The organism is Sphingobacterium sp. Mn56C, assembly GCF_049319645.1.
In the GTDB taxonomy this organism is placed as follows: Bacteria; Bacteroidota; Bacteroidia; order Sphingobacteriales; family Sphingobacteriaceae; genus Sphingobacterium.
This window is the reverse complement of record NZ_JBMOUC010000001.1, coordinates 1,384,118-1,499,460: the sequence shown is the minus strand read 5'-3', so window position 1 is coordinate 1,499,460 and position 115,343 is coordinate 1,384,118. Positions and strand designations below refer to the sequence as shown.

Genomic DNA, 115,343 nt, shown 5'->3' with positions numbered 1-115,343 from the left:
CACAAAATACTCAAACTGAAAGGTAGAATGGTGGTTAGCGAAATCTGTAAATTTGTCCTTTTGTTCGCTTCGTATTAGGGCCTTATTATTTCCGATATACCAAAAACCATAGGCATGGTTATGAATAGCCTTTGATATATTAACCATATAATTCGTATCGACGTTAATGGCATTTTTCGGCTTACGGAAAATGGCGGTAGGCTGATGCAGGTTGTTGCCAAGTGCAATACCCGGGCAGCTCATAAAATACAAGTCTCCATTTTCGGTATCGGCACTGTAGGTCTGTACCGTATTTATACCACCGGGATAGGTAGAACGGCTGTCTTTTTGTAGGTTGTTAACCTGTAAGGTTTTGAAATCCAGGTTAATGTAATAACTAGTGTCCTGGGTGCTATAATCATTCATATTTAAATAATTACCAAAGGAATACGCTAGCCATAAGGCATTATTCTGTACCGCTACAAGACCAATATTCAAGCGATTAAATACCGTATCGGTATTCGGTATAGGTAATAAAGTCTGTCGGATAAGTTTGAAGTTTTTGGCGTCAATTTCAAACAGGCTACAGGTCTTTTTGCTGTTTCGCTCTACCGTAAATACCAATAAAGTGTCTGTATTATTTTTCCAATGAAACTGCTCTATATATCTATTGTCGAGCTGTATGGTATCGAGGGCCTGCAGTTTTTGCGCTTTTAAGTCAATATGATACCGAATAAACTGACTACTACGGTAATCAACATGATAAAAATAGCCAGCTTTCTGAATATACTCCCGGTCAAAGAATGCTGGAATCTGAATTTCCAGAAGCGCAGTTTGCGGATATAGGCTGTCGGTAATAAACATCCTATTCATTCCATCTTTGTCTAATGTAAAAATGGCATATTGCGGAGCAGCCGCAGGCACCTTATCTCTTTGCGAACAGGCCCCCAAAAGTATAAGGAACAACAGCAACACATAAGATTGCCAAACAAAGGTAATTTTGGGTAGGAAAGGTCGCATAAAAGGCAAAAACTAGGTTAGGTGAAACTGTTTTCGGATTTGTTGCTGAATAGGCGGTGGCAGGAAGTTGATTTCCCGTTTGCGGAGGATAATAAGCCTGTTGTTTTGAGGATCCTCCGAGACATAGTAAACTTCGCCTTCATTAAAATGCAGCGATGTCTTTGTTTTGGCATCGTAAAAGGTAAGTTTCCGTTTAGGTTTTAACATAATATCACCACGAAGGGCTAAAGTACCCGTTTGAAAATCCAACCGTGCCGAGCTATTGCCACCCAGTGCAAGATCGAAAGATGCTTTATTAAACCACTGTAAAGTAGGCTGCGTATTATGGGCTTGAAAATTTGCCGTTTCACGATTCCGCTGATAGTAAAACAGCGCCAGGGCAGCAGCAAGCGTTAGCGCAATACAAGCAGCGGCAGCCCCTTTTTGGGTAAACCATGCCCACGGCGACGACCAAGAACGTTGTTTACTGTGGCCGCCAGAAATATCCTTAATTGGAGTTTCAGCATCCAGCTCTTTAACCAAGGCAGACCAAATTTCAGGTTCTACATGGTCAAACTCATGCCTGGGTGCCTCCAAAGTATTCCAATCGTCATTATCTAGCCAGGCCTGTACAACAGCAAGTTCCTGATCGGTACACTGACCGAGCTCATACTTTTGAAGTAATTCTTTGCTGATGTTGTTTTCTGCCATATTTACAATAATACGAAATATCTGCCTTTATTGGCGATTTTACAGGTTATAATATCCTTGTTCTAACTCCATTTTTAAGGTTAGTAATGCTTTACTAATATGATATTCAACAGCGCGTTCGGATATTAAAAGCTCTTGTGCAATTTCTTTATTGCTTAAACCACGCTCTCGACTCATTTTAAAGACATGCTTACATTGGCGGGGCAAGCTTTCCACAATACAGTTCAATTTATAACGTAATTCTTTAACCTGCAACTGCTGATCTTCATACTCAGTATCCGACTGCGATAAGATAAGGTCGTGATGCCGTTGTCGCGTCGTCTTATTGCGCAAGAACTCCAAAGATTTTAATTTTACAGCACGTATCAGATAACGTTCAGCATCTTTAATATTTAGCTTATCACGTCTTTCCCATAGAGATTTGAAAACATCCTGCACAATTTCTTTGGCATCCTCTTCCTCTTCCGTTGTCTTTAGCGCAAAAGCAAACATCCGTTTCCAATACAATTGAAAGAGCTGCTCGAAAGAATCTCGATCCATATTAAAGGATGTACTATGTTTTGTGGTTTCCAAATCATCACAAAGATACATTTATTTAGAATGGTTATAAATAATATTAATTTGTTTTTTCTAACCTACTGGTGTTCAAGTAAAAATAACGCTGCCTTTGTGCCTTTACATGCTGGAATTTTAAGATGCCACTTAAGCAAAGCCTCCGAATATTACTATAAACTGCTGCATAGCTATAGCGTTTACCACCGTTGTTCAGTGCCAAGAAGATTTCATTAGCATCCATCTCGCGTTTCGAATCATTTAATAGGGCTACAATGGCCATAGCGGTGTTTTTCATACCCTCCAAGGTTAAGAACCAAAACGATAGCTTAGGCTAAGTTGCACTTTTCTATTATCTGGAAACTCCTGGTAAACAACCACGAGATCGGCATTCGTACTAGTAAAGCCAGGTTTAGCATTTCGGATAAGGCCATTGGCCGCAATTTTAACCATTGCCTTTTCCTTCCATAATTTTTTCTCTAGGGCAATGTCCAACCCATAGGTTTTCGCTTTCTTGCGTATGCCCTGTAGTACAGGAGCGTTATAATACCCCAATATTTCGGAGCGCATCTCCCAAGGTAGGCTAAGGCTGTGCTTCGTATTTAAGGTCCAGCTATATCCAGCGCGGGAGAGATATATGGATCCAGCCTCCCCGGAGTACGCATTGTGAAAGGCATTGGCATAGTGACTCGCATTCCACCAGCTATTGAAATTGTGCGTATACATTACACTCAGGTTATAGTTTCTATATTTACCAATATTTTCAGGTTTGCTTTGCGTTTGGTTAGCCTGCTCCCCAGGCGTAGCTATATAATTGATAACCTGGTTTGTTTGTGAAAAACTAAAGGTGGTAAATAACCTACTCTTAAAACCGTGCCCCAGCTCTAAACTATAACTGCGTTCGGGTTTTAACGTCGGATTACCCAGGGTATAATTAAAAGCATCTTCGTATACGCGGAATACATTTACCTCATGATCACCAGGTCTTTCAATGCGGCTGCTGAAGGAGGTGCGTAGCGTGTTTTTTTCGTTCAGGTTATACAATACATAAGCATTGGGAAAGAGGTTAAAATACCGCTGATTATCCTTCTTCTGTAAGGTCTTTTGATCGGCGCCCAAGTACGTATACTCTCCCCGTAAACCCGCTTGATATTCAAAGGCTCCGGATTTTCCAGCATACATGACATACAAGGCTTCAATATGTTGCGTATACCTAAAATGGTTACTGCTCCCCAGGTCGGGCTGCCACTGCTGTGCAGCTACCAAGGTGTCGTTTATCATTTTATTATTGATATACATATGCGAAGCCTTCCAACCAAATTCCAGTTTTGCCTGATCGGAAAGCGGATGGCTATAATCTATTCTAGCGCTGTAAGTAGTATTACTTAAATCCTGTATATTTCGCCGCCCACTGTTTCTAAGTAACGTATTTTGATTTTTCAGGCTTGTATTAAATACATTATCATAATCATTGCCATGAGGGGCAAAGTCTACGTTAACTTTTAAGAAATGGTCCTCCTTTTCATATTTCCTTTGGTAGTTGAAGTTAAAGGTATGGTTTTCGAAACCCTCGTCGAAGAAGCTCGTGGTTTTCGCCCATTGTTTTTCGCGGTTTACCCGGTCAATTTCCATATCCGCAATTGCGTTATAGATAAAATTTCCTTTTATAAAGTTGTAACTGAACTCCATACTGCTTTTGGGTGAAAACTCGTATGTAAATCCTGTTCGTAAACTATAAAAGCGCCCAGGATCCAAAACCTTGTTTTCAGTTTGTGTTTGGCGGCTTGTAAGCTGACCGTTATCATAAAACGACCTCCAAGTATTAGCATGATCCCTGGAAGCCTCCTGTCCGAAAGAAAAGTTGGCGAACATATTCATCTTATCCGTTTTATAATGTAAACCAAGGCCAGTGCTCCCTTGTTGGCGGCGTGATTTGCTGCCACGAACAAAAACATCGCCACCCCAGCCGATATTTTTATTCTTTTTGGTGATGATATTTATAGCACCTGCCGTACCTGCAGCATCCTCCTTGGCCGAAGGATGACTGATCAGCTCGAGCTTCGATACATCACGTGCCTGCATACTGCGCAATAGATTTACCAGTTGGTTTCCGGTTAAATATACCTCGCGACCATCGATTTTAACATGGGCTCCTGCACGTCCTTGAATCGTGAAGTTGCCCTTACCATCGTTCAGGATGCCAGGTGTCTTTTCTAAAAGTTCCAACACATTGTTGCCCTCCGCGACCACCGAACCTTCAACCTGCACCACCATTTTATCGGCATACTGCCGGATACTGGGTGCTGTACCCTTCACCGTGACACTTTCAATTTCTACGTGGCTATCTGGTAAATAAACAGGCGTTGCCGTGATGGTTTCCTTGTCTTTTAAAGGGTAGGGCCTGCTGGTTATGGTTTGAAAACCTATACCACTATAGTGTAACAAGTAATCGCCGTGGCGATTTACAGTAAACTGAAAAAATCCATTTTCATCCGTTTTCTGCTGCTGTACCAGGCTCGAGTCGGGCAGCGCCAATAGCTTGATGTTTACCTGTTCTAGGCTTTTATTGTGGGTGTCGAATACGCGTCCGGATAGTATAGATTGTGCCCTTGCATCGATTCCTATTAGGCTTAGGCCTAATAAAAAAGCCGCAGTTTTGCTTATAGGCTGTCGTCGCATCTTATGCTGGCTGCATAGGAACGATACAGAGCGCTGGATATATGGTGTTTTACCGTCTTTTTTATACATTATTTTTTTAATTAGACCGATTATAAATAACCTACTTATATATAAGTTGCGCAACTGCGGGTGTACCGAATGTTTAATTCTATTTTTATTTAATTTTTTTCCTTGCAGTAAACACAGGGAGTCCTTTTTTACCGTAATATGCGGTTTTATGCGATTCTTTTTTTTTCCACCTACTCCGATCAAACCTGAGGTAGTTTGTCTTTTAGCGAAATAATCTTCGGACATTTCTGTGGTTAAGAAATTTTATATACCTTTAGTATACTTAGGTTTTCACTACTTATACTTAAGTAAATACAACGGAGGAGCAAGCTTCTGCGTTATGATAATTATAAACTTTTTTAATAACATTTCTATGACGCAAACAGCAGGAGACCGTTTTAGGCTTGCCCTGGCGACTGAAAACCCTTTACAAATTGTTGGAGCAACTACTGCAAACCATGCCCTGCTGGCGCAGCAGGCGGGCTTTAAGTCCATTTACCTGTCTGGGGGTGGGGTGGCAGCAGGTTCCTTAGGGATTCCTGATCTGGGAATTACAACCTTGAATGATGTTTTAATAGATGCAGAGCGGATTACGAATGTTTGTGACCTTCCTTTATTGGTCGATATTGATACAGGATTTGGGCCCTCTGCTTTTAATATATCCAGAACCATTAAATCCCTTATAAAAGTTGGCGCAGCTGCCGTGCATATGGAAGATCAGGTTGGTGCAAAACGATGTGGGCATCGACCCGGTAAGGCGCTGGTATCGATGGGTGAGATGGTCGATCGTGTAAAAGCGGCCGTAGATGCGCGTACCGACAGCACTTTTGTAATCGGTGCGCGTACCGATGCTTTGGCCTCCGAAGGTATAGAGCAGGCTTTAGCGCGTGCAGTAGCGTATACGGAGGCTGGTGCCGACTTTATCTTTGCTGAAGCTGTGCACGATCTGACGCAGTATATTCGTTTTGTCGAGCAGACCAAGATACCGGTATTGGCCAATATTACCGAGTTTGGAGAAACACCACTTTTTACGGTCGAGCAGTTGGCACAGGCGGGGGTGGCGATGGTGTTGTATCCACTATCTGCGTTCCGGGCAGCAAACAAGGCGGCGGAGCTTGTATATAGGCATATCCGTACCGATGGGAGCCAGGCAGCAGTGGTCGAAACGATGCAAACACGAAAGGAGCTGTATCAGTCTATAAATTATTACGATTATGAAACCCGATTAGATAACCTTTTTAATAGCGCAAAAGATAATGGAAGCAAATGATTTTGGTTTTAAACCTAAAAAAAGTGTAGCTCTTTCAGGTGTAGCTGCAGGGAATACGGCCTTGAGTACGGTTGGTAAAAGTGGTAATGATTTGCATTATAGAGGATATGATATTTTGGATTTGGCCGACCAGGCGACTTTTGAGGAGGTGGCGTATCTATTAATCTATGCCCAGCTGCCTACCCAGGCACAGCTAAAAACATACCAATCGCAACTTATAAGCCAGCGTGGTTTGCCCTTTTCTATTCAAAATATTTTAAAGCAGCTATCGGCAACAACACATCCTATGGACGTGCTACGAACCTATGTGTCGGTATTTGGTAGCATACAGCCCGAAAAGGAGGATCAGCCTTTGTCGGCAACACGGGATATTGCAAATCGGCTGATGAGCTCGATGGCCTCCGCCTTGTTGTATTGGTATCATTTTAGTCAGCATGGTCGTGAAATTACTGTCGAAACTAGCGACGAAACTTTAGGGGGGCATTTTTTACACCTCTTACACGGGAAGGTGCCGAGCGAATCTTGGGTTAAGGCCATGCAGACGTCTTTGAATCTGTATGCTGAACACGAGTTTAATGCCTCTACCTTTACTGCTCGTGTTATTGCCGGTACCGGTTCGGATATGTATTCGAGTATTACTGGCGCTATCGGTGCTTTGCGAGGTCCGAAGCATGGTGGTGCTAATGAGGTGGCTTTTGCGATTCAGACGCGTTATGCGAATGCGGATGAGGCGGAAGCTGATATCCGTAAGCGCCTGGCAAATAAAGAAGTTATCATCGGTTTTGGCCACCCGGTGTATACCCTTGCCGATCCTCGAAATGAAGTGATCAAAGCGGTAGCCAAAAGATTATCCGAAGAGGCGGAGGATAGAACGCTATTCGCTATCGCCGAGCGTATCGAACAGGTCATGTGGGAAGAGAAGAAGATGTTTCCTAACCTGGATTGGTTTTCGGCAGTGGCTTATCATTTAATGGGCATCCCTACGGATATGTTTACCCCTTTATTTGTGCTTTCACGTATTACAGGCTGGTCGGCACATATTATCGAGCAGCGCCAGGATGGTAAAATTATTCGCCCAAGCGCCAATTATATCGGTCCGGAAAATAGAACCTTTGTGCCCTTATCCGCGCGATAAAAGGGAGAGTAACAACTATAAACTTTAAAAAAATACCGAATTTATGTCGTCATCGATTTCGAATATTAGACCACAAGCGGATCAGGTGCTTGTGGACATTGCAGATTATGTGCTGAACTATAAAATTGATACTGATTTGGCCTGGAAAACGGCACATTATTGTTTCCTGGATACCATAGGTTGTGGTTTTGAGGCTTTAACGTATCCTGCATGTACCAAGCTTTTGGGCCCAGTGGTCGCGGGTACTGTGGTGCCCCATGGAGCGAAGGTAATCGGTACTGCCTACCAGTTGGATCCTATTCAGGCTGCTTTTAATATAGGTACACTCGTTCGCTGGTTAGATTTTAACGATACCTGGTTGGCGGCCGAGTGGGGGCATCCTTCGGATAACTTAGGCGGTATTCTGGCGGTTGCAGACTGGTTGAGCCGAACGCGAAAGGCTACCGGGCAAAATGGCCTTACGATGGAACAGGTTTTGGAGGCCATGATTATGGCGCATGAGGTACAGGGGGTTCTTGCCTTAGAAAACTCTTTTAATAAGGTGGGCTTAGATCATGTTATTTTGGTTAAAGTAGCTTCCACGGCTGTGGTCGGTAAGCTGTTGGGCTTGTCGCGCGATGAATTGATTCAGGCGCTTTCTTTAGCTTTTGTGGACGGACAAGCATTGCGTACCTACCGACATGCGCCGAATACAGGGAGCCGCAAGTCTTGGGCTGCTGGCGATGCCACCGCAAGAGCGGTACGTTTGGCACTGATAGCACAGACGGGAGAGATGGGGTATCCATCGGTTCTTACAGCTCCGGTATGGGGGTTTTATGACGTTTCTTTTCAAGGAAAGCCTTTTGTTTTTCAGCGCTCCTACGGCTCTTATGTTATGGAGAATATTCTTTTTAAGATTTCCTTCCCTGCAGAGTTTCATGCACAGACGGCCGCTGAAGCGGCTATGCAGCTGTATAGTATATTAAAAGAAAAGGGATATGCTGCAGCGGATATTGAACGGGTTACCATTCGAACGCATGAGGCTGCAATTCGTATTATTGACAAAAAAGGACCTTTGAATAACCCTGCAGATCGCGACCATTGTATACAGTATATGGTGGCAGTGCCGTTGCTTTTTGGTCGTTTAACAGCCGAGGATTATGAGGATCATATTGCTCAAGATCCTAGAATTGATGCGCTACGTGAAAAAATAAGCTGTGTGGAAGACCCTACTTTTACAAGCGATTACCACGATCCAGCAAAGCGGGCTATAGCGAATGCTATACGTATCGAATTAAAGGATGGCACTGCCTTGGATGAGGTAATGGTGCACTATCCGATTGGGCACCCCAGACGTAGAACGGAAGGCATCCCGAACCTAGTGGCGAAATACAAGCATAATCTAAAACATGTTTTTGCAGAGAAACAGCAAGAGCAAATCTTAAAACAAACCTTGGATTATGACACCTTTATAAAAACCGAGGTTAGTAGCCTGGTAGATTTATTGTCGTTGTAGCTACAACGGCAATAAATTTTGTTTACAGGTCGATGCGCTCAAATTCCCATTGGGGTCCGTAGGGTCGAAAGGATTTACACTGCGCTGTGAACCTATCTATTCCGATATGTCGGATGTACTGAAATACACCCCCTGTTGATGCAGGGTAACCTACACCTAAAACTGACCCGATATTGCCATCTAATTCGCTGGCTATAACCCCTTCTGCTAAACAACGGTAGCTGTCCAGGGCCATACTATTTAGTAGCCGTTGTTGGATAATTTCCGCTGATAGGGGGGAGAGGCTGGGATTAATATCTACATCCGTCCAAAGTTCCTTACCCTGGTTGTCTTCCGTATAGGTGTAAAATCCTTTACCAGATTTCCGGCCACGGCGACCCTGTTGAACCATTTTGCTAAGGTAGGTATAACAACGCTGCTGGCTAAGGTTTAGGTGAGGGAGCTGTGCATAAACATGCAGCATTAGCGGAATCGATATTTCATCCAGTACAGCCAATGGCCCGATGGCAAATCCGGCATGCTTAGCCTCCAGCTCAATCTGCTCGGCGGCAATACCCTCCATACGCATGATAATGGCTTCCAGTAGGTAGTTAAAAAATATACGTGAAGTGAAAAATCCGGGGCTGTCTTGCACGATAATCGGAGTTTTCCCTAAAATATGGCTTATGCTTATCGCCTTTTGTAAGGTCTCTGCACTGGTTTTTTTTCCGACTATAATTTCTAAAAGCGGCATACGATCTACGGGAGAAAAGAAATGCATACCCAAAAAAAACTGGGGAGCGGGTATCGCCTCCGCGAGATCACTGATCGGAAGCGATGTCGTATTGGAAGCGAACAAACCGTTTTTCTTGAGGTATGGAAAGCTCTCCATGCTTACGGAAGCCTTAAGTTTTTTATCTTCAAAAACCGCTTCTATAATAAAATCTACACCCTGTAAATCGGCGATGTTTGCGGTAGGCTGAATTAAGGATAAAAGCTGTTCCTGCTGTGCTTCATTGATTTTGCCGCGTTCCAGCATTTTGATGCAAGTCTGCTGCGCATGGTTTTTCCCCGCTTCAGCCAGCTCTAAAGACAGCTCTTTAAGAATCACCTGTAAGCCTGCTTTTGCTGCCACAAAAGCTATCCCTGCACCCATCATTCCGGCCCCCAAAATACCAATCTTCTGGGGCTTGTAGGTTGGATGTTTACGACTTTGTGTTTGTTGCAATACCTGATTTAGCAGCGCTGGATCGATTTTATTTTGTGCAGACATAGTTTTTTATTTTGTGTTATACTGTATTTTGTCGATTGTGGTTTTTGCAATGATTTCTAGCATAATTTCGGAAGTCCCTCCAATGATAGTGCCTACACGGACGTCCCGATACAAACGAGCAATTTTATAATCCTCGGTAAAGCCATAGCCCCCAAAGAGCTGTAGGCATTGGTTTACAACCCGTAACGCAAGCTCAGAGGCTTGTAGCTTGGCGATTGAGCATTCCTCAACAGCATATTCCCCCTGTTCTTGCAGGCTACAACAATGGTAAACAAAAGCGCGTGTTGTAGCGATATCAGCCACCATTTGTGCTATTTTATGGCGTAAAACCTGAAACTCCTGTAATTTTTTGCCGAAGGCTTCTCGTTTATTTACATAATCTAAGGTATACTGTAAGGCTAAATCTGCCGTTGCCAGGCTATGTATTGCTGCCGTCAGGCGCTCCAGTTGTAAACCATCCATAAGGTATTTAAACCCTTCCCCCGCCTCACCGATAAGATGAGCGACAGGCACTTTAACCTGGTCAAAGCCGAGCTCGGCCGTGTCGGAAGCTAACCAGCCCATTTTTGTAATCTTCGTTGCTGTAAGTCCGGCACTCTGCCTATCAATCAGCAGCAGGCTAATACCCTTAACACCCTTTTCAGGATCCGTTTTTACAGCAGTAATATAAAAGTCGGCATTAAATCCGTTTGTGATAAAAGTTTTGGATCCGTTTACCAGGAAATAGTCGCCATGCCGTACAGCCGTAGTATGTATATTTTTTATATCCGATCCTGCTCCAGGTTCAGTTATGGCTACCGCCGAAACCATATCGCCCGCAATAACCTTCGTTAGGTATTGCTGTTTAAGTTGCTCTGTGGCATATTTTAATACATACGGAGCCGACATGTATTGGATAACCAGTGCAGAAATGGTAAAACCACCGGAAAAACAGTACGAAAGCTCTTCGCACAAGATTAGCGAATAGTAAAAGTCTAAATTCATTCCACCATATTCCTCCGGGTAATTGAGGCCCATAAAGCCCATATCGCCCATTTTTTTCCATATCGATTTATCGATGGATCCTTCTTTTTCCCATTGGTCTATATGGGGGAGTATTTCTTTACGAATAAAGGCTTTTAGGGTGTCCCTAAAGGAATGGTGTTCCACGGATAGTTTTGTGAACTGCATAGTTTATAATTTTATAGGGTGTTAACACCAGGTTTTGTTGTGGAAAAAAAACCGATGCGCTACCAACGAATATAAGCTTAAATTTTGAAAGGCAATAATTATAGAAGGTTAAAAATGCGGATTTTTTCGCTTTCGCAAGTAGGTTTATTTTTATTACCTTTAATACATGGAACTTAATTCTGTGATAAGAGGGTTTTTCCGAATATCTGAAATTAAGGGCATGTATACAATTATAAACGAGGAATAGCATGGCAAAAAGAGTTTTTATTGTAGCCGCACAACGTACGGCGATAGGTAGTTTTGGGGGAGCATTGGCTTCCTTTACGGCGAGTGAATTGGGGGCGAAGGCGGTATCGGCAGTTTTGGAACAAGCCAAACTGCACCCCAATGAAGTGGATGAACTGCTGATGGGCTGTGTTTTGCAGGCCAATGTGGGGCAAGCGCCAGCACGCCAGGTGGCCAAGTATGCCGGTTTACCGGATAAGGTAATTGCCACTACGGTAAATAAAGTATGTGCCAGTGGCATGAAGGCTATCAGCATGGCTACGCAGGCCATCTTATTGGGCGATGCCGATGTCGTTATTGCTGGAGGTATGGAGAGTATGAGTCAGGTTCCGTATTATGTGCCGGCGGCGCGATGGGGCGCTAAGTATGGCCAGCAGCCATTGCTGGACGGCCTACAGCGCGATGGCCTGAGCGATGCCTACAGTCAGGATGCCATGGGGCTATTTGGGGAGCTATGTGCCGAGAAGTATGGGGTGTCGCGGGAGGCTCAGGATAGCTATGCCATAAATTCGTATAATCGAAGTAAAATGGCATGGGAGCAGGGGAAGTACGACAAGGAGGTCGTTCGCGTGACGGTCACGGGGCGTAAGGGTACGGTTGACGTGATACGCGATGAGGAGTTTGTTGCCGTCAACGTTGATAAGTTGCCCACCTTGAAGCCTGTTTTTAAGCAGGGGGGCACCATTACCGCTGCGAATGCATCTACGTTGAACGATGGCGCCGCCGCGGTATTGCTGGTGAGTGAGGAAAAATTAAAGGCTTTACATCTAAAACCTTTGGCCGAAATTGTTGCCTATGCGGATGCCGAACAGGCACCGGAATGGTTTACAACAAGCCCTAGCATAGCTACGGAAAAGGTGCTGTACAAGGCGGGACTAAAACTGGATGATATTGATTTTTTTGAGTACAACGAGGCCTTCGCTGTTGTCGCACTTGCTAATATGCAGATTTTGGATATTCCACTTAAAAAGGTTAATGTTTATGGCGGTGCGGTTTCCTTAGGGCACCCCTTGGGCTGCTCTGGGGCGCGTATTGTCGTAACCCTTTCTTCGGTGCTACAACAGGAGGGCGGAACATACGGCTTAGCGGGCATCTGTAATGGGGGAGGTGGCGCCTCGGCTATGCTGATTAAAAAGCTATAAAAATGAAGGGCACAGTATTTTGCTGTCTTTGCTGTCTTGGCTGTCTTTGCTGTGCCCGGTAACCTGTTTTTTTTCTTATGCTGCGTGGTGTACTATCATTTGAAACGATAACCGAAGCCTACTTTTAAATCGATGTAGGGTAGTATACCTGATTTTCGATTTGATACGCCTAATATTTCATCAAAATTATTATGCCCTTGGTAATAGAGGTCGCCTCCAGTACGGATATGGTTTTGGGTTAGGCCAAAACTATAGGCTACATCAAACAGGAAATTCTTCTTTTTCCCTACATAACCCTCGATACCTAATGTTGCCATAAGCCCATAAGAAATATTCTGGTAGCTGGTATAACTGAATTGCTGATAGCGTTCCCTTTCCATTATTGATCCTATGGTTCGCCAGGATTGCTCCTTGGCTTTGTATATTTTGAAAATAGGACCCCCACCCATAAAAAATGAAGTATGCTTATTGGGTTTTTTACGATTGGGATAGTAGCGGATTTCCGGATTAAAACGTAGGCCATTTCCGGATGAATAATCGTCGCTGTTTCTGATTTCTTCGGTCACATCAAACAAAAACGATATATTGGTTTGTATACCTAAAGTATTGCTTATATAGTAAAGATGCGCGGCGGTGGCACCGCCTTCAAAAAGGTTTAAATTGCCGTATGCTTTTATGACCTGTTGCCCTTTACGGATCGCTGTGTTTTTTGTGTTTTCCTGTGCAGATAAATTGCCGATCATCGCCGCCATACACAGACAAATAAGATTTATATTTTTCATAAAACGGCTATTTTGCTAACATTATAAACTGGGGATTGGTGGCTATGCTGATATCGTATATCGCCATACCTTCCGCGACCATCGCAATCAGCGTGTTCTCGTGGATGAGGCAATCTTTAAAATTGTAACCTTTTTCTAACCGGAGTATACTGGGTGATTTGGGTTGTTGAATATCGACCAAAACAAGGCCATTGTTGCCGTCGCAGATATACAGGATTTTGTTTTTAATACCTAAACCATGGGGTTTTTTTAAGGCTAGACGACTTATTTCTAATGGCTTGCTGCTGTCGCTTACATCGTAAACCAATAATGCATTTGTATTGCCGCCACATGCAGCGCCAGAGCGAACAGTAACATAAGCGTAATTGCCCTGTGCTACAACCGGATCACAGGCGCGTAAATGCCTCGCTTCCCCTTTAAATTCGGGTGTGGCGGGTTGCTGAAGGCTATAGATGTACATGGCTTGGGTAGAGCCGATATATAAATTCCCTCCATACGCATAGATTGTTTCAATCTCCCGTCCGATGTTTATCGCCGACTTCAGTTCTGGTTTTCGGGGGTCTGCAAGGTTAAAGGTTTTTAAGGTTTCTTCGTCAACGGTATACAGGTAATCGTCGACAATTGTAAAGCGTGCCAAGGAACCCCCTTTGCCTGTACCAGTTTGCGTTTCTGTCGTGCTACTATCTTTTTGGCAGGAAAGGCTCGTTATAAAAAGGAGCATGCTGATTATAAGAAGAGGTTGTTTAAATTTCATAATTTCTAGTATTTGCAAGTGGCATGTATATGTTGTTTCCGTTCCCAGCCTATAACTATCCCTTTTCGGGAATCTACACATTCAAAATACCCATGTTCTGGTGGTAGGTTTGTCTGGGCAGTATGAAATACTTCTTTTATGCGGCTAATCTCCTTTACATTATTTATCGTGCTGAGGTCTAAACTTACCATATCCTTAAAATTATTGGTATATAATACCCCATTCCGAATGGAGATCTCTTGTGCTCCGTATACTTGAATAAAACTATGGGGTACGGGTTTATTGTTTTTGATTTCATAAATATGGATGCCTTTTAAGGGTTCTAATTGGAATAGGTAGGTATTCCAGGCATAAATTTTGCCGCCATGCTGTGTTTCCTGGACGCCTATAGATTTAATTTCTTTAATCTTGGACGCTTCTATATACTGAGGTACCCAAACTTCATCGCGTAGGGCTGGGGCTTTTTCTTTTGAACAACAGAGTAATTGGCTGGATACTACTAAAATCATCGTTAATGATTTCCAGCTTATACCACCAGATAATGTCAGGTGGAGGGGGTGTTTTTTCATAATCGGATTGTTAACGCCTGCCGTAAAGCGGTTAGGTGTAGATGCTAAAGTTAGTTTTAATTCTAAGCCGAAACGAGCCTGCTGTGGGTATCGCTACACTTCATTAATTTTTAAAATTAAGACTTTTATCTTCGTTCGCAATGAAATTATTTTTCTAAACCGCAGCTAAGGAATTCTTTTTGAAGCTGTTATTGCCGAAGTGATTTTGGTGTTTTAGTGCTTCCAACTCTGCTATATCCTTTTAATTAGAAAAAATATTGTGCTGAAAATTAAGCAGTTAATTAGTTGTTTAGTTAATTAGACTACCATTTCTATAGATTTATTGTATATTCGCCCCTTCAAAATAAAGACTACAATTAAAGTAGTCTTTGAGGTGTACTAAAACAATTTATTTATCATTACATACAACAAATAATTAAGATTATTATCCATGCAAAAAACAACCAAATTAATCTTTGCTTTACTCACCCTTATTTTTTCGGTGTGGGGAACGGATTTTGCACAGGCCCAGCAGCGGGTAATTCGCGGAAAGGTATTGGATGCGGTCACTAAGGGGGCCCTTTCTGGTGTCAACGTTCAAGTTGTGGGGCAGTCGCAGATTGCGAACACGGATGCAAATGGAAAATTCACCGTTTATGGTAACGGTTCTGAAGTTGTCTTAACAATTTCATATTTAGGCTATGAGAGTCAACGCGTAAATGCAGGCTTGGAAGAGATTCAGGTTGCTTTGGTTCCTGCAAGTAAAGACTTGGACGAGGTAGTCGTTGTAGCTTATGGTACATCCAAAAGAGACAATATTACGGGGTCTGTTTCTACGATCAGCAGTAAAGCTTTTGAAAATAGACAGGTAAGTAGCTTAAGTAAAGGTTTGGAAGGGCAGGTTCCAGGTCTTCAGTCTGTTGCTGCTTCAGGACAGCCTGGTACCGATGCGGCGATTCGTATTCGCGGTATTGGTTCTGTAAATGCATCTAGCGCACCCTTGTATGTTGTAGATGGTACACCTTATATAGGTGATATCAATGCGCTAAACCCTAACGATGTTGTATCGGTTTCGGTATTAAAGGATGCGTCTTCCAGTGCACTGTACGGTTCCCGTGGTGCCAATGGTGTTATTATTATTACCACGAAAAAAGGTAAAAGTGGTGAGAATAGCGCTATTAATTTGAGTTATACGCAGGGCTATTCTAGCCGTGCTGTGCGCGATTACGACCATATGTCTACCGACCAGTATTTTGAATTGTATTGGGAAGCATTACGTAATAAGAACTTAACGAATGGTTTAACTAACGAGCAGGCGGCAAATAATGCAAGTGCAACAATATTAAGGGATTTGAATATTAACCCTTATGGGCCGGATTTTTCAAAACCTGTTGGTACCGATGGTAAGTTGGTTGCCGGCGCTAAACCACTATGGGATGATAAATGGAAGGATGTGTTGCAACGTACGGGTATACGTTCGCAAGCGGATTTAAGCTTTAGCGGTGGCGGACAAAATAGTACGTATTATATTTCTGGGGGTTACCTGAATGATAGGGGTATTGCCATAGAATCGGGTTTTAAAAGGTACAATGTGCGTGCAAATATTGAGGCAAAGGCTAAACCTTGGTTAAATACTGGGATAAATATTGCGGTTTCTAGTTCCTTGCAGAACTTCCCGCAATCGGAAGATAGCAATACCGCAAATATTGTCAACTTCAGCCGTTTGGTACCTTCTTTTTACCCTTACTATGAACGGGAGCCAGATGGAAGTTATAAACTGGATCCGCTAACGCATGAGCGTATTTATGATTTTGGTCTTTACAGGCCGAGTGGGGCTACTCCACGTAACAACCTTGCGGCATCGTTGCCGTTGGACAAAAATGATATCCAAAAGGAGAACCTTACAGGGCGTGCTTTCTTAGAAGCGATAATTTCCAAAGATTTGAAATTTAGAACCGTGTATAGTTTGGATTATATCAATACCAATAATCACTATTATACCAATCCATTATATGGTGGTGGTGTCGATGGCGGTGGCTCGGTGAGTAAATCCAACTCGCGCGTGGTAGGGCAAACGGTATCTAACCAGTTGACATTTGATAAGCAATATGGGGATCATCATATTAATGTGTTGGCAGGTCAGGAGTATTATGTGTATGGTAGTGGTAGCCAAAGCGGTAGCCGTAGCCGTTTCGTATTACCTTATATGTATGAACCTATCGCTGCTTCCCAGTTAAATAGCTTTACGGGTTCTTCAGTAGACTATAGATTGCTTTCGTTCTTTGGCCGCGCCGAATATAACTACGCCGGCAAGTATTTGTTGTCGGCCTCTTTACGTGCCGATGGATCGTCTCGATTCGATCCTAATACGCGTTGGGGTAAGTTTTGGTCTTTTGGTGGTTCGTGGAAATTGAAACGTGAAGATTTCTTGAAGGATGTGGATGCCATTAACCAGTTAACCGTACGTGCAAGTTTTGGAGGGCAGGGTAATGATGGCTTAGGTACGTATTATGCATATCAGGGTCTTTATAGCATTAATAATAGTTTAGGAGCCGGTGGTACGGTGACAAATAGGCTGCCAACGCCAGATTTAAAGTGGGAAACTAACTTAAACTTTAATGGTGGTGTCGACGTTTCGGTTTTAAAAAATAGAGTATCCCTATCGTTAGAATACTTTATCCGTCAGAGTCAGGATTTATTGTTTACCATGCCAATGGCCCCTTCTACAGGATATTCGGGTTTTGACGCTAATATTGGTGGTATTAAAAATACAGGTATCGATGTCGATATACGTACAATTCCGGTGCTTACACAAAACTTTAGATGGAACTTGGATGTGAATTTTTCGCATTTTGTGAATAAAATTACCTCATTGCCTTTGGCACCGGGTAAGAAGGGAATTCCGAGTGGTAACAAGTTCTTACGTGTAGGGGGTTCTATTTATGACTTCTATATTCCGGAATGGGCTGGGGTTAACCCTGAAAATGGTAGGCCGCAGTGGTATGTTGCGGATGCTGATGGGAATAAAACGGGCGCTAAAACTTCGGAGTATAAAGATGCGGGTTCATTTATCACAAGCTCGGCTTTACCTGATTTAGTTGGTGGTATACAAAATACGTTAACGTACAAAAACTTTGATTTCGCGGCTTTGCTGAGTTATTCTATAGGTGGTAAAATTTTGGATGGCGATTATACGCAAATTATGCATAACGGTAATATTCCTGGACGTGCCTGGAGTAAAGAAATGTTAAATCGCTGGACGCCGGAAAATACCAATACCGATGTGCCAAAGTTAACAACTGATGCGACAAACTGGACTTCAACGTCTACGCGTTTCTTATATAGTGGCACGTATGCACGCTTGAAAACGGTTTCTTTAGGCTATTCGTTACCATCAACCATCGCATCGCGTTTAAATATCAGCCGTTTACGTGTGTTTGCTACTGCAGAGAACTTATTGACATTTTATGGTCATCAGGGAATGGATCCCGAACAAACATTAAACGGTGCTACATATTTCCGTTACCCGGCTATGCGTACCATCTCTGGCGGTTTGCAGTTGTCATTCTAGTGTGATAGATACTTATTTTTTAATAGAAAAAATACTGATATGAAATTTAAATTACCTTATATAACCCTGGTCGCAGCAGCTCTTTTATTGAGCTCTTGTAAGGAGACTTTAACGTTGAATCCTACGACGTCTGTGGCGGATTCGGAAATATATAAAACAACAAAAAATGTACAGACGGTAATCAACGGTACATGGCGCTACTTAAATGATACCTATTTCACCTTTGCTAATCCGGGGTATAGTGCGGTGATGCGTACTTCTGATGCGATGGGAAATGATATTGCGGTTACGACAAAATATGGATATAATGCGGCGTATAGCTTTACTGAGATGTATGATATTCGTAATTATAGAGTAAATTCATTCTGGACCTTATTTTATAAGGTTATCGACAACGCTAATAATGTGATTCAGAAAGGGGAGGGTGCTGAGGGGCCGGATACGGAGAAGAACATCAATAAGGGGCAGGCTAAAGTGTTGCGCGCTTTTGCATACCTTAATCTAGCGTCTTACTATCAATTTTCGTATCAGAAGGATAAAAAAGCACTTTCTGTGCCGATTTATACTGAGCCTACAACAACTTCGACGCAGGGGAGACCTAGAGCAACACTAGAGGACTTGTATACGCTAATAATTACAGATTTGGAGGATGCGACGCAATTATTGAAAGATTATAAGCGTTCGAATACCGAAAAATATAAGATTAATGCGCAGGTGGCGCAGGGCTTATTGGCACGTGCCTATTTGCTAACTGGCGAGTGGGAGAAAGCTGCATTGGCCGCAGAAAAGGCGGAAAATGGTTATGCCCTTATGACAGAGTCGGCTTATCAGGATGGGTTTAATGATTTATTGAACTCGGAATGGATATGGGGGCACTTGCAAACTACAGACCAGAGTACAGCAAGTTATACGTTCCATTACCTGGATGTTTCCTCTTCGGTTTCCTACTACTTCAGTTTTATGGCAGATCCGTATTTTAAAAATTATTTTGACGCGAATGATGTTCGTACGAAACTTTTTGAATGGGATACCAACCCGGGACGTGAAGGCTATTTACGGTATAAAAAATTTAGATTTAAGCCCACAAATATCGGTGATATCGTTTACATGCGTTCTGCAGAAATGGTCTTGATTGAGGCTGAAGGGTATGCACGTGCTGGAAAGACCGATAAGGCTGTCGCTGCATTAAACAGGTTACGCAGCGCGCGGAAAGCTTCGCTATATGATGCTACTGCGGCTAAGGATTTGTTGCAGGAAATTTTGTTGGAGCGTAGAAAAGAGCTTTGGGGTGAGGGCTTCTCCTTATGGGATATTATCCGTACCCAGGGTAAAGTTTCGCGTAAACAGTATTTAAACCCGGATGGTACGCCGATAAAGGTATCTGTTACCTTGGCAGATGGTTCGGTGAAGGTACTGGACGGACAAGGACACCGGGTGGTGAAATTTCCAAATGGAAAAGATTTCTCCGAAAATAGTGATTACTATCTATTTGCTATTCCGTTTGCAGAGCGTGAACAGAATCCAAACTTATAATACCAAAAAGGCTATCGGTAAAACGATAGCCTTTTTAGTTATATCACCGCTTAGGTGTACTTTCCAGGTATTGGTTTAGTGTTTCTTTACACCATACATTAGCATACGTTTAAAAGCATAAATGGCTGGAAATTTGGGAAAACTTTTCTGTATTCTCGACTTAAATTCGCTAATGAATACAGTTCTGTCTGTAGGGGAAAGCGGATCGACATAGGGTATTAATGCCGTACCAGCAATAAATGCATACAGCTCGTCTGCATTTTCTGCAATTATAGGATATACTTTTTCCATAATCTCAATGTCCGTTATATCATTTTCAAAGAGTAGCTGTGCATAGGCATCCATCGTTAACACGGGAGATTCCCGATTGAAATAATTTAGCATTTTGGCGTAAGGCTCCTCACTAGCCAGGTTGTACAGTATTTTATTCAGGAGATTATCATTTTGTACAGGCATTTGTATGGCAACCTGTCCTTTCGGCGCTAACAGCTTTAAAAGCCTTGGAAAGCGCTGTGCATGGTTATCGATCCATTGTAATGCGGCATTACTAAAAATCAAATCATATGGCTGTGTATCGTTTAGTGTTTCTTCAATAGACTGCTGTTTAAATTGTAGGTTTTCGTGCGCAAAGGCAGTAGCTTTCGCTAGCATCTCTGCAGAAGAGTCTATCCCGATAAAGGTTGAACCCCCAAGTTTATTGACCAACAACGCTGTCTGCTCACCGGTACCACAGCCCAGGTCAATGCCACTAAGCTTTGGTGCAGGCTTAAGGAAAGCAGCAAGATCGTAAAAAGGTCTGTAGCGTATCGCTTTAAATTGGTTGTAATTTTCAGGGTTCCATGCCATAATAGCGTTATTTAAGGTTCACAAATTAAAACTAAGGGTGAAGGTATGGTCTATTAGCCACAAAAAACCTGCCATACTTAGCCATGTAAGCAGGGCTAAATGTAGGGTATCTAAGGAAAATTATTGGCGCTTTTTCAAGCGATAAAATAAGTTGCGCTGGAATATTAGCCGGAAGGTAAATAAAAGATAACCTTCATTGGCGGTCCTCCTGCCGCATGGCTGCATACCAGCTAGGGAGGGCAGTAAAACAAAACAGGTGCCCACACGTGGGCACCTGTATTTACAAGAAAAATAATATATTGTTACGCTAATTTAACATTAACGGCACTGATTCCTCTTTGTGTTCTTTCTGTGTCGTAAGTTACAACGTCACCTTCAGCAACTTGGTCTTTAAGAGCAGAAATATGTACGAAAACATCACCGCTACCATCCTCAGGAGTAATAAAACCAAATCCCTTAGTTTCATTGAAAAACTTAATTTTTCCTTTATTCATTATTCTTTATTATTTAAACTTCTGCAAGGTAAGCATAAATAACTGTTATTTATGCTAAAAAATAAATAAAAAGTAATCTTTTTAAAGAAAAGTTTAGCAACCGTAGGTTTTTGCCCCCTATAAACGTATTTATTGAACTTTTTGCCAATTGGTTATAGCTTTTATGTATAAAATTCACAAGCGTGTGAAAAATTAATAACCTGTGATTTTAGCCTACTACCTGAATCATGGCTGTTTTGCCTGGCCATCCGCAGCATGGAGCAGCCGAAAAGCATTATACACGGCTTGATGAATCACAGTTGCGTGAGTTTCATTTGGCAAATAATCAAAAACACAATAAACCTCATTTTTAGCGGACAAGATTTTGAATAAGGCTTCAGCCTCCTGATACATTTTAATATCCTCGTCTTTGCTAGGTGCACCCACATAAACCCTAACTTTACTTTTAAGGTTCTTGTCTAGCAGCGCTGAAGCCTTCTCCAGTAAGGCACCCTCTCCCCACCATAAACTAGGGCTTATAATCAAGTAATCGCTAAACATATAAGGCTTTGTAAGCAGGATTTCCGTACTTAGCAAACCTGCTAATGACTCGCCGATAACGGTATTTTTTCCATTTCCTTTATACGTCTTGTTGATATAAGGGAGGAGTTCATTTTCTAAAAATGCCATATACTGCGCCGAACCACCATAACGTGGGAAGCTGCTTTTACGAAACCCTTCCTTCTCGATAAAGTCAATATTAGGGACAGCAAATGTGAAGTCCCTGCGGCGGTCCGTATTTTCAATGCCCACAACCACCGCATTTGGAAATTGTGCAATCCAAGGTTGCGTTTGGAATCGTATAATTCCAGACAGATGAAAAAAGTCTTCCGCCATACCGCCATCCAATATATAGATTATAGGATACTGTACACTGTCTTGCGCATTGAAGTCGTCCGGGAGGAGGATATTAATTCTGCGATCCTCATTTAAAATTTTGGAGGATAAAACTGTTGTTTTTCCAAAAGGTAAGCTGAGCTCTTTTGTTTGAGCAGCTAAACCTGATATTACAGCCAGACAAAGCAGCGTAAGTGCGGGTTTTAATATTTTTAACATAAGGGTATTTTTTTGCTTTGGTTTATGGAAATAACAAAGATAAATTGCTGAGGTATACTTGAATTGCACTGCTGTAGCGGCCAATTTAGAAATAAAAATACGACTATTTAGCTGACATAGGTAAAAGACCTGGGTAAGTGAAAAAGCTGTTTACCCATTTAAGGATGGCATAAACAGCTTTTTTATAGATTAAAAGCAGGTAGTATTTACCCTTTCTTTTTCTTCATGGTCATTTTAGCCTTTTGTCCGCCACCATAGTTATAGGTTTTGCTATTACTCTCTTTCTTTTTATGGAAAGAGCCACCGCGGCTTTCGTCAATTTTAACCTTTTCCTTAGGGCCAGTCGATGGTCGGAAGATAACCAAATCCTCCGGTAGGGGCATCGTCGCTATCTTCTTGCCGATAGTCTGCTCTATTTTTCTAAGCTCAGGAAGTTCAATGTCTGTAGCAAAGGTAATTGCAATAACATCCTCGTCCGTAGTCTTAATGCTATATTGCACAAAAAGATCCTTATTTTCGGGCACCTCAAAATTAAAAATAAACGGTATACCCGTTATATCGACAGCAGAGGCCCCCTCATGGGCAACAATAAGTATACGGCAGTTTGGCATTTGTTTAAAAATATTCACATCCGTAATTCCCTCTTCGTCATAAAATAAAGGATTCAACACCTGCACCTCACCCTTTTTAGCATATAAACTTTGGCTTAATTTGTGGGCCGTCTGTTTACTGTTTACAAACACCAAAACCTTATCAAAAACCTCTTCATCACGCATCAAGAGATTCAGCAGATTGATTTTTGTGGTGAAGTTTGGTACCTGATACAACATCAAATCATGCGTTTCCATCGCCGTATTGCCCAAGTCCTCGACCTCAATAGTAGTCGCTAAAGACATAAAGTCGTCGATCATCACATGTAATTTTTGATGCTCTACAGTGCTGAATGCGAGGTACTGTACTTTGCCACAACTTTGAGCAAGCTCGCGTACTGGAGTCTGCATCCCTTGTTTTATAATCTCCTCCGCATCATCAATAATAAACGTCTGAATACGGTTCAGGTTAAGCCCTAACTTAAGGTATACAGCACGTGCACGGTTAGGGGTTGCCACCACAATATCCACACCCCGAACCAAGGCCTCAATCTCTTCTTCAATGCTACCAGAAGCTTTAAGTCCCATGATATACAAATCTTTATTTTTGCTGATCTGAATAAACTGGTCAACAATAGCCGTAATACGCTCCTCATTGGGTGCTAAAATTAAAACTTTGGGCGCTTCGTCGTGCGTATATTTAAGGCGCATTAATACCCCCAGCACATAAGAAGTGGTTTTTCCAGCCCCTTCAGGTGCAATACCAATAATACTGTGACCACCGATAATTCGAGACAGCGTTTTTACTTGAAATTCTTTGGCGTTAAAGTAGCCCAGCTCATTCATCGAGGCATGCAGACGTTTGCTAAGTTTTAATTTTTCTAAGGACACTATTTAATTATTAAATGTAATATAAGGTACAAAGGTAATTAAAATAAAATTGTAGTACGATTTAGGTTTTATTTCATTTAGCGGCACTGTAATTCGTGATTATAAATTAAAATTGCGGCGTAAGACTGGAAAAATAAACGCTGTGTTTAAGCAGTAGCCTCTCCAACTGTTTTCAGTGCACTGGAAGTCAATACAATCCATGCATATATACCTGGGAATCGAGTCTACAGCATTATTGGCCCACAAACACGGTTACATCTTTTAGCAATTTATAACGATTTATAACGATTTACGACGGTACAATAAGGTAGGTATAAGTTCGTGTACGGTTTCTTTCTGCACCACGGCCTGTGCTGCACGGATACCCATTAAACTAAAATCGGTCGAATAGGTCGTAATACCACCGCCAATAATTTCCTTGAGAAGCTCATCGTTACACGATAAAATGCCAATATCCTTCCCCGGGCTTAGGCCTTTCGTTTCACAATCTTTCAGAATCTGCCATATCTCTGCATTATTCAAAGTAAAGTAAACATGTCCCTTTTTTACGGATCCTTTTTTATACTCCGGTACAATTTTGGCTTTTACATCAAAGTCCTTGGCAAATTTTCTGTACGAACGGATAATTTCTATAGGGTCAAAGGATTCTGTAGTATGAAAAAACACAAGCTGATCAAAGGTTTTAATGGTTGGAGCGAGCTCTGCCAATACCCGGTAGGTAGATTGTTCAAATTCCTGGGTGATATAACTACTTTTCAAACCCACAGGCTCAAAACGATCAAAAAGCACCAACTTACGTTCTGGTAAACCCTGCAGCAACATCCGCGTTTTCGGATGTGGGATAGGAGCAATAACGTAGGCACCATATTTTCCTTTAATCATGTCGATCATGGTCTCAAACATCGTAATATTGCCATGGTGGAAAAAAACATCAATATGCACTTTATTACCCAGCTCATTTCGAAAATTACGGTAAAATTGCTCCTGGAAGGAGTCAAATAAAAACATCAGCAGTGCCACCTTCAACGATTGGTCAGTAGCCTCGTTCGCAACAAAATAGCCCAATCTCCGTTTTGCCTCCACAATACCACGGTTTTTCAGCTCCCTATAGCCACGCATAATGGTCTCTCGGGCAAAGCCCAATTCCTTTATTAAAACATTTATGGAAGGCAGCGGATCCCCCTTACTGATAATTTTGGCTTCAATAGCATGTATTATACCCTGTACAAACTGTTCATGTTTGGAATAAGATGGAATTTCTTCTAAAGCTTTGATCGTATCAAATACCGTGACGTTACTCATAATTACAGGTTAAATGCATTAAGTATGAACCGAATTGTTATATAATCCCGAAATAGGGGTTAACAGTTTATTGCGTATCATTAAACCTATAAAAATCCAAATTAGGAAAATGCTGCTTATAGTTCTGTTATGGCCAAAACTGTCCTTTTTTTTTTAGAAAACCAAAAAAAATATAGGATACAGCAAAAATGCTGTTTGCCAGTATCTAAAATAGGTACCGTAAAGGCTGGTTTTTTTGTATTATATAAACAAATAAAAGCTGTTGTAAATAGAAATAATTAAATATAACACATTCAATTGTAGGTTGTTAATATTTAATGATGTATATTTACTTTTTTAAAAGCCCTATCCTGCAGTTCATCACCGAAATCCAATAGCATTTAATTTTTTAGCGGTTAAATATGAAAGAGACCAAGGAAGAACATATGCTTTCCGAAGTATGGGAGCGCTTTGGGGACATGCATAGCCAGGACTATGTACCCCGGAAGGGGAGGGCATTAGCAAGCCTGGTAAAAGATATATTAGCAATAGGGCCATATTATTCTTATGTAATTGACGTCCTGGACTACAGCTTACACCAGGTTTCCGATGCCATACTAGCCTTACATGGTCTTAGCGACTACCCTAAACATATTAAAGAGATACTGCAGCTTATACATCCCGATGATCAGGATTTCGTACTTAAGGCAGAGGAGGCTACGTTAGTGAAAATTCAAGAAATAGGTTTTGCTTATCTATTACACTTCAAGTGCTCCTATTGTTTTCGTATGCGGATGGCGGATGGCACCTACCATATGTTTCACCATCAATCTATCCATTTAACCAAAGATAAGGATGGGCGACTTACGGAAGCGCTGAATATCCATACCGATATACAGCATATTGCGCCGAAGAACACGAAAATAGTGCTGGTTTCAGCGCTGGGTTCCGACAATGAATATTATCAAATCGACTTATCGCCGGCTAGCACATTACCACCCATGCCCGCATTTTCCAAGCGCGAGATGGAAGTATTACAATTGCTAAGCCAAGGCTATTCCAGTCCGCAAATTGCGGATCGCTTATTTATTGCACCCGATACGGTTAGAACACATCGCAAACGGCTGCTAAGGAAAAGCCAAACCAAAAATGTAGGCGAGTTTATTCGTAAATGTTTGGAATGGGGCCTTCTATAGGGCAGTGTTTTTCTTTGGATTTTGTATTTTTCCTATACTTTTACTACGAATAACACGTTTTTTAATGGAGGTTAGCGGTTAGCTTTTATATTCGGCCTTATTCAGCAAACCTGAAAGCATTAAAATCGAAAGCAATACAGCTATATATACTATTCATAAAACAAAGTTTACGATGCAAACATTCACATTAAAAAATGGCGTTGAAATTCCATCCCTAGGGTATGGAACCTATTTAACAGCCAGTAAAACGGCAGCCGAAGTGGTCGAAGAAGCCTTGGCTGCCGGGTATCGGCATATCGATGCTGCCGCTATTTATGGTAACGAACAAGAGGTGGGCGAGGGAATAAAAAAAAGTGGCCTACCGCGAGAATCTATTTTTGTGACAAGTAAATTATGGAATGCCAACAGAGGTTATGAAACAACGAAAAAAGCCTTCCAACAGAGCCTAGCCGATTTGCAATTGGATTATTTGGATTTGTACCTTATTCATTGGCCGGCAAATGCCAAACAGTTTCCAGAAACCTGGGCGTCGCTGAATAGTGAAACCTGGCGGGCTTTTGAAGACCTCTATAAAGCGGGAAAAATAAAGGCTATTGGGGTAAGCAATTTTGATATAGAACATTTGGAAAGTTTATTTAAAACGGCAACAATAAAACCTATGGTCAACCAAATTGAGCTTCATCCTGGCTATCCACAACGCGAACAGGTAGCCTTTAATAAAGCGCATGATATTCTTGTGGAAGCTTGGGGCCCATTAGGGCAATCCCGCTTGATAAACAACGACACCTTAGTTGCAATAGGCCAGAAACATCAAAAATCATCCGCGCAAGTATGTTTACGTTGGTCTCTCCAACAGGGGTTCCTGCCGTTGGCCAAATCGGTTACCTCGGCGCGTATTATAGAAAATTTCGATATTTGGGATTTTGAGCTTGACGTGGAGGATATGAAAACCATCGATGCCCTGCAGGAGCAGGGATGGTCTGGATTACGACCTGCGGAGGTTGATTTTTAATACCCTGCAGATCCTAGACTGCATGGCCCTTACCCCACAGGGCCATGCGGTATACATAAGTTTAAGGGGCAAGGTTCTATAATGCGGATGTATTTCAGCTTTCTGCATGATTTTTCATATTGTTCCGTGGCTCATATAGGTTTAATTTTATCATTAAGAATTGTGAGTATGGAAACGACAAAAAAATCAACGTTTAAGGTACTGTTTTATCTTAAAAAGGACGCCCAATGAAGAATGGAAAGGTTACGGTTATTTGCAGGATTACCGTAAACTGAAAATAGTCTGCCTTCAGTACCAAGTTGGATATTGCCGCAACAAATTGGGATTTGAAGTACGGTAGGGTTTTAGGCAAAAGTAGAGAAGCTCAAGAGGTAACCAGCAAACTCGACAAAATCCGTTTGGGTATAGAGGACTGTTATTCCAAAATTATGAAGAACGAGGGAGTTGTAAACAGTGTGAAACTTAAAAATACCTTTCTCGGAATGGAAAGCGGAGAATTGACCTTTTTCAAATTCTACGAACAGTTTATTGCAGATTTTAAAAAAAAAGGTAAACAACGGACTTCGGGTTAATGGCACACGTAGTAAGTACAAAATATTTTTAAAACACCTGCGAAATTTTGCACTGACAAAATACGGTTACTCTGACTTATCATTAAATGACCCTACATCTAATTTTGTGCAGGACTTTGATTATTACCTGCGTGACGACCAAAGCTTAACATACAACACTATTTGGCTGTATATGATTGGATTTACCACGCTTTGCCGATTGGTAATGAGCAGAAAGCATCTTGCCTTTAATCCGTTCAGCGAGTACAAGAATACCAAAAAGGACAAAGACAGAGGTTATCTGCTACGAAATGAGTTAGAACAGCTTGTAATGTTCAACTGTGACAAAAAGAAAGATGAATTGGTTAAAGATTTGTTTGTTTTCAGTTGCTTTACAAGGCTTTCCTATTCCGATATGAAAGGGCTTAGAAACAGTAATCTTTAAGATTTCTTTGACGGTAACCAGTGGATTATTATACGCAGGAAGAAAACAGCTACATTATCAAACGTAATGCTTTTGGATATTCCCAATATGATTATTGAGAGATATGCAGGATTGTCAAAGGACGAAAAGGTGTTTCCTGTACCATCAAATACAGTCTGCAATGATAGCTTAAAGCGAATATCCCAACTGATAGATTGCCTTAAAGAAAAGAAAGTAACCTTTCATTTGGCACGTCATACGTTTGCCACCCTGTTTTTAAGTGAGGACGTTCCGCTCGAAAGTTTGAGCAAAATGTTAGGGCATAAGAATATTGCCACAACGCAGATTTACGCCAAGATACTCAACGAGAAAATTGGTAAGGATATGCAAAAGATATCGCACAAATTTAAGGGTATGGAACGGTCTTTTGTTCCACAATTTTAAGATTATAGTATTTAAAGAAAATCAATTTTAATTATATTTACTTTCTTAGTAATTTAGTCGTTACTATAAAGAATAAAAGATTAATTAGAAAAACTTTATCAAGGTGCGAGATATGGATAATATTATCTTAACACTTTGGGAAAAAATGTAAATTTGACTGAAAACTTTATTATTGAAATAAATGAACGTACTCAACCAATACATAACCTTTCTAAAAGAATATAAAAAACTGCTCGAAAAAGGAGTGAAAGACGTTCTGAATTCAACTGTTTCCAGTAACTTTATTTGGGTTGATGAAATAGAAAATTTCATTGATTCGGGTATATGTGAATCCACTTTAATTGATATTTTTTCTTCAAAATTCAAGAAACAACCTATAATTTTCTCTTTACAAAAACCGTATAAACCAAATATACAAATCCCAAATAGATTCTTAGAAATTATTGATTTTGACGAAGCTAAAAACAAGTTTGAAAGTATTAATCGAGACGAAGAAGAACTTGTAAGTTTCCAAAATTCGACAGAAGGAAAAGTTGAATTAGAAAAACTTAAAAAGTTCAAAAAAAATAAAGAAACGTACTCAAAGCTTTACAGAGCTTATAATGATATTAAAAATGATTCAAATTTAGAAATCGTTTTAAGTCTTGGATTTATACAATATTCCAAATTAAATAACAATGGAAATTTATCAAAAACCAATCAACATTTATTTCATTTCCCTTTATCGTTAGATATTGATTCAAACAATGTTGTAAAAATTTCATTTTCAGATTTAGAAAACCCTTATGCAGATTTTTTCTTTCTAAATAATACTCCTATTGAAAAAGAAGTATTATCAAATGTCATTGATAGATTTGAAGAAAGAGTCACTGAACTTGGTTATGAGTACATTTTTGAAAAGGAATTTAAAGATTTGATTGCAAAATCTATTCAAAAAATTTCCAGCAATTCTGAATTTGAAAACTTAATTTACAGACCTGAGAGCGACCATTTCAGAGAAGATTATTTTAAGGTGCTATTTTCTCCTGCAATAAATATTAAACAACGAAAGCCACGTTTCTTCGAAAAATTAATGGATTCAATTATTAAACACAATAATGAAAATGAAATAGAAGCAAAACTATTTAATCTGTTAATTAGAAAACCAGAATCATCAGGAAACAATTCTTACACAAAACCTAACTATTTTAAAGAGAAACTTTTTGAAACTCATAAAGCAAAAGCTAAAAACCTAAATGGAGATGACGACTTTTCTGTGTTTTTCCCTCTTCCATTTAACAAGGAACAAAAACAGATTTATGAAAATTATTTAAAAAACAGATTAACTGTTGTAACAGGACCTCCAGGAACTGGAAAATCTCATACAATTGTAAACATACTTTGTTCTTTGTTAGCGCAAGGAAAAAAAGTGCTTGTCACTGCCCAAACAGATAAGGCTTTGGAATCTTTACTTGATAAAATTCCAGAAACTTTTGATGATTTGATATTCACAAAAATACAATTAGAAACTAATCGAAATCGGTTTTCATTAGAAAAAAGTATTGGCAATATTTCAAAAATTCTTACAGACAACTTTTATCTAAATGTTGAAACTAAAATAGAAGAGTTAGACAATTTAAAAGCTGAATATGTAAAAAAAAAATCCGAAATTATTCGAGCCCTTGAAAAAGAATACACTCAAATCAATATTAATGACTCTTTTGAAAATTTAAGAGCCTATCAAATATTTGAAAAATTTGAATCGAAAGAATCAGAGGAATGGAATTGGATTCAAGATGAATTATCAAATGAAGCTATATTAAGTTTTGAAATTATTAAAAATGAGATTTTAAAATACAAACAATTAATTGGAACAGAAATCCGATACAATAATGCTATCAATATTGATATTTCATCAATATTGAAAAACTTAGAAAGTTTTGATTTTAAAAACTTGATATCTATTCAAGAGCAATACACCAATCAATTAAATTATTTGGGATTAAATGAGTATACCAAAGATAAGGTGTTAAACATTCAGTTGGAAAATATCGCAAAAGTTGCAAATGAATTTTCTAACTCGGATATTGTTCTCAAAAACATTAATCAATTAGAGAATATACAGAAACAATTAAACAATAAGGTTTTTCAAGAAAATGTTACGATAAATAAATCCTTTAGTAACCTTACTGAAAATGGAACAAAGTATCTTTTAGACATAGAAACTTACCTATCGTTTGCTGAAAATGGGAAAGCAGGATTTTTTACAAAACTCACCAATTCTAATTTTAAAAAAGTTTCATATTTAGAACAATTTACTGTAAATGGTAAAAAGTGTAATAACAAAACTGAAATATTACAATTAAAATCGGCAATTGAAAACCTCATTATTATCAACAAAAATTTCACTTTGTTGAAACAAAATGGTTTTTCGTTCTCTTATGACGATAACTCCAATCTTTATGAAAAAAGCATCGTTTTAAAGGAGGTTTTGAAAAAGATAGAAACAAATAAGGAAGTTGTTTCTAAAATTCAATTCAATGCGGACTTTATAAATTTTTCAGAATACACTCAAATCAATTTGTTTGATATTGACAATATATCAAAAAAAGCAATATCATTTCAAGATGACATCGATAAATTACGAAGAATAAATCATCAATTAATTAAAAAAATTGAAGTATTAAGAAATATTGATTCAATAATTGAACAATCTTCATTAAAAAATGACTTTTTAAACTTTTTACCTGTTGAAAAAATTGGAGAAGCACAAGATTTTGAACTTTTAAAGAGCAAATTTTTAGAAATTGGAAAACAGCTTGAGGTAGAACAAATATTTCTCAACTTAAAAAAGTATTTGAAAGATTTGCTTCCAAATACTTTTGATTCTCTTGAAAATATTCCTAATCATTATATTTCAAAGGAAAATTTCGAATACGCTTCTGCCAATAGGTTCATTATAGAAAACGAATTTATTGATTTACAAAAATGTAAAGAAGAATTATCATTTATAAACAAAAAAATATTCCAACTTAAATGTGATATTTTGTTTGACCTAGCAAAGTCAAACTTTAAAAACAAGTTTGTAAATAATAAAATTGATGCATTTATAAATTTGCTTGAAGAATACAAGTATAATTTATCTCAAAGTGTTAGAAAGATTCGTAACCAAACTCAATATCAAATCCTTACACGAAAGAACAGTATTGATATTAGCAAGAGGTTGTCTTGTTGGGTAATGAAATTTAATGATGTTTTAAATTCGGTTGGAAGTGAGCCTGAAATTTTTGATTGCGTTATTGTTGATGAAGCAAGTCAATTAGACTTTAATAGCCTTATTTTAAGTTATTATGCAGAAAATATGATAATCGTTGGAGACGACAAACAAACATCTCCAAGTAGTCTGACAGGAGCTGACGGAAACGATTTTGAATCTATTAAAAATAAACATCTGAAATTTTTAGGAGCAAACGCACTTCATATTAAAAGTGATAATAGTTTGTTTATGCTTTCAAAGATGGTTGCAGGAACTGCAAATCTAACTTTGAGAGAACATTTCAGATGTGTTCCGGAAATTATTGAATTCTCAAAATTTCATTTTTATGACAATTCGTTACGACCTCTGAAACAGATTAACTCAAACAGACTTAATCCAAAAGAAACTGTTTTTGTAAACGATGCATTTACAGAAGACAAAATTGTTTACAAAGAAATTGAAGAAATTAAAAAATTTCTTCAAAAAATTCTAAAAGAGGAGCAATATGCAAATAAATCTATTGGCGTAGTAAGTTTGGGATTGACAAAGCATACTGAAAAACTAAAGGATATAAAAGAAGATTTAGCCAATGAATTTGGAAAGGAAAAAATAGATAAGCATAAACTTATTATAGAAGATTCTCCAAAATTCCAAGGGGATGAAAGAGATGTTATGATTGTTTCTCTTGGAGTTGCATTAGATTTTCAGAAATTGAAAGAAAATCAAAATGCCAAACCACGAGCAATTATTAATGACCAAGACGAATTTAAAAAAATTAATGTCGCATTAAGTCGTGCAAAAGAACAAATGGTTTTATTTCATTCTGTTGAGCAAAATGATTTACAAACAAATGACTTTAGAATTAATATTTTGAGTTTCTTCAAAGATGAAGCAAAACCCATTTCTCAATTACAAATTAACAACAATAATATTGAAAGATTTAGACACAATGTACCTGAACCCTTTGACAGTTGGTTTGAATTTGATATTGCGAAAGCACTTATTGAAAATGGGTATAGTTATATCCAACCCCAATACAATGTAAAAGAAGCTGAACTTTTTTATAATCACAAACTTGGAAAACAAGTTTACATCAACTTTAAAATTGATTTAGTTATCCATAATAATGGAAAAATGATTGCTATAGAATGTGATGGCGACCCTTTTCATTCACTTCCTGAAGATGTGGCTTACGATATTGAAAGGCAAGAATTTTTAGAACGTGTTGGTTGGAAAGTATATCGTGTACTTTATTCAGCATTTAAAAGAAGTCCACAAGAAGAAATACAAAGAATTATAGATTTTATTGAAAATAATACGAAAAAAGACCACAAAATAATTATTGAAAAAACAATTGAATTAAATGAAGTGTTTGAAGATGAAATAGAGTTTGAGAATGAAACAGAAATACCTGAATATGTTTTGCCGAAACATAAATTATACATTGACATTTTAGAGGAAAATAGTGAAATATCTAATTCTATAAATCAATTAAATGGCACGACAACAAATCATAAACACAGGTCATTCATTGATATGATTGATGAAGATTTAGAAGAATCAAATCAGTTAAATCTATTTTCCTATGATAGCAAAATTCTTTGCTACTTCAATCTTTTCAGTGACAACACATACAAAATACAAGAGCATTCAGAAGAGAATTGTTTATTTTCATTACCTATTGACGAAAAGTTTAAAGAGGGGTTTCTCCTTCAATGCTATGACAATGGACATATAAACAAAGTTTATGTAAATTCTATACTAGAAAAGAGAATGAACTATCATTATTCAAATGGCAAAAATCCAAATGCCAATATTCTCTATCTCAAATTGATTGAAGAAGATGCGATTATTGCTTTAAAAATAAAACGAGGTTTAGAAACTGTTTTTAAAGCTCATAAAACTGAAAATATTTCAAATAGAGAACTTTTACATTTGCAAGGATATAAAGTTGTTTATCAACCTACCGAAAATATTGAATACAAAATTTTACCTAAAAATATTTATGGAGATATTAAACGGCTAATTTTTAAAAGTTTTTCAGCAGAAGGAAAATCAGTACATAATAGCTACTACGAAAATGAATGGAAAGTAATTAAACGATTTCTTCCTAATCTAAACGAATAGTAAAAACATTAATATCTAACTGGGAAAAACAGTAGAGTTAATAAATCATATTTATAGTCAATCCTAAAAGGAACCGCCGAAGGCTTTAATCCTATCTCCAAATTTAATGTATAGCTGTTGCATTGTCAAGCCAATAAGCACCGTTACCAAATCGTTACCTGACTTTTTTTATAATCTTTATAAGTGCTTAGTATTCAACTAATACAGCTTTTCCCTGAAAACTTTAAAATAAAGTTTGAGTAAAAACACATCAAAGATTAATAGCAGGTAAAACGGTTGTAAATAAAGACTTTACAGCCGTTTTATGATTTTTTTGGTAATACGGGAAAAAGCAGTACATATTGCCAGTACACAGATTTATGGAAAAATTCTCAACGAGAATGTCGGAAAAAATATCGCACAAATTTAAAGGAATGGAACGCTCTTTTGTTTCTCAACGTTGAAACTGATGTGATTTAAAGAAAGCCAAAGCAGTTTTTGTTTTGTATTTTTGCTGTTGAGTAAATAAATGCATAAACATTTACAAACAATTAAAGACGGCTAACTTTCGGCAATCCCAGCATTAGCCTTAATTAAATCCAAACTCAACTCTAAAAATAAATGAAAACTTTTCCCGTAATCGCTTCAATATTGTCACACAATGAATTAGGAGAATTTATTAGCGAAAAATATAATTTAGCAGATAATTTTAAATGTGAACTTTTTAGAACTGGAGTGAATCACACATATTTTATGTTTAATAAGAATAGAAAATATGTTGTCCGAGTTTATTGTCACAATTGGCGAACAAGAGTTGAAATTGAGGAAGAATTAAAACTTCTAAAGTTACTCAAAACTCATGATCTTTCCGTTTCAGTTCCAATTGTAGATAAAAATGAAAATTATATTCAAGAAATAAACGCTCCTGAAGGTTTGAGATATGTTGTACTTTTTAGTTTTGCAGAAGGTGAAAAAATGCGTTTTATGACAAATGAAACGTGCTTTGCAATTGGTTCAGTTATGGCAAAGATTCACAACGTAACTGCCACAAAAAAAATTGAAAGGATAGATTATAGCGCTAATGTTCTTTTGTATAAAGCTTATGATTCTCTAAACGTATTTTTTTCAGACGACTTAAATGAAATGCTTTATTTAAAAGAAATTTCATCAAAAATAGCCAAGAGTTTTGACGAAAGTAATCTTCTTGAAAATCAAAAAGGAGTAGTACATCTTGATATTTGGTACGACAACTTGAGCGTAAATAAAGAAAATGAAATCATAATTTTTGATTTTGATAATTGCGGAAACGGTTCTTTAATTTTAGACATTGCCTACTTTTGTAAACAATTATTTTTTATCGAAACAGATAAAAACGAATACGAAATCAAAGTTGAAAGTTTTTTAAATGGTTATAAAAGTGAGAGAGAATTATCTGAAAACGAAATACAATTAATTCCTGAAGCAGGCGCTTCAATTTTTGTGTTTTATCTTGGCGTTCAAGCTCAACGATTTGATTGGTCTAATATATTTTTAACAGAAAACTATCTTAAAATGTTTGTTGGAAGAATAAAAAAATGGCTGGAATATTATGAAGATAAAAAATAACTACGGCTAACAGGTCGTTTAATAAAAGAGCGACGTAAGTGCTAGGTGGAACGTTTCGGCTTTTAAGACCGCTCCTTCGCCCAGCTGCTGGAACGTTACAGTCTCAAAGCATCCCAACGCTGATAGTTGTGTTATAAAACCTTGGTAAGTCATCAAACGATACTGTAAAATTTAATTATAACAATGTTGACTTTGTGCTACTTTCTCAAGTAATTGAAAATATTACAAAAAAAGAATTTTCAAAATCAATCGAAGATTTGATCATCATACCTCTAAAACTGGAAAATACAGGCTTTGTACATGAAAATGAAATTACTAAGCATTTAGCTTACGGTTATCATAACTATTCATTTGGAGAAGGAGAAGATGATAAAGCAAATGTTTATAGAAGAAGTGGAAGTATTGACGGATTTAATTCTGAAATCATGGTAAACAAAAACTTCGATAAAATCTTAATCATTCTTTGTAATACAGACACCGCTGACTTACAAAATCTGGCAAATAGAATATACTTACTAAAATAAATAAAGCTGTTTGTTCCACTATTCCCACTCACCTAGGCCAGAAAAAAATAATTAAGCTATTTTGCATAAAAACACACTTCCATTATAGGCCTAATGGCAGCTATAATGCTGTTGTATGAAACAACCGCCCACTAGCGCAGGTGCACATCTCTCTCTCCGTCCAGTCAAAGGTGCCAGCCTGCGGCAGCATGGCATGTGTCCATTGGGGAACCTTCCATTCCCCAAACCCCTTGGGTCCCCCTTCAGGCGGAGGATTATGCCGCACAGATCCACGCCACAAACCAAAGCCCGTTCCGACACCGGAAGGCAGAATTGTAGCCGCCCAATGTCGTCTGGGGTTCGGGGAGAGGATCTGTTAGGCGACCTTTGCTGCAACAGACGATCCACAAAACCATAAAATACCGTGTTCTAAAACCCCTAAAACTGCCATCTTTGAGTAGGTAACGTTCTTTGGCCAAGGTTGTTTGCATCCGCCATAGTATCGGGTAGACATAGAAAAAGTCGTGGAAAGCAATAGGATTACTTCCCTAGTATCCAAGCAAAGATTAAGGGGGCTACAATGGTAGCGTCCGATTCAATGACATAACTCGGGGTGTCTACATCCAATTTTCCCCAGGTAATCTTTTCGTTGGGGGTGCATCCGGAGTAAGAGCCATACGATGTGGTTGAATCGGTAATCTGACAATAGTAACGCCATTTTAAAATATCCTCTTTTTCCAAATCCTGGACGAGCATAGGCGCTACACACATGGAGAAATCACCAGCAATACCTCCACCGATCTGGAAAAAACCAATGCCCTGACCTACAGCATGTTGTTCGTAGTATCCGGCAAGCCATACCATGTATTCGATGCCGCTTTTCACTGTAGCGGCCTGCAGCTCCCCTTTAATTACATAAGAAGCAAAAATATTACCCAATGTGGAGTCCTCCCAGCCGGGTACTACCAACGGTAAATTGCGCTCTGCTGCAGCCAGCATCCATGAATTCTTTGGGTCTATATCATACTCTTTTTCTAATACCCCGCTTCGCAACAGTTGATACAGGTATTCGTGTGGAAAGTACCGTTCCCCATTTTCCTCCGCATTTTTCCATAGCCTTTCGATATGCCGTTGAATTTTACGGAAGGCATCCTCCTCCGGGATGCAGGTGTCGGTTACCCGGTTGTAATGGCTATGTAGTAAATCAAGTTCATCCTGTGCTGTCAGATCACGATAGTTTGGAATACGTTTGTATTGCGTATGCGCAACCAGATTCATGATATCTTCTTCCAGGTTTGCACCGGTACAGCTGATAATATCGACTTTTCCTTCGCGTATCATCTCCGCCAGGGAGATGCCTAATTCGGCCGTACTCATGGCACCGGCAAGCGAAATTAACATGCTACCCTTATTGTCTATGTGTGCCGCATAAGCCTGTGCCGCATCCACTACTGTTGCCGCATTAAAGTGTAAAAAATTGTGCTCCAGAAACTGCGATACAGGACCTTTTTTTTGTTTCATTATTGCTCTTTTAAGTGTTAAATATTAGTCGGTCCATTTCAGCATGCTGCAGGACGGTTACCAACGATTTTCTAATTATGAGGCCAAAATTAGGGGCAATATGGAGGTTAAAATTTATCTTATGATAATAAATTTCTAGCAAATTTCAATAGGCTATGCGCTGAAAGTCTTGGGTTGCTTAGGTGTATATGTAAAAGAACTTTACCACTCATCCTAAGCAAAAGCCCATCCATCAAAAATAATTTTTCTACACTTGATTAAGCGGGATATTTGGTTGTTCTATTTGTTTAAATAGTTTTTTTTCAGATGGATAAGGGCTTGTGAGGTCTCTTTTGATGGACATAAAATAGGTTTTATTAGATATAAAAAAGGATGAAAAGAGTTGTATTGTTTTTCTTGCTGGCGCTACTAGGCAGCGCCGCTGTTGCCAAGGATAGTAAAGATGTAGACCGTGCTATCAAAAAGGTACGTATAGGCATGACAATGAAAAAGGTGATTTCCTTGGTAGGAGATAGTTATACCCTGCTTTCGGCCAAAGAAGGGGTTACAGTTTGGGGCTATACTGCCGCCGATAAAGGGGTGTATACATTGGTGTTTGTGGCCGATAAATTGAAAGAATTAAGAAAAGACTACTACAGGGGCTGGTTTCCCATCTTGCCAAGCGCCTATGTAGGCAATGCCGACACTGTGCCAAGGCTGCAACGCCGAGGTTTTAGGCACTAGCCCTTTGTTAGGGGAGCCAGGGTATAACCCTGGCATTTGAGCGTTTTTTGTTGCTTTCCTTCCCGGCGATTACCTCCTGAACATATTGGAGACAGACTGCATTTACGCGCGTGTAAGCTTCACCTTTCCAACGAATCGAATAGACGCTAAAACGGTGGTTTGTTGGAGGTGGTCTATTTTTATTATTAGACAATTCCGTTCAAATCGTTCTGTTTGCATTTTTTTCAGCTAAAGACGATCGTACAATTGTATTATACGCCTGTACTTTTGGTTAGTTTTTCACTTTCATTATTTCGGAGCGATTCTATGCTAGCTATTTTTTCTATTCCCCTTAGTTTAATGTTTTAAATCTGATAGAACTAACTTTATGGTTTATGCTGTCGGTAAATAATGGCTTCATAAATACAGCCTAAGCAAGGCGTAGAGTTCCCAAAAATACCAGATGGTAAGGATCTTAGGTTTATAGTTGTTATCGATTAGTTATCTTTGATTATCGGATTACGCTGTAAAGAAGGCTAAAATGAAAACTCCATTACTGAATTTAGTTGCTATTGGCAGCCGAAGCACAGACAACCGTAAGCGGCTGTCGAAGTTGTATATAAGGCAGTTTATAAACCGCAGGTAGGCAAGTTTTATTCCGCTAAATTCTAAAATTGGCGTTAGAAAAAAAACGTAAACGTAGTACAGCTACGCTCAACAGCACCAATAAAAGTATTGAAATTTTGTATTTAAAAATTATTAACCATGTAAAATCTACCTAAACTTCTTAGACTCCTCAAACTTACCATTGAAACCGATGAGACCAATGAGACCAAAGAAACCGATGAATGTTTGAAGGTAAAATAGACGAACCCGTATACCGCAAAAATATAATCCAGTATTTTATTTTTGCCCATTTTACGAATAGAATTTAGATACACCTTATAGAATTATGTGTATCGCCATTTGTTATCAATTAAATATATCACCTGCTTTTATTGCCGGAATAAGCAAGTCTTTAAGGCTAAATAAAATTATCCCTCCTTTCTTTGCCGAGTATATGGATCGCTAATTGGCCCAATAATGTAAATAGAAATTGGTTTAAATTATAGCAATAGGGTTTATGTACTGCTACCATTTTACGAATCTTAACGTGTAAACGTCAGGCTGCGAAACAACTGCCGCGGCACTGTAAACAAATCTATGAAGGCCTGTTTTTAAAGGCTTGTAAAAAGATGTAACCGCATTTAATAACTCATTTAAGTCGTAAATACGGAAATCGATAATATCCTAAAACGGAAAAATAGTAGCCGTAAAGGTGCTGATCGTTCCTGTACGTGGAAACCCTGACTTGGCCGTATAAAATTAAGCCGCAAAGGAAAATTATTATGAAGAAAAAAATGAGCATGGGTATGCTGCTGTTTTGTTGTATTTTCTATTGTACTAGCAGCATGGCACAGCAGAAATATATTTACGGGCAGGTCGTAAGTCAGAAAGATCAACAGCCTATAGCCGAGGTTATGGTGCAAGACGTAGCACAAAATACACCCGTGTATACCAACAAAAATGGTTTTTTTACCCTAAAAGTATCCTTGAAAGACAGGTATATACTGCAGTTCCATAAAATGGGATTCGAAGCAAAAACGTTAAGGGTTCCTGCATCGCAGGATTCAGTCAAGGTAAGCCTGCCTATAGCCTTTAGCACTATTGAAGAAGTCCTGATTAATACAGGCTACCAAAAGATGCCCAAAGAACGTGCTACCGGATCTTTTGAACAGGTAGATCGACAGCTGTTTAATCGGCAGATGGGCACAGGTGTATTATCGCGGTTAGATGGTATTATGCCCTCCTTATATTTCGATAAACGTGGGGGTAAAGAAAACAACATGCTACTGCGTGGTGTTGGTAGCGTAGGACTTACGAATATGCGGCCCTTGATTGTGGTCGACAATTTTCCATTTACCGGAGATGTAAATAGTATAAATCCGGCTGACGTCGAAAGTGTTACCTTACTTAAAGATGCGGCAGCAGCCTCCATTTGGGGGGCAAAAGCCGGAAATGGTGTGCTTGTTATCACCACAAAAAGAGGCCGATATAATAGCCTTTGGAAGGTGAATGTGCTAACAAATATCAGCGTCGTGGAAAGAGACAATCTGTACTACCATGCGCAGATGTCGCCAGCCGAATTTATCGAGGTAGAGCGTTTTCTTTTTGATAAAGGAGCTTATAATGCCCTACTAAGAAATTCCAAAGAACATAAACCGGTTACGCCGGTAGTAGCGCTGCTGGTGCAACATCGACAGCAGCAAATTACTGATCAAGAACTGGAAGCGCAGCTTGATAGCTATGGAAATCATGATCTTCGCCAAGACCTGCAACGCTATTTTTACCGTCATGGTATACAGCAACAATATGCATTAGCGCTAACCGGTGGTGCCGAGAAATACAGCGCCCGCTATTCTTTGGGCTACGACAAGAATTTGTATACACAAGTAGGCAATTCTCTACGCCGGTTCACCTTTAGTCTGCAAAATAATTTTCGACCAGTAAAGGGTCTGGAGCTGACAGTAGGCGGGCGCGTTGGTTACTCCTTTACTACGGCGAATGCGTTGAGTAGGCTGCAGCTAACGGATAGGCGCGCGATGTACCCCTATGCTAAGCTTGCCGACGATAGGGGCAATGCACTGGTAGTAGAGCGAGACTATAACAGGCACTACCTGGACTCGGTGGAGAACGATGGGCATTTGCTCGACTGGCGCTTCCGCCCATTAGACGACCGTCATATGCTGGATAACCATAAGGAGCAAACCAATATGCTGCTACATGCACAGCTTAAATACTTGTTTTTTAAAGGACTCACTGCAGAGGTACACTATCAATTCGAAAAGCAACCCGGTATGGAGGTAGCGTTTTTCGGTGAAAATAGTTATTATAGTCGCAACCTCGTAAATCGGTATACCCAACTTAACAGGGCTGCAATCTTTAGACCTATTCCCGTCGGCGGAATACTCGACCGTACACAACATGCTTTACAAGCCCAGTCGCTACGGGGGCAGTTAAATACCGACCTACACCGCGGGAGCCACGGCCTGGTGGCTTTGTTCGGAATGGAAATAAGGCATCAGCAGGAGGAGAGCAACTCAGTACGCTTGTATGGCTACGATCCTGAAACCTTGAGCAGCAGCAATGTCAATTATCAGGATAACTTTCCAATCTATGATAACCTAAGTTGGCCCACCTTTATCCCTGGGGCAAAACCTGAAACCTTGACGGTAAATAGGTTTGTATCTGTCTTTGCGAATGTCTCTTACAGCTACGGTAGTCGCTATATCCTGTCGGGATCTTTGCGCCGTGATGCATCCAATTTGTTTGGTGTAAGTACCAACAACAGGTGGACCCCCTTATGGTCGGTTGGAGCCTTATGGAATATGGCTGCCGAGGATTTTTATGTATTTCCTGAACTGCCGGTATTAAAAATGCGAGCCACGTTTGGCTATAGTGGTAATGCGGCCACAAACCGGCCTGCCATAACCACACTGCGCTATTCGGGTATAAGTACTACAGGGCGCTTTCCCTATGCTAAGGTCAACAATCCGCCAAATCCTACTTTGCACTGGGAGAAGGTTTCGACCTTTAACCTTGCCATGGATTTTGCCCTTACCGGAAATTACCTCTCCGGAAGTATAGCTTATTACCAAAAGACATCAAGAGACTTGATCAGTCAGGTCGATACGGATCCGACAATCGGTATCCGTAGTGTAGCGCTAAATAGCGCCGTTGTGCGCAACAGGGGGGTGGAGCTTACGCTGCAGGCACAGTACCAAAGTGGAAGCCTCGACTGGACGACTAATTTCATGTTATCCCTAAACCGTAATCGGGTGCTGAGGTACCTTAGTGAAGGCCGGTTGCCTGGAAAATGGCCCAGTGTGGGCAATATGATTCTACCTGTTGAAGGGCGTTCTGCCTATCCATTTTTTAGCTTCCGCTGGGGTGGCCTTGATCCTAAAAATGGTAACCCTATCGGTTATGTGAATGGCGAAGCGACGACAGATTATGCTAAGATACGACAAAATACTACCCCTGCGGATCTGGTCTATCACGGCTCGGCACTGCCAACCTGCTTTGGATCGCTGCGACAAACCCTAGCCTGGAAGAACTTATCCCTGTCGGTAAATATCAGCTATCAGGCTGGATATTATTTCCGAAGGGAAACGATAAATTACGAACCACTGCTGTCTGAGGATGCCGAGGTAGGGCATGTGGATTATAGGCAGCGCTGGCAGCAGGAAGGCGATGAGCAGCACACGACGGTGCCGTCGTTAATCTATCCGGCCAACTCGTGGCGAGACCGCTTGTACAAATATGCGGAGCTTACGGCCGAGAGAGGAGATCATATTCGTTTACAGGATATTAACTTCTCTTATATAATCACTGCAGACAAGCCGACGCTTTTACAGCATTGCGGTATAAAAGATTTACAACTTACGCTGTATGCCCGAAATGTAGGTATACTCTGGCGTGCCAATAAATTGGGGCTGGATCCGGAGGTGCAAAGTAATACCCCTCCAGGAAGGATGTGGTCTTTAGGTTTAACCGCTAATTTTTAATGTTATGAAAAGTTTATATGTACTATCAACTGTTGTTATATTGCTATTAGCCGTACGCTGCAGCAGTTTCTTAGATGCCAAGCCTGATGGTAGCTTAGTTTTACCCCATACCTTACGTGATCTTCAAGCTTTATTGGATAATGAGTCTCGCATGCTGGATGGGTATGCGGTAGCCGGCGAAAATGGATCAGATTATTATACACTGGACGATGCCAGCTGGTTGTCGTTGTTTATTGAGCCCCGTAGTACCTACATATGGGCAGAAAACACACAGCAAGGGGGGGATTGGTCGAATGGTTATGAGCGTATATTTTACTGCAATGTAGTACTCGACGAGGTGGATGCTGCAGCTGTAGGCAGCTTAACAGAGCAGCATCGGCAAGCTATAAAAGGAAGCGCATTATTTTTTAGAGGTTTTACATACCTGTCGCTTTCGCAGTTATTTACACCCCCTTATGTATCTAATATGGAGGACTCTCCTTATGGTCTACCCTTAAAAATGCATGCAGATATCCATGAACCCTTACATCGGGCAAGCGTTTTAGAAACCTATACGCATATTCTGAAAGACCTATCTCAGGCGGCAGCGCTTCTCCCCGAGCAGACTGTTGCGGCAGTGCGACCCTCAAAAACAACAGCATATGCCGCCTTGGCACGTTTGCATTTGCAGCTGGGCGACTACAAGTTGGCCTTAGAACAGGTGCAAAAGGTACTTGCCAAACACTCGGAGTTGATAGATTACAATACCTTAGATACGACAGCCGAATTTCCTTTTGCTCGTTTAAATAAGGAGGTCTTGTTACACGCCAGTATGTCGACCTCCAAAGGCATGCTTAAGCCAGATTACGCTTGGGTAGACAGCGCATTGCTAGCGTTATATAGCCCGGATGATTTACGACGGTCGGTGTTATTCCGTAAGGATGGAAATGGTTTTCGATTTAAGGGCTCTATGATACAGCGCTATTCGCCACTCTTTGGAGGTCTTGCCGTGGATGAGATGTACCTTATTGCAGCGGAGTGTCAGGTAAGGTTGGAGCAGGAGGGTGCTGCTCGAGGCATGCTAAACAAACTCCTGGCGACGCGTTGGCGTAGCGGCACCTATATCCCTGTTGGGCTGGAACTTTCAGGACATAAGCTGCTGGCACGTATATTGGAAGAGCGCCGCAAACAGCTCTGCTTTCGTGGAGGCATCCGATGGCCAGACCTACGACGTTTAAACCAAGATCCACAGCTGGCAAAGACATTGTATAGAAACCTGATGGGGAAAACGTATAGTTTAGCGCCAGGTGATAGGCGTTATACTTTTTTAATTCCATATACCGTTATCGCAAAAAATAATTTGATGCAAAATCCAAGGTAAAACGGGCTGTATACAATTGATTTATGAAAAAACGCCTAAGGTGGGGATCCTTAGGCGTCTTTACTAAACTAACCAATTATTAAACTAAATATGAAACTACAGAAATAACGCAATTGCTATGCCTTTATTTTGGGTATAAAGCTAATTTAACAGCCTTTAACAATGCTATGACATTGTCTTGATAATTGCTGCTCTTATGCAGGCTGAGCGCCATGAAAAAATAAAGGAATGGCAGCCTGAGATGTTGTACAGTATCATAAAAGCCCTATAGCGTTGGATAGTTTGTGCCCTAGCCGGGTAACAGCCATAAGTGGTAATAAATTGTTAGTTTTTACTAACAATTATGTTTTGTTTTACTATTTTTGTTTAAACTTATTACATATGGACTACGTTATCGAATTTTTAGAACAGAATAAAAGAAACCTAGAACGAGGCATACGCGATACCGATTTAATGCGCAAGGATATACGGAAAGCAACCCAACAGTTAGGACAAATTAACCAACTAAAGCGGGCAATTAAGATTTTAAAAGTGAAAACGAAAGGATTGTAAGATGAGGGACAACCTGATTTATGCTGCCGAAAAAAGCTGGCAACAGCTTATGATTACGACCAACGAACACTTTATGCGCGGTAACTTTGATGAGGCTCTACCAGGCTATGCGGAGGCGCTGCAACAAGCGGAATTTCTGAACAGATATGCTAAGCACTGCAAAAAACTCCACATTCCTTTTATGCAGGTTTTTATTATTTCCTGTACTAACCTGGCAAATACCTATGCAGAAACTGGTGATATAGAAAATACGGAACGCCTGTTATTACGTTCCATCTACTACCTGTTGGATTTGTCAGCCAATCAAATGATGGATGAAAATGAAATCCAATCTGAACTAAAAAAAGCCCTGGCCGGATATTTCGATTTTTTACACACACATCCCAAAGCTACAGCTAAGTCTGAAAAGATTACCAGAATTATAGACACCATACGAAGCCACTTTCATACCGCCGCAATACCAAATTTAGCCTGGAAGTGAGCCCGTACATAGCCCTATTTAGCTGTAATTTTTTCGCGGTGTTTTTTACCCCAGTCGCCCAGGGCAATAAGGACGGTGCTTAAGGTAGTCGCATAGGCTGTGGGTTGATATTCAATACTAACCGGCGTACTATCGGTATGCACCAAACGCTTTACCAGGCTGTTTAACTCCAACTGTTTAAGTTCATTGGATAATACCCGCGCTGATATACCCTTAATCGTACGTTGCAAATCATTAAAGCGAATATGTCCGCTCAATAAAGCGGTTATAATCCGCAATTTCCATTTGCCCCCAATTACATAAAGCGCATCTTCTACCGATGCTAAATGGCCAGAACATTGCGCTCCATTAAAGGCTATTTTGTCCATAAATTTTAATCTTTAAACCCTGTACTAACCCAAATGTTACTACTAACCTTTTGTATAGTACTAATAATTGGATAGTAAATATACCTAGATTTGTCGCTATAAACATAAAATAAAAAATGAAAGCAACAAAAATCACCTATTACCTAACCACTGTATTGTTATCGCTGTTAATGGTATTTTCGGCATACAGTTATCTTACTAAACCCGAGCTTAAGGAAGGTTTTCAGCATTTAGGTTTCCCCGATTATTTCCGTATCGAGTTAGCGCTGGCCAAACTTCTGGCTGCTATAGGTTTATGGATTCCAAACCATTTTATTAAAGACACGGCCTATATTGGTTTATCCATTTCTTTTATCTCGGCCGCCATAGCACATGCAGCATCCGGCGACCCCCTGTCGGCAGTTATTGCACCACTCGTAATCTTTGTGCTGCTGCTGGCATCGTTTTTTAGTCGCAACAAGCTATATGCCTCCAACTAATGGAGACCATTCCTGCAAGACTCTTGGCAAAAGCAATAGTCTTGCAGGCAGCTTACACGGATAAAGGTACCAATTGCTGGTACGATTCGATAAATATCTCCTCCAACTGTTGAACCTCATCCTTAAACAAAAATGCGCTTCTTTTGCCTAAAAAAAGTGGTTTTTCATAAGACTGATATCCCTGCCACAAAGGGATAATATCGCCATTTTTTATAGCATCATTGCAAAGAAAATCGGGAAGTACAGCCAAGCCTTCACCAATAGATAAGCAACGATTGATGGAAAATTTATTGGGTACAATAAAGTTGGGTACAAAATCCGGGCGGCTATTAAAGTTTATTTCCCAGAATCTATTAAGGACCTCCATATCTGCCGCCGTAGCATACCAGCGCTGGCCTTTTAACCACTGTTGTAATTTCCTCGTATTGGCAGTTTGAAAATCACGAATATCCGTATGTTTTCCGGCAGCGAGAATAAGTTTTTCCATGCCCAGTGCTGTAAATTCAAGCCCCTTTTTTGCTCTTGTTTTACCCGTTAACACAAGATCCAGGGCCCCCTGTTCCAAGCGTTGCAACAAAACAGCATCGCTATCAAACTGTATACTCAGGTTAAAATTCAAAAAAGGGATATGCTTTTCCAAGATCTGCTGAAAAGTCTCTACACACATGCCAATAGCTACGGTAGCTTTATGCGGACCGCCTTTTTTCTGGAAGCGCATTTCAATATCCAGCAGGCAATCTAAGGCGCCAAAAAGCTGCTGATACAGCAGTTTCCCCCTTTCCGTAGGGATCATTTTTCGCGCCGTACGCTCGAAGAGCGGAAAACCCGTGTACAACTCTAGGGCATTTAAATGTAAACCCACCCCAGGCTGAGAAATATGCAATGCCTTGGCGGCACCACTCATGGTACCCAATTCGTACACCATTCTAAACGTCCTAAACCATTCTAAATTCCCTTGCATCTCTAATAAATATTATACATAATGTAAAGTTATGTTATTTTTATTATAATATAATGCGAGCTAATTTTGTTTTACATTTTAAAAATAAGAAAGATGAAAAATATTTTTATACTCAATGGCGGGCAAAAATTTGCGCATTCAGGAGGAAGGCTTAACCAAACATTGGTCGATTTGGATACACAATTTTTCACGGAGGAACAAGGTTTTAAGGTACGATTTACGGATATAAACAGCGAGTTTAATCCAGAGCAGGAGGTAGAAAATTATGTGTGGGCCGATGTGGTAATATACCATTTCCCGGTATGGTGGTTCTCCATGCCCTATCGCCTGAAGAAATACATAGACTTGGTATTCACGGCAGGGCACCGGAAAGGGATGTATTACAGCGATGGTAGAAAAAAGGAAAATCCCGATTCTAGTTACGGTACTGGCGGTATGTTGCAAGGGCGTAGCTATATGGTAACGACCACATGGAATGCGCCAGAGGCTGCATTCACGCATCCTGGAGAGTTTTTTAATCAAACCAGTGTTGACGATGGTATACTATTTGGCTTCCACCGTATGAATGCCTTTTTGGCCCTCGAAAGAATAAAGGGTATCCATTTCCATGATGTAGAGAAAAATGTCACGCAGGAACGTATAGAGCGTTATAAAAAGCTTTATTTGGATCATCTATCGGCTAATTTTCTGCCAGCTAAACCGGTCAATGAAAACAGCACAGCAGCGATATATTGCCAACAGTAGCCTATTTTTCGCGGTATAGGACGGGCAGTAGTAATTGCGTGTACCCTCGAAAACATATTAGCATATGTAAGAAGAAAACACGCTGGAGATTAGAAAAAACAAAGATGCCTTTTGCTATGCACAGCGCCAGTATGCTGCCCTAATAAGTAATCGCAGTAAAAAATATTGGCTCCCTAACCCTTAAAATTCAGCGGGAGCCAATTATAGCCTGATCTAAACATCGCGCAGCTAACGTAATAAAAACCGCGTTTCGCTAAAAAAGCAGCCATTTAACCGTTAAGCTATTCATAAAGCCCATCAAAGAAGGTTGGGTTATCCAGTTTAGTGCCGATACGATAGGCAGCATTTACCAAGCCTACATGGCTATACGCCTGCGGGAAATTGCCCCATTGGCTACCATCTTGATCATCTACATCCTCTGAAAATAACATCAAATCATTAGCAAAAGCCAGCAACTCCTTAAATACAGCTTTCGCCTCCTCAAGACGTCCCACACAAGCTAAAGCCTCCACATACCAAAATGCACACACCAAAAATGTAGATTTAGGCTTTCCGAAATCGTCAGTATGAAGGTAACGGTAAAACAAGCCATGCTCGCCCTTGAGTTCCTTTTCGAGCTCCTGAAGATGTTTTTTAGCCTTATCACTCTGTGGATCGAGGTAATTCATCATAATAAGCTGTAGGGTAGAAGCATCCAAATGTGCACTGCCCACAGCATGCGCGTAGACAGCACGTTTTGGATCGAAGCAGTTTTCGATATGCGCACTAGCCTTGGCACGCAATCTTTCGGCTTGTTCAATAATAGCGGTGAAACCATATTGCTTACCAATTTTTAAGGCAGCAGAAGCGCCAGCCCACTGGAAAAGGTTGGAGTAACAGTGCTGGTTTTCAAAATTCCGAAACTCCCAAATTCCAGCATCCGCTTCATCGATTGTGCTCTCAATTTTCTGCAAGATAAAGTTCGTCCATTCTTCGGCGATATGCACATTTTGGTACCTAAATCTATAGTCTGTAAACAAGGGCAGTAAGGCAACCAATGCCTGCCCGTAAACATCATTTTGTATATGTTCAAACGCTTGATTGCCTAAGCGTATGGGTTTATTACCCTGGTAGCCATCCAAGTGATCCAATAAAGATTCCGTAAGTCGACTTTTACCCATAATACCATACAAAGGCTGCAACCTCCCCGCATCAGTCTGTGTAATCTGGGCAATATAAGAAGCATAACGTTCCATTTCTTCAAAATGACCAATATGACTTAAAGCCGTAAGCACATAATAGCTATCTCGGAGCCAGCAATAGCGGTAATCCCAGTTGCGGCCCGAGCCCGGAAATTCGGGTAAAGCCATGGTACTGGCTGCAATTATGGCGCCTGTATCCTCATACTGGTGCAACTTAAGCACCAATGCCGAGCGAATAACCTCCCTTTGGTAAAAAGCAGGTATGGAAGCCTCTTTCACCCAGTGCTGCCAATATTTTTTAGTCCGCAAAAGGAAATCCTCTGCGGTACGTTCTATAGGCGCTTCAAAGGGCGTACCATAGGTTAATATCAGGTAAATTGTTCTGTCCAAAACAATAGGCATATTATCAAAAAAATGACTTATCGGCATATTTGTGGCGAGGCGCATTTTAACATCCCCCTTCACAAACTCGATATGGTTGCTACCGCGATATTTAGCGAATTTCGATCCCCCATAGTCAAGCACCGGTTCGCAGCGCACCTTAATTTTAGGGTGCCCCTCCACAGGCTCCACCTTACGAATCAACATTAAAGGCTTATAATAGCGCTCATACTGCTCAAACCGGGGTGCAAAGTCCGTAATCTTATAACTACCATCCTCCGAGGTTATCGTTGTAGTTAAAATATTCGTATTCTCCAGGTAAGCTTGTTGACTCTGTGTAATCTCCTTGGGTGGAAGAATGGAGAACTGGCCACCCTGCTGTTTATCCAACAAACCACCGAAGATAAAGCTATCCTCAAAGCTAGGCCAGCATAACCAATTGATATTACTATTTTTTTCTACATGCGCTATAAAGGCGCAGTTTCCAATTATACCACTGTCGTACGTATGTCTTTTCTTCATTGGGTCACTATTTACATAAATTTAGAAGCCTATTCAGCATCTATATTGTTTACAAAAAAGTTCAATACACTAAGCGCCTGCTGCTGATTCTCCACAAAGTACCGCGCTGCCGTCTTTTTGTTACCCACCTTTACGGTAAGAGCCTCCGCAGGCAGCTCCTGAAACATATCCTCGTCGGTAATATCATCGCCCATTGCAAAAATAAAATCAGGGTTAAACATGGCAATAATATCCTTTGCCGCTTTACCCTTGTTTACCTCACCACTTTTAATCTCTATCACCTGGTCGCCATGCAATAAATGCAAAGCATAATGTTGCAGCAAGTAACGTAAGTTGTCGGCAAGCTCATGCGCACGTTGCGTACCCAGACCCGCCTGCACTTTTCGATAATGCCAAGCGAGGGAGTATGTTTTTTCCTCTATTAAAGACCCAACCGTGCGAAAGGTAAATTTCTCCAGCACATGCTGAATGGGTATTTTCCAGCGCGTAGAAATATCCTTTTTACTATGCCAACTATAGTCGGGATAATTCTGCCATGCACCATGTTCAGCCACCACAAAATACCCCTTCTGTGCAAACCAAGCATCCATTGTTTCCATTGGTCTACCACTAATAATGATCAATAAATTTTTCGGATCGGCCTTTAACGTTGTCAGCATCTCATACAAGCCGTTACCCGGCGAAGCCGCCATGGCATCGTTTTTAAAATCCACCAATGTACCATCATAATCCAGCAGAAATAACCGTCTATTACTGTTTTTAAACTGCAGTAAAAACTCCTGTTGATGCGAGGCACTAATTTTGCGCGAAAGCTCCCTTTTCTGCTGTAACTTCACCTCATGCAAAGTTTTTAGAAATAACTTTACCCAATGCTGAATATTAAACTTACGTACAATCTGCAGGTTTTCGTCCATCCGTTGGCGCTGTTCGTCCTCTGGCATTTCTATGGCTCTTTTCAGGGCCTCTCGAATTTGCGCTGTAGCATTCGGGTTAACAATCAGCGCACCCGTTAATTCTTTAGCCGCACCAGCAAGCTCGCTAAGTATCAATACACCTGTATCCGTCTCCTTACTAGCGACATACTCCTTACTAACCAAATTCATGCCGTCGCGCAGGGGGGTAACCAAACACACATCCGCCGCCAGGTAGAGTGCAGAAAGCTCCTCCTCGGGAAAGGAATTATAAAAATACGCAATAGGAAGCCACTCATTGTCGCCATACACCGCATTAATATGGCCCACCCTACGATCGATATCATCGCGCAGCGACATATATTGCGGCACACTATCCCGCGAGGGCACCACCAACATATAAAGCACCACCTTTCCATATAAGTCCGGGTACGATGTGAGTAAGCTTTCATACGCTTCCAGGCGCTCTATAATACCCTTACTATAATCCAAACGGTCGATACTCAAAATAAATTTGTTATCCGCATATTGACTTCGAATCTCTTTTGCACGCTGCCTTATTGAATCCGATTGGGAGAGTTTATTAAACTTTTCATAATCTATACCCATCGGAAAAACATCGGTATAAACACTACGGCCATCCATCTGTATGGAATTATTACGTACCGGCACACCCAAGATATGCGTGCAGGAGTAGAAGAAATGAAGTGTATCGTTGTAGGTATGAAAACCAATTAAATCGGCACCTAAAACCCCTTTTAGCAGCTCATCCTTCCAGGGGATATTTCGGAAAACCTCATCCGCCGGAAAAGGGATATGCTGAAAGTAACCGATACTAGATGCAGGCGCATAATTTCGAATCATCTGTGGCAGAAGCATTAGCTGGTAATCATGTATCCAAATATTATCTGCCGAGGTAAGGTTTAAGCTATGCGCAACGGCAGCGAACTTTTCGTTCACCTGCTGGTACAATTCCCAATAGCTACTATTGTACTGCGCATAAGAAGGTCGATAATGAAAAATAGGCCATAATATTTCATTAGAAAAGCCCTCATAATAACCCTGTATCTCCTCCTCCGTCAAAAATATAGGCACCAGATTATGGGGTTTTAAGAGCGCCGTTATTTGCTCCGCCTCCGCCTCATCATTGGGTACAATACCCGGCCAGCCTACCCATACGTTTCCATTGAGTTTATAAACCGACCCCAACCCTGTTGCAAGTCCGCCCTCACTCGGGATACAAATTAAGTCGTTATTGTGGCGTTCGATTCGAATAGGTAAGCGATTTGAAATAATAATAGTTCTATTTTTGAGCATATAAACATGTTTTTTAGCGGAACAATGATGTATGTAGCAGCGGTTCCAGTGCTTTTTAAAGTGTAGTACTTAAAGAACACAAGCAAATCAAAATGGTTTATAATTTTTTGAAAAATATAAGAAGCGCTAAAATGCATTAGCACCCTGCTGCACCCCACAGCAGCCCCACAGCGCCAGGAGCAGCCTATCTATACATATGCACTTTTACCTGAGCCGATATTTCATGCATCTACAAACGAAAATAAAACAAATATTAAACCGGATATTTTTCTTATTTGTTGCATAAATTATTAATAATAGATAAATTAACATTTTAATTACACAATGCTAGGTTATGTTCCGAATAAGCAGGCCTACCTAGAATTAAACCTAAATAGGGCAGGATGATGGTCTCTTTATTTCAACTATAGAAGCATTGCGGATGTAATCCATCTGTCATTTTTATTATTTTTACTTTTGACCTATTGACTTCTTTGGTCTAAAGTTTAATATTTGTTCTCAATCAAATTTAAAATACAGTTCAATAACTAAACTAGAACAACTAAAGTCTACTAAAAAACATGGAGAAAAATGTAAAACCAGCTGTAGGTAAATTGGGCATCTTAATGCCAGGTTTGGGCGCTGTGGCGACAACGCTTATTGCCGGAGTAGCCGCTATTAATAAAGGATTATCGCAGCCTATAGGCTCGGTATCGCAGATGAGCCGTATTCGCTTAGGCAAGCGTACCGACGATAGGAATCCATTGATTAAAGACTTTGTGCCGCTTGCTAAATTGGAAGATATCGTTTTTGGTGGCTGGGATGTATACGCCGATAATGTGTACGAGGCAGCCTCAAATGCTAGGGTATTGGAGCAGGCTCAGTTGGATAGCGTAAAAGAAGTGTTGGAGGGAATACAGCCTATGAAGGCCGTATTTGACCCCAATTTTGTTAAAAACCTGGATGGCACGCATATTAAAAGCGAAAACACACGCCGTGAGTTGGTAGAAGCCGTTCGCCAGGATATTCGTGCATTTAAAGAGCAGAATGGTTTAGATCGTGTCGTAATTGTATGGTGTGGATCTACGGAGAAGTACATCGAATCGGAGGAGATTTTTTCGAGCTTAGCGAAATTAGAGGATGCTTTTGATCGCAACGATCAACAGATTCCACCAAGTATGGTTTATTGTTATGCCGCTTTACAAGAGGGTGTTCCTTATGTTAACGGTGCGCCGAATCTTACCTGTGATGTGCCTGCCATTGTGGAGCTTGCGCTGGAGCGGGGTGTGCCTATTGCCGGTAAGGATTTTAAAACCGGTCAAACTTTGATGAAAACAATAGTTGCTCCAGGCTTGCAAGCGCGTGCACTTGGTGTGGAAGGATGGTTCTCGACAAATATTTTAGGCAACCGTGATGGTTTGGTTTTAGATAATCCGGATAACTTTAAAACCAAGGAGGTTTCTAAATTGTCTGTTTTGGAGGAGATATTAAATGCCGAGAAAAATCCGGAATTGTATGGTGATTTATACCATAAAGTACGCATTAACTACTATCCACCGCATGGTGACAACAAAGAATCGTGGGACAATATTGATATCTTCGGTTGGTTGGGGTATAAAATGCAGATCAAAATCAATTTCTTGTGTCGTGATTCGATCTTAGCGGCGCCTATAGTTTTAGATTTAGCTTTATTTATAGATTTAGCACAGCGTGCTGAGCTTTCGGGTGTACAAGAGTGGCTTTCCTTTTACTTGAAAGCACCGCAGACGGCGCCGGGTTTACCTGCCGAGCATGATATCTTTAAACAGCTTATGAAATTGCAAAATACCTTACGCCATATTATGGGAGAGGATTTAATAACTCACTTGGGTTTAGATTATTACCAAGAGCTTATTGAGACGATTCAATCGTAGCCCAATTTAAGGACGTATAGTATGGCCTGGCCTTGTTTAATAAGGGCCAGGCTTGTAATTTTGTTTATATCTGCTATAACACTAATTTTTAAACTATGGAATTTGCCATTATTGCTGCTGGCGAAGGGTCGCGTTTAAGGGAGGAAGGATTGGCCGTTCCAAAACCGATGCTGCCATTGCTGGGGATACCTATGATTGAGCGACTGATTACCATATTTGCCCATCAGGGTGCCACATGTGTTCATGTGCTTATCAACGGCCAAACGCCCGCTTTAAAGGATTATTTAAATGCGACAATGTTTGCCGTGCCTGTTCGGGTGTCTGTACAGGATACCTTAAGTTCTTTACATAGCTTGGAGGTTTTAACGCAGCAAAACCCAGATTGGGAGTCCTGTGTGGTGACGACGACGGATACGGTATTTTTAGAACAGGACTTTTCCAATTACTTGGCAGGCTTTCGGGCATCGCCTGATAGTGACGCTTATATGGGCGTTACCCCGTTTGTGGACGATGAAAGCCCGTTATTTGTGGCGGTAGATTCGGAATTGCAGGTACGTGGTTTTTACGATTTGCAGGATGCCGATGCAGCAGGATCTGCAGCTTATGTATCCGCCGGCATATATGGTTTACGTAGGGAAGCACTTGCAGCCGTTTATCCTTGTGTTGCCTCGGGAATTAGCCGTATGCGCAACTACCAGCGCAGCCTTTTAACGGCTGGGCTGCAGGTAAAAGCCCATGTTTTTGGTAAAGTTGTGGATGTAGATCATGTTTATGACATGACTACGGCAGAAGAATTTTTGAAAACCGAAAGTTAGCGCGATGAAGATACTTGTAATAACACGGAAAAATACCTATTCGCCCAACCATATCGGCAATGATGCCGCCATCTTAAATGCGGTATGTGATAAACTGACGCTGTTGGGGGCAGATATTGAAATCTGCTCGGAGGATGATTTTTTGAAGATGACGGTGCTGCGTCAGGAGCTGATAGTTTCCATGGGCCGCAGTATGCTGCTGCTGGAGCGCCTGCAGGCTTTGGAGGATGCCGGTGTGCGGGTTATAAATTCGGCTTTTGGCGTTGCGAATTGTTTTCGTAAGAATATGACGCTGGCACTCTTGCAGGCGGGTGTGCCATATCCGCGTAGTAAGGTGCTGCAGACAACGGAACTTGTAGACGATACGTTTGCAGCGCTGCAGAATGGGGGGGTATGGTTAAAACGTGGCGACTTCCATGCCATTCATAAAGAAGATGTTTCTTTTGCCGCTTCGGCGAAGGAGGCGCAGCAGATTTTACAGGAATATGCGCTACGTGGTATTACGGAAGCGGTAGTATCGGAGCATCTGCATGGCGATTTATTAAAATTCTATGCCGTTCGAGGAACGGACTTTTTCTATTGGTTTTACCCTTACGAGTTTAATCATCATAAGTATACGGCTTATGAAGCCATCAATGGAAAACCTGTACATTACCCTTTTGACTTGAATGCCCTGAAACATGTTGCCCATGAGGCTGCCCGGGTGCTGCAAGTAGAAATCTATGGTGGCGATGTTATTATCGGCCCGAATGGAGATTTTCATCTTATTGACCTCAACGATTGGCCGAGTTTTGCCCCCTGCCGGGCGGAGGCCGCAACAGCGATAACAGCGCATCTGCTGCAATCTATAAATCAGCATACGCAACAAACCTTATTTCCACATGCTTAATACAGAACACGAAACAGCCTTCGAGCAGTCGCTAAAATCTAATGATACCGAAGAGCGTATTGATATTTGGTTTTATAGGCCTATAGGCTTCCGTATAGCGCAAGTATGCGCTCGTATCGGCATCACCCCGAATGCCGTTACCATCATCAGCATATTTTTTGGCGTTGCAGCAGGGGTCCTCTTTTACTACCAAGACTTACGGATAAATGGTATCGGGATGTTGCTATTGGTATTTGCAAATTCCCTTGATTCGGCGGATGGGCAGCTGGCGCGGATGACGGATAATAAAAGCCGCTTTGGACGTATACTCGATGGCTTTGCCGGTGATTTTTGGTTTGCTTCTATACATATTGCCTTATGTTTGCGCCTGATGGAGCAGGGATGGGGGGCATGGATATGGATTTTTGGCGTATTGGCCGGCGTGGCGCATGTCTTCCAATCGGCAATGGCCGACTACTATCGAAATGTGCATTTGTATTTTATTAAGGGTGCCTCGGGTTCTGAGCTAGACAATAGCCAGGATCTAAATGCCGAATTTGTGCAGTTAAGTTGGCGTAAAGATACTTTTCAGAAGTTTGTGCTTAATGGCTATTTGGGGTATACCCGGATGCAGGAAAATCTTTCCCCAAAGTTACAGCGTTTGCTGCAGTTGGTAAAAACACATTTCCCAAAGGTTATGCCTATGCAGTTGGTGCATGACTTCCGTGCTAAGAATAAACCGCTTATGAAGTATACCAATATTGTACAGTTTAATACGCGGGTTATCTTTTTATTTTTATGGTTGTTTATAGACCAAGTATGGTTGTATTTTGTTTTTGATATCATGGTATTAACGCCTATACTTATGTATATGGTACAGCGTCAGGAAAGGGTGAGTAGTTTCTTTGTAGATGCAATCGAAAGAGGGGATACCTATGGGCAAGACCTATAAAATACTATTCTTTTTATTGGGAATAGGTCTGTTGGGCTATATGGTGTACTCCTTAGGTGTGGATCAAATTTGGCATAATATTAAACAGACTGGATGGTGGTTTTTGCCGGTAGTACTGAGCTGGTTGGTCATCTATTTCATGAATGCTAAAGCTTTTCAGGATATTATTGTAGAGAAGGGAAATGCCTCGACGTATGTACCGTTTGCCAAGATTTTTCAGCTTACTGTTTCCGGTTATGCCATAAACTACATAACACCCTTTGTGGCATTGGGTGGCGAACCGTACCGTATTATGGCGCTTAAGCAACATGTCGGCGCTGCCAAAGCGGGGTCGTCGGTACTTTTATACACGATGATGCATATTTTATCGCATCTCCTGTTTTGGGTGCTGTCGGTAGGTTTGATAGTTTGGTTTGTGCCTAGTAGTAGTATGGTGACAACGGCATGTATTGTAATTATCCTGATGGCAGTCGTTTTAATTTCCTGGTTTTCTAGGCTGTATAAAAAGGGGCTGGTGGTAAGTGTAATGCAAAATCTGGCAAAATTACCTTTTGTAGGTACTAAAATCAAAGCTTTTGCAGAAAGGGAGCAACCAATGCTACAGGATGTGGATACGCAGATTAGGGCGTTGTACAGTCGGCGGCGTCCTAAATTTTACAGCGCGCTAGCCTGGGAGTTTTTTGCTCGGGTTGTTGGCTGCGCCGAAATATATTTTATTGCTATAGCCTTGGGCATAGATATGTCTTATATGGATGCTCTGCTGGTAAGCTCAGGTTCTTCGCTCTTTGCCAATCTAATCTTCTTCTTGCCGATGCAGCTAGGCACAAGGGAAGGGGGCATGGCGATGGCGATGGCAAGTATTGGCTATACGGCGTCGGTGGGCGTATTTATTGGCTTGGCGACACGCATACGCGAGTTTGTTTGGATCGCAATAGGGCTGTTTATGATGCTATGGGATAAAAACAGAAAAACCAATGTGGAAGATAAAAAAGTTGCAGAAGCTTAATATTTTATGATTAGAGGTTTAATTTTTGATTATGGTGGAACATTGGATTCCAGTGGCCAACATTGGGCTTCCGTTATTCAGGAGGCTTATACTAAAGTGGGGGTTTCTATAGATCCCACAGTTTACGAGGAGGCTTATGTATATGCCGAGCGGAAAATGGCTACGCATCCCTTGATTTTGCCCCATTATAATTTCCGGCAGATGCTGGAGACGAAAGTCGAAGCACAGTTTGCCTATTTAACGGACCATGGGCATACGATTCCGGCAGCCAAAATTCAATCCATAAGTGCGGAAGCATTTCTTGTCGCACAATACCATGCACAGAAAAGTAAGGCCTTTTTGGCTGAAATTTACGGTTCTATGCCCCTGGTTATAGTGTCCAACTTTTATGGAAACCTGAAGGCTGTATTGCAGGATTTCGGATTGCTAAGCTACTTTGATACGGTTATAGAGTCGGCAGTTATCGGCATTCGTAAACCCGATCCGGCTATTTTTCAATGTGCCGTGGATGAATTAAACCTACCTGCCGCGGAATGCTTGGTTGTGGGCGACTCTTACCGTAAAGATATTGTTCCTGCAAAGGCTTGTGGTTGCCAAACCCTTTGGCTGAAAGGTAAGGTTTGGGGGGATGAAACGGCTTTAGCATCGGAGTCGGCAGCAGACCATATTGTTTCAGATTTTGAGCAGCTGGCCGATTTTATTCGTCGCAGTATTCCTCAAAATACCAATAATTTTTAATTTTCAATACCTGCTATAGGCTGTTCTTTTTCGATTCAGTTATATTTGTAAAGCACATACTTTAGCTTATAGCCTAGACGGCGTCTGTTCGACGCCGTCTTTTTATGGTTGTTTTTTGGGATTTCAAGGATTTATCGTAATTATAGATTATCGATTATAGCATAAAGATTACATACGCTCGTTGATAAATTTTAGCGTTAAGTAAAAACGCTTAAGGCGGGGAACCTTAAGCGTTTTCTAAACTAACCAAATTATTAACCTAAATTATGAATGTACCAAAATAACGCAATTCCTATGCCCATAGTATAAGCTGACGCCTTGTTTAACAACTATTTAACAAAGCTATGACCTTAGTATGATAATTATTCTCTTAATCTATATTTTTGTTACGTTATAATTTATAATTACGCTATTTTTTGAACCTCAAACCGCGTTAACAGATGCACCGGATGGGGTAGATACTAAGACTATTTGGCAGGGATGTAGGTCTTTACTTTTAGGGTCGCTTATATACGGGCTTAAACTGCACAAAAAACGCTTAAGGCGGGGAACCTTAAGCGTTTTCTAAACTAACCAAATTATTAACCTAAATTATGAATGTACCAAAATAACGCAATTCCTATGCCCATAGTATAAGCTGACGCCTTGTTTAACAACTATTTAACAAAGCTATGACCTTAGTATGATAATTATTCTCTTAATCTATATTTTTGTTACGTTATAATTTATAATTACGCTATTTTTTGAACCTCAAACCGCGTTAACAGATGCACCGGATGGGGTAGGTACTAAGACTATTTGGCAGGGATGTAGGTCTTTACTTTTAGGGTAGCTTATATACGGGCTTAAGCTGCACAAAAAACGCTTAAGGCGGGGAACCTTAAGCGTTTTCTAAACTAACCAAATTATTAACCTAAATTATGAATGTACCAAAATAACGCAATTCCTATGCCCATAGTATAAGCTGACGCCTTGTTTAACAACTATTTAACATTATTATGCCCCAGCAGGAGCCGTGTTGCCTATGTCGTAGATTTCCATTGCATATAATAAAATTCTTTGTCCATTAAATTTCGCTCAGCCACATCGACGAATCCTAAACTGCGGTATAGTTTATGCGCCTTAGGATTATCTTTTGCTACCAAAAGACTTAAAAAGTAATGTTTCTGGTTGCGGTAGGTCGTCATAACATGCTGCAAAAGCTGTGATCCGATACCTTTTCCCTGTGCTTCAGGCAAGACCGCAAGGGTATCTATGTATATCTCTCCAGGTGCAGCAGGATATGTATCCGCAGGCAATTCAAATACAGATTCCATACCGGCGGGTAGGTTTTCAACCATAGTATGTCGCAACCCTGTTATTTCTTCCATAGGATAAAGGCAAATATGCCCTAATATCTTGTGATCTTCTTCAAAAACGTTAATAAAGCGGTAGCTGTAGGGCGTATCCAAGCGGCTAATGAGCTGCCTTAAATACGAAAGTCCTTGCGGCCTATCGCCTGCAAAAATATAGGCTACTATCATATGCTCCATCGCCAGATCAATTAATGGTGCTATTGCAAAAGCATCGGCTACACTGGCCTTTCGTATTGTTTTCATGTTTATCGTAATAATGTAATACTGATTTTTAGGGGCGACTTATAGCAAACGGCAAATAAATAGCCTACATCAGCAATCTTAGCCAGCAAATGTTATGCCTATGGCAGCAAGCAGGTTTATAGATTTTCAAAACGAGGAGCGTTTGTTTCCTAGGGATGCTGATTTGTGTGGTTGCAAATAAAATTATTTGTGGCTTAGCCTTTGTTTTGGTAATTTAAGTATTTACTAATTTTAAATATTTATGCTGAAGATATGTATTGCAGGAGCCACTGGATGGGTGGGCCAGGCATTGAGTAAAAGTTTGTTGCAGAAGGCGGATATTCAGCTGACTGCTGGCTTGTCGCGATCGTATGCCGGTCGTGATCTTTCGGAGGTATTGCGCCTCGACGGACCTCCGATACCTTTATTTGGGCATGTAACGGAAGCGCTGGACGCGGCAGATTTTGATGTTCTAATTGATTTTACTAACCCTACGATTGCAAAAAGTAATGTCTTGGCTGCATTAAAAAAGGGTAAACGGGTGATTTTAGGGACATCTGGTTTGTCGGATGCTGATTTTGAGGACATTGAACAAGTCGCCAGCCAAAAGAACAGCAGCGTACTCGCTGCCGGAAATTTTGCTATTACGGCAGTGTTATTACAACGTTTTGCCGAAATGGCAGCACGTTATATTCCGGAGTATGAACTTATTGATTATGCAGCTGCGGGCAAGCAGGATGCGCCAAGTGGTACGGTTGCTGAATTAGCCTACCGCTTATCGCTGGTTCAAAAGCCCAAAATTGAGGTTGATATCGCAGCAACCATCGGCCGCAAAGATGCACGTGGTGCAACAATTAATGGTATTCAAGTGCATGCCGTACGGTTGCCCGGACATGTGTTAGCGGTTGAAGCTATTTTTGGTGCAAAGGATGAAAAGCTGCTGTTGCGACATGATGCCGGAAGTGGTGCCGATCCGTATATACAAGGTATTTTATTGGCCATACAAAAGATAAACACCTTTACAGGTCTGCGTAGGGGCCTTGACACGGTCATGGATTTCTAATATATGTATAACGATATTTTTTACAAGCTCTGCCTTTTGTTCAGGAAAAGTAGGGCAGCAGGACAGCAGGACAGCAGGGCAGAAATGGAGCAGGGGGCAGGGAGAAAAGATAAAAACAAATAAAAGGCAATATAATACTGCCTTTTATTTGTTTTTCCTGGTCTAAAATGGGAAGGGTTATTTTAGTTCAATATAAAATTTTGCCCCATTACCTTGCTGACTTTCCACCGATAGTCCCCAGCCAATTTGCTTGGCCAGGTTTTGACATAGGGACAATCCGATTCCCATGCCGTGGTATGGATCTAAGTTGTTGTTTGCTTGTGATTTTCCCGAATTAATAAAGTCTACCTGATGCTCGTTCATGCCGTTTCCATTATCTTTAATAAAGAGTGTGATCTTTCCATTTTTCAGTACCTCATGGGTACCGATTTCAATGCGGCCTTTTTGCGGACTGTATTTAATTGCATTTGAAATAATATTCCGGATAAAGAAATCAAAAATTCCAGGGTTACCCTTAGACGACAACTCCTGCTGCACCAAAAGCTCCACCTGCAATTCTTTTTGTTTTATCTGTTGGTCAAAGAAGATAATTGTCGACTCCATACGGTCTTTAATTCCAAAGTCCTCTTTTACCAAGCCGGTTCCATTTAACTGTCCGGATGCCCATACAAGGATATCATTAACTACGTTTTTACCCTTGTTTACCTGCCTGGCAATATCATCCAAAAACTGATCGGTATAGAGCGTTTCCTTAAACCCATCCAGGTGCCTGAAATTTAATAACATCTGTAAGTTTACAAATGGCGTTCGTAAATCATGGGAGGCCAGCGAGAGTACCTTTAATTTAAACTCCTCTGCCTTGGTAAGTTCTTTATTTTGATGACGTACCTCGGTGACATAATTCTCCAACTTTGTGCTTAACTCACTAAGCATTAATTTTTCATCGCGTAGCTGTCGGTTTCTTTTTAATAAATGATAGATTAAGATACCTATAATGGTTTTGCTAATTACAATACCAGATACCAATAGGGTAATAATTGTTTCGTTCGTCATAGGGGTAGTTGTGTATAAGTGTATGCGATATACTTTGTTATTTTTTGTAAAGAGTTAAAATTATAAATTTTCCTATTAGAAGAAAAATATGTTAAAAAGTACGAAAGATTTACCTTATTTCCGTGCAAAAATTTTAATTAGTTATTTTAGCCTTATCTAAGGCTACTGTAGTAGAATAAAAATAAGGAACTGTAGAATCGCGTATCCTACTGCAAGTTAAATAGATACTGTTAAGTGTCAATATATGGCTTCTTAAAGCGGATGAATAAATGAAAAATATGTCAGGTGCCAAAAATACAACGGTTTTCTTAATTTCTATAATGCTTCTTATTTTATGTGCTGGCTTTAGGCGGAAATCGAATATCCCAGCCCAGGATCTGCCACCTAAAGAAACGCTGAATCCAAAAGCTAAGGCAGGAGATACGTTAGCCATAAACTTTATAGATAGCCAGGGAAACCTTATATCCTTAAAATCCTTCGTGGGTAAAGTGGTATTTATAAACCTATGGGCACGATGGTGTGGCCCCTGTTTGTTCGAGACGCCTGATATCCATGCGTTCCGGCAAGCGTTAAAAGGGGAGGAAAACCTGCTTTTTGTAATGTTGGATATGGATGGCGATGTTAAGCGGGCGCAAAAATTTATGCAAAAGCAAAAATATGACCTACCTGTTTATGTACTGGCCAGTGAACTGCCTAAGGACTGGTTTAATGGCGCAATACCAACAACCTTAATAATAGACAAAAAGGGTGTGCTGGCTGTGAAATTTTCGGGTGCCACTAGATTTAATACAGAGAAGATGCTGATGTGGATGAAGCAGTTGATAAATGAATAAAATACGGAGCTAATTCGTATAATCTACCTACCTATTTTGATTCCTTAATTTCTATTAAAATTTATATATTGCAAGTACAATTGAACTAAAACCTAAAAAATAGCTTTCTGTGCAACACATCGACTATAGTCAATATAGCCTGAATGATCTTTTTATCTTGGTAAAAGGCTCCGATAAAGATGCCTTTGATTGTCTTTATCGCTTCACCTTTAAGGGGTTATATGAATTGGCCTACCGTAAACTTCAAGATGAGGATGTAGCCAAAGAAATTGTTCAGGATCTTTTTGTGGACTTGTGGGACAAAAGGGAACAAAAACATATCCATGAGGTTGAAAAATATCTCTATCAGGTAGTTCGCTTTAAGGTCATCGATGTATACCGTAGGCGCCGGGTAAGTTTCGCCGAGCTGGACGGTATGGTAGACACCTTGGTCGATTACACAAATCAAGCCGATACCCCTTTCTATACGAAGCAATTAAAGCAGTATGTAAATAATTGGATAGAGACACTACCCAAAAAAAGGAAAAAGATTTTTCAGTTGCGTTACCACGAGGACAAGAGTACAGGGGAGATTAGTAAAATATTGGATATATCGCCAAAAACTGTACAAAATCAACTGTTGACGACGGCGAATGCCTTGCGCGGCTTACTGCAAAAGTATCTTTTATTAATTTTATTATTTTTTTTTGGGAGTTAATCTCTTTTTACCGACATATAATAAACAACCTCTTATAAATTCTATTATATGTCTGCAAATAAACGTCGTATAGAAATATGGATGGGCGTCATTTTCGATCGCTATTTACGCCATAAAGCATCGGATAGTGAACGCGAATTTGTGGACAATTTTTATGACGCTGTCCAGGGAGAGACTCCCACAGCAGAAGAACTACAGCGTTTAGAAACGGAAATAAAAAATAATATCGATACCCGCATAACGGCATCAACACCTGGGGAAAATGCGACTCATCCTAAACCTGATTTTAAATCTGATCCTAAACCTAAACCACTAAAATATCCACTCTTTCGCCGCCTGTCAGCCCTACAACTGGCAGCAGCCTGCATCCTTATTTTTATGCTGTCGACCTCGCTGTACTACATGCTGTGGCAAAATACCTCAGGTAGCAGACAGTTGGATGACGCCAACCCCAGCACTCCGGTTTTGCTGGTAGGAAAAAAAGAACGCTACAACCTTGTCGAAAGCCTCCCCAAGGGCGCAACCTATAAAATGCTGAACAACGAAAAAGTATTGGACCTATCAACGCTGGAAGAGGGCGGAATGTCCAAGGAGTTAACGATAGAAAATCCAGGGCAGCAGGTGTTTTCAGTGCTGCTGTCGGATGGTAGCCAGGTTTGGTTAAACCGCAATGCTGTAATCAGGCTAGACCCAGGTTTTGAACAAGGAAAGAGGAACGTGCACGTACGTGGCGAAGTGTTCTTCGATGTGTTGCAGCTGAAGAAGGATGGCCAGTCCTTGCCTTTTACTGTACAAACGGAGCTGCAAACAATTGCGGTTTTAGGAACGCAATTTATTGTCGATGCCAGCAAAAATACAGAGGAAAATGTGCAGCTGTTGGAAGGCAGCATACGCCTTAGCGCTAAGCATTCGAATGGAAATAATGTCTTATTAAAACCCGGACAAAAAGCCTATTTACAAAGAAACACCAATCAGATATTGGTGATGACAGGAGAAAATGAAACCAAAGCCAAGGCCTGGCGTAAGGGGATGTTCTACTTTGATAACGAAACTTTGGCTGCTGTAGCCGAAGAATTACAGGTATGGTATGGTATTACCATTTCCGTAAGTCCAGCTATAGCCGACCTACCCATCAGCGGGATATTCTCGCGGTACTCCGATATTATAGACGTTTTAGAAATCATTAAACTAACCAATACGATAACTTATGAATTTAAGAAAGGGGATTTATATGTAGATAAGAAAGATTAAAAAAAAATTAGGAATGCAGCCACATTCCTAATTGCGCCTGTTGAGAGGCTTAAAATAATTAATCATTATACTAATTAATTTATTCAAATGTATAAATTACGAATGAAAATTCGCAAACATAATTTGTTTGCGCAGCAGATTATTGTCTTTTTTGGGGCAATCGGAGTGATGCTCCTACTGTCGTCGGGAAAGCCTTCTGTAGATTTACAAAAGACGATTTCCATCGAATTTAAAGATGTTACCGTAAAACAAGCGTTTACCACACTGAACGAAAAGATAGGGATAAAGTTTTTATACTCCCCCAGAGATCTGAACGAGACCCGTAAAATAACCTTCAGCTTCAAAGATGCATCGCTGCGGTTTGTGTTGGATAAAATATGCGCTGTACTGGATGTGAGTTATACGGTAAAAGACAACACGATAATAGTAAAAAGAGCAGCGGCACAATCCGCAGGCCAGCAGCAAAGCCGAAGCATAACCGGTAGAGTAGGCAATGCGGAAGGGCAACCGTTGCTTGGTGTTTCCATAAAATCAGGCATCGGCGATAAACAGGTTATAACCGACGGCAACGGTAGGTTTCAACTGGATATTTCCGATGGCGAAACCTTTTTTACCGCAAACCTCGTGGGTTATGTGACGCAAAGCATACCATTGACGTCAGAAAATAACTATAAAATTACCCTTAAAGATAGCATCAGCGAAATGGATGAGGTTGTCGTCGTAGGTTTCGGGACACAACGAAGAGCTTCGGTCGTTGGCGCTATTACAACCATAGAGCCTAAGCGTCTGCAGCAGGGAACAGGCCGTTCGATGAGTAATAATCTTGCGGGGCAGCTATCGGGAATAATTGCTGTGCAGCGCTCCGGAGAGCCGGGATATGATAACTCCAACTACTGGATCCGAGGAATAAGTACTTTCGGAGAGCGACGTAATCCGCTGATATTGGTGGATGGAGTGGAACGCTCGCTGGACAATATGGATCCGGAGGAGATTGAATCGTTCTCGGTTCTTAAAGACGCTGCAGCGAGTGCCGTTTATGGTGTTCGGGGGGCAAATGGTGTTATATTAATTAATACCAAACGCGGAAAGGTGGGTAAGCCTAATGTATCGTTAAGATATGAGGAGGGGGTTACCTCACCCATACAATTACCTAAGTTTATCGGGGCCGCAGATTACTTGGAAGTGATGAATAGCATTCGTGAAGAGCGTGGCCAGGCGGGCTTATTCTCGCCAGAACAAATCGATAATATCCGGAATAAGGTAGACCCAGATTTATATCCCGATGTAAACTGGCTGGATGAAATTTTGCGCGACCATGCCGGAAATTCCAGGGTGAACCTTAATGTTAACGGGGGGTCGGAAATTTTGCGTTACGCTTTGGTAACTTCATTTTTCCGGGAGGCTGGATTAATACAGCGCGATAAAAACCAGGCTTGGGATTCCTCCTCCAAATTAAAGCGCTACAATGTTCGTTCTAATGTGGATATAAATTTGAGTCCTACAACCTTATTCCGTTTAAATATTGGTGGTTATATGCAAGATCGAAGTCGCGCACCGCAGAATGTAGACGAGCTCTTTCAGCAGGCCTTCGTAATTCCACCTTATGTGCATCCCACGATCTATTCTACAGGGCAAATTCCACGTACGCCAGAGCGCAGCAACCCCTGGGCTTTAGCAACACAGCGTGGTTACGAGCGTTTTAGCGACTCTAAGCTGGAGTCTTTGTTTGCCATAGAGCAGGATTTAAAGTTCTTTTTAAAGGGCTTAAAAGCGCGGGGGCTTTTTTCTTTTGACCGTTATTCTGGTAATTCGGTGGTGCGTAGTAAAGATCCCGATTATTTTAATCCCGCCATTGGCCGTGATGAGGATGGCAACCTAAATTTGGTGATCGATAGGTATGGGCAGGAGTTCTTGGGCTACAGCAGAGGCGCTGATTGGGGGGATAAAAGTTTATACTTGGAAGCTGTCCTGAACTATAGTCGCATGTTTGGAAATCATAATGTAGAGGGTTTGTTTTTGTACAACCAGCGTAATTTTGACAACGGTGATCTACTGCCGTTTAGAAACCAGGGTATCGCGGGCCGTTTTTCTTACAACTATGCTAACCGCTATATTGCCGAGTTTAATTTCGGCTATAATGGCTCCGAAAACTTTGCCTCCGGCAAGCGTTTTGGTTTTTTCCCATCGGCAGCTTTGGGCTGGTATGTTTCGGAGGAGCCTTTTATGCAGGCTTTGCGGGGCTCACTGTCGAAGCTTAAAATCCGTGGTTCTTATGGTTTGGTCGGAAACGATCAGTTGGATGGTAGAAGATTTGCTTACATCACAACGATTAATGAAATTTCGGGGTATACCTGGGGCCTTAATAATGACTTTTATCGTGCTGGGCGCTTGGAAGGGGATCAAGGTAATCTCGATCTTACCTGGGAGACCGTTCGAAAGGCTAATGTTGGTATTGAATTAGGCTTATGGAATAGCCTGGAGTTGCAGTTGGATGTTTTCAATGAAAAACGTAGCCATATTTTTATGCAGCGCCGCTCTATTCCAGGCTCTAGTGGTTTTACCAATGCGCCATGGGCAAATTTTGGAGAGGTAAGTAATAAAGGGGTAGATATGTCTCTGGAGGTTAATAAATCCTTAAACGACAACCTTTTTCTTTCGGTTCGCGGAACTTTTACCTATGCAAAGAATAAAATTATTGAGCAGGATGAGCCTGCGGCAATTATCGGGACCACACGTTCGTCTACAGGCAAACCTATCGGGCAGTTGTTCGGCCTTATTGCCGAGGGCTTATTTACCGAGGACGACTTTGAGAATGTTAACGAGGGTATTTTAAAGCCATCCATCCCTAGGCACACCTTCGGTCAGGTACGTCCGGGGGATATAAAGTATAAAGATTTAAATGGCGATGGTGTAGTAGATGCACGGGATAATACGGCCATCGGAGGAACCGAAGACCCACAGATAGTTTATGGTTTTGGGGCAAACATCCGGTATAAAGCGTTTGATTTTGGCTTTTTTATGCAGGGTGTAGCGAATACCTATAGAATAATTGGTGGGGCGAACTTTATTCCGGGAAGTGCCAATGGTGCCATGGGAAATATGTTCGATAATGTAGGCGATCGCTGGACCGTAGATAATCCAAGTCAGGATGTTTTTTACCCGCGGTTGTCGGACTTTCAGAATGCCAATAATAATATGCCGTCTACTTGGTGGTTGCGCGATATGAGTTTTATGCGCCTTCGCAATGTGGAGATGGGTTATAGTATGCCATCTCGAGTTTTAAACCCTCTCCATATTCGAAGCTTCCGAGTTTTTATGCGTGGTAATAATCTATTGACCTTCTCGAAATTTAAACTCTGGGATCCGGAGTTGGGCGTAAATAATGGGATGAAGTATCCGATTATGAAATCGGTATCGCTAGGTATTGAACTTAATTTTAAATAAGGAATTTAACGGATTTAGGAGATAAATTATGAAAAATATAGTAAAGACTTCGGTTTTCTTAGGTGCATTATTGCTGACTTCATGTGCGAAATTTTTGGATAGAATGCCGGATGATCAGCTGACATTGGAGATGGTGTTTAAGGATAAAACGAGAACCGAGGATTGGTTGGCAGGAATTTATAGCAATATTCCAGATCCGTACTGGAGTTTCGCTCGTTATGTGGGCTGGGACTCCATGTCGGATGATATGGCCCCATCAACGGGATGGGAGCAGTTCGACTGGACTGTTATTGGTCGGCAGATAGGGAACTGGAACCCCAGTACCAATTGGTCGCCAAATTATTGGGTGGAGCTGCCTAGACGTATTCGCTCGGCCTTTATTTTTCTGGACAATGTGAAGGCAAACCCAACACAGTTGGTGACGGAAGCGGAGGTGAACTTAATGAAGGCGGAGGCTCGTTTTATGATTGCCTATTACTATTCTTTGCTGATCGATACGTATGGGGCTGTACCTTTTCAGTTGGGTATTACGGACCCAAATGCGTCTAGTGAAGAGCTGTTGCTCGGACAAACACCTTTTGACGATATCGTGAATTGGATTGATCAGGAGCTGTTGGCGGTGTCCAAAATTTTGCCTGCCCGGTATTCTGCAGCGCAGAAGTATGGACGTGCTACGTCCATTATGTGCTTGGCTGTGCGTGCACGTACGCTATTGTTTGCGGCAAGTCCGTTAGTAAATGGGAATCCGGCGTATGCAAATTTTAAAAATAAGAAGGGCGAGAACCTCTATGCTACGACCTATGATGCCTCCAAATGGAAGGCTGCTGCCGATGCTTCCAAGCTGTTGATTGACGAGGCTCTGGCGGCGGGTCATAAGTTGTATTATGAATATAACGATGACGGGAGTATTGACCCCTTCTTGTCGTACCAAAATATGATGTTCCGTAGGCCTCAGGATGGTAATAATGAAATTCTCTTTGCCCGTATGCAGTGTGATATTTTTGAATACGACAAGCATGCAACACCTCGGGGTACGGGGGGAAATGGCGGTCTCGGAATTACACAATCGTTAGTGGATGCTTTCTTTATGGAGAATGGCCGGACTATTGACGACCCTGCCTCTGGATATGTGGAAAAAGGGTTCTCTACTGCCGCAGAGGTGCGTAACACAAAATGGATAGAGTCGCAGGGAGAAGGAAAGGTTACCCTTGCTGGTACGTACAATATGTACACCCATCGGGAGCCTCGTTTTTATATTTCGGTGCTGTATAATGGGGCTTGGTATAGGCGGGAGAATAGGACTACTATGTTTTATAATGGAAATTGGGATGGTGGACCAACGCATGATGCGCCACAGAATGGTTATCTTGTGCGCAAGAAGGTGCACCCCGATCATGATCCCCGTAATTGGACGAACCCTTACCGTCCTGGAATATTGTACCGCTTAGGGGAGGTATATCTTAATTATGCCGAAGCATTGAATGAAACAGATCCTGGTAATCCGGATATCCTCCAGTATTTAAACCTTATCCGTGAGCGGGCTGGTATTCCGCAGTTTGGAAAGGGGGCTAACGCATTGCCTGTGCCGGCATCGCAGGAGGCTATGCGGCAGGCGATACGCCGGGAGCGTAGGGTAGAGTTGAATAATGAAGGTATTCGCTACGGCGATATTCGGCGTTGGAAGATTGGGGAGCAGACTTTAAATGGAAACTTCTATGGGATGAACTTTGCTGGCACGGTGCGTGATGATAGTGAGTCCAACAGTGATGCTTTCTTTAAACGTACGGTGTATCAACGACGGGTGTTTGCGGAAAAGAATTATTGGTTTCCGGTGCCGCAGGTAGAAATTGATAAAAATCCAAACCTGGTGCAGAACCCGGGTTGGAACTAAAATATTCCTGTACGGCTTTTTTATTATTATTTGCTTTTTGGCTGTATTCCTACTTGGGATACAGCCTTTTTTGGGATTTTTATTTTAGGTTTTTGCTTAAATATTTTGTTTTAATTGGGTTCGTTAGATTTCTGTTTTTTAATGCTGTATGTTTTAAAATAAGGGGGTATACAGCATGTAGTTATTGTGCTTCTCCTATTAGCTGCTGCTGGTTCAGGTTTAGGTTTAGGTTCAGGTTTAGGATTGGATTAGTTAATGTTGCTTATGGAGGAATTGGCATCTACATGCCCATATCGGCTGTTTAGGTTTAAGGGCTGAATAAGGCCTTCTAAGCGCATTCTATAGCAAACTCACTAGGTAAGCTCAATTTTATTTTTTTTAGAGCCTTAGAGCGCATTAAAATAAGTATGAAGAATTCCTTGTTATTGCAAAAGTGTATTTCTTTCTTTTTATTTCCCCCTTGCGTTTGCACACTGTCTGGTGTGAACGGTTAACGGTCAACGTTTGACTGTCAACGGGCGCTGAATGGGGGTTGGGGGTATACCTTTAAACTGCCGACGCGCAAGTTTACCGCAAGCCATTTTAGATTGAATCGTATGCACCGGCAGCTGCAAATGGTTTACGAATATTAAGAAGATTAAGAAGATTACAAGGACTGTTAGGGACTCGTGAAATGTAGTATTCAGAATAAGATTTGGTGGGCCATAGTGGGTTGTAACTTCTATTAACTATAAAGAAACCAGCATTTTTAAACAGGTGTAAATCAGGATTTAAAATGTATAGTTATAAACCTTATGTTTACTATTAAAACCCTGTTTTATTCCATAATAAACGGTCGTTTTGTAGAGCTAATATGCCAGTAATTAGCGCCAACAGCAAGGCGCATTTAGGCAGCTCCACGCCATCAAATTGTAGTCAGCGGTGGCCTAAACAGCAAGGTTCAAATGTTGAAAACCAAGCCCAAAATACCGGATAATAGGCGATCGCCATTTAGGAAGGGTAGCCGGGGCATTTTTTAGGTTTAAGTAGATAGCTTAATTCCTCAAATTTAGCTACCAAACGACGGGTTACAGCAGTAGTATACGAAATTTCATGTCCTGTAAACATTTACCTTATGTATTTTATAAAATTGGTAATCAGTATAATTAATACTTGCCTGGAAGGGCAGTCCATGAACCGCCCTTCTAGGTAAGTATTAGTTTTGGGTCTCCATTTCGGGTACACCAATCCATTGCCACTGCCGTTTGCTAAAGCCCGGATTCAGGTCGCCATCCAAATGAAAACGACGCAAGTCAATAATCCGGGTTCCTCTCCACGAGAGGAAAACGCGACGTACCGCCACTATATCCATTAAGGTAAGGCTGCGGTCGGCAGCATAATTTGAGGCACCACTAGGATCGTATTTCTGAATCACCGTATTTACCAGGTCCACGGCATTTCCAGTCAACAACCCACGAACCACAAGCTCTGCACGGATAAGCTGCATCTCGTCAAAGTCCGATACCACAAGGGGGTCTCTCTCCTTAAACAGCACCAACGACCAATGTCCTTTGTCGGCCTTCGTAACGGGAATACGCGCCTTTTCACCTGCAGTTTTTAGCACCGCAATAAGAGCCGGGGCAACGGCAGCATCCCTGGACGTAAGGTTTAAAGCGCGGAAGAAAGGATGGCTTGTTGCACCCACGGTATTCAGGAAACTAAAGTTTTCTGACGCAGTAAAAGCCTGTCCGATATGCTTTACGGCAAGCTGATAATTACCCGTATGCATCCCCAATTTCGTTAGTAAAGCATGCAGCAAACGCTGTTCATACCCATTCGCCAAAGGCAGTGCATCTTGCCAGTACGCCTGAGCTTTGGCATACGCATCGAAGTGGCTTACCTCCCTATGGTCGGCAAAAACGGAATGACTACTATTGCTCACCGAAAAGTAATCCGCCATTAACATCCACGCATAACCAGCATGCAAGCGAGCATACAGCAAGGCAGCATTTTTAATTTTAACACCCTCTTCCTCACTCGGGAACAAGGATAAGGCATTCTGAATTGCCGCTTCGGCACGCGCACGGTAGTTTTGAACGTTCGACCATACCCCAAACAGAGCGGTATTATCCGGAGATAGCCTATCCGCATCCAGCTCCTTATAAAAAGGAGAATTAGGCACCGCTGTAGGCACAATCTCGTCTACAATGGCAGCCGATGCCACCAGAAGATCCGATGCCGACGAAGCGCCAGCGCGCCAAACACCAGCAATTACAGGGCCATTGACAAACGCACCATTTTCGATGCGCCCCAACATAGCGAGGCTATTCAGTTGCGATTCATCCACAGTATTATCGGGCAGTTTAACATTATTAACCCACTTATCACAGGAACTTAAGAAAAAAAGCGTAATACATACAAGGCTAGTTTTCTTCCAAAAGGCTTTTATAATCATCATTATATTTATACTTAAAATCCAATATTTACACTTACCGCAAAACTACGCGGTGCCGGTACAGCCGTCCAATCCGACGATAGGTACCCTATTCCACGCGTACGTTTACTGCCCCCTTGCGAGTCGATTTGCGGCTCTACGCCAGTATAGTTTGTTGTTAACCAAAGGTTATTACCCGTTAAAGAAACCATAAAACTGGTACAAGCACCATTCGTCTGCTTACGAATCCAAGCACCAAAATCGTACGATAGCGTTACATTGCTCAACCGTATAAAGTCGGCCTTTTCAATAAAGTGGCCCCTGGGCCCCTGGTACTTAGCGAGCTTATTTGCCGTAGCGATATAGTCTACTGTGCCTGGCGTCTGTGCCGCCAGTAAAGCCTTTAAATCCTCACTAGCCCTAAAGTTATTGCCCTGGCTAGCCGTATTGCGGTGCGTAATATTGTACAGCTTGGCGCCTTGTGCATAAGTAAACAGCGACTGCAAGCGTAACTTATCAAGCAGCAGCAAGTTAAAGCCAAAGGAGCCATTAAAGGTTGGGAAAGGCTTTCCTAATACCTGTGGAGCACTTTCCTTCGCATTAGCAAAGGTGCCATCCTCCCTAAAATTCGCCCCCTCAGAAACCCCCGTATAAAAAGCGAAGGCCGGAAGACCTTCACGAATAAGGTTTACGGTACTGATAATATCGCGGCCACCCGAGCTAATCACCTTATTAGACTGATGGTTCAACATAACAAAAAGGTCCAAGCTATTTTTCTGGCTTACACTGGTAAAAACACGGCTATTATACGTTAGCTCCATACCATTACCCCGAATTTTACCGATATTTTCAGGGTAATCTCCGCTCAAGCTGGAAGGCCAGCCCAGAGAAGGCAGTAAAGTAGTATACACAATAGCGTCGCGTGTATTTTGCAGGTAATACGTAAACGACAAACGCTGTTTTAAGAAGCTAATATCGGTACCAATTTCAAACTCACCAGTGCGTTCCGGACGGATATTTGGGTTTCCTTTACGCAACGGACTAACCTGCGTACCGAAGGAAGATTTCTCCACCAAATAAGCCGTCTGGGCATCATTAGGATAAGGCAGGCGCCCCGACTCGCCGTAGGCAGCGCGCAATTTCCAAGACTCTATAAAAGCAAACGGCGTCAAATTATAGGCCGCACTAATCGTAGGGTACCAAATGCTGGCCACATTTCGACCTATCATATTGGAAACATCACGGCGTAAACCCGTATTTATAAACAGCTGATCCTTATAACTTAAAAAGGCCTCTCCATAAATCCCATGCGTACGCTTTTCAAAATACGTATCCGTGGTACCCAGAATTTCAGCAGCCGAGGAAATATTGCTGATACCTGGGATAGCAAAGTTACGAACCTGAATCCCCGAAACGCTCTCCGACGATTGGGTAAGCTGTGAAAGCAAGGCGATATTCAGTTTCCAGTCGGGATCCAAGTCAAAACTCCGTGACAGCTTAATATCCCAGTTTAAATTTTTGTTTTTACGGTTGCTAACCTGTTTACTTCCAGTGCGGTTAGAGCCCTGCAAGTACCCATAAGGCAGGTAATTAAGACCATCAATAAAATTATAGTCTACGCCAAGCAAAGACTCCATTTTAATACGGTAAGGAAGGCTGTAGCTCAGCTTTACACTCCCCGTAAACCGGTCATTAGCATAACTTTTCTCCAAAGCCCGCCATGACTCCTCCGAAATATAAGGCCAAGGCTTCTGGTCGCGCAGCAAGTTCCATAAAGCATCATCACGGCCAGAGGCCGATTGAGGGATAGCTAATTTACCCCTAACATACCCAGCAGTAAACCCCAGTTTAAAATCAGACTTGCTAAAGTCGTAACCCGCCCGGAAGCTATATCTATTGTCCTTATTTCCCGGAATAGTTCCCGTGGCGGCATTCGAATTTGCCGAGAAGAAGAGGCTGTTTGCCGGATTAAAACGCGCGCTAAGGTTAGCATAAAACTGATTCTGATGGCCATGCACAAAGAAATCATTCACCGCATCGTTATTAACAAATTTGCTGTATTTATTAGCTAACTCACTAAAACCACCCGTATACCTCACCTGTATACCTACAACCTTTTTGTCGCCAGCTAAACCATCTAAACCACCTAAACCACCTAAACCTCTTTTAGTTTGAATAATAACCACCCCATTAGCCGCTTCCGCACCATACGACGCCGCCGCCGCCGGGCCCTTGATAACATCAATAGTGGCAATATCATTTAAAGGAAGGTCATTCAGCGCACTCATAGCCTCCTGCGACGAGTTGATATCCGAAGTATTACTGCTGTTATACCGGACGCCATCAATAAAAATTAAAGGATCACGATCCATACTAAAAGTCGCCGCCGAGCGGATATCAAAACGTATAGGCATGCCCAACTTGCCATTGGTATTATACACCTGCGCGCCACTGATACGGCCATTCAAAAGCTCAGCCAAAGAGGAGGGATTGCTCTTGGCAACAATATCTGCAGCATTCACCTGGTCAACATGAGTACCAATAGCCCTTCTGCTACGTGCATTAGCCAAGCTAGCCGTAATCATAACCTCATCCAACGCTACACCCGCAGTTAAGTCGACCTGTACGTGCTGACCCTCATAAACCTGCGCAAAATGCTGCTGAAAGCTGCTGTAGCCCACCATTTTTACAATTAACGTTTCCCCAGCATGCAAAACCAGCCTAAAGTTGCCCTTAGCATCAGCCACCGTGCGAATTTCGGGACGTTCCTTCACGCTAATACTAGCGCCAGGGATAGCTTCCTGGGAGGCTTTATTTAAAACCGTACCCAGCATGTTTTGCGCCTGAACTGCCGTACCTGTAAGTAAAGTCAAGCCCAAAACGCTTAGCAATTTATTCATATAAGTATAATTAATAATTCGTTATTTTTAATTAGTTTTAGTCTAAATAAAAGAAAGCGCAAAGGTAATAAATTTTGCAAGGCAGGCAAGGAATGTTCTTTATTCTTATAAATTTTCTTAATAAAGTAGGTTTTAAATATGACCAACTACATTCGTCACTTTTCAATGTAACACATCATTAATAACAAGTGCAGGAAAGGGCAAATGCCTATTTTAGGGCGTTTCACGAAGAAAAAGACAAAGAAATATGGTAAAAATAAAAGGTCAATCCCTTGTGCTCTACACCATCGGACTGCTGCTGTTACTTTTTGGACAACGTAACTTTTGGGAGAAACTTCAGGAAAACTTTACAGAAAAAGAAGCGGAGAAAAAGCAATTGGCAGCAGCCAAGGCCGCACGCGAGCAGAAATTCGAGGTACAGGAGCTGCAGTACAATACCAAAACGGAAACCTGGGAAAACCCAAACCTCTACTTTCAGCGCATTACCGTTGGCAAGGTTAACTATAAGCCCCTACAGGCCGCTATAAAAACAACTGTTGAATATAACGATGAAGAGAATGCATCCGAAAGTTACTAAAGCCTACCTTGTGCAAGAACGGCATCTTTTTTACTGCCGCATCCGTATTAAGATCCCAGCCCAATACAGTGAGTCGCTTTTAAACGCCTGTTTTGAGCGTCTGGAATGGATAGATCGCCGGTACAACGCCTACCAATACGGATCCTACTTTGAGCAGATAAACCGATATGCCGGTCAATGGGTGCAGGTAGATCAAGCCTGTTTACATATGCTCCACACCACCACGATGCTATCTGCAATAACCCAAGGTAGTTATGATATTACCTGTATGCCATGGATACGCCTATGGGGTTTTTATAAAAAAATACAGCATACCATACCAACAGCCGAAGCTATAGCAGGACAGCGCGCAAGGGTAAACTATAAAAACATCGAAATTCAAGGGCACAGTGTACGTATAGCCAAGGGACAAGAAATATGTACGGGCTCTTTTATTAAAGCCTATGCTGTAGATCAGGCTATGGCGTTTTTAAAAAGCAATGGCGTTACAGACGCCCTGATCAATGCAGGGGGGAGTACCATTATTGGCATCAACGACCGTAGTCACGACAGCTGGAAGATCCATATTCCATCCGCCTTTACCCCAGGCGAGTATACCGATCGATTGGAGTTGTGCAACCAATGCTTCAGCCTTTCAGGAAGATTAAATAGCCAGGTAACTCTGGCGGGAAAATCCTTTGGACATATCGTAAATTCAAAAACAGGATATCCAGCAACCACAGCGCAGGTAGGTCTACTTACAGATACTGCATTTCTTGGCGATGTACTCTCAACAGCCTTATTTACCGTAGACGCTAAGACGTTTATACCCACCCTGGAAAGCCTACAAAAACAAATTGATTTCCGTTACTATAGACTGGAAGCGGATGGTCAAAAAATATCCAATATATGCTTATAATACCCTCTTTGAAGAAAAAAACCAAACATCAAGGTCTACAAACACTGGACGATGCCGCAGATTTTTACCTGCCGCTAGCGGCTTATCGAAATACGATGATGCCTGTCGTAGAAATCGGCGCGACAGTTTTGAAGTATGAATTGCTAGCCGAATCGCAGGGTCCCTTTGCCAGCAAAATCCACGCCCCCGTTTCGGGTACAGTAGCGGCGCTGCTGGAGATCGATGGTAAGCAGGTGCTGCAGTTAAAAAACGATTACCAAGATACCCCCGTGCCGACAGCCCCTGTGGATGCCGAGGCACTCGATATACAAAGCTTCCGGCAGCTGCTGCTGGATTATGGTATACAGGGGGCAGGAGGATCCCAGTTTCCCACCCAGCTGAAATACAACCTTGAAGAATATAAGATTCATACCCTAATTTTCAATGGCGTAGAGTGCGAGCCCTACCTCACTGCAGATAGGGCATTGTTAAGCGAAAAAACAGTCCCACTTTTAAAAGCGGCGCAAGTAATCCAGAAAATCGTCGCTGCCGAAAGGATAGTCTTCGCCATAGAAAAACAAAACCGGCAGGTGAAACCTATACTCTTAAAACAGGCCGCTACGCTGGGGGTACCTATAGAGGTGCAGCTACTGCCGGATACCTATCCGCAAGGGGGGGAGCTACAGCTTATAAAATCCGTTGTTGGCAAGGAGCTCCGCAAAGGCAGCATTCCGGCACAGCATGGTATTTTGGTAAATAATATAGGAACCTTATGGGCTATCTATAAGGCAATTTTCGAAGGCAGTCCCAATGTGGAACGCGTCGTAACGGTATCCGGTAATGCCTGTGAGACTCTAGGAAACTATACCATAAAGTATGGAACGCCTGTGGCACATATTCTAAAGGCCACGGGAAACCCATGGAACCCGGAAGCACAAACTCTTGTGTTGGGAGGCGCTATGATGGGGAAGGCGATAAGCTCGGGTACAACAGCCATACATAAAGGAAGCGGCGGACTGCTGCTACTAAAAAAGCAAGCGGAAAACCAACAAAACTGCATTAAATGCGGATTATGCGTTGATGTTTGTCCGCAGCGCTTAATGCCCTTAGAATTTGTAAGGTTTAACCAACAGGGAAATCAAGCTGCCTTACAGCAGTACCATCTTGGCGATTGCATAGAATGCGGGGCCTGCGCCTACGTATGCCCTAGTCATGTACCCCTTATGGAAAATATTTTCAGTGGAAAAGCACAGCTATTTACCTCAGGCTAATGCTGTAAACATTATAAAATTATGCACATAAATCCTTTTATAAGAGAACGATTTAATACGACACAGCAAGTAATGCTTGATGTGGTTATTGCACTCTTACCAGTAATAGCTGCAGCCTGGCTGGCCTATGGATTCCAATTCTGGCGACTGCTGGGCATTGCCCTGGCCGTCGGTATACTAACCGAGTTTCTCTTTGCCGCCCTCCTTTGGCGTAAGTTTAACAGCCTACAAGATGGCTCCGTATTCGTAACGGTGCTGCTGCTGGTATGTACCCTATCACCGGCAACGCCGGCATATATTGTAGCCTTTGGTGCCTTTGCCGCTGTATTGTTTGGCAAGATACTTTGGGGAGGCCTAGGGAAAAACCGCTTTAACCCAGCATTAGTCGGGCGAGAGTTTATGGCTGTTTTTTTCGCCTCTACAATGACCTCCGCGGAGATATGGAATACGGCGGACTTGGTTCTTAGACCCGCGAAAGCACTATTTCCTGGAATACCTGACCCCTATGTGGCGGATCACCTTTCCGCATTGTTCTATAAACCCAATGGTGCCATGGGAGAGGTCTCCATTGTCGCTATTGCCCTTGCTGGGGTATACCTACTAGTACGGCAGCGTATCAGCTGGCATATCCCATTTTCGGTGCTCAGCATGTTCACCCTATGCTTATGGATAGGCGATACCAACGGAGCCAAATATGCCGTAGGGGGTATATTGCTAGCCACGGTTTTTATGGCCACCGATATGCCCTCCAGTCCGACAACGGCCAAAGGGAAATTTTACTATGGACTGATGATTGGGCTGGTAGCTTTTATAGGTATAAAGGCCGGTATTCGTTATGCCTACATGTCTTATGCTATACTACTGATGAATGCCTTCTCCGAACAAATCAGTACGCAATTTAGACCTGCAACCTGGGGAAGTACCCGGCATTGGCGTCAGCAAGTTGAGCCTGTTTTTAAGCTTACAGGTAAAATTCTGCTGCTGAGTTATGCGGTAATAAGCCTGTATCAACTCGATTATATAGCCTATTTACTATACATATACATCATATACCTGCTTATTAAGTTCAAGTACGTCCATTCAAAAAAAATAAATCATCTACTATAATTCACGCGTTATGAAAAAAATCATTTTACTTACGGCAGCAATTGTCTTTATGCTTTCCAGTTGTACGGAACCAGCCCCAGTGCAGCAGGTATATGAAGGCGATAATCGTTCGGCAATTATCGATAATATAATGACCCGTAGAGCAATTCGCAAATTTACGGCACAGCAGGTCAATGAAAATCAGATCGACACAATTATGAAAGCAGCAATTTATGCCCCAAGTACACTCAATAAGCAAGCTTGGGAAATTCGTGTCGTACAGAACCCTAATATTATTGAGGAGATTAATAAACGCTTCTTAGCCTATGCCCAAGGCAAGGAGTTTCAAGGAAGTGCTGCCCGCTATCGGGAACCCGGTTTCAGTATCTCCCACCATGCCCCAACAATCGTTGTGATTGCTACCGAAAAGGGGAGTGCACATGGTAAATTAGATGCAGGTTTAGCCTTAGAAAATATCCTGTTGAGTGCCCATGCTCTAGGATTAGGAACCTGCCCATTGGGTACCCTTGTACCCATTTTAAATCGCCCAGAGCATGCCGATCTTTTACGGTTGATGAATATTCCAGATGATTATGAGGTTACGATCAATGTTGCACTAGGGTATCCTGCAGAAAGTCCGGACGCACCGTTGCGGCATACCGATAGGGTTAAAATTATAAAATAACCGTGAGGTGGGTGACAGCTGCACCATGTACCGGCTTGCTTTCCCATGAAAACACAGCCCTTTTTACCTGTCGATTAGCAAGAAGTTGTTAAAATTAGTCATGCCCGCATAAAGCAAGCAGCCTATACCTAAACAAAAAACGCCTAAGGTGGGGAACCTTAGGCGTTTTTAAATTAACCAATTATTAACCTAAATTATGAATGTACTTAAAGAACGCAATTGCCGTGCCTTTCGTTTATGGCCATAAACCTTTTAACGTCTTTTAACAAAGCTATGACCCTAAAATGATATTAAAGTCCCTTATCGATCCTCCCTTGAAATGAGTAGACCCTGGAAGCCAAATAAACAACGCTTTTCGCAATCCACAAGTCCTCCCTACGAAATCAGAAAGGGCATTGTCCAGTGCCGATATAGCCTTGTAATACCCTGCGCTAGCCTAAAATAGGAGCCGTTTATTCGGCGTAGATCGTGCTAATTTATAAACGGCAGATCTGAAGAGGAAATTCTAAATTCTACAGCACAAGCAAATAGTGGGAGATAAAATTACGGTTTTTGGGAAGGTCGACTCGGTGTTAGGTCCTGAACTATAAAAAAAATTAGCTATACATTAAACATATAGATTTTTTTTCGAATCTTTAAGGCCGGGTTTTAACATATACCATTTTACGCCATGATTGTTAGAAAAAATTTAAAACTTAAAACTATTATTCAGTTTGCAGGGCAGCATATTATATACCTATTCGGATATATGTTGTTGGTCGCCCTATTGTATAAGGTATGCGACTGGCACTGGATTTCAATACCATGGTTACCCGTGTCGTTGGTCGGTACCGCCTTAGCCTTTTACTTAGGATTTAAGAATAACCAGTCATACGACAGGGTATGGGAGGCTCGAAAAATATGGGGCGGTATTGTAAACAGCAGCCGCAGTTGGGGGATAGCAGTCGATGCGTATATACGGAATAGCGAAAATACGGAGTATACCAAAATAGAGCTTGAAGAGGAGAAAAAGCGATTAGTATATCGGCATATTGGCTGGCTCTATACCCTACGCGAGCAGCTACTGGTACCGACACAATGGGAGCATGTAAGCTTAAGTAAACATTTCAGTAAAATTGCCTTACGCCGTAAAGAGCAGGATGGTATCGGTCAATTTGTAGCGTATTTAAATCCCCAGCAGGAGGCCAATTATTTTAGCGATGCCAAGCGTCTTTCGGCGGTTACCAATAAAGCGACACAGTTGATTCACTTGCAGGCGCAGGATCTAGCTCGCTTGGAAGGAGCGGAGCTAATACATATGCGGCGACAGCTGGAGATGCAAAAGCTGCTGGCCGAATTTTATGAACATCAAGGGAAGGCGGAGCGGATTAAAAAATTCCCGCTACCCCGGCAGTATGCCAACCTAAGTTTTATATTCAACTGTATTTTTATCTTTTTGCTGCCCTTGGGTATTGTTGCCGAGTTTGCGAAGATCGGCGATATGGGGGTATGGTTAATGATTCCTTTTGCGACAATGGTGGGTTGGATTTATGTTTTAATGGAACTGATAGGCGACTATTCGGAGAACCCCTTTGAGGGCCTTGGCACGGATATTCCCATGCTATCAATCTGCCGAACTATCGAGATCGACCTGTTAGAGATGTTAGGGGAGACGGATGTGCCGAAACCTATACAACCCGTAAATGATATTTTAATGTAGGGAATATAAGGTAACGCACTATTACTAGTACTAGAGCAATACAGGGAATCTTTATACCGATTCCCTGTATCCCGTAAATACCTATATTTCCAGGTCTAGTATAACTTAATACGCACAATTTTATAAGGCCCCTGGCGTTGATTTTTACCGTTATGAAATTGGGGCTGTTCATCAATACGGGAGCAGCTTATATATAACCAGCCATCAGCGGTAAAATGATAGCTATCGGGCCAGGCAAGCGCCTCATCTGGCGGTACGATGACCCGCACCTTCAGGTCGGGGCTGAGGCAGATCAGTTGTCGTTTTTCCAAATCCCCCAGATACAGATTCCCCAGATTGTCCATGCCCAAACCATCCGTTGTCGTAAAATTCCCAAGGCATAGAACCCTAGCCTCCAATTCATCGTCAGACAGCGCCGTATGGTTAAGATCGGCAGTCGCAACTTTAAACAGTCTATCGTCGGTAAGGGCTTTAAAAAATAAGAATTTACCATCCGGACTTAAGGCAATACCATCCGAATGTACCCGAAAGGGCTTGCCATGCTGTAGCAAGGGTTTATTATGGCGCTGCATCTGGTAGCTGGTATCGGCGAGGGTCACCCGGCGATGGTTTAGTACCTGCCGCACATCTCCCGATTTCAGATCTACTATAATAATACCACCTTGGTTGGAGTTGGTTATATAAGCCAGCTGGTTTTTGCTGTCGATACGAGCGTCGTTAGCGTAGCTACCTCCGTCAGTGGCAGCTGCAAGCGGGTATACCCGCAGCACCGTATTTGTTTTAAGATCTATCTGCACCAGCTTTTGTCCTTTATCGGTTTGCGGTAAAGTGCCTGTAGCACCGGCATCAACCACCCACATAAAATCTTCTTGATCGATTACAACAGCCTGCACGCACAGGAAATGGGCCATTTTATCGCCGCTGCCATTCCAGCTATTCCAGGTTTTATCGGGAAACGGTTTAGACTGATGAAGGGAGGTAACCTCCTCTAAAGCATTTTGATATGGCCCCGCCCAGCGGGGATAATTGGTGAAGATGCGGCCGGTGGCCGAAACAGCGACACCGGTCAGCTGCCGTTCCTTATTTTCAAAAACCGTTTGCATGGTTCCTGCTTTTGGTGCTGGTTGCGCATGTGCTGCTTCTGCGCCTATTCCTATGGCTAGGAATAAAAATACAAGGAGGGATTTAAATTTCGTCATACGAATAAATTGTATAGTACTGGCTAACAAATTTCGATATTCTATACCTGTTCTATTATCCTTTAAACGTCAAAAAACTTGACTTTAAACTTCGTTTCGTATATATACTGCTTAAGTATAGTTGTGATTAAAATATTATATTAAGTAAGACGATTGAAAAGGCTGGCAGTGCTAACGAAAATACCCGAGTAGGGGAAGTCCCTTTTAGCCTATTGGCCTAGCTTAAGAAAATCAATAAGCTCCTTGGCGGCGGCTCTACCCGCTCTATTAGCCCCAATTGTAGATGCCGATGGACCATAACCCGTTAAATGTATGCGTGGGTCTGCGGCCACCTGCGTGGCTAAGCGCCCCGACATCTGTATACCGCCTTTCGCATGTATTAAGCCCAATGGGGCCAAATGATCTAAAGTATGTTGGAAACCCGTATTCCACAATATGACATCTACATCCAGATAATGGCCATTGGCCCATCGCACCCCTGTAGGAGTAATCTCGTCGAACATCGGTTGGCGTGCTAAGACACCGGATTTTAACATCTCCTCAATCGCTGGCGTCCGTGGAAGGCCCGTTACCGAAACCACGGAATTTGGAGGCAGGCCATCGCGCACACGCTGGTCGACCATGGCCACAGAGGCTCGACCGAGTTCTGCTGTAAAGCTGTATGCTTTAAATTCAGGTGGTCTGCGGCTTACCCAGGTTGTTTGTGTAACCTTCGAAATTTCGCCAAGCAACTGTATGGCCGATATGCCTGCACCAACAATTAACACATGCTTACCGACAAATGCGGCTGCATTTTTATACTGCTGGGTATGGAGCTGTATCCCTTGGAAAGTATCCCATCCAGGGTATTTCGGCAGGTTGGGCGTTTTCCAGGTGCCTGTGGCATTGATAATCCCTCGGGCACTGAACTGTACGGCATTGGTATGAACTAAAAACCGGCCGTTTTTTTCTTCGACCTTCGTTACTTTTACGGGGCGTATAATCGGAAGTTTATACTGTTTTTCGTAGGCGGCATAGTATTGTGGAAGAGCTACATTTGCTCGAATGGCTTTATCCGTCTGATCTACTGCATCCGCAAAAGATAATCCCGGAAGGTCGTTTATACCATTCACATTAGTTAAGGTCAGGGAGTCCCACCGGTGCTGCCATGCGCCACCTGCGCCAGACTCGTCGTCTAATACCACAAAACCTTTGCCGGGTTCAATACCATAACGCTTAAGGTAATAGGCTGCCGACAAGCCGGCTTGGCCAGCACCGATAACAACGATATCAACCTTATAAAATAAGGTTGGCTGGCTTTTCTCGTTGGTAGAATGGCTTTCCATGCTGTTCGTGTTACTCCGGCTGGGGCGCTGCGGTGCGTGTTTTATTTCTTCCATATTCCTGATCTATATGCAATTGAATACTAGGTATACAAGATACAGAATAAAAGGTTTTATTGAATCGTATATCGGCTTGAATTTGCGTATGGTTAAGTGATTAAAATATTATGTTAAGTAAGGATGGTTATCTGTTATTTCCGGTTACGCAATTGAAGAGGAGATACCTGCTGCACTTTTTTAAAGGCCGCTGAAAAGTTGGACATACTTTGATAGCCCAGCAGGTGTGCAATTTCTTGAATAGAAAGGTTCGTATGCAGCAAGTATTCTTTAGCTTTACCCATGCGCAGTTCCTGGAGGTAGTTAAAGACCGTCTGTCCAAAAATCTGTTTAAAGCCATCCTTTAATTTAGTCTGATTAACGCCCACTAATTTAGCTAGTTCTAATATGGTAATAGGCTGATCCAGATTTTCCTGTATATGGAAAGCAGCCCTATGCATACGTTCAATATCTGCTTGGCTAAGTTTAATTTCTCTTGCCTGGTTCGAGCCCTCAAACAGTAAAGCTATCAGCTCATAAACCTTGGATTCCAGGTAAATGCGACGACTAAGGCCTTCAAAATTACACTGTTTAATGGCTTGTATACACTGCAACAGGCTGGTATTTGTGGCCAGTCCATGGGGGCTTAACTTACTACTACGGTTAGCTTCGATATGCGCCAGAAAGCCATCCAAGGCCTTGGATTCCCCGGCATATTTTTGCAAGATACTGCAGGGAATATGCACATCAAATGTGTGGTAAGCGTTGTTTTTACGGAAATCAATGGCGGCTTGATTTTCCTCGGGGGCGAGGAAAGCAATATTTCCAGAGAAAGCTTTAGTAATTTGAGATTTTCCCTGGCTATGGAAATGAATATCTTGATGCGATAGGTTAAACTGAATCTCTAACAAGGAAGCATCGCCTTTGCCGAAAATATTTAAATCCTCTTGCATGCTATATTTGGCCTGTATAATAGAAAGGCCGTGATTCAATTGTTGCTCCTCAAAGGTTATATCGCCCTTAGGCGTTCGAAAAAGCGTTTTTTCAGCTTCTGGAGAATCAACCAGAAAATCGCCAAGATCGGTACCAAAAAGTTGATAGCCCATTATATTACTTCCAAATTCATAATTAATACTTCCATATTCATAAAAAGCCAAAAGCGCTTTCGGCTACTTTTGTCGCTACAAATCTAATTTATAATTAGTATAAATAAAATATACAGTGAGTAAAACGCTATTACTTTTTCTATTTACATGGTTTACGGTCGGAGTATATGGCTGTCCGGTTACTTTTCGGGTATTAGATAAGGCGTCAGTCGGCCTGGCAGATATCAGTATTATTCTGACGAATAAGCAGAACCTGGGCAGTAGCAATGCAGAAGGTTTCTTGCGTACCGATTTATCTTCCGGCGCGTACCACTTGCAGTTAACCTATCGCCATAACGTTTTATTGGATACCAGCATTCGCGTAGACTGTGGTCTACATAACGCCTTTAATCTTGTCGTTGCGCAGCCGCAGGCTATGCAAGCTATTCAGGAGGTAGAAGTGCTATCGAAATCGGTCAAGGAGCAGTTAAACTTAAGTCCGTTTGCGGTGGAGGTGATTGATCTGAAACAGGACTATAACAAGGGGGGCGATGTGGCGGAGGTGATAAACCGTGCTTCCGGTGTAAAACTACGTACCGATGGTAATATTGGTTCTGTGGTACAGATTAACTTAGCCGGCTTGCAGGGAAAAGCCGTGCGCATATTTAAGGATGGCATTCCGATAGAATTGTATGGGCACGGATTTAATTTAGGCACTATTCCATTAAATATGCTAGAGCGGGTAGAAATATACAAGGGAGCACTGCCGATGCAGATTGCTTCCGACGCGTTGGGCGGCGGTATAAACCTAATTTCAAGACAGGCGTATAAAAATACATTGGAGGCTTCCTATGAAGCAGCATCCTTTGCTACCCATCGGGCTACCCTTTATGGGCTTTGGCTGGCCGACAATAAAAAGTGGTATGCAGGAACCAATAGTTCTTTTAACTACTCGAAAAATAACTATAAGGTGCATGTACCTGTCTATGCTGCGGAGAGTGGAAAGGCTGAATATAAGGATTTAAGGCGTTTTCACGATGCAGTGCGCAGCCATTATGCGGAGGTGTTTGCAGGACTGCAGCAGCGTAGCTGGGTCGACGATCTGCGCCTCAGTTTAATACAATCGGCTTTTTATAAGGAAATTCAGCACGACGGCATTATGAATAAGGTATATGGCGAGGCCTTTTCTAAGGAACGCAATTATACCAGCCATCTGGCTTATCGAAAATCTTTTTTTGAAGACCGCCTGCGGGTTAATTTTATGAGTAGCTACAGCTACTTTAAAACTTCCTTCATAGATACGGCAACGCAGCGTTACGGTTGGGATGGACATATAATAGGCCGTAACCTGCAGGCGGGAGAGATTAACCTCGGTAATTTCCAACATATAGACTATCATTTTCTATCGTCCAGGCTGGCTACCAGTTATCAGCTAAATCCACAGCATGCCTTGGATCTGAGTGCCTTTTATTATCAGCAGCAGCGTAAGGGCAGTGATCCTATGGGCGCGATATCTGCGCTGGATAAAATCGATGTGCTCACGGAGCCTGCTACCTATAGAAAGCATATTGTTGGCTTGGGCTTACGGTCTTTATGGTTCAACAGGCAGCTGGAGAGCATGCTGGGTGTAAAGCATTATTCCATGCATAGCAACGGATATACTACGGATAATTTTAGTTTAGGCTGGCGTACATCGACAGCGAAGCAGCAGCTGGGCTATTTGGCTGGCTTGCGCTGGAGTAATACCGACTTTCTGGTGAAATTATCCTATGAGTATGCCAACCGTTTGCCGGAGGAAGCTGAGCTGTTTGGCGATAATATTATGACTAAGGAAAATATGGCGCTGCAGCCCGAAAAAAGCCATAATATAAATCTGAATGGGCAATATACTTACGACGGCGATAACCATTACCTGCGGTTATCCTCCTCCTTATTCTATAGAAAGGTTAAGGATATTATTTTCCTGCAGTTAGATATTCCCTTTAATCGCTACATCAACTATGAGGAAGCGAAGGTTAAAGGGCTGGAATTCGAGGCCGAGTATAGGCCCTACAACTGGTTCGATATAGGTTTTAACGCTACCTATCAGGATCTACGGCGTATTAATATTCAAGAGCTGATGTTCCGTAACCTGGAAGGCTCACGTTTACCCAATATCCCCTTTCTTTTTGGCAACGTATGGTTGCAGAAGAATTTTAAGGATGTTGTTACGAAAAGTGACCGTTTGGATGTGCGCTGGAATGGCCATTATACCCACCGTTTCTTTTTATATGCCATCCCTGCCAGTCAGGAGCCTCCCTTATTCGGGAAGGTCGAGCAGTTTCAGTCGTCCCTGGTAATTCCTAACGATGGTAGGCTGGGGCAGTTTTCACATCAGCTGGGTCTCTATTATCAGTTTCCAGACTCCAAGATAGCCTTGTCGTTGGAGGGCCGTAACCTGAGCAACGTACGTCTGTATGACAATTTCAACATCCAGAAACCCGGTAGATCACTACACTTTAAAATCGTTTATCAATTTTTTTAATTATACTATATTCGAATTACATGAAAAGAAGAAGTTTTTTTCGCTCCTTAATTTTAGGTGTTTCTGCAGCCGCATTTTTGACTGCATGCAGTAAAAACAACGATGCTCCTGAGGTTATTGTTGATGGCGATATTCCAGCCAATGAAACCTGGATTATCTATAATGCCAATGCAAATTGGAGCGGTGGTATCTATGCGTTAAAAAGCAATAAGGCGCGTGAGATTAATTTAACTGGGCTTCCATTTTTGCAGGTGAATAGCTCTCTGGGTGGTAGAACATTGGGCCATAGTTTGTACAAGGTAAACAGCAGCAGCAATGCTCAGGGTATTCTGAAGATGAACCTGGATGCTTCAGGGAAAGTTGTGGAGGATAAATTTTTACCGTCGCTATCTTCCAAGTATGTGAGCAACTACCTGGTAGTAAGCCCTACAGAGGGGTATTATTGGGATGATGTGCGCGGCGGATTAAAGGTGCAAAAGTTTAACCCTACAAGCATGGAGCGTACCGGAGAAATTGACTTTAGCTCGCTTTCAAAGGGTTTACCCAACGAGTCGGCGGGGCAGCTGATCCTTGCTAAACGCGGCGATAAGCTGTATGTCGATCTTTTATTGGGCACTTTAGAGAAGGGTAACTGGCAGGTAACACCGGATAAAAAGGAAGTGGCAATTGCGGTATACGACTTAACAAAAAATGAAATTGCTGGCGTTACCACCTTTGCGGGTACAACACACCTTGGTGTATTTATCGACCATGTTTTATGGGGTATAGATGAAGTTACGCAGGATTTATACTTTGTTGCCGTAGGGGATATGAAAGTGCAGGATATTAACTATTCGTCGAAGATTTTACGTATTAAAAAAGATGAAACGACCTTCGATCCTTCTTTTTCTATCGATATAAAAGACTATCAGTTCAAAGCCGAGTTTAACAGGTTGTTTGTTTATAACAATAAAATTTATACCACTATTCCTTCACGTGCGGTATCCTACTATGGTGGTGGCGAGCATGGGGTAGGGTATAGAAATGATGTGTGGTACTGGTCGGAAATTGATACACAAACGAAAGTGGCAAAACGATTGGATATTCCTGCCGATAGCTTCTATGGTACGTCAAATCCATTTTTCCATAATGGCGAGATTTACTTCTTATCGAATAACACAAAAGAGAACTTCTTTGGCGTAAAACAGTATAACCCTACAACGGGAAAAATAAAGGAAACTTTTCGTCTTAAGGAAAGTGGCCGCTTAAATGGATTTAATATTATCGCAGACTAATATTTTAGCTCTGCAACGGGCTGCCTTACCGCACTTTACGGCATATTAAGGGCTTAGGGGCTTAAGGACTTAAGGGTTTAGGGGCGTAGGGTGTGGGGGCTAGCGCTTTATGGAAATTAAACGCTTAGAAAATGAAGAGAATACATATTATGCTACTGCTATTGCTGCAGTGTGTAGCAGCAGGATCAGCTTCTGCGCATGCCGTGTGGTTGGAAACGACAGCTACTGGTGTTAAGGGCAAAGCGCAGCTGGTGAAGGTTTTTTATGGGGAGTATGAGGAAGGCGAGCTTGAGAAAACCAACGATTGGTATGCCGACTTGGCGCAGCTTGAACTTCAGCTGATACAGCCTGATCAATCTACAGTAAAGGTGCCCTTGAAAGATATGGGTACCCATCTGGAAGGGTTTTTTACGCCGCAAGAAACAGGGACCTACCTGTTATTTACCCAACATATTGCGCGCGATTTATACGAGAAGTCGCGTTATCAATTTAATGCTTTTGTCGGGGTACAGGTAGGTACCAAGGTAAATACCCTGGCGCCACTGGATATTTACGGGTTGCAGATTACGGGCAGCAGTGCTGTTAAGGAAGGACAGGAGCTGCATGTTTCACTGCTTAAGAACACGTATCCTTGTGCCAATCAGGAGGTCACAATTATGGCTCCTGACGGTTGGGTGAAAAAAATGCAAACGGATGCTGAAGGCAACCTTTCTTTTACTGCAAAAAATAAAGGTACATATGTGTTGGAATACAGCCGTCGCGTCGAAGCTACCGGCCTCTGGGGCGACAAACCCTTCGACGAAACCTGGCATACGGTATCGGCCAGCATAGCAATACGCTAAACGGATTAATAAACTTGTTTGTATGTTTTGTAGCCTTGTTTTTTGCTCTTTTTTAAGTTTTACGCTTTGGATGAATACCTCCAAGCGTGCCAATAGCTGCCCAACATTCCCTGGAAAAAATACCTTAAGTCAGCAGCCATTTCTTAGTCGGCTGCTGGCTTTGCTGATGTTTTTCCTTGCCTCAGGGGGAAGTATAAAATGCTTTGGCCTTACTGCGGGACTGTTTACGGCCTTACTATTGTACCTAACTGTCGCTAGCGCGCTGCTGCTATTATTCCCTTTTCGATACCTTACCATGACAAAAATTATGCTGTTATTTATCGTGGCTATAGGTTTTGAACTTACGGTGTTCCCTTATGCCGGCTAATAAAAAATACTTAATAAAATCTCCTTGGTTACGGTTGGCGAGGCTGCTGGTAGGGGTATTGGGGGGCTATGTGCTGATGCTGAGTGTGCACCTCTGTTTGAGTCTTTTTTTTCCAGCGAATGCCTTTGTCATTACCGCGTATCTAACCGGTTATTTGATGTGGGTTTTTTTGTTGTTATGGGCGTATACCGCCAAAAGTTTAGGTTTCTTGGTCTTGTTGTACCTGGGGTTAAGTGTTCTGTTTTCAGGTATTTATTATGTTGTAGCAATAGGTTTTCATGGATAAGCGGAGATATAATATCTATTTTAATACCCATGCCGTGAGTGGTATATGCATCGCTATGCTGCTATTTGTAGTTTTCTTTGCGGGTGCATTTTCATTTTTCCGGGATGATATCGGTGCCTGGCAAAGAGGTAAGTCGGCCATTGCCGAGCCGGTAGAGCCCGACTTTAATACGCTGTTGGACTCCATGGGTGCCTTGTATAACCTACAGGGTAGAGACTTTGACTTCTTCCTGCTGCGCCATAACCTAGGCACATATGTCAGCATGTCGGCGTCCAAAGATACGCTGCTGTTAGCGGATACGCTAGCCTTAAAGGAGGGCTATACAGCAAAAGATGCGGCTTATTTTTTGTACTATTTCAAGGATAAAATGCCAACAACCTATGCAAAGGCATATGACTTGGGCGAGTTTTTATATCGGCTGCACTTTCTGGCGCCCTTAAATAAGGTACCCCTAAACTGGGGGCTCCCTTTTGGGTATATGCTTGCCGGCATGGTGGCATTTGTATTTCTTTTTGCCTTAATTACCGGTGTTTTCCTGCATTGGGATAAAATAAAAAGCAACTTTTTTATTTTTCGTCCCTTTAGTAAATGGAAAACGGTATGGACCGATATGCACACCGCCTTAGGCGTCGTAGGATTTCCATTTCAATTTTGGTTTGCGTTAACTGGAATAGGGTTAATCGCTAATATTACGTTACAGAAACCTTTTACTAAACTATTCTATGAGGATGATGTAAACCTGTACAATGAGCAGTTGCGTTATAGTTATACCCTCGATGCCGAGTATCTTTACACGGCCTTGCCTCAAAATATAGATTTAAATGCGATAGTGGGCAAATGGCAGCATACTTGGCGCGGTAGTCGTATTAGTCGTGTCTATATTCGGAATTTTCAGGACCGCGGCATGGAGATTGGCATGGAAGCACAACCGCTGGCAGGCGCTAACTTTGCCGGGTCGGGTTTTGTAAAAATCAATGTGGCCGACAATACAGTTACAGAGGTAAAATCGCCATTGTCGGATATCGACTATGTGGATGGGGTTAAGGCGCTAATCTACCGTATACATTTTGGTGATTTTGGCGGAAGAGCCTTGCATTTTACCATGTTTGTTTTGGGCATGATGGGCTGTATGGTAATTATTTCTGGGCTATTAATATGGCTTATTGGGCGGGATAAACCAGGTATTGCACCTGCAAAACGACGCTTTAATTACTGGGCTTGTAAGTTGATGTTGGCCGTTTGTATGGGCATGTTGCCGGTTACTGCATTTTCATTTATCATGGTTAAAGTGCTTCCGCAAACCAATCAGGATATATTGTATGGTTTATATTTCTACAGCTGGATGCTGATTATCTTATTTTTTATGTTGTTAAAAAACTTGGAATCTATTCTGCGCTGGATGCTGCTGCTAAGTATGCTGTTCGCATTTTTGGTGCCTCTGGTAAATGGTTTAATGTCGGGGTTATGGTTATGGAAGGGGATGCAAAACGCTGCCTGGGATCTGGTAAGCATTGACCTGCTTTTTCTGGGTATTTCTTTAGCCTGTGGTATAGCGCTAATACAGTTGCGCAGAAGGAGCCCCACAAGCTCCACAGCAGTTGTTTAAAGGGTAAGCCTGTTTTGGTGTGGTGCGGCAGTAATTTAGATAATGATCAGAATTAGGTGTTTTTTGAGTCTTTAGGATAGGTTGAAACAAAAAAAAATAACCATCTTTAGGCAACTCATACATTATGGATTCTAGAAGAGATTTTTTAAAAAAAGCTGCTTTATGGAGTGGCGGACTGACGCTGTCGACCCTGATTCCGGAGGCTATTGCTAAAGCTATACAAATAGATCCAACAGTCGGAAGTACGTTTTTGGATGCCGAACATGTGGTTTTTTTGATGCAGGAAAACCGGTCTTTTGACCATAGCTTTGGAACTTTAAATGGTGTACGTGGGTTTAATGATCCTAGGGCGGTGTTGCAACGCAATAAAATTCCGGTCTGGTATCAGCAGCAGCATACAGGTGAAATTTATTCCCCTTTTCGGCTAAACATTAAAGAATCGAATGCCACTTGGATGGGCTGTTTACCCCATGGATGGAGCGACCAGGTGGATGCCTTGAATCAAGGTTGGATGGATAATTGGCTGAATGTTAAAAAATCTGAGAATAAGGATGTTGCGCATTTACCCTTAACATTGGGGTATTATACGCGGGCTGATATTCCCTTTTATTATGCCCTGGCAGATGCTTTTACCATTTGTGATCAGCATTTTTGCTCCTCCCTAACGGGAACAAATCCAAACAGACTCTTTTTTTGGACCGGAAAAATTCGCGCTGAAGCCCATGAAAAAGCTTTGCTCTGGAATAGAGATGTAGAGTTTTCGGGTAATGCCGACTGGAAGACTTTTCCGGAAAGGCTAAGCCAGCTGGGGCTGGATTGGAAGATTTACCAAAATGAAATATCTTCTTGTACGGATGGATATCAGGAGGATGTTGACCGTTGGTTGGGTAACTTCGGCTGTAATTCTATGGAATATTTTCCGCAGTTTAAGGTGAAGTATAGCGCACGCTATCGTGAAATTTTAAATAAACGTGTGGACAAGCGTAAGCAGGAGCTCCTGGTCATTAGAAATCAGGAATTGTACAATAAGCTGCTGCAAGAAATTGAAACCCTCGAGCAGGAGCTGGACACCTATTCGGAGGAGAATTTCAATAAATTTGACCCTATAACAAAAGATATCCACCGCAGGGCTTTTGTTACTAATAGTGCGCAAAAAGATTATCGGGCGTTAACCGACCTGGTGTATGCCGAAAATGGGGTAGAGCGAAAACTGGATATTCCTAAGGCTGATGTCTTGTATCAGTTTCGGAAGGATGTAGACGATGGAAACCTTCCTCTAGTATCGTGGATCGTGCCTGCACAACAGTTTTCTGACCACCCTGATTCGCCTTGGTATGGAGCCTGGTATGTTGCGGAGGTGTTGAACATTCTTACTCAAAACCCGGAGGTATGGAAAAAAACAATATTTATCCTTACCTATGATGAAAATGATGGCTATTTTGATCATGTACCTCCCTTTACCATACCAGCTCCATGTGCAGAGATGGAGCTTCCTGCCAAGGTTAATACTTCCGGCAATGGAAAGGTATCTGCAGGTATAGATATCGATGCGGAGTATGTTACTAAAGAGCAGCAATACCGGGCCGAAGAGGCGCGGTCGAGTAGTATTGGATTAGGCTTTCGTGTACCGCTTATTATCGCTTCTCCCTGGACTAGGGGAGGATGGGTAAATTCCGAAATTTTTGACCATACCTCCAATTTGCAATTCCTAGAAACCTTTATACAGCACAAAACAAAAAGAAATATTTATGAAACCAACATCAGCTCCTGGCGAAGGACGATCTGTGGCGACTTGACATCGGCGTTTCGAACTTTTCAAGGGCTACCCAATCCGCTGCCTGATGCGGTTGACAAAATTCCATTTATGGAAGGCATATTTAATGCAAAATTTAAAGATGTGCCCCGTGGATATTCGCAAATTTCTCTTGCAGCAATACGGAAATGGCAGGCCAAGGGTATACCGCATCCAATATCGGCAAAACAGGAACCTGGGCAACGTAATTCTTGTCAGCTCAACTATGAGTTGCAGGTAAATGGCAACAGCAATTTTCAGGGGCAATTTGAACTGCAGTTTCAGGCGGGCAATCGGGTCTTTAAGGATCGGGCTTTGGGAGCACCATTTACCGTTTACCGCTATTCTTCTGAGGATTCGTCTTCCTCCATTCGGAATTATGCTGTTGCGGCAGGGGATACAATTTGCGATAGTTGGGAAATTGCAGCCACGGCAAGTAAGACATATGACCTCGCTATTCACGGTCCTAACGGCTTTTATAGAGCTTTTAAAGGCGATGTAAACCAGCCCATGCTGCATGTGGAATGTCAGTATGCCGTACAAAATTCTGCGTTTACAGGTACACTTACCTTTAGCTTGGAAAATCGCGATGCTAAGGACCTCCAGGTACGGATAAAACCACTTAGTTATGGCGGTTATGCCAAAAGAGTTACCGTAAAGAAAAACAGCCAAATGCAGCTAGCCTTCGATGTATCTAAACAAGGCTATTGGTACGATTATGGTGTCGAGATTATTGGCTACCCGGCATATGGAGCCCAGTTTGCGGGAAGAATTGAAGCCGTTAAGGTAGCCGTTACCGACCCCTTATTGAGTGCCTTTTAAATTAGGTCTGTTGTATTTCTTAACTTTCAGGAATTAATCTTTAGAAACCCCTCCTTAGGTTTCCATGAATTAGGGAGGGGTCGTTAAAATATTAGTCTTCGAAGGTAACTTTAGCTAAAGCCAAGGCTTTAATGCGCGCTAAAGACTCAATCTGAATATCCTTATGTTGACGCAGGATTTTACCCCCATCTTGAAATGCTTTTTCGATAATGAAGCCCATGCCCAATATTTCGGCACCAGCCTGTTTGGCAAGGTCCATAACACCCAAGGCAGCATTTCCATTGGCCAGGAAGTCGTCTATAAAAAGAGCCTTGTCGTTTTCTTTTAAGAACTCTTTACTAACACACACATCATACGTGCGGTCCTTTGTAAAGGAATAAACCTGTGCAACGGCCATATTTTCCATGGTTTTAGGTTTAGCCTTTTTCACAAAAACAACAGGGACCTCCAATAAGTAACCCACCATAATGGCAGGCGCAATACCAGAAGCTTCTATGGTTATAATTTTTGTTATCGGTAAGTGGGCAAATCGCTTTACAAATTCTACAGCTATAGACTTCATTAAGATAGGATCCATCTGATGATTAATAAAGCTATCGACTTTTAATATCCCTCCATCTAAACTTTTACCATCACGTAGGATACGTTCTTTTAACTGTTTCATGTGCTTATTTTTGAATAAGCTGCAAAGGTTATATTTTTGGAGCTTAATTCCAAATTACTCCTCATATAAGCGTTCGGCATTAATACCCTGCTGTGCTACTGCTGCGAGCAGTGTGGTACACTGTATATTTATACCTTGGATGCTTAATAAATATCCCTTCAGGTAGGGTGTTATCTTGTAGGTTGATATAAATGAAGTATTATTTAAAATGTTTTCTACAATTTTTAATTGTCCCGCACTTGCTTTGGCAATTTCAAACTTGATATTTTCCATAATGTTGTCCTCCTATATTTCAAATTGTATATAGCTACTTTGCGTAACTAAGTATTAAATTAAGAATTCTGACGGTACCTGACAAGTTGGATGACAGTGTTTTGTAATAAAACGGGAAATATATGTAGTAAAGGCGGGTCTATTTGAATGAAAAAGCCGTTCAAATGAACGGCCTTAACAAAATATGTAATTTACCTATGACTTGTGTTCAGATTTTTTTCTTTTATAAAGAAAAACATAGTGGTAACAAATAATTGTTAAAAAAGTAAACCCTAATATAATTATTGCCTCTTGCATGAGATTAGTTGTATTATTTTAGTATTAATATTAGTATAGATAGATTAGTAATAAAGGTAATACATCTTTCTTTTTTTTAAGTCTATTTAATGGTATAAAACTTATTTTGTAGTAAGTATACTACATGAAATGTGATTTTTATCAATTTATTTCAATCAATTATGCTTTAAGCTAAGGCAAGTCTAGCCCTTACAAGTTGTTTACGGTTAATCCTAAGCGTGTTAGGTTTCTGAGTATTTAATTGCTGGCCATGGCAAGGTCCAATCGCATAAATGTGTTATTATAGCGTATTTATGCGATTTTAATAACTTTTTTCGCGAGTTGTATATGCCGTTTTGGGATTCGTGTAATAGCAGGACCAGTTCATAAAAAGCTAAGAAAGGGTACAGATGAGTTAAATTTACTTTAAAAATGTTTCTGAAATTTAAATAGCCTAAAATAAGGCTGTTAAAGCGGTTGAAAAATCTCTATAATAGATAATAAAGTAATTAATAAGAAAAAATATAAACTCTATTTATGACGCTTTATAGACGAACAGGGATTAGGTGCCGCAATTTGCCAATGCTGTTCTGATTTTTGCGGTAAAGAAAACCCCAAAATCAAATTATTCCTGGCAGCAGCAGCAGCAGCAGTAGCTTTTTGCCTATTATTACTAATTATGTGCAATTATTTATTACATTTGAGCAATGACAGTCCGTACCGATAGCCATACTATCGGTCGTATTTTTTGTAAGGCCTATTGCCTAATTGTTAGGCAATTTAGACCAATATTTGGAAACCTAACCATATTTCAACAATTATAGCTATGATGAGAAAATTCTTTTTTTTATGTTTCGTATGCTTGAGCACGGTAACTGCATTAAAGGCACAGTGGTTATGGGACAGCAAGGACCTCGCTAAGGTAAAGGCTAATCTGCATACTCCGGCATATACTGCGGCATATCAAGCGCTACTTGCACAAGCTGATGCAGCGCTAGCAAAAACCAGCTATTCTGTAACCCAAAAGCAAAGCCTGGCACCTTCGGGAGATGTACACGATTATGTGAGCCTCAGTCGCTACTGGTGGCCCAATCCAGACACGCAAGATGGTTTGCCCTATATAAATAAAGATGGTCTTTCTAATCCGGAGTTGAATAATTACGATAGAAACAGACTAGGGAATATGGCTACTGCGGTAAATACCTTGGCCTTAGCCTATTATTTTAGCGAAAACGAAACATATGCCGAAAAAGCAGCCTTACTATTAAAAACATGGTTTATAAATGCCGATACCAAGATGAACCCGAACCTGGAATATGCACAGTTTATCCCCGGTATGAACGGCTCCAAAGGGCGCCCTGAGGGTCTTATAGATACATATTCTTTTGTTCATATGTTAAATAGCATCTCTTTTCTGAAATCCTCCGTCTATTATGATAACGCCTTAGACGCAGGACTTAAAACATGGTTTACACAATTAACCAAATGGATAAAAGCCAGTGATCAAGGTAAAAAAGAAGATGCCGCAAAAAACAACCATGCCACCGCATTAGATGCGCAGCTGCTTACCTACTATCTATTTTCTGAACAGCATAATTTAGCGGTGGATATATTACAGAATTTCTTGACCCGACGTGTTTATACCCAAATCGAGCCCGATGGTAAACAACCCCACGAGCTATGGCGCACTTTAGCCTACCATTATTCGCAGTATAACCTGAGCCATATGTTGGATGTTCTTCAAGTAGCGGATAAAATAGGGTTGCGGTTATATGCCGAAACGTCGGCCGATGGCCGGAATGTATTTAAAGGCTTAGACTTTCTGGCTTTATATTTAGGAAAAGATGTTACCAGTTGGCCCTATAAACAAATAAAGGACTGGGATGCCAAGCAGCAGGATGTAGCTTTCGATTTATATCGAGCTAATCGTTTAGATCCCACAAAAACACGCTATCTAGATTTATTTAACCGCTATAGTTCGATGGATGCAAAAGATCGCCGAAGGCTTTTATATGCGATTCCATGCGTTGCTAAGGAATAACAGTGCCGCGCTAGGTTGACCAATTAACGCGTTGCCTCATAAAACTTCATCAAACGCTCATAGGCAGGAGTTTTTTCTGCATCCGCACCCTTGTGGTCGCATTCGTAAAATTGTACACGCAAAAATTTCTCCACATCGCTAACCACCACGGCATGCGGACCAATATGTATCGGCGTTTGATAGGTTTTACCCAATAATTCGTCCTTTAATTCAGCTACAGTCATGCTGCGAAGATACGATAATTCAGTAGAGATAAAAAGTGCAGTAAACAACAACAAACAACAACAAATAGCAACAAGGCTAAACCTAACCTAAACCTAAAACTAAACTAACCTAAACCTAACCTAAACCTAAACCGATGGCTTTGCATCACACATTTAAGGTAATACCCCAAAGCCCAAAAAGACGGCCAGTGATACGGGCACGCAAGGCAACATCAAAATTAAGACCAATTCTTTAAAGGCTATTTTTGGGAAATTTTTCCAGTTATACAAAAACTATAGAAATACAAACCTATACCATACAGCACAAAAAAATAAGCCTTTAGTTCTAACCTAAAGACTTATTTTTTGTGTATATGATACAACATCCCGGTATTAATACACCTGCTGATGTATACTTTCATCGTCATTATCTTTTTGTGCCAACATAGATTGGCTCGCTTTTAACACCCTTGAAGTCGCGAAATACGTCTTATTCTGTGCATAGATAAATAACATAGTGCCATCTTTTATCGTATTGATAATGGGTTTTGCCAGCTCACGAGGCAGAGCAGGGCAGCCATAAGAACGGCCCAATCTTCCAGTGGCATTTATAACAGACTGGCTGCAATAGTCAGCACCATGAATAACCACAGCTCTAGGTTTAGCCTGATCGTTGATACCCTTTTCCAAGCCATTTAAAACCAGCGAAAAGCCATTGCCACCTTGGTACGTATTTTCAGTAACAAAAAAACCTAAGGAACTCTGGTACGAGCCGTTCTTATTGGAGAAAGAGGTAGCATATTTCTCGCCGCTATTTTTACCATGCGAAACAATGCTGTTGAACAATAGCTTTTTATTTTTTAAGTCAATAACAAACATCCGTTTGTCGGTCGAGGGTAAGGAAAAATCAATTACCGTAATAATATCCTTATTACGGATAGGCAATTGTAAGTAACCGTTATAGGCCATTTCAAAAGGCTCATAATTTAATTTTCCCTCTAAATTAATAGCATGATAAACTTTTTGAGCCTCTGTACTGTCCTTAATGCTGAGAGCTTGAGCTACAGGCGTTGTGGTAGATTTTGTTTCTGTTATACCTGCAGGTTCGGTTTTACTATAGATACCATAAATTCCAATCGCACAGGTAAAAACTAGAACTAAAATTAAATTTCTCATAAGCGCACATTTCTTTGTCTAGATACAAAGTTCGTTATCAATACGTTAGAAATGTGTTAAGAAATGTTAATTGTTGCGTAAAAGTTAATCTATTACAATTACCAACGACTGATTAGGCTTTATCCAATCGTAAACAAATTTGGCATGCGAGGAAGCATTACGCACACACATATGCGAACGTGGAATGGTGCCCAAGGTGGCGCTATACTCAATAATTGGAGCTTTCACCGAATTTGTCGGTACACCATGTATATAAGCACCATTGGTAAAACGACTTGCCCACGGGGCATACCCCGCAATATCCGTTGTACCATCCTTATAATAAAACATTTTAGGTTTTTGTTCCTGCAGCAGGTAAATGCCTACGGGTGTTTCCATAGCATAGGGTGGGGCATGCTTACCAGTCGTAGCCGGGTTCATACTCCTTATCTTCCAACCACCGTCGACATGTTCCAAGGCACAAATATTCTGGTTTTTCACATCCACAACAACAACATGTTTAAAGCTTGCCGTATCGCCTATAGGTTTTACATAACGTTTGGGGATATCCCATTCCCCCTCAAAGTTTGTTAAACCTTTAATGGTAACCATCTTGAGCGTATCGTTACGCTGTATTTTCACGAGCGATCCATCGCGGCCATAAATTGTAGGTAATTTGGTTTCACCAACTTTATAAAGCGGTACAGACTGATAACGCTCCGTACCCAAGCTATCGGAAACTCTTTTGTAAGCATTTCTTTTGAAGTTAGCAATGGTAGGTGCTTCGCCGTTTTTGTTTTTATAATTTACCACTACAGCATAGTTATTATGCTCCCTTTGGAAGTTTTCTATTAAGGCCAATTGCGCTTTAATTTTATCCCATTGGAAAACCCGGAAAGTATCTTTATACTTATACCGATCTTCCAAGGCATATTTTTCGAACGTAAGTGCTTTAGTAAGGTTAATATCAGCAGCAGTAAGGGGGCGTTTCTTTTCCTCTTCTTCCACTTTTTTGAGTTGTGCTAATGAATCTTGCTTCGCCATATCCTGAGGGCTTTCTTGAACCTTAGGACGGTTTTCTGTACAAGAATATAAAAAGGTATGGAGTATTAACACACTCCCTATAAAATACTTGGTTCGCATAAAAATGTACACTAATAATGGTTTGCCTAAATTTATAAAAACTATTCTAAATGATAGGAAACAATTTAGTTTCAATTTCTCTTCCAAAAAACTGCAATTTATCGAAAAAAGGTTTTGTTTGTAGGTTTTCAGCCACAATTGTAGGGATAACTATGCGGTTTTTTCCCGCATACAGTTCGTAATAACCCAACAATAGGCCATTATTTTTCTGTACGGCACGAACCTCACGTACCTGCTGCACATCGTGCACAAGATGTATGACAAGTTGTTTCCCCTGCATGCGCTCTACGGTGAGCTCTTGGGTGCTTGGGTTATAGCTAATCCGTTGTTTTTTTACAACCTTAATATGGTTATTAAGTAAAAAAAACTGCCCTATTAAATAACAGCTTATAGGAAGCAAGATGAGGAGAAGTTTAAATTTTGCTGCCAATAGTACAGTAAGCAGCAGCATAACTATGCCGATGCCTACCGTAGCGATGGTTTTTTGCAGCAAACGTTTTAAAATACGGTTGTTTACATCCAATTGGATGACAGCAGCACTCGGGCCTGCTGCCCCATGCGGAGCCCTAGTCGGGGCGAAGTTCATCCTTCTTCCTATATAGAAGATCAGAAAACCCAGGAGTGCAGCAATTACCAGTATTTTTGTCAATGTTGTAAGCGGTGTTAATATTGTTCGTTAGCATTGGGGTAATCTGCCGATTTAACATCAGCGACATATTGCGCTGTAGCTTTCGAGATATCCTCAAAAAGATTAAGGTATTGCCTTAAAAACTTAGGCTTGAAATCTTTGGTTAAACCCAGCATATCGTTTACAACCAAAACCTGACCGTCGCAATGGCTACCTGCACCAATACCAATGGTAGGGATCTGCAAACTTTCGCTGACTTCTTTGGCCAGTGCAGCAGGAATTTTCTCTAAAACAATAGCAAAACAACCCGCTTCCTGGAGTGCTAATGCATCTTGTTTAAGTTTTGCCGCTTCAGCTTCCTCCTTGGCACGTACAGCAAAGGTGCCAAACTGATTTATAGACTGTGGCGTAAGCCCCAGGTGCCCGCAAACGGGTATTCCGGCATGAATAATCTGTTTGATATTTGCGATTATTTCGACGCCACCCTCCAGTTTTATGGCGTGAACATTGGCTTCTTTCATCATACGTACTGCGGCATCATACGCTCGTTCTGTAGACCCCTGATAGGTACCAAAAGGAAGGTCCGCCAGTACCAGCGCACGTTGTGTACCACGGCTTACCGAGGCAGCATGATAAATCATATTATCCAAGGTAATCGGCAAAGTCGTTTCATATCCGGCGACCACATTTGCCGCCGAGTCGCCAACCAGAATAACATCTACACCGCCCTCATCCAAGGCTCGAGCCATGGTATAGTCATAACCCGTCAACATACTGATTTTCTCACCCCGCGCTTTCATCTCTTTAATCGCTGTAGTTGTGACGCGTTTTATAATCTTATTTACCGACATAATTATATATTGTTTTTGCAAAATAGGATGCACAAAGGTAGGGCTTTCCCCTAAAAGTAAAAATCTTTATTTACGAAGGAAGTAGCTTAGCGTATATGCATAGCTATAAGTCGCATTGTTTTCTTACTTTTGTACTATGATTGAGAATGAACCCCGCTTATTTAAATTCCCGAAATTCACGGATTTGATTATTCATGAAGACGATAATCTCATTGTTATCAATAAACCCCCTTTTGTAGCCTCTTTAGATGAACGAGGTGGAGGTGAGGTAAATATCTTACGTTTAGCGAAGAAATATCATGCCGATGCGCAGGTTTGCCATCGTTTGGATAAGGATACCTCGGGGGTATTGTTAATTGCCAAAAACCCGGAGACTTACCGGATGGTATCCATCGAATTCGAGAAACGTCGTGTCCATAAATTGTACCATGCTATAATTGGCGGTACGCATACCTTTGAAGATTTGAAAGTTGATTTACCCATATTAAATCAAGGGAATAAAAATGTGACGATAGATCGCGCCAATGGTAAACCTGCAGAAACAATATTCAACACATTGGAGTATTTTAAGCACTATACTTTGGTCGCCTGTCAGCCTGTTACTGGGCGTATGCACCAGATTCGTATTCACCTGGCTACACAGCATGCTGCAATTGTTGGCGACGCCATGTACCGCGGGAAACCCGTATATCTTTCGCAGATAAAAAAGCGAGGTTTTACGCTGGCTAAAAACGAAGAAGAGCTTCCTATTATGAAACGTTTCGCCCTGCATTCCAGAGCTGTAAACTTTAAAATTGATGGCAAAGAATATGCCTTTGAAGCCGAATATCCGAAAGATTTCGCGACGCTATTAAAGCAATTACAGAAATTTGATAGCTAAGGGTTAGGGATGAGTGCGCCAGGAAAAAAGAAGAAGAATATTATTAGCAACCTACTATTTGTTGTCGCTATACTTATCCTGTTATGGCCCACATCGCGCCTTTTCTTGCAGCAGCAGCTTATGAAAATAGGATTCTTTCGACCTGCGTTGGAAGCTCCTGCCATAGGGCAGGGAGAGGATAAAGTAGATATTACCGCAATAAATACGGACAAAGCTGTATTTGTTGATGATCAGGAACGGCTTTACGATACCGAAAAGCTAAAAGGAAAGGTTGTATTTATAAACTTCTGGGCAACCTGGTGTGGGCCATGCCGTGCCGAGATGCCTTCTATACAGCAGCTGTACAATAAGTTTAAGGCAAACGACAACCTTGTTTTTCTTCTTGTGGAAATTGAAAATGATAGCAGTGGGACACAAAAATTTTTAGCGCGTCAAAAGTTACAGCTACCGATTGTCTATCCGAGCAGTACCATTCCTAAAAATTGGTTAGGCGGTAGTATTCCGACAACCGTAATTTTAAATAAAGCAGGAAATATTGCCGCAAAGGAGGAGGGTATGGCCGATTATTCGACCAAAAAAGTGGTAGATTTTATACAAAATCTCTTAGACCAATAGTAGAATCATATGAATAGAAAAGAACTGATTGAGCAGATAAAAAGTAAAAGATCCTTTCTGTGTGTCGGACTGGATACCGATATCACTAAAATTCCAGAACATTTGCTGGAGGAGGAGGATCCTATCTTTAGCTTTAATAAAGCCATTATTGAAGCCACAGCAGACCTATGTGTGGCGTACAAGCCTAATATTGCCTTCTACGAGAGTTATGGCGTACAGGGTTGGATATCATTGCAAAAAACTTGGCAGGCTATTCCTGCGAATTGTTTTAGTATTGCCGATGCTAAACGTGGGGATATTGGCAATACCTCTAAAATGTATGCACAGGCTTTCTTTGATCAAACCCTATCGGGAATGAGCTTTGATTCCATAACTGTTGCACCCTATATGGGTAAAGATTCGATTACACCTTTTCTAGAATTTGAAGGGAAATGGGCTATTGTTTTGGCTTTAACGTCCAATGCGGGAAGTAAGGATTTTCAAAATTTTAGTAATCCAGCACATAAACAACTTTTTGAGGAGGTTATCGACAAGGTGAATACCTGGGGAACAAAGGATAATATAATGTATGTCGTTGGCGCTACCCGTGGTGAGGCCTTCACAAATATTAGAAAGCATGCTCCAGATCACTTTCTGTTGGTACCAGGGGTTGGTGCGCAGGGGGGCTCCCTGAAAGAGGTGTGTCAATATGGAATGAGTAAAGAATGTGGACTATTGGTAAATAGTACACGCGGCATTATCTATGCCTCTTCGGGTAAGGATTTTGCCGAAAAAGCACGTGAGGAAGCCCTGAAGCTTCAGCAAGAAATGGAAATTGAGCTGATTAAGGCAGGAATTATCTAAATATAGCTGCCCATAAAATTTTATGTATAGTACTTATAATAAAGGCGTTCCAAGGAGGGACGCCTTTGTTGCTTTTTATTTTTGGTACTTTTTATTGATTTTACATTTTCTTACCTATATTAGTGTATTAATTAAATAGTACACTAGTATGATAACTATTCAAAACCTAAATTTTAGCTACCATAAAAAGCGTCCCTTATTTAAAGATATGTCCCTGCAATTAAAGGCCGGACATATATACGGCTTGCTCGGAAAAAACGGAGCTGGTAAATCGACACTGTTAAAAAATATGGCGGGCTTGGTGTTTCCACAGCAAGGTGCCGTTACTGTCTTAGGGTTTAATCCGGCTAAACGGGAGGTAAGTTTATTGCAAGATATAAATTTTATTCCCGAGGAGTTTCACTTGCCCACAGTAAAACCAAATCGTTTTGTAAAAGCTAATGCTGGCTTTTACCCCAATTTCGATCATGCCTATTTTCAAACCTTAATGACTGAATTTCAAATTCCAACGGAACAGAATCTTTCAGAGATGAGTTATGGGCAGAAGAAAAAGTTTATAATTTCCTTTGGTTTAGCGACCCGGGCGCGTTTTATTTTAATGGACGAACCTACCAATGGCTTAGACATTCCGTCGAAGGCTCAATTTCGAAAAATTATGGCTTCAGCACTGTCCGCGGATAGCTGCATTATAATCTCCACGCATCAGGTTCGCGATTTGGAGCACTTAATTGATGCAGTCATTATCCTGGATGAAAAACAAGTAGCTTTAATTGCGCCTATTTATGAAATAGAAGATGCCCTATTATTTCAGAAAACAATTAGCCCATCTGCCGATGCTATCTATACCGAACAGGTCATGGGTGGTTTTACCGGAATGTATGCCAACTCGCATAAAATAGACTCTAAAGTAGACCTGGAACTGCTATTTAACGGCGTGCTAGCGAAGAAATCTGCTATTCAAAAACTTTTAAAAACAACAGCAAATGGACAGTAATTTTTCTTTAACCCGTGTGGTAAAGCTTATCCAAAGGCAGTGGCTTAGTGTAGGTATGGTATATCTGATGACCGCCGGTGTATTAGTCGGTATAATCGTGACATTTTACAGTTTTGAAATGGCGCGAATTTCAGATGCCATTGCCTATAATATGTCATACGCGCGGCCATTAGATTTTAGGATGATGTTATTCTTTTTGCTCGGTTTACTGTTTATGACCCTTATGGGGAGTAGTTACTTCATGCATATGGGAAGTAAAGGTAAAGCAATTTTTGAACTTCTTATTCCAGCAAAGAAAAGCGAAAAAATGATAGCGGCTTTATTTTTTACGGTACTGTTTAGCACAGCGGTGTATTTAGCGATTTTTTTCGCTGTAGATTTTGCCTTTATCTCAATACTCAAAAGCCGCTATCCGCAGGAAGTACTCTACATGGACCATCAGCTGGGTAAAATGGTTACGCAAGAGGCATTATCCTACTTCTCACTGACCGGCATAGACAGCAATCTCCTTAAGGTTGGCGTATGGATATACCTCCTGAATGCCCTGTTTTTACTCGGGTCTATAAGCTTCAAAAATTATCAGTTTGTTAAAACAGCGATTAGTATTGTACTATTTTCCACCCTATTCTTTTTATGTAAGATGCTGTATAATTATGTTGTAAACGACGATACGGTAATCGTTGATTATGCGGGTTACAAAACTATTTCCGAAGTGTTACAGAACAGTCTTTATATAATAACGATCTCCGTAACCGTAGTCGTATGGGGCATCACGTTTCTTAAGCTCAAAGAAAAGGAGGTATAAAATGATTTTTAATCCCAATAAAGCTATTTACTTACAAATAGCAGAGCATGTATGCGAACAAATTGTATTGGAGAAATGGCCTTCTGAAGTCAAGATCCCTTCCGTTAGAGACCTTGCTATACAGCTCGAAGTAAACCCAAATACGGTAATGCGGACCTATGATCTGTTGCAGCAGAAGGGGATAATTAACAATAAACGCGGGATAGGTTTTTTTGTTGCAGCAGAGGCTATAACGCAGGTAAAGCGTTATCGCAAGGCACTCTTTATGCAGGATGAACTGCCGCAGCTGTTCCGGAATGTATACCTATTGGATATTGACTTTGACGAACTTAAAACGTTGTACAAAGAATTTGTTGATTTAAATTTTAACCCGAAGTGTGATGAAAAGAAGTAATAAAACATTAATAGGTTTAGCCTTATTTTGCTTAATAGTGCCCACCTGTATAGACATCGCGTTAACAAAGGCGTACCGTTTGGATAAGGTGGAGTTTAATAAAATGCTCGAAAATGAAGCTCTTTCCCTGGATGTAGAGGGCCGGTTTTTAAAGCGTAAAATAACAACCGCTTTTAAAGAAGTAGCCTTCGAAGGAACAGCAGGATTATATTGTACTGTTATTATTATACCCAGTACAACCTCCGGATATAAGATTCAAAAAAATTATGCGCATCAAATACAGGAGCATATAACTGCTGACGGTAAACTGCAGCTAACCTTTACGGACAAAAAGGAGGAGGCTGAACCGCTAAAACTCTATATATATAGCCCCAATGCTATTACCCTTAGAGTTGCAAATGTTCACCTTCAAAATTTAAAAATAGATACCGAAACCTTAACACTCCAATTACATAACATAAAGGGGGAATTAAATCTGGAAGAAGGAGCGGCAGTAAGGAAGGTAGATGTGCATGCTGTAAATTCAGACTTTATTCTGTATAAAACAGCAGCTGTCGACAAGCAAGCTGTTTTAAAGCTAACCTTGGATAGCAGTAAGGTAAACTACAATTCATCCCTAAATACACTAATAATGTCGGCTAACAACAGTGAATTCGGACCAAAATTAGATGCCAGAGGGAATCCAGAAAATGCGAACCTGCAGATTAATCGCTTAGAACTCTCTACCCTAGGAAGTACACAGATAAAATTAGGTAATACCCTGGTAAAGGAGGTTTCCGGAACGGTATCCGATGCGACAAAAATTGATCTTTCGGTTATACAGCTTAAGAAACTACTCGGAACCCATTAATTAAAAGTCATGGAAAGAAAGCTAACCCTAACCCTAATCCTAAACCCATGAGCAATATAGTACGATTACTTCTGATACTAATAACAAGTATAATACGCATAATACTCCATCTATTGCAATAAAAAAGGGCTACTCCGCTGCGAGTAGCCCTTTTTATTGCAGAAAATATCCCAAATAACAGTCCAATAAACAGCAAATAGAAAAAATTCAAATCCAGCGATCAGCGAAGACCCGCAAGACATAAAAGCCAAAATTCAAATTTAAACACCAATATACGACTATAGCCAGCCTCCACAACAGCCTATTTGTCCCTTAATGCACTTCGACAATATGTTGCTATTTTCCATACAACCCAGGGAAAGGATATACAAACCTTAAATAACTTGTAACGTAAAATCTACAACTTAATTAATATACAAATCAATTTCCTGCAGCTTATTTGTTGTAAGAATAGGTTAACCATAGCCTGATCACTATCTATTTCCGAAGGTTGTGCCCGTACCTGTGGGCATAATTGAAAAGAATTATTGTGCGGCATTCAGGGCGGTTAACAGTAAAAAATAAGCAATGCCATTATTAAATAAAAAATGAAAAAATCCATTATTACATGCTTGATGGTTCTAGGAATTTTACAAGCATCCTATTCACAAGACCACAATTTAACGCCGGAAAACAAGGGAAAGCCGAGTCCGATCCGTAAAAGCGGTAGCGTTTTAAACAATGGTTTTTGGTCCAATTGGTTTATTGCTGCAGGGGCAGGTGGGCAGCTATACTTCGGAGACCATAATAAACAGATGAAATTTAAAGATCGCCTAGCCCTAAACTATGAAGGCCATATAGGGAAGTGGTTTAGTCCGGCAATAGGTACACGCCTTGGTGTAAACGGTTTCAAGGTCAAAGGGCTAACGCAAAACGGCGCCTATAGTACGGGCGTGCCCTATGCCGATTTGCCCTGGGACGGCTATTGGCTATACAACCAAGAATTTAACTATTACAACCTACATGCCGATGTGCTATTCAACCTCAGTAATATTTTAGGAGGCTATAAAGCGAACCGTATTTATAACCTGAGTCCATATGCAGGTATTGGCATGTTAGTAAATACCGGAAGCCCAAAGCAGCATGAACCTAGTATAAATATTGGGCTTCAAAATACCTTTCAGCTGGCTAAGCAATTTGCCTTGTACGTAGATGTACGCGGTGCATATGTGAAAGATAGATTCGATGGAGAAGTCGGGGGCAGGGAAGGCGAAGGGCCGTTGTCGGCATCCATAGGTTTTATCTATAAACTTCCGAAGGCAGATTGGGATACCCCCGTATCCACAAGCAGCGAATATGACCAAAAGATGCTATTGAACTATCAAAAACGCATAAAACAATTAACCGATGATAATAACGAACTCAAACGTCTATTACATGAAGCCGAGCATAGCACCATTACGAATGTTAAAGTCGAAAATAAAATCCTGACAGCACCCATCCTAGTAACCTTCCCCATAGGAAAGAGCACAGTTAGTAACGAGGCTCGGGTAAACCTGGGATTTTTTGCAAACCTTGTAAATCAATCCGGCAATAGCATAATCTACTCCATTATCGGCTATGCCGATGTAGCCACGGGTACTGACGCTATAAACCAACGCCTAAGTAAGGAGCGCGCTACAGCCATATTCAATGTACTGGTAAATGAGTTTAAAGTTTCACCAAGTCGGTTGAAGATTGTGACCCGAGGTGGAACGGCCACCATGTTTTACGATGATCCGAGGTTAAATAGAGCGGTTATTACCTTAGCCGAATAGCGAAAAATAATGCGGATACCTTCCAGAAAATAAGGTAAATTAAAGATGCCAAGCTTAAATAAGTTTTAAATTGCAAACACCTTTACCCTAGCTTTTTGTCCAGTCCCCAACAATAAGTGACAGGCAAGCAATATTTCCAGAGAGTGATCGTCGGAAGCGGCCATCACTCTCTTTGGAATACAGGGAGTAGGTAAACCCTAACGCAAGTGCGTTTACCGCCATAAAACAAGCAGGTTTGTATATGCAACCTAAAATCCCCCGTCTTCAGAATAAGCATATAACCAATAACGGACCTCTAAATTCCTATTCTACATGGCCTAAAAGCCCTATATTCAACACCTATATTATACTATACGGAGCGATGAAAACGCTATACTAGAAAAACATTTCGGTATGCAACCTAACAAAAGCCCTTCCTGAGATATGTGCCTATACCATCTTAAATTTTTAATTCGCCCTCTTCTCCAATATCTTCATTACTTCCCGTAATTGCATTTTTTAACATCCCAAATAAGGTAGCAATTTTATTAGATCCAGCATCCCAATAGTGAGCCTTTTCCGGAGTAACCTTCAACAATTTAATATTTGGGTCTTCCTTACCTTTTTCAAACCAGCCTTCCATCATCTTATTCCAATATTTATCAATCCGATCCTGGTCTCTACTTAAAGAAGCTGTACCGTTAATACTCAAAAAAGTATAACTCTTAGGGTCGGAATAAAAAATAGAAATCTTAGAATTCTGTACCAAGTTTTTGTACGTTTCACTTTCTGCAGAACAGATATACCATATATCGCCCGTCTCATCCACCTCCTGTCTGCTCATCGGTACGCCATGCGGATAATCGGATTGTGGGTTGAAGGTACAGATGATTCCGATATCAATCTGATCAACAATGGATTTTAATTTCTCTTGCGCTTCCTGATCGCGAATAACTTTCTCTGCCATAATAGATTCATTTAATTTTATACCTTTTATTATAACCGCTGAAACTCTATTATAGTTTAGCTAAAGTTTGTTAAAATAGCTATAAAGTTAGGGAATCTGCGGCCTACCTTCAGAAGTAGGGGCAGGAACCTACACCGCCTCGATGGTAAAGGCTATAGCAGTATTTCAAAATTGTAAGAAAGCCGTTTGAAGCCTTGTACGATAGCAAAATAAGCAGACGTCAAACCTTAGTTTAGAAGTAACAAGGCTGCAATTTACACCCTGTTACCCATTAGTCATTACTTTATAAGTAGGATCTTCGATAATATTCACGTCAATAACTGATTCCGCATTCTTGAGTAACTGCCTGCAGTCCTCGCTTAAGTGACGTACATGTAGTTTTTTACCTTCCTTGTGATACTTTTCTGTAATTTTATTCAAGGCATCGATGGCAGACATATCTACCACCTTACTTTCCTTAAAATCTATTATAACCTCTTTTGGATCGTTTAGCACATCAAATTTTTCCATAAAAGCAGTAGTAGATCCGAAGAAAAGCGGGCCAAAAATTTCGTAATGTTTTACACCAGCCTCATCTATATATTTTCTTGCACGGATACGTTTAGCACTGTCCCAGGCAAAAACCAAAGCTGAAATAACAACCCCTACCAGAACAGCTAAAGCGAGGTTATGCAACACAACCGTAATGACTGCTACCAGCATACCGACAAAAATATCATGGCGTGGCATTTTATTAATAATACGGAAACTTACCCACTCAAATGTTCCAATAGCAACCATCATCATAACACCGACTAATGCAGCCATAGGGATCTGCTCGATTATCGGACCTGCCACCAAAATGATTAATAAGATGGCTATAGATGCAATAATAGCCGAAAGTCTGGCTCTTCCTCCAGCGCCAATATTCACCAACGTCTGGGCAACCATGGCACAACCGCCCATTCCGCCAAATAAACCGTTGGTAATATTTGCTATTCCCTGTGCGGCAGCCTCACGGTTAGACTGTCCTTTTGTACCGGTTATTTCGTCCAGCATATTCAGCGTTAGTAAACTTTCAATCAGACCAACACCTGCCATTACCAAGGCATACGGAAAAATAATTTTCAGCGTTTCCAAATTAAAGGGTATTTCCGGAATATGAAATGAGGGCAATGAACCTCCCACAGCTGCTATATCTATTACTTTTTTAGTATCGATTTTAAAAAAATATACGATTGCGAATACAACCATTATTGCAACTAAAGATGCAGGAACAGCCTTTGTAAATTTAGGTAATATCATTACGATGGCTACAGTTAATGCCGTCAATCCCAGCATTAAATAGAGAGCTGGCCCCTGCATCCAACTCACTATTCCGTTTTCAACGACCTTAAATTGTGCCACTTGGGCCATAAATATAATCACGGCAAGTCCGTTTAAAAAACCGTACATTACAGGTTGAGGGATCAGACGAACAAATTTACCGAGCTTAAAAACGCCTACTAACAATTGCAGTAATCCTGCCAATATAACGGCTGCAAAAAGATATTCCACACCATGTGATGCTGCCAATGCGATAAGTACCACAACCGTTGCTCCGGCACCTCCGGAAACCATTCCTGGTCTTCCCCCTAGAATGGCGGTAACAATACCCATTAAAAATGCAGCATAAAGACCCGTTAATGGGGAAAGACCTGCCAAAATAGCAAAAGATAAGGACTCCGGTATCATGGTCATGGCTACTGCCAAACCTGCAAAAATTTCATTCTTGTAGTTTATTTTTTGTCTGAAATCAAACAAATTAATAACTTTCTGCATGGAAGATTATGTTTAAATATAAAAAATGTAAATACAAAAGAAGCTGTATCAAAGTAAAACCTTCAGGTACGATAAAAAAAGCCAATAAATTAAAATTGGAAGATATAACAGCTTAACCTACGCTCAGGGCGGAGTAACTTGGGATGATATGTGAACTGTTCTTTTCATGGAATACTGCAAAAATACATTTTCTGGTTATTTTACACCACCTAATGCCAAATAAAACTAAAAAATAGTTTTCCAACCCGGAATCTTCAGTAGCAACTTTGCTAATCCTGGTATGGATTCTTCCTCGGTTGCATCAACCCAACATACGGCGGTATCTAGAATTTCTTTTGGAAAGGCCATATCTGCACCTAGTACATTCTAGGCAATAGTAGGTATTGTATCTGCCGCAATAACGCTTCCCATATCATTCGCAGCATCAATAACTAATGTTATTTTTATACTATTAATTTTGCCTTACCCTAATGTTTTAAAGTAATCACGAACAAGTTCCTTATCGCGTGTAGGTCTCCAGGGGGATTAACTTTATTCTATGTAAACAAATCAATGATAGTTTTTAACGGCAAGAACAATCTTATTGAAATAATTCAAAGGTACAAATCCAAGTTTAGCATAGAATTTTGTAGCAATATCATTAATTGGATTAACAATGACAGCGTGATTTCCAGTGCGTACACTTATTTCTACGATACGTTTTAGCGCATCAATCAGCAATGTTTTCCTTAGTTTGTTTCCTTGGTAATTTTTATGAACAGCTAAGCGATCTATTACGAAAACAGGTATCTCAGCATACTTTAGAGACTTCGCTAAATCTTTTGGAATATCAGAAAGGTCTATACTATTAGAAGGCAGTGTAAAAGAGCCGATTACATCATTGTCGTGGTCAGCAATAACATAAGGGATAGCTAATCGCCTTTTAATGTCTTGATTTGCATATTGTTTTAAACAATTATCTAAATTATAAATGCCACAGGAGAAATTTTTGCGGTTATGATTTTTTTCTAAAACTGTCGAAATCATTAAGGTTTGATGAATTTAATAAATCGTTGTAATTATCTAATGCTGATTTTAAAGCTTTATTAGGAGCAGGAGGATTAAGGAAAGTTTCAACAAACAGTACTTTATCATGCATTGATTTAAGTAGTTGATTTTCTTCTTCAATGATTCTTTTAGCTTCGTTTTTTGCTAAAGAAACAATAAACGCAGAAATAGTCTTAAATCCACTTATTTCAGCAGCATGTTTTATAAGGTCTTTATTTTCCTTACTTATACGGATGTCAACGCAATTATTTACGAAGGTTGCCATGATAATACATGTTTTAACAACATAATTGTACGTAAATATTCTGTACATAATAAATTATACAAATACTATTTATGAATAGAATAAAATTTTAGATTTAAGTTGAACAAGTGGATATTACGATTTCACCTATTGAATTTAGATTTGAATATTATGCGGATGTTTATAATCTAATGAGGTCAGCATTTAGCTTTAAAAATATAAATGAGCTTGATTCTCTTTGTGATAACAGAACGTCAATAGAAAAATTTGGGGCTTGGATTAATGATCATAATACAATTGGTAAGCTGTTTTCTCGAGAAATTAAAAAGGTAGAAACTAGCCTAAATAAAGTAGATTTTGTAGTATATCTTATTAACTACAAAAATGAATGAATAAAACATCAGAGAAAGTCTATTATAATCATGTAGCCTTGATAATTTGAGATGTTTTGTAGCACAAAGCTGATTAGGCATAAATTCGTTAAAATGATTTCAACAATTTCCGCCCCCTATACAAACCCCGAGAAAAAACAAAAGCCTGTAAGATATGTATATCTACAGGCTTTTTAGGTGCGCCCACCTGGGCTCGAACCAGGGACCAAAAGATTATGAGTCTTCTACTCTAACCGACTGAGCTATAGGCGCGGTTTTTTTATGTCTTTCTACCGGATTACTCCGTTTTGACGATGCAATTATCGATATTTGTTATGACAAATCAAAATTTTATATGCAAAAAATTGAAAATATTATTCTCGATTACGGAAATGTTATCTTTATGATAGACTTTATGCGCCTACAAAATGCTTTTAATCAATTGGGTATAACAAATGTGCCCGAAATCTTCGGGCATAAAGGCCAAATTGAATTATTTGATGATTTTGATCGGGGATTTATTGGTGCAGGCGAATTTCGGGACGGTATCCGGCAACTTGCCGGCAACAAAAATCTTTCAGATGCTGAAATTGACGCCGCATGGAATGCTCTGCTGATAGGAGTGCCTCCCGGTAAGCACGACATATTAATGCAACTAAAATCAAAGTATCGCACATTTTTGCTCAGCAATAACAATGTTATACATTACCAGCAATGCATGGCGCATCTCCAGGAGCAATATGGTATTGTAGATAATTCCATTTTTTTTGAGCGCACCTATTATTCACATACAATGGGGATGCGGAAACCAAATCCTGATATCTTTGCATTTGTATTACAGAAGGAAGGATTGGCGCCTGATAAAACGTTATTTATAGACGACAGTCCGCAGCACCTACGCACAGCAGAAAGTTTAGGCATGCAGGTAGCGCTATGCACAGCCGATAATCCTTTGGAGGAAATTGTTAAATCCTACGCTTTGATTTAGACGGTAGCAGCGCAGTTTTTTATTTAAATATAAATTTGCTGTAGCTATTATTTTTACATACCTTTGCGCCACAAAGAATTTTACAAACGAAAGGAGGTATACAGAAAAATGATTATCGTTAATGTTAAAGAAGGTGAATCTTTAGATAGAGCATTAAAACGCTTCAAGAAGAAATTTGAGAAGACTGGGGTATTACGCGAATTGCGTTCACGTCAAGCTTTCGAAAAGAAATCTGTAACTCGTCGTATTCAAGTTAAAAAAGCGATTTACAAAGAAGGATTACAGCGTGACAACGCTTAATTATAAAAGCTAAGGTACCCTAATCGGTACCTTCTTTTTTTTTCCCCTTTTTCTACAGCGATGCTGCTGCAAAATATGGTATTCAAGATTGCTTCTTGTGTTGTCTACCTATCCGCAATTTTATACGTATACGCAAATCAAAACACGTAAGAAAGGTGAAGAACCTTCGCTATGTATGCGTTCCTATTTTAAAACACGCCAAGAATTCAATTGAAACGACTAATGCAG

The 115,343-nt window shown here is 41.1% G+C and carries 95 protein-coding genes, 1 tRNA gene and 1 pseudogene (1 of these 97 cut by a window edge); 58 read left to right on the top strand and 39 right to left on the bottom strand.

All coding sequences use genetic code 11. The features are described from left to right. From ACL9RF_RS06310 to ACL9RF_RS06290, 5 genes are all read right to left on the bottom strand, one after another. Positions 1 to 999, bottom strand: partial view of a hypothetical protein gene (locus ACL9RF_RS06310; RefSeq protein ID WP_422799753.1) — the 5' portion only. Its footprint begins 225 nt before the window's first position; only the first 999 of its 1,224 coding nucleotides appear in the window; it begins with the start codon at positions 997 to 999; its stop codon lies beyond the left edge, outside the window. Positions 1,000 to 1,011: 12 nt separating this feature from the next. Next, complete coding sequence (locus ACL9RF_RS06305; RefSeq protein WP_422799752.1) at positions 1,012 to 1,689, bottom strand: hypothetical protein; 678 nt, start codon at positions 1,687 to 1,689, stop codon at positions 1,012 to 1,014. 39 nt (positions 1,690 to 1,728) lie between these two features. Further along, positions 1,729 to 2,229 (bottom strand): RNA polymerase sigma-70 factor, encoded by a 501-nt coding sequence (locus ACL9RF_RS06300; RefSeq protein ID WP_422799751.1) that lies wholly within the window; start codon positions 2,227 to 2,229, stop codon positions 1,729 to 1,731. A gap of 76 nt (positions 2,230 to 2,305) precedes the next feature. Then, positions 2,306 to 2,539 (bottom strand): transcriptional repressor, encoded by a 234-nt coding sequence (locus ACL9RF_RS06295; RefSeq protein WP_422799750.1) that lies wholly within the window; start codon positions 2,537 to 2,539, stop codon positions 2,306 to 2,308. An 11-nt stretch (positions 2,540 to 2,550) separates the two neighbouring features. After that, on the bottom strand, positions 2,551 to 4,989 hold the full coding sequence (locus ACL9RF_RS06290) for a TonB-dependent receptor domain-containing protein (RefSeq protein ID WP_422799749.1): 2,439 nt from the start codon (positions 4,987 to 4,989) through the stop codon (positions 2,551 to 2,553). 352 nt (positions 4,990 to 5,341) lie between these two features. On the opposite strand from ACL9RF_RS06290, the gene prpB reads away from it, so the two are divergent. From prpB to ACL9RF_RS06275, 3 genes are read left to right on the top strand one after another with little or no spacing between them, the layout of a single operon-like run. After that, entirely contained in the window at positions 5,342 to 6,238 is an 897-nt protein-coding gene (gene prpB / locus ACL9RF_RS06285) for a methylisocitrate lyase (protein ID WP_422799748.1), read from the top strand. Beyond that, positions 6,225 to 7,373: a bifunctional 2-methylcitrate synthase/citrate synthase gene (prpC, locus tag ACL9RF_RS06280; RefSeq protein ID WP_422799747.1), complete on the top strand. Its 1,149-nt coding sequence runs from the start codon at positions 6,225 to 6,227 to the stop codon at positions 7,371 to 7,373. Before prpB ends, prpC begins: the two co-directional genes overlap by 14 nt. A 43-nt stretch (positions 7,374 to 7,416) precedes the next feature. Beyond that, positions 7,417 to 8,868, top strand: coding sequence for a bifunctional 2-methylcitrate dehydratase/aconitate hydratase (locus ACL9RF_RS06275; protein WP_422799746.1), 1,452 nt, complete (start codon positions 7,417 to 7,419; stop codon positions 8,866 to 8,868). Between the two features lie 22 nt (positions 8,869 to 8,890). Here ACL9RF_RS06275 and ACL9RF_RS06270 read toward each other — a convergent pair whose 3' ends face one another. Both ACL9RF_RS06270 and ACL9RF_RS06265 read right to left on the bottom strand, forming a co-directional pair. Beyond that, positions 8,891 to 10,120, bottom strand: a complete 1,230-nt coding sequence (locus tag ACL9RF_RS06270; protein ID WP_422799745.1) for a 3-hydroxyacyl-CoA dehydrogenase family protein — start codon at positions 10,118 to 10,120, stop codon at positions 8,891 to 8,893. Between the two features lie 6 nt (positions 10,121 to 10,126). Next, complete coding sequence (locus ACL9RF_RS06265) at positions 10,127 to 11,290, bottom strand: acyl-CoA dehydrogenase family protein (protein WP_422799744.1); 1,164 nt, start codon at positions 11,288 to 11,290, stop codon at positions 10,127 to 10,129. A 248-nt stretch (positions 11,291 to 11,538) separates the two neighbouring features. On the opposite strand from ACL9RF_RS06265, the gene ACL9RF_RS06260 reads away from it, so the two are divergent. Next, positions 11,539 to 12,717, top strand: a complete 1,179-nt coding sequence (locus ACL9RF_RS06260) for a thiolase family protein (RefSeq protein ID WP_422799743.1) — start codon at positions 11,539 to 11,541, stop codon at positions 12,715 to 12,717. A 95-nt stretch (positions 12,718 to 12,812) separates the two neighbouring features. Here ACL9RF_RS06260 and ACL9RF_RS06255 read toward each other — a convergent pair whose 3' ends face one another. From ACL9RF_RS06255 to ACL9RF_RS06245, 3 genes are read right to left on the bottom strand one after another with little or no spacing between them, the layout of a single operon-like run. Beyond that, the gene (locus tag ACL9RF_RS06255) at positions 12,813 to 13,499 is read right to left on the bottom strand and encodes a hypothetical protein (RefSeq protein WP_422799742.1); all 687 of its coding nucleotides are present in this window, start codon (positions 13,497 to 13,499) and stop codon (positions 12,813 to 12,815) included. Between the two features lie 7 nt (positions 13,500 to 13,506). Continuing rightward, on the bottom strand, positions 13,507 to 14,253 hold the full coding sequence (locus ACL9RF_RS06250; protein ID WP_422799741.1) for an LVIVD repeat-containing protein: 747 nt from the start codon (positions 14,251 to 14,253) through the stop codon (positions 13,507 to 13,509). A gap of 5 nt (positions 14,254 to 14,258) precedes the next feature. Then, the gene (locus ACL9RF_RS06245) at positions 14,259 to 14,822 is read right to left on the bottom strand and encodes a hypothetical protein (protein WP_422799740.1); all 564 of its coding nucleotides are present in this window, start codon (positions 14,820 to 14,822) and stop codon (positions 14,259 to 14,261) included. Positions 14,823 to 15,252: 430 nt separating this feature from the next. Between ACL9RF_RS06245 and ACL9RF_RS06240 the strand changes: the two genes are divergently transcribed. After that, entirely contained in the window at positions 15,253 to 18,372 is a 3,120-nt protein-coding gene (locus ACL9RF_RS06240) for a SusC/RagA family TonB-linked outer membrane protein (RefSeq protein ID WP_422799739.1), read from the top strand. 39 nt (positions 18,373 to 18,411) lie between these two features. Beyond that, on the top strand, positions 18,412 to 19,905 hold the full coding sequence (locus ACL9RF_RS06235; RefSeq protein ID WP_422799738.1) for a RagB/SusD family nutrient uptake outer membrane protein: 1,494 nt from the start codon (positions 18,412 to 18,414) through the stop codon (positions 19,903 to 19,905). A 75-nt stretch (positions 19,906 to 19,980) separates the two neighbouring features. Here ACL9RF_RS06235 and ACL9RF_RS06230 read toward each other — a convergent pair whose 3' ends face one another. The 5 genes from ACL9RF_RS06230 to ACL9RF_RS06210 form a co-directional block, all read right to left on the bottom strand. Beyond that, positions 19,981 to 20,751 carry a methyltransferase domain-containing protein gene (locus tag ACL9RF_RS06230; protein ID WP_422799737.1) on the bottom strand — a complete coding sequence of 257 codons (771 nt, stop codon included), beginning with the start codon at positions 20,749 to 20,751 and terminating at the stop codon, positions 19,981 to 19,983. A gap of 302 nt (positions 20,752 to 21,053) precedes the next feature. Further along, a complete protein-coding gene (locus tag ACL9RF_RS06225) occupies positions 21,054 to 21,245 on the bottom strand; it encodes a cold-shock protein (RefSeq protein WP_422799736.1) in 192 nt (63 codons plus the stop codon). Between the two features lie 225 nt (positions 21,246 to 21,470). After that, the gene (locus ACL9RF_RS06220) at positions 21,471 to 22,340 is read right to left on the bottom strand and encodes an alpha/beta hydrolase (RefSeq protein WP_422799735.1); all 870 of its coding nucleotides are present in this window, start codon (positions 22,338 to 22,340) and stop codon (positions 21,471 to 21,473) included. A 206-nt stretch (positions 22,341 to 22,546) separates the two neighbouring features. Further along, positions 22,547 to 23,821 carry a DEAD/DEAH box helicase gene (locus ACL9RF_RS06215; protein WP_422799734.1) on the bottom strand — a complete coding sequence of 425 codons (1,275 nt, stop codon included), beginning with the start codon at positions 23,819 to 23,821 and terminating at the stop codon, positions 22,547 to 22,549. Between the two features lie 279 nt (positions 23,822 to 24,100). Then, a complete protein-coding gene (locus ACL9RF_RS06210) occupies positions 24,101 to 25,123 on the bottom strand; it encodes a GntR family transcriptional regulator (RefSeq protein WP_422799733.1) in 1,023 nt (340 codons plus the stop codon). 401 nt (positions 25,124 to 25,524) lie between these two features. On the opposite strand from ACL9RF_RS06210, the gene ACL9RF_RS06205 reads away from it, so the two are divergent. The 8 genes and pseudogenes from ACL9RF_RS06205 to ACL9RF_RS06170 all read left to right on the top strand — a co-directional run. Then, entirely contained in the window at positions 25,525 to 26,298 is a 774-nt protein-coding gene (locus ACL9RF_RS06205) for a LuxR C-terminal-related transcriptional regulator (protein ID WP_422799732.1), read from the top strand. A gap of 172 nt (positions 26,299 to 26,470) precedes the next feature. Next, entirely contained in the window at positions 26,471 to 27,310 is an 840-nt protein-coding gene (locus ACL9RF_RS06200) for an aldo/keto reductase (protein WP_422799731.1), read from the top strand. A gap of 299 nt (positions 27,311 to 27,609) precedes the next feature. Then, positions 27,610 to 27,882, top strand: a complete 273-nt coding sequence (locus ACL9RF_RS06195) for a hypothetical protein (RefSeq protein ID WP_422799730.1) — start codon at positions 27,610 to 27,612, stop codon at positions 27,880 to 27,882. Continuing rightward, the gene (locus ACL9RF_RS06190) at positions 27,839 to 28,306 is read left to right on the top strand and encodes a phage integrase SAM-like domain-containing protein (protein ID WP_422799729.1); all 468 of its coding nucleotides are present in this window, start codon (positions 27,839 to 27,841) and stop codon (positions 28,304 to 28,306) included. The genes ACL9RF_RS06195 and ACL9RF_RS06190 overlap by 44 nt, the downstream gene beginning before the upstream one ends. Positions 28,307 to 28,330: 24 nt before the next feature. Beyond that, positions 28,331 to 28,729 carry a site-specific integrase gene (locus ACL9RF_RS06185; RefSeq protein WP_422799987.1) on the top strand — a complete coding sequence of 133 codons (399 nt, stop codon included), beginning with the start codon at positions 28,331 to 28,333 and terminating at the stop codon, positions 28,727 to 28,729. Between the two features lie 181 nt (positions 28,730 to 28,910). Next, positions 28,911 to 34,091, top strand: a complete 5,181-nt coding sequence (locus ACL9RF_RS06180; protein WP_422799728.1) for an AAA domain-containing protein — start codon at positions 28,911 to 28,913, stop codon at positions 34,089 to 34,091. A gap of 600 nt (positions 34,092 to 34,691) precedes the next feature. Beyond that, positions 34,692 to 35,675, top strand: coding sequence for a phosphotransferase (locus tag ACL9RF_RS06175; RefSeq protein ID WP_422799727.1), 984 nt, complete (start codon positions 34,692 to 34,694; stop codon positions 35,673 to 35,675). Between the two features lie 179 nt (positions 35,676 to 35,854). Then, positions 35,855 to 36,199 (top strand): annotated as a pseudogene (locus tag ACL9RF_RS06170) (hypothetical protein); the annotation flags it as partial. A 519-nt stretch (positions 36,200 to 36,718) separates the two neighbouring features. Here ACL9RF_RS06170 and ACL9RF_RS06165 read toward each other — a convergent pair. Continuing rightward, positions 36,719 to 37,699: a deoxyhypusine synthase family protein gene (locus tag ACL9RF_RS06165; protein WP_422799726.1), complete on the bottom strand. Its 981-nt coding sequence runs from the start codon at positions 37,697 to 37,699 to the stop codon at positions 36,719 to 36,721. A 372-nt stretch (positions 37,700 to 38,071) separates the two neighbouring features. Between ACL9RF_RS06165 and ACL9RF_RS06160 the strand changes: the two genes are divergently transcribed. From ACL9RF_RS06160 to ACL9RF_RS06140, 5 genes are all read left to right on the top strand, one after another. After that, positions 38,072 to 38,422, top strand: a complete 351-nt coding sequence (locus ACL9RF_RS06160) for a hypothetical protein (protein ID WP_422799725.1) — start codon at positions 38,072 to 38,074, stop codon at positions 38,420 to 38,422. Between the two features lie 1,367 nt (positions 38,423 to 39,789). Next, a complete protein-coding gene (locus ACL9RF_RS06155) occupies positions 39,790 to 43,008 on the top strand; it encodes a SusC/RagA family TonB-linked outer membrane protein (RefSeq protein ID WP_422799724.1) in 3,219 nt (1,072 codons plus the stop codon). 4 nt (positions 43,009 to 43,012) lie between these two features. Next, entirely contained in the window at positions 43,013 to 44,368 is a 1,356-nt protein-coding gene (locus tag ACL9RF_RS06150) for a RagB/SusD family nutrient uptake outer membrane protein (protein WP_422799723.1), read from the top strand. Between the two features lie 381 nt (positions 44,369 to 44,749). Continuing rightward, on the top strand, positions 44,750 to 44,920 hold the full coding sequence (locus tag ACL9RF_RS06145; RefSeq protein WP_422799722.1) for a hypothetical protein: 171 nt from the start codon (positions 44,750 to 44,752) through the stop codon (positions 44,918 to 44,920). Position 44,921: 1 nt separating this feature from the next. Continuing rightward, complete coding sequence (locus ACL9RF_RS06140; RefSeq protein WP_422799721.1) at positions 44,922 to 45,401, top strand: hypothetical protein; 480 nt, start codon at positions 44,922 to 44,924, stop codon at positions 45,399 to 45,401. A 14-nt stretch (positions 45,402 to 45,415) separates the two neighbouring features. On the opposite strand, the gene ACL9RF_RS06135 is transcribed toward ACL9RF_RS06140, so the two are convergent. Continuing rightward, positions 45,416 to 45,769, bottom strand: a complete 354-nt coding sequence (locus ACL9RF_RS06135; protein ID WP_422799720.1) for a winged helix-turn-helix transcriptional regulator — start codon at positions 45,767 to 45,769, stop codon at positions 45,416 to 45,418. 116 nt (positions 45,770 to 45,885) lie between these two features. On the opposite strand from ACL9RF_RS06135, the gene ACL9RF_RS06130 reads away from it, so the two are divergent. After that, positions 45,886 to 46,248, top strand: a complete 363-nt coding sequence (locus ACL9RF_RS06130) for a DoxX family protein (RefSeq protein WP_422799719.1) — start codon at positions 45,886 to 45,888, stop codon at positions 46,246 to 46,248. Between the two features lie 52 nt (positions 46,249 to 46,300). Here the strand turns inward: ACL9RF_RS06130 and ACL9RF_RS06125 are convergent, their stop codons facing one another. Next, positions 46,301 to 47,209, bottom strand: a complete 909-nt coding sequence (locus ACL9RF_RS06125; RefSeq protein ID WP_422799718.1) for a LysR family transcriptional regulator — start codon at positions 47,207 to 47,209, stop codon at positions 46,301 to 46,303. A gap of 93 nt (positions 47,210 to 47,302) precedes the next feature. Between ACL9RF_RS06125 and ACL9RF_RS06120 the strand changes: the two genes are divergently transcribed. Then, positions 47,303 to 47,953: an NAD(P)H-dependent oxidoreductase gene (locus ACL9RF_RS06120; RefSeq protein ID WP_422799717.1), complete on the top strand. Its 651-nt coding sequence runs from the start codon at positions 47,303 to 47,305 to the stop codon at positions 47,951 to 47,953. Positions 47,954 to 48,234: 281 nt separating this feature from the next. Here ACL9RF_RS06120 and ACL9RF_RS06115 read toward each other — a convergent pair whose 3' ends face one another. Together ACL9RF_RS06115 and ACL9RF_RS06110 are read right to left on the bottom strand one after the other, a co-directional pair. Continuing rightward, positions 48,235 to 50,037, bottom strand: a complete 1,803-nt coding sequence (locus tag ACL9RF_RS06115; RefSeq protein ID WP_422799716.1) for a glycoside hydrolase family 15 protein — start codon at positions 50,035 to 50,037, stop codon at positions 48,235 to 48,237. Positions 50,038 to 50,066: 29 nt separating this feature from the next. Then, on the bottom strand, positions 50,067 to 52,265 hold the full coding sequence (locus ACL9RF_RS06110) for a bifunctional alpha,alpha-trehalose-phosphate synthase (UDP-forming)/trehalose-phosphatase (RefSeq protein WP_422799715.1): 2,199 nt from the start codon (positions 52,263 to 52,265) through the stop codon (positions 50,067 to 50,069). 560 nt (positions 52,266 to 52,825) lie between these two features. Between ACL9RF_RS06110 and ACL9RF_RS06105 the strand changes: the two genes are divergently transcribed. From ACL9RF_RS06105 to ACL9RF_RS06080, 6 genes are all read left to right on the top strand, one after another. Continuing rightward, positions 52,826 to 54,157: an inositol-3-phosphate synthase gene (locus tag ACL9RF_RS06105; protein ID WP_422799714.1), complete on the top strand. Its 1,332-nt coding sequence runs from the start codon at positions 52,826 to 52,828 to the stop codon at positions 54,155 to 54,157. A 95-nt stretch (positions 54,158 to 54,252) separates the two neighbouring features. Beyond that, a complete protein-coding gene (locus ACL9RF_RS06100; RefSeq protein WP_422799713.1) occupies positions 54,253 to 54,972 on the top strand; it encodes a nucleotidyltransferase family protein in 720 nt (239 codons plus the stop codon). 4 nt (positions 54,973 to 54,976) lie between these two features. Further along, the gene (locus tag ACL9RF_RS06095; RefSeq protein WP_422799712.1) at positions 54,977 to 55,861 is read left to right on the top strand and encodes a hypothetical protein; all 885 of its coding nucleotides are present in this window, start codon (positions 54,977 to 54,979) and stop codon (positions 55,859 to 55,861) included. After that, the gene (locus tag ACL9RF_RS06090) at positions 55,854 to 56,792 is read left to right on the top strand and encodes a CDP-alcohol phosphatidyltransferase family protein (protein ID WP_422799711.1); all 939 of its coding nucleotides are present in this window, start codon (positions 55,854 to 55,856) and stop codon (positions 56,790 to 56,792) included. The genes ACL9RF_RS06095 and ACL9RF_RS06090 overlap by 8 nt, the downstream gene beginning before the upstream one ends. Next, on the top strand, positions 56,752 to 57,798 hold the full coding sequence (locus ACL9RF_RS06085) for a lysylphosphatidylglycerol synthase transmembrane domain-containing protein (RefSeq protein ID WP_422799710.1): 1,047 nt from the start codon (positions 56,752 to 56,754) through the stop codon (positions 57,796 to 57,798). Before ACL9RF_RS06090 ends, ACL9RF_RS06085 begins: the two co-directional genes overlap by 41 nt. 6 nt (positions 57,799 to 57,804) lie before the next feature. Continuing rightward, on the top strand, positions 57,805 to 58,536 hold the full coding sequence (locus tag ACL9RF_RS06080) for an HAD family hydrolase (protein ID WP_422799709.1): 732 nt from the start codon (positions 57,805 to 57,807) through the stop codon (positions 58,534 to 58,536). 1,022 nt (positions 58,537 to 59,558) lie between these two features. Here the strand turns inward: ACL9RF_RS06080 and ACL9RF_RS06075 are convergent. Beyond that, positions 59,559 to 60,134 (bottom strand): GNAT family N-acetyltransferase, encoded by a 576-nt coding sequence (locus ACL9RF_RS06075; protein WP_422799708.1) that lies wholly within the window; start codon positions 60,132 to 60,134, stop codon positions 59,559 to 59,561. Positions 60,135 to 60,375: 241 nt separating this feature from the next. Between ACL9RF_RS06075 and dapB the strand changes: the two genes are divergently transcribed. Continuing rightward, the gene (dapB, locus tag ACL9RF_RS06070; protein ID WP_422799707.1) at positions 60,376 to 61,176 is read left to right on the top strand and encodes a 4-hydroxy-tetrahydrodipicolinate reductase; all 801 of its coding nucleotides are present in this window, start codon (positions 60,376 to 60,378) and stop codon (positions 61,174 to 61,176) included. A 177-nt stretch (positions 61,177 to 61,353) separates the two neighbouring features. On the opposite strand, the gene ACL9RF_RS06065 is transcribed toward dapB, so the two are convergent. Next, complete coding sequence (locus ACL9RF_RS06065; RefSeq protein WP_422799706.1) at positions 61,354 to 62,229, bottom strand: sensor histidine kinase; 876 nt, start codon at positions 62,227 to 62,229, stop codon at positions 61,354 to 61,356. A gap of 269 nt (positions 62,230 to 62,498) precedes the next feature. On the opposite strand from ACL9RF_RS06065, the gene ACL9RF_RS06060 reads away from it, so the two are divergent. The 5 genes from ACL9RF_RS06060 (at position 62,499) to ACL9RF_RS06040 (ending at position 70,345) form a co-directional block, all read left to right on the top strand. Next, positions 62,499 to 63,062: a TlpA family protein disulfide reductase gene (locus tag ACL9RF_RS06060; RefSeq protein WP_422799705.1), complete on the top strand. Its 564-nt coding sequence runs from the start codon at positions 62,499 to 62,501 to the stop codon at positions 63,060 to 63,062. 109 nt (positions 63,063 to 63,171) lie between these two features. Next, on the top strand, positions 63,172 to 63,759 hold the full coding sequence (locus ACL9RF_RS06055) for an RNA polymerase sigma factor (protein WP_422799704.1): 588 nt from the start codon (positions 63,172 to 63,174) through the stop codon (positions 63,757 to 63,759). Positions 63,760 to 63,807: 48 nt separating this feature from the next. After that, positions 63,808 to 65,010 carry a FecR family protein gene (locus ACL9RF_RS06050; protein ID WP_422799703.1) on the top strand — a complete coding sequence of 401 codons (1,203 nt, stop codon included), beginning with the start codon at positions 63,808 to 63,810 and terminating at the stop codon, positions 65,008 to 65,010. A gap of 102 nt (positions 65,011 to 65,112) precedes the next feature. Beyond that, positions 65,113 to 68,454, top strand: a complete 3,342-nt coding sequence (locus ACL9RF_RS06045) for a SusC/RagA family TonB-linked outer membrane protein (RefSeq protein WP_422799702.1) — start codon at positions 65,113 to 65,115, stop codon at positions 68,452 to 68,454. Positions 68,455 to 68,482: 28 nt separating this feature from the next. Next, complete coding sequence (locus ACL9RF_RS06040) at positions 68,483 to 70,345, top strand: RagB/SusD family nutrient uptake outer membrane protein (protein ID WP_422799701.1); 1,863 nt, start codon at positions 68,483 to 68,485, stop codon at positions 70,343 to 70,345. Positions 70,346 to 71,540: 1,195 nt separating this feature from the next. On the opposite strand, the gene ACL9RF_RS06035 is transcribed toward ACL9RF_RS06040, so the two are convergent. Both ACL9RF_RS06035 and ACL9RF_RS06030 read right to left on the bottom strand, forming a co-directional pair. Then, a complete protein-coding gene (locus ACL9RF_RS06035) occupies positions 71,541 to 72,782 on the bottom strand; it encodes a hypothetical protein (RefSeq protein WP_422799700.1) in 1,242 nt (413 codons plus the stop codon). An 11-nt stretch (positions 72,783 to 72,793) separates the two neighbouring features. After that, entirely contained in the window at positions 72,794 to 75,658 is a 2,865-nt protein-coding gene (locus tag ACL9RF_RS06030) for a TonB-dependent receptor domain-containing protein (RefSeq protein ID WP_422799699.1), read from the bottom strand. A 247-nt stretch (positions 75,659 to 75,905) separates the two neighbouring features. Here ACL9RF_RS06030 and ACL9RF_RS06025 point away from each other — a divergent pair, with 247 nt between their 5' ends. The 6 genes from ACL9RF_RS06025 to ACL9RF_RS06000 all read left to right on the top strand — a co-directional run bounded on the left by ACL9RF_RS06025 (position 75,906) and on the right by ACL9RF_RS06000 (position 81,853). Then, positions 75,906 to 76,235 (top strand): hypothetical protein, encoded by a 330-nt coding sequence (locus ACL9RF_RS06025; RefSeq protein ID WP_422799698.1) that lies wholly within the window; start codon positions 75,906 to 75,908, stop codon positions 76,233 to 76,235. Next, complete coding sequence (locus tag ACL9RF_RS06020) at positions 76,207 to 77,133, top strand: FAD:protein FMN transferase (protein WP_422799697.1); 927 nt, start codon at positions 76,207 to 76,209, stop codon at positions 77,131 to 77,133. Before ACL9RF_RS06025 ends, ACL9RF_RS06020 begins: the two co-directional genes overlap by 29 nt. Beyond that, positions 77,124 to 78,383 (top strand): electron transport complex subunit RsxC, encoded by a 1,260-nt coding sequence (gene rsxC, locus ACL9RF_RS06015; RefSeq protein ID WP_422799696.1) that lies wholly within the window; start codon positions 77,124 to 77,126, stop codon positions 78,381 to 78,383. The genes ACL9RF_RS06020 and rsxC overlap by 10 nt, the downstream gene beginning before the upstream one ends. Positions 78,384 to 78,404: 21 nt before the next feature. Continuing rightward, positions 78,405 to 79,490 (top strand): RnfABCDGE type electron transport complex subunit D, encoded by a 1,086-nt coding sequence (locus tag ACL9RF_RS06010; protein WP_422799695.1) that lies wholly within the window; start codon positions 78,405 to 78,407, stop codon positions 79,488 to 79,490. 10 nt (positions 79,491 to 79,500) lie between these two features. Next, positions 79,501 to 80,154 (top strand): nitroreductase family protein, encoded by a 654-nt coding sequence (locus ACL9RF_RS06005; protein WP_422799694.1) that lies wholly within the window; start codon positions 79,501 to 79,503, stop codon positions 80,152 to 80,154. 670 nt (positions 80,155 to 80,824) lie between these two features. Continuing rightward, positions 80,825 to 81,853: a bestrophin family protein gene (locus ACL9RF_RS06000; protein WP_422799693.1), complete on the top strand. Its 1,029-nt coding sequence runs from the start codon at positions 80,825 to 80,827 to the stop codon at positions 81,851 to 81,853. 95 nt (positions 81,854 to 81,948) lie between these two features. On the opposite strand, the gene ACL9RF_RS05995 is transcribed toward ACL9RF_RS06000, so the two are convergent. The 3 genes from ACL9RF_RS05995 to ACL9RF_RS05985 form a co-directional block, all read right to left on the bottom strand. Further along, the gene (locus ACL9RF_RS05995; protein ID WP_422799692.1) at positions 81,949 to 83,052 is read right to left on the bottom strand and encodes an L-dopachrome tautomerase-related protein; all 1,104 of its coding nucleotides are present in this window, start codon (positions 83,050 to 83,052) and stop codon (positions 81,949 to 81,951) included. 209 nt (positions 83,053 to 83,261) lie between these two features. After that, entirely contained in the window at positions 83,262 to 84,431 is a 1,170-nt protein-coding gene (locus ACL9RF_RS05990; RefSeq protein WP_422799691.1) for an NAD(P)-binding domain-containing protein, read from the bottom strand. A gap of 134 nt (positions 84,432 to 84,565) precedes the next feature. Beyond that, on the bottom strand, positions 84,566 to 85,516 hold the full coding sequence (locus tag ACL9RF_RS05985; RefSeq protein ID WP_422799690.1) for a helix-turn-helix domain-containing protein: 951 nt from the start codon (positions 85,514 to 85,516) through the stop codon (positions 84,566 to 84,568). Between the two features lie 115 nt (positions 85,517 to 85,631). Here ACL9RF_RS05985 and ACL9RF_RS05980 point away from each other — a divergent pair, with 115 nt between their 5' ends. The 7 genes from ACL9RF_RS05980 to ACL9RF_RS05950 all read left to right on the top strand — a co-directional run bounded on the left by ACL9RF_RS05980 (position 85,632) and on the right by ACL9RF_RS05950 (position 95,008). Beyond that, positions 85,632 to 88,019 carry a TonB-dependent receptor plug domain-containing protein gene (locus ACL9RF_RS05980; RefSeq protein ID WP_422799689.1) on the top strand — a complete coding sequence of 796 codons (2,388 nt, stop codon included), beginning with the start codon at positions 85,632 to 85,634 and terminating at the stop codon, positions 88,017 to 88,019. A gap of 20 nt (positions 88,020 to 88,039) precedes the next feature. Then, a complete protein-coding gene (locus ACL9RF_RS05975; RefSeq protein WP_422799688.1) occupies positions 88,040 to 89,293 on the top strand; it encodes a hypothetical protein in 1,254 nt (417 codons plus the stop codon). A 131-nt stretch (positions 89,294 to 89,424) separates the two neighbouring features. After that, complete coding sequence (locus tag ACL9RF_RS05970) at positions 89,425 to 90,135, top strand: DUF4198 domain-containing protein (RefSeq protein ID WP_422799687.1); 711 nt, start codon at positions 89,425 to 89,427, stop codon at positions 90,133 to 90,135. A gap of 70 nt (positions 90,136 to 90,205) precedes the next feature. Beyond that, a complete protein-coding gene (locus ACL9RF_RS05965; RefSeq protein ID WP_422799686.1) occupies positions 90,206 to 90,502 on the top strand; it encodes a hypothetical protein in 297 nt (98 codons plus the stop codon). Next, on the top strand, positions 90,492 to 90,788 hold the full coding sequence (locus ACL9RF_RS05960; protein ID WP_422799685.1) for a hypothetical protein: 297 nt from the start codon (positions 90,492 to 90,494) through the stop codon (positions 90,786 to 90,788). Before ACL9RF_RS05965 ends, ACL9RF_RS05960 begins: the two co-directional genes overlap by 11 nt. After that, positions 90,781 to 92,394 (top strand): PepSY-associated TM helix domain-containing protein, encoded by a 1,614-nt coding sequence (locus tag ACL9RF_RS05955; protein ID WP_422799684.1) that lies wholly within the window; start codon positions 90,781 to 90,783, stop codon positions 92,392 to 92,394. The genes ACL9RF_RS05960 and ACL9RF_RS05955 overlap by 8 nt, the downstream gene beginning before the upstream one ends. A gap of 124 nt (positions 92,395 to 92,518) precedes the next feature. Then, on the top strand, positions 92,519 to 95,008 hold the full coding sequence (locus ACL9RF_RS05950; RefSeq protein ID WP_422799683.1) for a phosphocholine-specific phospholipase C: 2,490 nt from the start codon (positions 92,519 to 92,521) through the stop codon (positions 95,006 to 95,008). A gap of 91 nt (positions 95,009 to 95,099) precedes the next feature. On the opposite strand, the gene xpt is transcribed toward ACL9RF_RS05950, so the two are convergent. Both xpt and ACL9RF_RS05940 read right to left on the bottom strand, forming a co-directional pair. Then, the gene (gene xpt / locus ACL9RF_RS05945) at positions 95,100 to 95,672 is read right to left on the bottom strand and encodes a xanthine phosphoribosyltransferase (protein WP_422799682.1); all 573 of its coding nucleotides are present in this window, start codon (positions 95,670 to 95,672) and stop codon (positions 95,100 to 95,102) included. A 54-nt stretch (positions 95,673 to 95,726) separates the two neighbouring features. Continuing rightward, positions 95,727 to 95,945, bottom strand: a complete 219-nt coding sequence (locus ACL9RF_RS05940) for a hypothetical protein (RefSeq protein WP_422799681.1) — start codon at positions 95,943 to 95,945, stop codon at positions 95,727 to 95,729. 1,102 nt (positions 95,946 to 97,047) lie between these two features. Here ACL9RF_RS05940 and ACL9RF_RS05935 point away from each other — a divergent pair. Then, positions 97,048 to 98,262, top strand: a complete 1,215-nt coding sequence (locus tag ACL9RF_RS05935; RefSeq protein WP_422799680.1) for an alginate lyase family protein — start codon at positions 97,048 to 97,050, stop codon at positions 98,260 to 98,262. Positions 98,263 to 98,285: 23 nt separating this feature from the next. On the opposite strand, the gene ACL9RF_RS05930 is transcribed toward ACL9RF_RS05935, so the two are convergent. The 5 genes from ACL9RF_RS05930 to panB form a co-directional block, all read right to left on the bottom strand. Continuing rightward, positions 98,286 to 98,486, bottom strand: coding sequence for a DUF6965 family protein (locus ACL9RF_RS05930; protein ID WP_422799679.1), 201 nt, complete (start codon positions 98,484 to 98,486; stop codon positions 98,286 to 98,288). A gap of 372 nt (positions 98,487 to 98,858) precedes the next feature. Further along, positions 98,859 to 99,641 carry a murein L,D-transpeptidase catalytic domain family protein gene (locus tag ACL9RF_RS05925; RefSeq protein WP_422799678.1) on the bottom strand — a complete coding sequence of 261 codons (783 nt, stop codon included), beginning with the start codon at positions 99,639 to 99,641 and terminating at the stop codon, positions 98,859 to 98,861. A gap of 84 nt (positions 99,642 to 99,725) precedes the next feature. Then, the gene (locus ACL9RF_RS05920) at positions 99,726 to 100,763 is read right to left on the bottom strand and encodes a L,D-transpeptidase (RefSeq protein ID WP_422799677.1); all 1,038 of its coding nucleotides are present in this window, start codon (positions 100,761 to 100,763) and stop codon (positions 99,726 to 99,728) included. A 46-nt stretch (positions 100,764 to 100,809) separates the two neighbouring features. Next, positions 100,810 to 101,412 carry a hypothetical protein gene (locus ACL9RF_RS05915; protein WP_422799676.1) on the bottom strand — a complete coding sequence of 201 codons (603 nt, stop codon included), beginning with the start codon at positions 101,410 to 101,412 and terminating at the stop codon, positions 100,810 to 100,812. A gap of 14 nt (positions 101,413 to 101,426) precedes the next feature. Beyond that, a complete protein-coding gene (gene panB, locus ACL9RF_RS05910; RefSeq protein WP_422799675.1) occupies positions 101,427 to 102,242 on the bottom strand; it encodes a 3-methyl-2-oxobutanoate hydroxymethyltransferase in 816 nt (271 codons plus the stop codon). A 136-nt stretch (positions 102,243 to 102,378) separates the two neighbouring features. Here panB and ACL9RF_RS05905 point away from each other — a divergent pair, with 136 nt between their 5' ends. The 8 genes from ACL9RF_RS05905 to ACL9RF_RS05870 all read left to right on the top strand — a co-directional run bounded on the left by ACL9RF_RS05905 (position 102,379) and on the right by ACL9RF_RS05870 (position 109,419). Next, a complete protein-coding gene (locus ACL9RF_RS05905; RefSeq protein ID WP_422799674.1) occupies positions 102,379 to 103,122 on the top strand; it encodes an RluA family pseudouridine synthase in 744 nt (247 codons plus the stop codon). 9 nt (positions 103,123 to 103,131) lie between these two features. Next, positions 103,132 to 103,737: a redoxin family protein gene (locus ACL9RF_RS05900; protein ID WP_422799673.1), complete on the top strand. Its 606-nt coding sequence runs from the start codon at positions 103,132 to 103,134 to the stop codon at positions 103,735 to 103,737. A 9-nt stretch (positions 103,738 to 103,746) separates the two neighbouring features. Beyond that, on the top strand, positions 103,747 to 104,580 hold the full coding sequence (gene pyrF / locus ACL9RF_RS05895) for an orotidine-5'-phosphate decarboxylase (RefSeq protein ID WP_422799672.1): 834 nt from the start codon (positions 103,747 to 103,749) through the stop codon (positions 104,578 to 104,580). Between the two features lie 148 nt (positions 104,581 to 104,728). Further along, positions 104,729 to 105,574, top strand: coding sequence for an ATP-binding cassette domain-containing protein (locus ACL9RF_RS05890; RefSeq protein ID WP_422799671.1), 846 nt, complete (start codon positions 104,729 to 104,731; stop codon positions 105,572 to 105,574). Next, positions 105,564 to 106,379, top strand: a complete 816-nt coding sequence (locus tag ACL9RF_RS05885; RefSeq protein WP_422799670.1) for a hypothetical protein — start codon at positions 105,564 to 105,566, stop codon at positions 106,377 to 106,379. Before ACL9RF_RS05890 ends, ACL9RF_RS05885 begins: the two co-directional genes overlap by 11 nt. A 1-nt stretch (position 106,380) precedes the next feature. Further along, positions 106,381 to 106,773 (top strand): GntR family transcriptional regulator, encoded by a 393-nt coding sequence (locus ACL9RF_RS05880; protein ID WP_422799669.1) that lies wholly within the window; start codon positions 106,381 to 106,383, stop codon positions 106,771 to 106,773. Continuing rightward, entirely contained in the window at positions 106,760 to 107,623 is an 864-nt protein-coding gene (locus tag ACL9RF_RS05875; protein ID WP_422799668.1) for a hypothetical protein, read from the top strand. The genes ACL9RF_RS05880 and ACL9RF_RS05875 overlap by 14 nt, the downstream gene beginning before the upstream one ends. Positions 107,624 to 108,210: 587 nt before the next feature. Next, a complete protein-coding gene (locus ACL9RF_RS05870; protein ID WP_422799667.1) occupies positions 108,211 to 109,419 on the top strand; it encodes an OmpA family protein in 1,209 nt (402 codons plus the stop codon). 439 nt (positions 109,420 to 109,858) lie between these two features. On the opposite strand, the gene ACL9RF_RS05865 is transcribed toward ACL9RF_RS05870, so the two are convergent. The 4 genes from ACL9RF_RS05865 to ACL9RF_RS05850 form a co-directional block, all read right to left on the bottom strand. Then, entirely contained in the window at positions 109,859 to 110,365 is a 507-nt protein-coding gene (locus ACL9RF_RS05865; RefSeq protein ID WP_422799666.1) for a pyridoxamine 5'-phosphate oxidase family protein, read from the bottom strand. A 264-nt stretch (positions 110,366 to 110,629) separates the two neighbouring features. Next, positions 110,630 to 112,165 (bottom strand): SulP family inorganic anion transporter, encoded by a 1,536-nt coding sequence (locus tag ACL9RF_RS05860; protein ID WP_422799665.1) that lies wholly within the window; start codon positions 112,163 to 112,165, stop codon positions 110,630 to 110,632. A 549-nt stretch (positions 112,166 to 112,714) separates the two neighbouring features. Beyond that, a complete protein-coding gene (locus ACL9RF_RS05855) occupies positions 112,715 to 113,191 on the bottom strand; it encodes a GNAT family N-acetyltransferase (protein ID WP_422799664.1) in 477 nt (158 codons plus the stop codon). Continuing rightward, positions 113,160 to 113,477 carry a DUF1778 domain-containing protein gene (locus ACL9RF_RS05850; RefSeq protein WP_422799663.1) on the bottom strand — a complete coding sequence of 106 codons (318 nt, stop codon included), beginning with the start codon at positions 113,475 to 113,477 and terminating at the stop codon, positions 113,160 to 113,162. Before ACL9RF_RS05850 ends, ACL9RF_RS05855 begins: the two co-directional genes overlap by 32 nt. Positions 113,478 to 113,584: 107 nt before the next feature. On the opposite strand from ACL9RF_RS05850, the gene ACL9RF_RS05845 reads away from it, so the two are divergent. Next, on the top strand, positions 113,585 to 113,848 hold the full coding sequence (locus ACL9RF_RS05845) for a hypothetical protein (RefSeq protein ID WP_422799662.1): 264 nt from the start codon (positions 113,585 to 113,587) through the stop codon (positions 113,846 to 113,848). A 178-nt stretch (positions 113,849 to 114,026) separates the two neighbouring features. Here the strand turns inward: ACL9RF_RS05845 and ACL9RF_RS05840 are convergent. Then, positions 114,027 to 114,100 (bottom strand) — tRNA-Ile (locus tag ACL9RF_RS05840). A gap of 82 nt (positions 114,101 to 114,182) precedes the next feature. Between ACL9RF_RS05840 and ACL9RF_RS05835 the strand changes: the two genes are divergently transcribed. Together ACL9RF_RS05835 and rpsU are read left to right on the top strand one after the other, a co-directional pair. Next, positions 114,183 to 114,815, top strand: a complete 633-nt coding sequence (locus ACL9RF_RS05835) for an HAD family hydrolase (protein ID WP_422799661.1) — start codon at positions 114,183 to 114,185, stop codon at positions 114,813 to 114,815. A 108-nt stretch (positions 114,816 to 114,923) separates the two neighbouring features. Next, entirely contained in the window at positions 114,924 to 115,115 is a 192-nt protein-coding gene (gene rpsU, locus ACL9RF_RS05830; protein WP_422799660.1) for a 30S ribosomal protein S21, read from the top strand. The last annotated feature ends 228 nt before the right edge of the window (positions 115,116 to 115,343 follow it).

What these genes read in the sequence shown, in the direction of transcription:
- ACL9RF_RS06175 (WP_422799727.1), top strand. Translation starts at nt 34,692, where the DNA reads ATGAAAACTTTTCCCGTAATCGCTTCAATATTGTCACACAATGAATTA.
- ACL9RF_RS05900 (WP_422799673.1), top strand. Translation starts at nt 103,132, where the DNA reads ATGAGTGCGCCAGGAAAAAAGAAGAAGAATATTATTAGCAACCTACTA.
- ACL9RF_RS06240 (WP_422799739.1), top strand. Translation starts at nt 15,253, where the DNA reads ATGCAAAAAACAACCAAATTAATCTTTGCTTTACTCACCCTTATTTTT.
- ACL9RF_RS06040 (WP_422799701.1), top strand. Translation starts at nt 68,483, where the DNA reads ATGAAAAATATAGTAAAGACTTCGGTTTTCTTAGGTGCATTATTGCTG.
- ACL9RF_RS06260 (WP_422799743.1), top strand. Translation starts at nt 11,539, where the DNA reads ATGGCAAAAAGAGTTTTTATTGTAGCCGCACAACGTACGGCGATAGGT.
- ACL9RF_RS06210 (WP_422799733.1), bottom strand. Translation starts at nt 25,123, where the DNA reads ATGAGTAACGTCACGGTATTTGATACGATCAAAGCTTTAGAAGAAATT.
- ACL9RF_RS06290 (WP_422799749.1), bottom strand. Translation starts at nt 4,989, where the DNA reads ATGTATAAAAAAGACGGTAAAACACCATATATCCAGCGCTCTGTATCG.
- ACL9RF_RS05950 (WP_422799683.1), top strand. Translation starts at nt 92,519, where the DNA reads ATGGATTCTAGAAGAGATTTTTTAAAAAAAGCTGCTTTATGGAGTGGC.
- ACL9RF_RS05920 (WP_422799677.1), bottom strand. Translation starts at nt 100,763, where the DNA reads ATGCGAACCAAGTATTTTATAGGGAGTGTGTTAATACTCCATACCTTT.
- ACL9RF_RS06075 (WP_422799708.1), bottom strand. Translation starts at nt 60,134, where the DNA reads ATGAAAACAATACGAAAGGCCAGTGTAGCCGATGCTTTTGCAATAGCA.
- ACL9RF_RS06230 (WP_422799737.1), bottom strand. Translation starts at nt 20,751, where the DNA reads ATGGCATGGAACCCTGAAAATTACAACCAATTTAAAGCGATACGCTAC.
- ACL9RF_RS06150 (WP_422799723.1), top strand. Translation starts at nt 43,013, where the DNA reads ATGAAAAGTTTATATGTACTATCAACTGTTGTTATATTGCTATTAGCC.
- ACL9RF_RS05990 (WP_422799691.1), bottom strand. Translation starts at nt 84,431, where the DNA reads ATGGAAGAAATAAAACACGCACCGCAGCGCCCCAGCCGGAGTAACACG.
- rsxC (WP_422799696.1), top strand. Translation starts at nt 77,124, where the DNA reads ATGCTTATAATACCCTCTTTGAAGAAAAAAACCAAACATCAAGGTCTA.
- ACL9RF_RS06250 (WP_422799741.1), bottom strand. Translation starts at nt 14,253, where the DNA reads ATGAAATTTAAACAACCTCTTCTTATAATCAGCATGCTCCTTTTTATA.
- ACL9RF_RS05855 (WP_422799664.1), bottom strand. Translation starts at nt 113,191, where the DNA reads ATGATTTCGACAGTTTTAGAAAAAAATCATAACCGCAAAAATTTCTCC.
- ACL9RF_RS06155 (WP_422799724.1), top strand. Translation starts at nt 39,790, where the DNA reads ATGAAGAAAAAAATGAGCATGGGTATGCTGCTGTTTTGTTGTATTTTC.
- ACL9RF_RS05905 (WP_422799674.1), top strand. Translation starts at nt 102,379, where the DNA reads ATGATTGAGAATGAACCCCGCTTATTTAAATTCCCGAAATTCACGGAT.
- ACL9RF_RS05870 (WP_422799667.1), top strand. Translation starts at nt 108,211, where the DNA reads ATGAAAAAATCCATTATTACATGCTTGATGGTTCTAGGAATTTTACAA.
- ACL9RF_RS05880 (WP_422799669.1), top strand. Translation starts at nt 106,381, where the DNA reads ATGATTTTTAATCCCAATAAAGCTATTTACTTACAAATAGCAGAGCAT.
- ACL9RF_RS05890 (WP_422799671.1), top strand. Translation starts at nt 104,729, where the DNA reads ATGATAACTATTCAAAACCTAAATTTTAGCTACCATAAAAAGCGTCCC.
- ACL9RF_RS06270 (WP_422799745.1), bottom strand. Translation starts at nt 10,120, where the DNA reads ATGTCTGCACAAAATAAAATCGATCCAGCGCTGCTAAATCAGGTATTG.
- prpB (WP_422799748.1), top strand. Translation starts at nt 5,342, where the DNA reads ATGACGCAAACAGCAGGAGACCGTTTTAGGCTTGCCCTGGCGACTGAA.
- ACL9RF_RS06090 (WP_422799711.1), top strand. Translation starts at nt 55,854, where the DNA reads ATGCTTAATACAGAACACGAAACAGCCTTCGAGCAGTCGCTAAAATCT.
- ACL9RF_RS06265 (WP_422799744.1), bottom strand. Translation starts at nt 11,290, where the DNA reads ATGCAGTTCACAAAACTATCCGTGGAACACCATTCCTTTAGGGACACC.
- ACL9RF_RS06235 (WP_422799738.1), top strand. Translation starts at nt 18,412, where the DNA reads ATGAAATTTAAATTACCTTATATAACCCTGGTCGCAGCAGCTCTTTTA.
- ACL9RF_RS06080 (WP_422799709.1), top strand. Translation starts at nt 57,805, where the DNA reads ATGATTAGAGGTTTAATTTTTGATTATGGTGGAACATTGGATTCCAGT.
- ACL9RF_RS06135 (WP_422799720.1), bottom strand. Translation starts at nt 45,769, where the DNA reads ATGGACAAAATAGCCTTTAATGGAGCGCAATGTTCTGGCCATTTAGCA.
- ACL9RF_RS06255 (WP_422799742.1), bottom strand. Translation starts at nt 13,499, where the DNA reads ATGAAAAATATAAATCTTATTTGTCTGTGTATGGCGGCGATGATCGGC.
- ACL9RF_RS06220 (WP_422799735.1), bottom strand. Translation starts at nt 22,340, where the DNA reads ATGTTAAAAATATTAAAACCCGCACTTACGCTGCTTTGTCTGGCTGTA.
- ACL9RF_RS06065 (WP_422799706.1), bottom strand. Translation starts at nt 62,229, where the DNA reads ATGACGAACGAAACAATTATTACCCTATTGGTATCTGGTATTGTAATT.
- prpC (WP_422799747.1), top strand. Translation starts at nt 6,225, where the DNA reads ATGGAAGCAAATGATTTTGGTTTTAAACCTAAAAAAAGTGTAGCTCTT.
- ACL9RF_RS06200 (WP_422799731.1), top strand. Translation starts at nt 26,471, where the DNA reads ATGCAAACATTCACATTAAAAAATGGCGTTGAAATTCCATCCCTAGGG.
- ACL9RF_RS05930 (WP_422799679.1), bottom strand. Translation starts at nt 98,486, where the DNA reads ATGACTGTAGCTGAATTAAAGGACGAATTATTGGGTAAAACCTATCAA.
- ACL9RF_RS06160 (WP_422799725.1), top strand. Translation starts at nt 38,072, where the DNA reads ATGAAAAGAGTTGTATTGTTTTTCTTGCTGGCGCTACTAGGCAGCGCC.
- ACL9RF_RS05965 (WP_422799686.1), top strand. Translation starts at nt 90,206, where the DNA reads ATGAATACCTCCAAGCGTGCCAATAGCTGCCCAACATTCCCTGGAAAA.
- xpt (WP_422799682.1), bottom strand. Translation starts at nt 95,672, where the DNA reads ATGAAACAGTTAAAAGAACGTATCCTACGTGATGGTAAAAGTTTAGAT.
- ACL9RF_RS06085 (WP_422799710.1), top strand. Translation starts at nt 56,752, where the DNA reads ATGCAATCGAAAGAGGGGATACCTATGGGCAAGACCTATAAAATACTA.
- ACL9RF_RS06300 (WP_422799751.1), bottom strand. Translation starts at nt 2,229, where the DNA reads ATGGATCGAGATTCTTTCGAGCAGCTCTTTCAATTGTATTGGAAACGG.
- ACL9RF_RS05935 (WP_422799680.1), top strand. Translation starts at nt 97,048, where the DNA reads ATGATGAGAAAATTCTTTTTTTTATGTTTCGTATGCTTGAGCACGGTA.
- ACL9RF_RS06165 (WP_422799726.1), bottom strand. Translation starts at nt 37,699, where the DNA reads ATGAAACAAAAAAAAGGTCCTGTATCGCAGTTTCTGGAGCACAATTTT.
- panB (WP_422799675.1), bottom strand. Translation starts at nt 102,242, where the DNA reads ATGTCGGTAAATAAGATTATAAAACGCGTCACAACTACAGCGATTAAA.
- pyrF (WP_422799672.1), top strand. Translation starts at nt 103,747, where the DNA reads ATGAATAGAAAAGAACTGATTGAGCAGATAAAAAGTAAAAGATCCTTT.
- ACL9RF_RS06145 (WP_422799722.1), top strand. Translation starts at nt 44,750, where the DNA reads ATGGACTACGTTATCGAATTTTTAGAACAGAATAAAAGAAACCTAGAA.
- ACL9RF_RS06125 (WP_422799718.1), bottom strand. Translation starts at nt 47,209, where the DNA reads ATGCAAGGGAATTTAGAATGGTTTAGGACGTTTAGAATGGTGTACGAA.
- ACL9RF_RS06060 (WP_422799705.1), top strand. Translation starts at nt 62,499, where the DNA reads ATGAAAAATATGTCAGGTGCCAAAAATACAACGGTTTTCTTAATTTCT.
- ACL9RF_RS05835 (WP_422799661.1), top strand. Translation starts at nt 114,183, where the DNA reads ATGCAAAAAATTGAAAATATTATTCTCGATTACGGAAATGTTATCTTT.
- ACL9RF_RS06045 (WP_422799702.1), top strand. Translation starts at nt 65,113, where the DNA reads ATGAAAATTCGCAAACATAATTTGTTTGCGCAGCAGATTATTGTCTTT.
- ACL9RF_RS05875 (WP_422799668.1), top strand. Translation starts at nt 106,760, where the DNA reads ATGAAAAGAAGTAATAAAACATTAATAGGTTTAGCCTTATTTTGCTTA.
- ACL9RF_RS06110 (WP_422799715.1), bottom strand. Translation starts at nt 52,265, where the DNA reads ATGCTCAAAAATAGAACTATTATTATTTCAAATCGCTTACCTATTCGA.
- ACL9RF_RS06100 (WP_422799713.1), top strand. Translation starts at nt 54,253, where the DNA reads ATGGAATTTGCCATTATTGCTGCTGGCGAAGGGTCGCGTTTAAGGGAG.
- ACL9RF_RS06295 (WP_422799750.1), bottom strand. Translation starts at nt 2,539, where the DNA reads ATGAAAAACACCGCTATGGCCATTGTAGCCCTATTAAATGATTCGAAA.
- ACL9RF_RS05970 (WP_422799687.1), top strand. Translation starts at nt 89,425, where the DNA reads ATGAAGAGAATACATATTATGCTACTGCTATTGCTGCAGTGTGTAGCA.
- ACL9RF_RS06140 (WP_422799721.1), top strand. Translation starts at nt 44,922, where the DNA reads ATGAGGGACAACCTGATTTATGCTGCCGAAAAAAGCTGGCAACAGCTT.
- ACL9RF_RS05940 (WP_422799681.1), bottom strand. Translation starts at nt 95,945, where the DNA reads ATGGAAAATATCAAGTTTGAAATTGCCAAAGCAAGTGCGGGACAATTA.
- ACL9RF_RS05865 (WP_422799666.1), bottom strand. Translation starts at nt 110,365, where the DNA reads ATGGCAGAGAAAGTTATTCGCGATCAGGAAGCGCAAGAGAAATTAAAA.
- ACL9RF_RS05960 (WP_422799685.1), top strand. Translation starts at nt 90,492, where the DNA reads ATGCCGGCTAATAAAAAATACTTAATAAAATCTCCTTGGTTACGGTTG.
- ACL9RF_RS06180 (WP_422799728.1), top strand. Translation starts at nt 28,911, where the DNA reads ATGAACGTACTCAACCAATACATAACCTTTCTAAAAGAATATAAAAAA.
- ACL9RF_RS05955 (WP_422799684.1), top strand. Translation starts at nt 90,781, where the DNA reads ATGGATAAGCGGAGATATAATATCTATTTTAATACCCATGCCGTGAGT.
- ACL9RF_RS06020 (WP_422799697.1), top strand. Translation starts at nt 76,207, where the DNA reads ATGAAGAGAATGCATCCGAAAGTTACTAAAGCCTACCTTGTGCAAGAA.
- ACL9RF_RS05885 (WP_422799670.1), top strand. Translation starts at nt 105,564, where the DNA reads ATGGACAGTAATTTTTCTTTAACCCGTGTGGTAAAGCTTATCCAAAGG.
- ACL9RF_RS05985 (WP_422799690.1), bottom strand. Translation starts at nt 85,516, where the DNA reads ATGGGCTATCAACTTTTTGGTACCGATCTTGGCGATTTTCTGGTTGAT.
- ACL9RF_RS05925 (WP_422799678.1), bottom strand. Translation starts at nt 99,641, where the DNA reads ATGAGAAATTTAATTTTAGTTCTAGTTTTTACCTGTGCGATTGGAATT.
- ACL9RF_RS06130 (WP_422799719.1), top strand. Translation starts at nt 45,886, where the DNA reads ATGAAAGCAACAAAAATCACCTATTACCTAACCACTGTATTGTTATCG.
- ACL9RF_RS06275 (WP_422799746.1), top strand. Translation starts at nt 7,417, where the DNA reads ATGTCGTCATCGATTTCGAATATTAGACCACAAGCGGATCAGGTGCTT.
- ACL9RF_RS06115 (WP_422799716.1), bottom strand. Translation starts at nt 50,037, where the DNA reads ATGAAGAAAAGACATACGTACGACAGTGGTATAATTGGAAACTGCGCC.
- ACL9RF_RS06120 (WP_422799717.1), top strand. Translation starts at nt 47,303, where the DNA reads ATGAAAAATATTTTTATACTCAATGGCGGGCAAAAATTTGCGCATTCA.
- ACL9RF_RS05995 (WP_422799692.1), bottom strand. Translation starts at nt 83,052, where the DNA reads ATGACGAAATTTAAATCCCTCCTTGTATTTTTATTCCTAGCCATAGGA.
- ACL9RF_RS06005 (WP_422799694.1), top strand. Translation starts at nt 79,501, where the DNA reads ATGAAAAAAATCATTTTACTTACGGCAGCAATTGTCTTTATGCTTTCC.
- ACL9RF_RS06205 (WP_422799732.1), top strand. Translation starts at nt 25,525, where the DNA reads ATGAAAGAGACCAAGGAAGAACATATGCTTTCCGAAGTATGGGAGCGC.
- rpsU (WP_422799660.1), top strand. Translation starts at nt 114,924, where the DNA reads ATGATTATCGTTAATGTTAAAGAAGGTGAATCTTTAGATAGAGCATTA.
- ACL9RF_RS05850 (WP_422799663.1), bottom strand. Translation starts at nt 113,477, where the DNA reads ATGGCAACCTTCGTAAATAATTGCGTTGACATCCGTATAAGTAAGGAA.
- ACL9RF_RS06105 (WP_422799714.1), top strand. Translation starts at nt 52,826, where the DNA reads ATGGAGAAAAATGTAAAACCAGCTGTAGGTAAATTGGGCATCTTAATG.
- ACL9RF_RS06025 (WP_422799698.1), top strand. Translation starts at nt 75,906, where the DNA reads ATGGTAAAAATAAAAGGTCAATCCCTTGTGCTCTACACCATCGGACTG.
- ACL9RF_RS05860 (WP_422799665.1), bottom strand. Translation starts at nt 112,165, where the DNA reads ATGCAGAAAGTTATTAATTTGTTTGATTTCAGACAAAAAATAAACTAC.
- ACL9RF_RS06095 (WP_422799712.1), top strand. Translation starts at nt 54,977, where the DNA reads ATGAAGATACTTGTAATAACACGGAAAAATACCTATTCGCCCAACCAT.
- ACL9RF_RS06010 (WP_422799695.1), top strand. Translation starts at nt 78,405, where the DNA reads ATGCACATAAATCCTTTTATAAGAGAACGATTTAATACGACACAGCAA.
- ACL9RF_RS06050 (WP_422799703.1), top strand. Translation starts at nt 63,808, where the DNA reads ATGTCTGCAAATAAACGTCGTATAGAAATATGGATGGGCGTCATTTTC.
- dapB (WP_422799707.1), top strand. Translation starts at nt 60,376, where the DNA reads ATGCTGAAGATATGTATTGCAGGAGCCACTGGATGGGTGGGCCAGGCA.
- ACL9RF_RS06030 (WP_422799699.1), bottom strand. Translation starts at nt 75,658, where the DNA reads ATGAATAAATTGCTAAGCGTTTTGGGCTTGACTTTACTTACAGGTACG.
- ACL9RF_RS06245 (WP_422799740.1), bottom strand. Translation starts at nt 14,822, where the DNA reads ATGAAAAAACACCCCCTCCACCTGACATTATCTGGTGGTATAAGCTGG.
- ACL9RF_RS06305 (WP_422799752.1), bottom strand. Translation starts at nt 1,689, where the DNA reads ATGGCAGAAAACAACATCAGCAAAGAATTACTTCAAAAGTATGAGCTC.
- ACL9RF_RS06000 (WP_422799693.1), top strand. Translation starts at nt 80,825, where the DNA reads ATGATTGTTAGAAAAAATTTAAAACTTAAAACTATTATTCAGTTTGCA.
- ACL9RF_RS06035 (WP_422799700.1), bottom strand. Translation starts at nt 72,782, where the DNA reads ATGATGATTATAAAAGCCTTTTGGAAGAAAACTAGCCTTGTATGTATT.
- ACL9RF_RS05975 (WP_422799688.1), top strand. Translation starts at nt 88,040, where the DNA reads ATGAAAAGAAGAAGTTTTTTTCGCTCCTTAATTTTAGGTGTTTCTGCA.
- ACL9RF_RS06225 (WP_422799736.1), bottom strand. Translation starts at nt 21,245, where the DNA reads ATGAATAAAGGAAAAATTAAGTTTTTCAATGAAACTAAGGGATTTGGT.